The sequence below is a fragment of the Bacillus sp. 22475 genome, assembly GCF_052044835.1.
Classification (GTDB): domain Bacteria; phylum Bacillota; class Bacilli; order Bacillales; family Bacillaceae_G; genus Bacillus_A; species Bacillus_A cereus.
In genome coordinates this window covers 1-82,459 of sequence record NZ_JBQENW010000002.1, presented here as the reverse complement: position 1 = coordinate 82,459, position 82,459 = coordinate 1, and the positions used below count along the sequence as shown (strand labels likewise).

Here is an 82,459-nt window from a genome sequence, read left to right as displayed (position 1 = left end):
ACATGAACGAAAAAGTAACGATAAGGACAAGAAATCATTTTTACGGTTTACAGAGAGGGAAGCCAAGGGTGTGAGCTTCCTAACACGAGAAATGATTTTACCACCTTTGAACTTCAATAGTGAACGAGTAATCTAGTAATTATTGACGGTATCAGCCGTTATCTGAACTTGAGCAATCTAGGGAGAAATACGTCTAGATTGGAACAAGGGTGGAACCACGAAAACACATTCGTCCCTTTCCTAGGGATGGGTGTGTTTTTTTTTATTACTTTGAAGGGAGGTGCGGTAACATGAAACTATTTATAAGTACGGAAATAACCACCACCTGCATGACAAAAAAGCAGAGTAAGGTGATTTATAGGTGTAACAATTAAACTTTTAGGAGGAGATTAGAAGATGAATAACGTTATAAATGTTGGGGTATTAGGTTTAGGTACGGTCGGAAGTGGTGTTGTTCATATTTTGAAAGAACATTATAAAAAAATCGCTCTTGATACAGGATACGAAGTGAAAGTGAAAACAGTCGTTGTACGTGATTTGGAAAAAGAACGCGATGTTTGTATTGACGGAATTGCAGTAACAAGTCATGCAGATGAAGTTCTAAATGATTCAAATATTGATATTGTAGTAGAGGTAATGGGCGGAATTGAAGAAGCAAAACAGCATATTGTTAAGGCTTTAGAAAATAAAAAACATGTCGTAACAGCAAATAAAGATTTAATGGCTGTATATGGTGCAGAGCTTCTTCAACTGGCAAACGATAATGATTGTGATTTATGTTATGAAGCGAGCGTAGCAGGCGGTATTCCAGTGTTAAGAGGACTAACTGACGGGCTAGCATCAGATCAAATTGAAAAAATAATGGGAATTGTAAATGGTACAACAAATTATATGTTAACAAAAATGAGTCAAAATGGGTGGTCTTATGAAGAGGCTTTACAGGAAGCGCAAAAATTAGGTTTTGCAGAATCGGATCCGACAGCAGATGTAGATGGACTAGATGCGGCGAGAAAGGTAGCAATTCTTGCAAACTTAGGTTTTTCGATGAATGTTTCATTAGATGATGTGCAAGTAAGAGGGATTCGAAAGGTCGAAAAAGAAGATTTACAAATGGCTGAAAAGTTAGGATTTACTATGAAGTTAATTGGGAAAGCAGAAAAACAAGGATCAGCCATTCATTTAAGTGTAGAACCGACACTTTTACCAAGTCGTCATCCATTATCGAATGTAAATAATGAATTTAATGCAGTATATGTTCACGGTCAAGCGGTAGGAGAAGTAATGTTTTACGGACCTGGAGCTGGAAAGTTGCCAACTGGTTCTGCTGTAGTAAGTGATATTATTTCCATCGTTAAAAATATGAATCAAGTGCCGAAAAATAAAAGTGCGTTAAAAGAACCAGTTCCTTATGAATTACAAGGTGATGAAGAAGTAGTTTCGAAATATTTCTTGCGTATTTCATTACGAGATGAGCCTGGGATGTTACAAAAAATAACAGAATGTTTCGTTAATTACTCTGTAAGTTTAAAAGAAGTTATTCAATTACCTTTAAACCGTGAACTGGCAGAAGTTGTTGTTGTGACACATCGAACTTCCAAATATCAATTCGAACGAGTTTTAGGAGCGATAGAAGCTGTCGCAAGTGAAATAAACAGTTACTACATTATTGAGGAGGAAAAACAATATGTATAAAGGACTATTAAAACAATATGCTTCTTATTTACCGGTGAATGAAAACACACCTGATGTCAGTTTAATGGAAGGAAACACACCTCTTATTCCGTTATTAAATATATCAAAGCAATTAGGGGTTCAGCTATATGGTAAGTACGAAGGAGCGAATCCGACAGGTTCTTTTAAAGATCGTGGTATGGTGATGGCAGTTGCTAAGGCGAAAGAAGAAGGTTCAGAAGCAATCATTTGTGCATCAACAGGTAATACATCAGCATCAGCTGCAGCATATGCGGCACGTCTTGGGTTGAAATGTATAATCGTAATCCCTGAAGGAAAGATTGCACATGGAAAATTAGCACAAGCGGTCGCTTATGGAGCTGAAATTATTTCAATAGAAGGGAATTTCGATGATGCACTTAAGGCTGTAAGAAATATTGCTGCAGAAGAGCCGATTACATTAGTAAATTCAGTGAATCCTTATCGAATTGAAGGACAAAAAACAGCAGCATTTGAAATTTGTGACCAATTGCAAAATGCACCAGATGTTCTAGCTATCCCTGTTGGGAACGCAGGGAATATTACAGCATATTGGAAAGGCTTCTGTGAATATGAGAAAGAAAAAGGTTATAAGAAGCCAAGAATTCATGGCTTTGAAGCAGAAGGAGCAGCGGCAATTGTAAAAGGGCATGTAATTGAAGAGCCTGAAACAATCGCAACAGCAATTCGCATTGGTAACCCAGCAAGTTGGTCGTATGCAGTAGAGGCTGCCGAGCAGTCTTGTGGTGAAATAGATATGGTATCAGATGAAGAAATTTTACATGCGTATAGGTTATTGGCAAAAACTGAAGGAGTTTTCGCTGAACCAGGATCAAATGCTTCATTAGCCGGCGTAATTAAACATGTTAAATCTGGAAAAATCAAAAAGGGAGAAACAGTTGTTGCAGTATTAACTGGAAATGGTTTGAAGGATCCTGATATCGCTATTTCTTCAAATCAACTAGACATCGCAAGTGTGTCAAATGATATAAAACAGATTAAAGATCATATTAAAGGGGTGATTATGTCGTGATACCATTAAGTGTTCGTGTCCCTGCTAGTACGGCAAATGTTGGTCCTGGATTTGATTCAGTTGGAATAGCTTTGTCATTGTATTTAGATGTGGTGCTTAAAGAAAAAGCTGATAAATGGCAAGTAATCCATTCCTTTGAAGAATCAATTCCGACAGACGATAAAAATTTAATCGTTAGCACGGCATGTAAAGTATGTCCTTCTATATCACCCCATATAATAGAAGTTACTAGTAATATCCCATTAACAAGAGGGCTAGGAAGTAGTGCATCAGCGATTGTAGCTGGGATAGAGCTTGCGAATCAACTAGGCAATTTGAACTTAACTGCTGATCAAAAAGTTCAAATTGCTACAAATTTTGAAGGACATCCTGATAATGTTGCTGCTTCTATATTAGGTGGAACTGTAATTGGAGCACTTGATGGAAAGGATGTTTCCGTCGTAAGAATTGAGAGCAAGGAATTAGGTGTAATTTCTCTCATTCCGAATGAAGAATTAAATACAGATGAAAGTCGATCTGTATTACCAAAGATGTTTCCGTTTCATGAGGCAGTTAAAGCTAGTGCGATAAGTAACGTATTAGTAGCTGCATTATGTCAAAAGCAGTGGGAAGTTGTAGGTGAAATGATGGAGAGAGACCATTTTCACGAGCCATATCGTTTAGAACTCGTACCGTTATTACCATCTATTCGTAAATGCGCAAAAGAATTTGGTGCGTACGGCACAGCACTTAGCGGTGCGGGACCATCTATTTTTATATTAACGCCATATGAGAAACGTCAAGAAATCGCTGAGCAATTAGCGAGAGTATTTACAGATATGAAAGTATGTGAGCTTGAAATCGACCATAAAGGTATTATTGTAAATAAGGAAGAGCATATTGGATTATAAAGAAAGCTGGCATGGCTAGCTTTCTTTACGTTGCAAACCTATTTTAAATTAGGTTTTTTCGGAAAAAATATAAAACAAATGTTAATTTTGAATAATGTAGCAAAGAGTGCATTCATTTTGGAGGTGATTAAATGAATAAAGAGTCACCAGAAGAAAAAAGAGAGTGTATGAGACAAAGTGAATTAAAAAGTAATCCTACTGGTTCTTTACATGACGGACTCAATAGAGCGGAAACAGGTAGTCCAGTTGATATAGCAGGCGGTATGAATTGGAAAGGTACAGGGATAATCATTTTAGTACTACTTTTAGGATACATTGTATACACTTATTTTTTCAGTTAAAGAATGCTTGTTAAAATTTTGATTTGTTTAGTTTCATAATTGTTGAGGAAAAATGCAGTTACTGTATTATATATCTTCTAAGCGAATTATAGTTGTTCATATCAACTTTTAATACTCCAAATAGAGCTAGCAAAATGCTAGCTCTATTATTTTTTGCCACATTCCTGTAACAAACCACCTGTATATTCATTGGTGGAGGTGCAGAGGATGAAAAAAATGATAGCGATATGTCTTCTTACAACTATGTCATTTTCGACTTTAGTGGGTTGTGACGTAAAAGGTAGTAATGCTGTACAAGAGTCTAAAATAAAGAAAGCGACGTATAAAGATTTTACTTATGATGTAAATCCAGAAACATTCACATTAACTGTAGAACATGAGGGTGTAAAGGAACAGGCATCACAACCCCTACCGAAAATGAAGGTATCGAATGTAAAAAAAGAAAAGGATCGTACATCGTGGGAATATCCAGATCAAAAAGTAAAAATAAAATTAGAAAAGAAAAAAGACCACTTAAACATTGAAGTGGAATCGACTGGTGCAGAAAGCTTTACATGGCCGAAAGTAGAAGCTGAAAATTATACACTTCCGTTATGGGAGGGTAAGCAAATTCCGAGCAATGATGAGAATTGGAAGAAGTTTTTAAAGGATGATGCATATTCATTTGCTGAATCATTTTCTATGAAGTTTTTCGCATTAAATGGTTCGAAATATTCAATTGTATATATTGCAAACAATATGTTTAATAATGAATTGAAATTTCATTCGGATCCGAAAATAGGATTTGATTTTACACATGAATTTCCGAGCATAAATAAAAATAAAACATATGGATTTCAATTATATGTGACAAATAATGATGCGGTAAGCATTGCTAAACTGTATAAGGATGATATTGTTCGAAAAGGTGAATTTAAAACATTACAAGAAAAGGCTAGAAAAAATAAAGAAATCGAAAAGTTATATGGAGCGGCGCATTTTTATTTTTGGAATCAAAATGGTTTATCAGAAAGTAATATAAATTGGCCGAAACTAAAGGAGCAAATAAATAGCCCGCTGTTTAGTCATATAAAAGAACTTATTCAAAAGAATAGTTCAGAGCCTGGGGAACTGAATGTATTAGATCAAGTAAGTAAACAAGATTTCATTGATAAGTATCAAAAAAATGTTATTTTACGTTATATAAACGAAGTATTATCCATGAAGGAATTTTATAAAGAGGATATTTTTCAAAACGTGGATCAGGAAGCTAGTGTGCTATTAAAGAAAGGTGTAGGTCACTTAACGAACACAGAATTGTATAGCTTAAATAAGCATTTATTAAAGTCGCTACTTGGTGATGCGGTTGAAGAGGTAAGTAAATGGGGGAATGCAGATGGAACGGACATACTAAAGGAAATGAAAGAGGCAGGAATAGAAAAAGCGTGGATTGGTCTGCCGAACTGGGAACAAGGATTTATGCAACCTAATTTCGTGACAAAAGCTAAGGAAATGGGGTATTTAGTTGGTCCGTATGATTCATATCATTCCATTCACGAAAAAAGTGATAAAAATTGGAACACAGCATCCTTTAATGACCCATCATTATATGAAGAGGCTACTGTAACGAAGAAAAACGGAGAAAAGGTGCAAGGCTTTTTAGGCAGAGGTCGCAAGTTAAACCCGACTTTATCGCTGCCTAGTGTAAAGGAACGCATGAATGATATATTACAAAATGGTCCTAAATATAATTCATGGTTTATTGATTGTGATGCAACAGGTGAAATTTACGATGACTATTCAGCGAAACATATAACGACACAAGAGCAAGATTTAAAAGCACGTTTAAAAAGAATGGACTACATTGCGCAAGAAAAGGATATGGTCGTTGGTTCTGAAGGTGGAAATGATTTTGCTAGTAGTACGATTGCATTTGCACACGGAATTGAAACACCTGTTATTAAATGGGACGATGAAGATATGCGGAAAAATAAAACAAGTCCGTATTATGTCGGTGGATATTGGTCACCAAATCAAAATGTTCCCGAAAAATATGCAAAACAAGTACCATTGAAAGAAGAATATAAACAAGTATATTTAAACCCAGTATATTCGGTACCATTATATAAATTAGTATACAATGATTCCGTTATTACAACGCACCATTGGGAATGGGGAAGTTTAAAGGTAAAAGATGAAGTTGGAAATCGAATGCTGTCTGAATTATTGTATAATGTTCCTCCGTTGTACCATTTAGATGAAGTAGAGTGGAATAAACATAAAAAAGAAATTACAGAGCATCTAAAAGTTTGGAATGAAGTTCATGAAAAAGCAGTAAAAGAAGAGATGACGAATTTTGCGTATTTGTCAGAAGATAAGCTAGTACAATCTGTTTCTTATGGAAAAAATATTAAAATCATTGTGAACTTCTCAAATGAAGACATGGAAGTAGAAAAAACGAAAATAAAAGCAAAGTCGGCTTTTATTGATAATCAGGGGAAGAAAAGCATGTATACGCCGTTTGAGAAATAATAACGTGAAATATACTGTATTCATAGAGATTTTATCATTAGCTGGACTTTTTATTCATATCGTTTATCTGGAAAAAGATATCCTAATTTAAAATGAAAGAGTTAATGAATTTGTAAATTTGCATGTTTCGAAGTGCTAAATTTTTGAAATTGGTAAATAGTGACTTGCCAAAAATAAGTACGAGAGTATAATGTGAAATGGAATACATATTGGGTTTAAGTAGTAACCTTACAAAATTGTAAGGTTAATGAAAGGAAATTCAATATGAAGATAAATAGACTTACATTATACTTGGTAAAGAGAAAGAGAGGCGAATGGGTATGAGCTCTGAATTAGAACAAAATACTAGAAGTAATAAAAAGCGTTCTAAAAGAAAGTCAATAAAATGGTTCATATTAATTCCATTTTTCCTACTTATTTTTGGAGGAGTAGGATATGGTTCGTTTATATATAATAAAGCAAAAGCTGTTGTAAATGATGCGTATGCGAAAATTGAAAAGTCATCAAAGCGTGATAAAGAAGTTGAACCTTTAAAGGATAATATTTCAATATTAATCATGGGTGTAGATGGAAGTGAAATGAGAAAAAGCCAATATGGCGAAGCAGTTCGAACAGATGCACTTTTATTAGCAACAATTAATAAAGATGATAAGTCTGTTAAGCTAGTAAGTATTCCACGTGATTCACGTGTTTATATTCCAACTAGAAAAAAATTAGATAAAATTACTCATGCTCACGTATTTGGTGGCGTAGAAAGCACACGCGATACGGTGGAAAGATTTTTAAATGTCCCTGTTGATTATTATGTGAAGTTTAACTTTGAATCATTCGTACAAATTGTCGATTCAATTGGTGGTATTGATATTGATGTCCCAGTTACTTTCACTGAACAAGATAGTAAAGACCAAGCTGGTATGATCCATTTAGAAAAAGGTTACCAACATTTAAATGGAGAACAAGCACTTGCACTTGCAAGAACGCGTAAAATTGATAGTGACGCAATGCGTGGACAGAGACAGCAACTTGTAATAGAAGCAATTGCCAAAAAAGCGATGTCTGTTCAATCAATTAGCAAAATGGGCTCTTTACTAGATGCGGTTGATAAAAACATGAAAACGAACTTAACATTTGACGATATGCTTGCCATTACAAAAAATATGGCAGGATCTAATTTGGAAATGGAAAAAATGCAAATAGAAGGTACAGATAAACGTATCGGTGGTATTTATTATTACATTCCAAATGAAAAAAATGTAAAAGATATTTCAAAAAAATTAAATGATCATTTAGGTGTAACGCCAAAACCAGTTCGAAACGAATAATAAAAAAAGATTGGCTTTTGCCAATCTTTTTTTTGAAGTGGATTAGCAACTTTTTAATAACGGTTTTTTGTTGCGGAAAAATTATACTAAAATCATTTTAATTTATATAAACAAAAGGTGTAATTATACGATATACTAGAGGGGACTATTTGGAAATTAGCTCCTAAAGTTGAAGGGAAGGAAATTCAATTTATCACTATTTATAGAACAATTGAATTGGTGGAAATTGAAACAGGTTAAAGAAAGACTGTTCAAAATGCAATTACATATTCATACACAATGAAGCGATTAAGGTGAAAGACGAAGAGATAGTAATTGCGAAAGATCATGTATCATATATTGACCAGCTATTTTACCAGATTAATAATCATACAATAGGTGCTTAGCTATCGTCAAAAAAAATGGTGGACCTTCATGGAGATACGTTTAGTCGTATAAACACATGGAACAATACTTTTGATAAAACTCCCATTATAATACAAAAAAATCTGTTTACATGGTGAAATAAAAATAAATAGATGTATAATTATATTGGGCGATTTATATATAAGATTAATAGGGAGAGGAATTCGATAGAATGGAAAAAGCTTTAAAAATTAAACAAATAGTAGTCGTTTTAATAGCGATTGCCGCAGTAGCTATTGGGTATTACATGTTTCAATCAATTACTTCACCAGCAAAAGCTGTTGCGAAACAAGAAAATGTAGTGCAGCTTGCAAGTGAACAGCCGAAAGTTGAAATGAATAAAACGGCACCAAGTCGTTTTAATGGAAAAGAAAGAAAAGTTGCTTATCTTACATTTGACGATGGGCCAGGGAAATATACGGCTGAATTATTAAATACGCTAAAACAACATGATGCGAAGGCGACGTTCTTTTTAATTGGAGCGAATGTCAAAGAATTTCCTGATTTAGTGAAACGTGAAAATGCTGAGGGTCATTATGTAGGCATGCATAGTATGACACATAATTTCGCAAAGTTATATAAAAATGGCGAGTATGTAAATGAGATGAAAGAAGATCAAGGTTTAATCGCTAATATTATTGGGAAATCACCTAAATTAACACGTCCTCCATATGGTTCGATGCCTGGATTGAATGAAGGTCTTCGAAATAAAGTGGTAGAAGGCGGATTTAAAGTATGGGATTGGACAATTGATTCATTAGATTGGAAATACAATAAAATTCCAGTTGATGCAGCTGCAGCACAAATTGCTCAAAACGTATTAACAAACGCAACAAAACCGCAGGAAGTAATTTTAATGCATGATATTCACCCGCAATCAGTTGCTGCTGTGCCAGCAATTTTAAAGGGGCTAAAAGAAAAGGGTTATGAGTTTGAAGCTTATCATGAAGAGAGTCACTTCCCAGTGAACTTCTGGCATGATAACCGTATGTAATGGAGGAATGAACGTTGAAGTATGGAAAAGTAGCAGTAGTTGGAGCATTATCAGTAGGACTTTTAACAGGTTGTTTCGGTGAAAAGCCAGAAGAAAATCTATATACAGCTTTTGAAACAGCAGCAACACAAGAAAAATCTTTAGTGGATGAAGCAAAAAAATTAGAGCAGTTAGAGAAACAAGGGCAAGAATTATATGCTCAAATTTTGCAAGAAGGTAAAGATCATAATGAAGCAGTTGTGAAGAAAATAGAGCAAGCTACTGCAAATGTAGATGATCGTGAAAAAGTATTGAAAAGTGAAAAAGAAATGCTAGAAAAAGCACAAAAGGAAACGAAATCTGTTCAAAGTAATATAGAGAAGATTGAAGATAAGAAGTTACAAAAACAAGCAAAAGCAGTAGAAGAGTCGTATAAAAATCGTTATGATGCATTCAAAAAGATGAATGAAAATTACACGAAAGTGTTAGCGACTGAAAAAGAACTGTATGAAAAATTAAAAGTAAAAGAAACGAAATTAAAAGAAATCGGTGAAAAAGTTAAAACTGTTAATGAATTAAATGTGGAAGCACAAAAGTCGAAAGAGCAGTTTAACAAATTTACAAAAGAGTATAATGACAGTAAATTAGCATTCTACAAAGATGCAGAAATTAAGATTAAAGATCAGAAATAAAGAAGAATCTAAAGTGTAATAAAAAGCCGGAGAAACATCGTTATAAATGTTTTTTCGGTTTTTTACGTTAAATGAATAGAAAAGACTGGAATTGATATCATAAAAGAGTTATAGTGAGTTATTCTAAGGGAAACATTGTAAAGTAAGGAGAATGGAAATATGTCATATGAATTTTTACTCAAATTAGGTTTAGCACTCTTTTTAGGATTATTCATCGGGATAGATAGGCAGCTAAAGAATAAACCACTTGGTGTGAAAACAAGTATGGTTATTTCTGTAGCAAGTTGTTTAATTACGATGGTTTCAATTGAATCTGTGCATGTATATTCTGTTCCAGGACATACAAATATGGATCCGATGCGACTGGCCGCTCAGATTGTTAGTGGAATTGGTTTTCTTGGCGCAGGTGTCATTTTACGAAGAAGTAATGATGTTATTTCTGGATTAACAACAGCTTCTATGGTGTGGGCTGCTTCAGCTTTAGGGATCGCAATTGGTGCGGGATTTTATTTACAAGCGACAGTTGCTATGGTTTTAATTATTTTAGCGATTAATGTACTTCCGCAACTGGTGAAAATTGCAGGACCGTATTCATTAAGACAAAAGGATTTATCTATAAAAATTACTGTTAAAGAGCATCATGAGTTAGATGGTATATTTAAGCAAATTAAAAATTTAGGCATGCATGTGAAACGCGTGAAAATTAAAGATATAGATAGTGGAGCATTTCAGCAACTGGAGATGGTTATTTTAGCTCCAGAAGATTTATATACAACAGAGTTATATAGTTCCCTGAAAGAGATTGATCGAGTAGTTTCAGTTGAAGTGGAAAGTAGATAATTGTGATAAAAAAGAGTGAAGTGAATTCACTCTTTTTTATTTGGATTTTTAAGGAATGAAATTGATATAATGATGAGTAACAAGGGGGAGAAATGATGGGAATACATATTAGAAGAGCAATAAAGGATGATATACCAGGTATAGCAAAGGTGCATGTTGATAGTTGGAAAACAACGTATAAAGGGATATTTGCTGACGAAATTCTAGATAATATAGCATATGAGAAACGAGAAAAACAATGGGAAGATATTTTTCAAAAAGAAGGTAATCATCAATTTAGATTTGTAGCAGAGAATTTAAATGGAGACATAGTTGGATTCATCGATGGGGGAGTAGAAAGAACTGGTACATATAATTGTGATGGAGAATTATATGCAATCTACCTTTTACAAGATTATCAAGGAATGAAAATAGGACAAAAGTTATTTCAAGCTTTATTATCGGATTGTATAAACAATGATATGCAATCACTTTTAGTTTGGGTTGTTACGAATAATCCTTCTAAAAAGTTTTATGAAAAATTTAACCCTGAAAAAATTGATACGAAATTTTTAGAGAGAGTAAGGGTAGAAGAAACAGCGTATTGTTGGAGAGATTTGAATTTGTTATACAAACAGTTATATAGATTTGCTTAAATAATATTATTATGTAAACTTTATGTTTGAAAGAGGTATACCAATTAAGGTATACCTCTTTTGTTTAACGATTTTGGATAGATTACTAATGAAAAATAGTAAGTATGTAGTTTGAAACTGAGTATTTTTTTTGTGTATTTTTAACTAGATTAAAGAAAAGAGAGAAAACAAGAAAAATTAAATCAGATAAAAAAATTCTGAAATATACTCTTGAATTGAATATCATTATCAATTAGAATCATAATTGATAACGACATTCAATTATCGTTTATTATATAAAATTTCGATAGCTTTAATATAAAGAGGAGGACCAACATGCAGCATGCGAAACAAATCGCAGAACATGCAACATTACAAAGCTTTTTAAACTGTTATTTAAGAGAAACAGGGAGTGGAGAATGGATTACAGAGGATGAAAGAATGAAGATTATCTTCAGTAATACGTTGAATAGAGATACAGTCCCCACATATTTATGTTGTCGGCTATCGGCACAGAACGTTACTTTGTATGGAGAAGTTATATATAAATCATCAACAGATCGTCATTTGTTTGGAGAACAATTTTATTATCAAATTGGAGATAGTAATTCTGTTATTAAAGCAGATTACGTTACAGTTATTACATTTTTAATAAAAGAGATGTCTATCAACTACGGAGAAGGGACTAATTCTGCGGAACTTATGCTTCGAGTTATCCGTAGTTGTCAAAATATTGAGGAATTTACAAAAGAGAGAATAGAAGATACGTCCGCATTATACGGTTTCCATACAACTTTTATAGAAGCGGAACAGTCTTTATTATTTGGGCATTTAACTCATCCTACACCAAAGAGTAGACAGGGGATATTGGATTGGAAAAATGCAATGTATTCTCCAGAATTAAAAGGAGAATGTCAGCTTCATTATTTTCGGGCCCATAAAAGTATAGTAAATGAAAAATCATTATTATCAGATTCTACAACAACGATTATAAAAGAAGAATTAAGTAATGATGAGATGGTTAGTAAGGAATTTATAGCGAAGTACTGTAAGGAAGATCAATATGCATTAATTCCAATTCATCCGCTTCAGGCAGAATGGCTCTTGCATCAAGCTTACGTACAAGATTGTATAGTTCAAGAATTGCTTGAGTATATTGGTCCTGTAGGTAAGTATTATAAGGCAACATCATCACTAAGGACGCTATATCATCCCGATTCGAAGTATATGCTTAAGTTTTCATTTCCGGTGAAAGTAACGAATTCAATGCGTATTAATAAACTGAAAGAACTTGAGAGTGGTCTTGAAGGGAAGGAAATGTTAAATACGGCTATTGGTGAAGTACGAGAGAGATTTCCAGGCTTTGATTTTATTTGTGATCCAGCCTATATTACATTAAATTATGGAACACAAGAATCTGGATTTGAAGTGATTATTCGCGAGAACCCTTTTTATAGTGAACATGCAAACGACGCAACATTAATTGCTGGGCTAGTTCAAGACGCTATACCTGGGGAGCGTACGCGGTTATCGAATATTATTCATCGCCTAGCAGATTTAGAAAGTAAAAGCTGTGAAGAAGTAAGCTTAGAGTGGTTTAGACGATATATGAATATTTCTTTAAAGCCAATGGTATGGATGTATTTACAGTATGGTGTTGCATTAGAAGCTCATCAGCAAAATAGCGTTGTTCAGCTAAAAGATGGTTATCCGGTCAAATATTATTTCCGTGATAATCAAGGATTTTATTTCTGTAATTCAATGAAAGAGATGCTTAATAATGAATTAGCTGGTATTGGAGAACGTACTGGAAATTTATATGACGACTATATTGTGGATGAGAGATTTCGTTACTACTTAATTTTCAATAATATGTTTGGCCTCATTAATGGTTTTGGCACAGCAGGATTAATTAAGGAGGAAATTCTTCTCTCGGAATTAAGGTCTGTACTTGAATCATTCCTTCCGTATAACCGGGAACCTTCAACATTTTTAAGAGAATTATTGGACGAAGATAAGTTAGCGTGTAAAGCAAATTTACTAACGAGATTTTTCGATGTCGATGAGTTAAGTAATCCATTAGAGCAAGCAATTTATGTGCAAGTACATAATCCGCTCGTTAGAGAAGTGGCTGTTCGTTCATAAATAGCGTTAAAATTTCACGTAATACAAATAATGGTATTTTGTCATAAGGTGGAGGGTTTTATGAGAGTGGACATGTATCATACGAAAGTATTGAAGGCGCTCGAATCGGAAGATTACATTTCAGTACGAAGAAGAGTGCTACGTCAATTAGTAGAATCGTTAATTTATGAGGGGATTATTACACCGGTTCGCATAGAAAAAGAAGAACAAATTCTTTTTATAATACAAGGACTTGATGAAGAAGACAAAAGTGTCACGTACAAATGCTATGGCAGGGAACGGATGACATTTGGACGTATTTCTTTAGACTCATTAATAGTAAGAGTCCAAGATGAACAGCAAGAAATACAATCTGTCTCGCAATTTCTAGAAGAAGTTTTTCGGGTTGCTAGTGTAGAACAAGCTAAATTAGATTCTTTTATGCACGAATTAGAACAAACAATATTTAAAGACACGATTGCACAATATGAAAGAAATAATAAGAAAGAATACACTCAAAAATCTTACGATGAGTTTGAAAGTCATTTAATAGACGGCCATCCATATCATCCTAGTTATAAAGCACGTGTTGGCTTTCAATATCGTGACAATTTTCAATATGGTTATGAATTTATGCAGCCAATAAAACTCATATGGATTGCAGCGCATAAGAATTATGCGACTGTAGGTTATGAGAATGAAGTGATGTATAACAACCTTTTAAGAGAGGAGATTGGCGAGCGTAAATTAGAAGAGTTTATGGAACGAATTCGTAATAAGGGATGTAATCCAAAACAGTACGTGTTTATACCTGTTCACCCATGGCAGTGGGAGAATTTCATCATTTCAAATTATGCGGATCATATACAGGGTAAATTTATTGTTTATTTAGAAAAATCAGAGGACGATTATTGCGCGCAACAGTCAATGAGAACGTTAAGAAATATTACGAGTCCAAAGAAACCGTACGTTAAATTATCGATGAATTTACTCAACACTTCAACACTCCGTACGCTGAAACCATACTCTGTTGTGAGTGCACCAGTAATATCAAATTGGTTAAATGATGTTGTAAGTAATGACGCCTATTTAATGGATGAAGCACGTTTAATCTTGTTAAGTGAGTTTTCAAGTGTAACGTATGACACGAATAAGAAAGCTATATATGGTTCATTAGGATGTATTTGGCGCGAAAGCGTTCATAAGTATTTAGATGCACAAGAGGATGCAATTCCTTTTAATGGGTTATACGCTAAAGAGAAAGATGGTACACCAATTATTGATGCGTGGTTGAACAAATATGGAATGAAGGATTGGCTACAATTACTTATTCAAAAAGCGATAATACCAGTTATACATCTTGTTGTAGAGCATGGCATCGCACTGGAATCACATGGACAAAATATGATTCTAGTCCATAAAGAAGGGGTGCCGGTTCGTATTGCGTTAAAGGATTTTCACGAAGGACTTGAGTTTTATCGTCCATATTTGAAAGAAGTTGACAAATGTCCCGACTTTACTAAAATGCATAAAACATATGCGAATGGAAAAATGAATGATTTCTTTGAAATGGATCGCATCGAATGTTTGCAAGAGATGGTGTTAGATGCACTTTTCCTGTTTAATTTAGGAGAATTAGCATTCGTACTTGCGGATGAATATGGATTGAAAGAAGAACATTTTTGGATGATGGTTGTTGAAGAAATTGAAGATCATTTAAGAATATATCCACATCTGAAAGGTAGATTTGAAAATATTCAATTATATGCACCTACATTCTATGCTGAACAATTAACGAAACGTCGATTATATATGGATGTGGAATCGCTTGTTCATGAAGTTCCAAATCCATTGTATAGAGTAAGACAACTTATGAAACAAAAATCAGTTGTTACAGGGGGAAATTATGCTAATCGTTAATAAACAAGAGTATAGCAAAAGTGATTTTGATTTGAGATTACAAGTTTATGAGGAAATGGAACAATTTCAAGAAGCAGAAGGAAATAGATTTGCACTTTGTCTGAAAGATCCATTCGATATTATTACGCTTGTGTTTTTCTTAAAAGAAAAGAAATCATCAGTATTACTTATACATGAAGATACGCCAAAAGAAACGGCTATTGAAATGGCAAAGCGTGCAAATTGTGCAGGAGTTTTATATGGAGAATATGGCGATTTTACAAAATTAGAAGTAGGGAACTTTTTACTAGAAGAGCCTTCTTTATTGCAATATAGTTCGGGAACTACGGGAGAACCGAAACTGATTCGTAGAGCATGGACGGAAGTTGATACAGAAATTACTGCCTATAATGAAGCTTTAAACTGTGAAGTAGATGAAGTGCCAATCGTTATGGCTCCTGTTTCACATTCATACGGACTAATATGTGGTACGTTATCAGCAATTACGAGGGGGAGCAAGCCTGTAATCATTACGAACAAAAATCCTAAATTCGCATTAAATATAGTTCGCAATACAGAAAAACATATCATATATGCAGTACCACTTATGTTACACATTATGGGGAGTTTTCCATTAGGAACGTTCCAGTTTCATAAAATTATGACATCAGGATCGCCTTTGCCAGAAGCACTATTTTATAAACTAAAAGAAATGACAACATATATGATGCAGCAATACGGTTGTTCTGAAGCAGGTTGTATTAGTATATGTCATGATATGAAGAGCCATTTAGATTTAGGAAACCCTCTACCTCATGCGAGTATAAGCATAGGTTCAGATGAAAATGCACCGGAAGAAATCGTCGTGAAAATGAATGATAAGGAAATTTTCACGAAAGATTTGGGGTATAAATCTGAGCATGGCATTCATTTTATGGGGCGTATGGACGATGTAATTAATGTTTCAGGATTAAAAGTCTTTCCTATAGAGGTAGAAGAAACGATGCTTCGATTGGAAGGTGTGCAAGAGGCAATTGTATATCGAGGGAAACATCCTGTGATGGGCGAAATAGTTAAAGCGAAAGTGATCTCTCATGTTGATCCAGTACAAATAAGAGAATGGTGTATTCAGCACTTACCTTCTTATAAAGTTCCGCATGAAATTGAAAGTGTAAATGAAATTCCTAAAAATAAAAATGGAAAAGTAAGTAGAAAGTTACTAGAGATGGGAGAGGTTACAACATGAGACGGGAAGCGTTAAAGAATGCCGTGTTAAAAATTATGGTAGAAAAAATGGAACTGAAAAATGTAACGCATTTAGAAGAAACGATGCGCTTAAATCAAGATTTATATATAGATTCGGTAATGATGTTACAGCTTATTGTATACATAGAAATGGATGTAAAGCTATGCGTTCCAGAGGATGAGGTAGACCCAAAGGCATTTCTTACTGTAGGATCTTTGCTTGATTTTATGGAGGAGTTAGAGCCGTTACAGGAAATAAATGTGAATAACTAACCTTTAGGAAAGTGGATGAGAGTATGACTTCAATTAAAGTGCACTGTTTAGTGAGTTGTTTTTGTGAAATTATAAAAAGGCGTAGCAACATTGATTTTCGTCCATTTTATTTTGGACTATGGGATGGAGATTTTGATATAACAGAAGGCGGAATTATTTCATATCACTCTGAAAACATTAACCATGATCATTATTTACTTTGGTTTGAAAAATTGTACGGTATTAAAGTAAACGAATGGTATAATCATGCAAAAGATAAAGATAGCAATGTAGAAACGTTTTTAGAATTAGTAGAAAACAAGCCGGAAAATCGTTATGTCATTGTAATGGTTGATATGTCTCTATTACCAGAGAGGGAAAATAAATTTCATCAAAAACCGTTTCCACATTATTTAATGATATCAAAAACAGAGAAAGAAGAAGAGTGGTTCATGCTAGATCCTGATTTTCGTTGGGAAGGAAATATGGAAAGAGAAAAAGTACTTCACTCTATTCAAGATAACCCATTTGGTGGAGGTTATTTCATTGATATAGAAGGAATTGGGGAGCCAACGCAAGAAACAGTAGCTAGTTATTTCACAGAAACATTAAAAAAGAACGACAATGAACTGACTATGGAACTGAAAAATTTAATTGTAAAAATGGCAAATGAGGAAGAAGGATATGCGCTTTCTGGTCTTGTAGCAGCAGTAAAACAAATACCAGTACTTGCAATTCGTAAATATAGTTATGAACATGCCTTTGCATACTTCCGTGAAACGTTGCAATATTCGGAGCAAGAATTTGATTATTGGTGTGATCGGGTAGAGGATATTGTACAAGGATTTACAAATGTACAGTATCGTGCAATTAAAATGGCAATGACGAATAATAAAGGTATGCTAGTATCGATTATTGAAAAACTGGATGAAATGAATGCAATTGAACTGCAAATTAAGAAGGAATTAGAGAGACAGTTTCTATCATGGAAAGGTATGAAAACAAATCAGTCTGTCGCAACTTTTTAATAAGCTAACTGAATTTAAGATAGGGGAGTTTAATGCTATGAAATATTCGCTATGTACCATTTCATTTCGTCATCAATTAATTTCATTTACTGATATTGTTCAATTTGCATATGAAAACGGTTTTGAAGGAATTGAATTGTGGGGGACTCATGCACAAAATTTGTATATACAAGAACGCGAAACGACAGAACGAGAATTGACTTTTCTAAAGGATAAAAACTTAGAAATTACGATGATAAGTGATTACTTAGATATATCATTATCAGCAGATTTTGAAAAAACGATAGAGAAAAGTGAACAACTTGTAGTACTAGCTAATTGGTTTAATACGAATAAAATTCGCACGTTTGCTGGGCAAAAAGAGAGCAAGGACTTCTCGGAACAAGAGAGAAAAGAGTATGTGAAGCGAATACGTAAGATTTGTGATGTGTTTGCTCAGCACAATATGTATGTGCTGTTAGAAACACATCCCAATACACTAACGGACACATTGCCTTCTACTATAGAACTATTAGAAGAAGTAAATCATCCGAATTTAAAAATAAATCTTGATTTTCTTCATATATGGGAGTCTGGCGCAGATCCAATAGACAGTTTCCATCGATTAAAGCCGTGGACACTACATTACCATTTTAAGAATATATCTTCAGCGGATTATTTGCATGTGTTTGAACCTAACAATGTATATGCTGCAGCAGGAAGTCGTATTGGTATGGTTCCGTTATTTGAAGGTATTGTAAATTATGATGAGATTATTCAGGAAGTGAGAGGTACGGATCTTTTTGCTTCCTTAGAATGGTTTGGACATAATGCAAAAGAGATATTAAAAGAAGAAATGAAAGTATTAATAAATAGAAAATTAGAAGTAGTAACTTCGTAATGTGAAATGATGTGAGAGTCTCGTTTTAGAGGCTCTTTTTTTATGGTAAAAAATAACCAAAAATTTCCATGTATTTTAATTTGAATTTAACACAATTTATATATAAATAAGGAGGTGATTGGTAATGGCTAGAAATCGTAATTCTAATCAATTAGCATCACATGGAGCACAAGCAGCTTTAGATCAAATGAAATATGAAATTGCACAAGAGTTTGGTGTACAACTTGGCGCTGATACTTCTTCACGTGCAAACGGTTCTGTAGGCGGTGAAATTACAAAACGCCTTGTAGCGATGGCAGAACAACAACTTGGTGGCGGATATACTCGCTAATTGTAGAAGGTTATAGGAGAAAGGAAGGATTCTTCCTTTCTTTTTTTTTCAATTAATTGGTATGGATATATTGTGAACTGGATTCAAAGAATAGGAATAATACTATAATTTCCCCAATTTCTTTTGTTGTGAATGGGAAGTAGTAAAGATGTAATAGCCCTGGTGGAATGAAAAGTTACGTTCCAGCGGGGCTATTATATGGTAAGAAATATATGATGAAAGGTTTCGAAGCCAACATGTTAAAAAAAGAAAACTGTTGTTTAATTGCGCTTGCATCAGTTCCACTTGTTATGACATTAGGGAATTCAATGCTCATCCCAATTCTGCCGACTATTGAAAAGAAATTACATATTTCATCGTTTCAAGTATCCATGATTATTACAATTTACTCTATCGTAGCCATTTTACTTATACCGATTGCTGGTTATTTATCAGATAGATGGGGACGAAAGATGGTAATGGTTCCGAGTTTGCTGATTGCAGCTATAGGAGGAGCGATAACTGGTTGGGTATCTTGGAAAGTTGATAATCCCTACAATTGGATATTGATTGGTAGAGCGATTCAAGGTATTGGTGCTGCTGGTGCAATGCCAGTTGTTATACCGTGTGTTGGTGATTTATACAAAGACGAAAAACAAGTTAGTACAGGTTTAGGAATCATAGAAACATCCAATACATTTGGGAAAGTGCTGAGCCCTATTTTAGGGTCTGCTCTTGCTGCTGTTGTATGGTTCTTACCGTTTTGGGCGATTCCAGTTTTATGCGTAGTATCAATTGTTTTATTACTTGTTCTAGTAAAGGCAAAGAAACAAGAAGGAGAAGTACCACCACTTAAAGAGTTTATAAAATCTATTCTTTCTACGTTTCGAGAAAAAGGAAGATGGTTAATTGCCATTTTTGCATTAGGTGCAATTATTATGCTTATTTTATTCGGAATTCTCTTTTATTTGTCGACTATACTGGAATCAAAGTATGACATTCATGGTATATGGAAAGGGTGTGTGCTTGCTATCCCGTTACTTGTACTGTCAATTAGTTCATATATGGCCGGTAAAAAAATTGGAGATAATCAAAATGTTATGAAGAAGTGTATTTATATTGGTTTTTTAATGGCAGCTGCATCAGTCATCATTCCTTTATTTATAAAAGGGATTTATTTACTACTTCTTTGTCTCGTTATTATGGGGATAGGGATTGGTATGGCTCTCCCATGTTTAGATGCCCTCATTACACAAGGAATTGAAAAGGAGCAGAGGGGAACGGTTACGTCCTTTTATAGTTCAATGCGATTTATCGGTGTAGCAGCTGGACCACCTTTATATTCTTTTTTCATGAAAGGGGCGGACCATGAAGTGTTTTATTTGACTAGTATTTTCGCCGCCATTGGTGCTGTTATAGCAATCATTTGGATTAAACCAGCAAAAGATGCAAAGACGGTAAAACAGAAACCGGAACCTACTTCATAATTTGTAAGAGAATTGCATGATGTTTTCAGTAACATGCAATTCTCTTTCGTTCATTAAGAATAAATAACTTGTTTTAACATGTAAATCGCGACACCCCATATGATGAGACCAGAAAATTTATTTAATAATAAGATTGTCTTTCCGGTTGAGTCTAGTCTTTTTAGAAATTTCCCCGCTAAAGCTAAGCTTATAAACCAAATCCAAGAAACGATAATAGTTGCAAGTGTAAAAGCCCATTTTTCACTTCCTATGTATTGAATAGAATTTGTTCCAATTACACCGATTGTGTCTAAAATTGCATGTGGATTTAATAACGAAACTGATGCTGCGAAAAGGATTTGCTTTTTTAAAGGCATACTTTTTTCTTGTTTTACATCGTTGGAAGGGTTACTTCTCCAAATAACAAAGCCCATATATAGGAGAAAGAAAAATCCAATTATATATAACGAGTTAGTTAGCCAAGAAAAAGTAAGGAGTACAAGGGAGACACCTTGCACCGCAATCAATATGAGTAACGTATCACATATAGAGGCAGTTAATACTACAGGGGCTGCCCTCCAAATGTTTGGTTGGCTAGCACCTTGGTTAAAGACAAAAACATTTTGTACACCTAATGGAATGATAAGTCCAAATGCAAGAATGATACCATGAATAATTGCTTCACTCATCATATTACCTCCTATTTTAATTCATTATGATAGTGTATATTGTATAGAAGAAATGAAAATTTGTATCCATCCATATGGTTGGGGAGGTTACCAACCAAAAAGAATATAAGGTGATATGATGGAAAGATTCGTTTGGAAACCGAATATGTCTCTAGCGACGCCGCTGTATAAACAAATAGAAACGTATATAAAAGAAAGGATCGTTAATGGAGAATGGACCGTTGGAACAAAATTACCTTCACAAAGAGATTTGGCCCATACATTTGGTGTGAATCGAAGCACAATTGTAATGGCTTTCGATGAACTAGTTGCGAAGGGATACATTGAAGGGAATGGCAGGAAAGGAACAATTGTTGTAAATAATAATGAGAATGCTTCAACTTACGCACCCCCACCTAATTGGCAGTCTTATGTAGAAACAGGAGTTCATTATCCGAATCTCCCAGCTATTCAAGAGATTAATCAAGCTGAATTTTATCCACATGTAATTCGGTTAGGAACAGGTGAGCTCGCGCCGAGTCTCTTACCTGAGAAAAAGATGAAAGAAATTATGAATAAGCTTTTAAAGTCAAATGTGACGCTTGGGTATGAAGAGCCGAAAGGAAATCTTTATTTAAGGGAAAAGATTTCCGAATACTTAAAGGAGCATGGCGTATATGTATCTCCTGCCTCTATATTAATTGTTTCAGGAGCAATTCAAGCGCTGCAACTTATCTCTATGGGGCTTCTTCCAAAAGGGGCATCCATCTTATTAGAAAAACCATCCTATTTATATTCGCTTAATGTTTTTCAATCCGCAGGAATGCGTTTCATTGGAATACCAATGGATGAGAACGGTTTAAATACATCATATATTACAAAATATAAGAAGCAATTTAATGCATCAATTTTATATACAATCCCGTCTTTTCATAATCCAACGAACTTTAGTATGAATGCGAAGAAACGAATAGAAGTGATGGAAATATGTAATGAAATTGGATTACCTATTATAGAGGACGCAGTGTATCAAGACTTATGGTTTGATGCACCTTGTTCGAAACCTTTAAAAGCCTATGATAAAAATGGAATCGTACTACATATTGGAAGCATGTCCAAAGTAATTAGTCCAGGGTTAAGAATTGGATGGATTGTTGGACCTGAGCCAGTAATTCAAAGATTGTCAGACATAAAAATGCAAACAGATTATGGTTCAAGCACTATATCCCAGCAAATTGCAGCAGAGTGGTTTACAAATGGTCTATATGATGAGCATTTGCGCTTTGTAAGAAGTGAATTGAAAAAACGAAGAGATTTTATGTTACTAATGTTAGATAAATATCTTCGTGAAATAGCAACTTGGCATGAACCAACAGGGGGATTTTATATATGGGTACATATAAAAGTACCCATTTCATATCGCAGTTTATTTGATAAAGCTCTGCAAGAAAAGGTTTTATTAAACCCAGGTACTTTATATGATAGAAGTGCAAATCAATTTTTACGCCTATCGTATTCATACGCAACGTTAGAAGAAATTGAAATAGGTATAAAAAAACTTGCACAACTAATGAAAAAGTAAGAGGAGAAAGTAATGAAACAATATGTAATTTGCCAAATGATCAATGGAGAAAAATATTTAGCTGCTTATGCGGAGACGCAGCAAGAAGCAATTGAAAAAGCAGAACTGTTAGGATTAAGAACGGGAAATCGTTACATAGTTATTACTGCAGAAGAAGCCGAAGGGTTATCGTATCCTTAAACAATGTACGAGATTGTATAGGAAGTAAATAAGCCTAGTAATATTAGAAATTACTAGGCTTATTTACTATTAATTTGTCAAACGTTTTTGTATGCAAAATAATAATATTATGAGTCAAGTTGACGGAAAAATCGATTTGTCTTTCGGTCTTGATTGCCTTTTCTATATTCATCAATATATTGCCTAAAATTCCAAGCTTGTAAAAATTTATTAGCAGAGTTATAACCAGAATTGTAAAGCCATTCTTTTTCTTCCTTTGTCAGTTCAAAATTAGTACTTGTAATCGTTCCTGTTGGAATTGTAATCGTTCTTGCTTTTGATTCCTTATCTAAATGACGTAAATCATGAGCTTGCATCATTGTTTTAAATAGTCCTTTGAACATAGAAATAGGCTCGTTATAGTGAGCAGGGTCAGCTTGGATCTCATCTTTTACAAAATGAAATCCGAAAGTCGGCCAGCGAGGAGTGGTAGGTGAATCGAAGATCCAAATTGGATAATTACTTAGAATTCCTCCATCAACCATATAACAAGGCTGCTTCCATTTTGGAGTTCTCCATTTTACGGGTTCAAAGAAGAAGGGGATTGTACTACTCATTCTTACCGCTTTAGCGATAGAGAAGCGATAATTTAAAAATCCGTAGTTTGGTAAGTCGTCAGGAAAGACAACCATTTTACCATTACTAATATCAGAGGCGATGATTTTGAGTTTGTTTAGATCCGGTAAATCAGTAAATAAATGAACACCTTTTTTTCGAAGTAATTCTTCAATCCATTCTTCTATAAATACATTAGAGTATATACCTAGAGTAGTCCATGCACTGAGTCCCTTACCGATAAAAGGAATTCTATCAATAAAAGTTCTTTTCGTAAATTTATTATAATCAATATCAGTTATAATCGTTTTTAACTCTGAACAAGAATATCCTGCCGCTAGGAGCGCTGCAATAATCGAACCAGCCGATGTACCAGCTACACGTTCCCATTCATAACCTTTTTCGGCTAACGCGCAAATTGCCCCGACATGCGCAATACCGCGCACACCGCCTCCTTCAAAAACACCATCAATCTTCATTAAACATACTTCCTTTCAAATAAAAGATTTGGAAATGGCAAAAAAGCACGTATTGTACGTGCTTTTTTACAATAGTTTTTAAGTTTACTAGCAGCCTACAAAGCCGCCCCAACAGCTAGCTCCGATGATGATTAGAAGGATGAATAAAACAATTAATAAAGCGAAACCTCCGTAACCACAACCACCACAGCTACCGCCGTAACCGTAACCGCCGCAACTATATCCGTAACCCATGTGGAATTCCTCCTTATATTAAAAATAAAAATGAACGAGGGGAAAATGTACTGGAAGAACTAAAGAACTATCGTGTTTGTAGGAACAATGTATAGTATGCTTTTTTAAACTTGTTCGCGTACGAAGGATAAGCCCGTTTTTTGGAGGCTTGTTGATTTTGTAAAGAATGAAGTATAATCTTTGTACTATGATATAAATAAGTATGTAAATGTAAGGAGAATTTATGAATAAAAAAATTGAAGTATTAATTGATAAATATGAACTAACACACTTGAAAGAGGAACTTATTAATACTGTATTTCCTTGTATAAAAGTTGTGCCAAAGCAGCAGGGAACTGTTGCGATAGGTAGTTCGAAAATGGGAGGAGTTCCTGATTTACCAGCTTTATTTGAAAATCCAAAGCATAAAGGAAATCCACTACAATTTATCGCACAATTTAACTTAAGTGATTTACAAAACGTTGGTATGGATCACAATCTTCCTAAGACGGGGATGCTGTATTTCTTTTGCATTGAAAATTATTTTGAAGAAAATGTGAAGCTAACAGAGGCTGGGCGTGTACTTTATTATGATGTTCCTGTAGAGCAATTACGAAGTGAAAATGAAATACAAGCGAAATATAACCAGTGTGCAATTACTTTTGAACTGACATACAAATTACCAGAGCTTTTCATTGAAGATGAGGCTGATTCAGATCGTTTCTTGCAATTACTTGAAGAGCTAATTCCGGATAACTACGATAACCATCAAATGTTTGGTGAGCCATTCTCTGTACAAGAAGAAGTGTTATATGAGACAGGAGAATATATGGGAGTAAACCCGCAGCAAATGACTCTTTTATTCCAAATTGATTCAGATCATAAAAATTGTAATATGGTTTGGGGAGAACTAGGGATGCTATATTTCTGTATTAGTAATGAGGATTTGAAAAATCAACGTTTTGAAAATACATGCTGCGTATTACAAACTTGCTAATGAAAAAAGGTTGTTCTTTTAAAAAGAACAACCTTTTTATGTGAATTAGTTAATATGCATAATCTCATATGACCTATACGAAAAAGTATTGTATACTCTGAAACTATACGATACTTTTTCGTATAGTTATAGAATATAAGGAGTGACAAGATGGGAAAGACAAGTAAGTATGTGACAGCTGCCGCACTTTGTTCAACTATAGTAATGGGAGGCTTACAAGCGTCATCTGTATCTTATGCAGCTACAAATCCGACTACAGTGACAGCACAATCAGATGTAAAGTTATTAGATGATTTCAGAAAAGAATTAAAAAAACAGATTGATAATCGAGAAGAAAATATTACAATCACATATAAAACAAAAGATAGAAATGCTAGAAATATTATGGATCAATTGTATGGTGAGTTTAATAAAATTGTAGATGCTGATGAGTATGTAAAATATAATGTAGCGTCTACTAGATATTCTATTAAAGGAATGCCAGGGGACTATACGTTTACACTGCAAGTAAAATACCGTGAATCAAAAGAACAAACTCAATATGTAAAAGCTCAGGCGAAATCAATTGTTGGATCAATTGTAAAACCAGGGATGGATGAGCATGAGAAAGTAAAAGCTATTCACGATTACGTTGTTAAGCATGTGTCTTATGATACGTCTTATCAAGCGTATACAGCATATGAAGCATTAGCGAATTGTTCTGCCGTTTGCCAAGGATATACATTATTAACGTATGAGTTGTTAAAAGAGGCAGGTATTCAAAATCATATTGTAACAGGCACAGGAAATGGACAAGCTCACGCGTGGAATTTAGTGAACATTGAAAACAAATGGTATCACCTAGATACTACATTTGATGATCCAGTACCAGATAAAGCAGGGCGTGTAACTTACTCATATTTTAACATGTCTGACGAACAGTTAAGTAAAGATCATGAATGGGATCGTAGCAAATATCCAGCGGCAACTACAAGTTATTTTGGTGAATTAACAAATAAAATAAAAGCTGGTAGCTCAAAAACTGTTGTATATGAGCAGATGTTAAAAGAAACAAATTTACAATACTTATCTGCAGAATATGGAGCAGAAAATTATAATGAATTTAAGCAAAAGTTGCAGCAACAGTTTGCAGCCAAACCAGAAAAAGTAGAAGTACGGTATAAGCAGTCCATGGATGGAACGATGCAAGATATAAAGAAAGTATTAAATGAAATAAATTGGCCAAAAGGTGCAAAGCGTGTGTCTTATCAAGTAGCACCTTATAGTGCATTGGCTGGTTATTCATTGGCGACAATTACATTTACGTATTAAGCAATGAGAAAGAGCATCTGTAAAAGATGCTCTTTTTATATTTGTTGATCACTTTAAAATATTGGGAATTATGTGATAAAATAAAAAGGAGAGGATGTGAATGCTGAATGAACTTGTTCGAAAGTAATATTTTTACATTGATATATACTTGTTTAGTAATCGGACTTATCGTTTTGTTTTTCATATCATTTACTTTGTTTATTAGAAGAGTATTACAAAGCAGCGTTGCAAAGAAACACCACGTGATTAATATGAGCCAGAAGCTAGATCGAATTATTGAATTGCTTGAAAAAGATAAGAAATAGCGATAGAAGAAGTATGAAAAGGGGAAAGAGAATGGCGAATTATATAAAAGAATTACGTGAAAAAGTAGGGCATGATTATGTTTTCTTAAACTTTGCCGGTGGTTGTGTATTTAATAAAGAAGGGGAAGTATTACTGCAAAAAAGAGGAGACTTTAACGCTTGGGGCTTTCCAGGTGGCGCAATGGAGATAGGAGAATCGGCTGCGGAAACTGCAATCCGAGAAATAAAAGAAGAAACCGGTTATGATGTAGAAATAAATGAGCTTATTGGAGTGTATACAAAATATTTTCAATCATATCCAAATGGAGACAAGGCACAGTCAATTACGATGTTCTTTTCATTCTCAATAGTTGGAGGCGACAAAAAAGTAGATGGTGATGAAACGTTGGATTTGAAGTTTTTCCCGTTAGACGACATGCCACCGTTATTTTGTAAACAGCATGAAGATTGCCTGCAAGATTTATTGGAGAAAAGAGTAGGGGTATATCGTTAACATATAAAAAAGAAGCTAAATGAGATTAGCTTCTTTTTTATGTTTTATTTATTTCCACCAATCATCAAACATTGACGCTGGTACTTGTCTTTTATGCTCACTCACTGTGTAACGTTTTTCAATTTTCTCTGCAACGTCAGCTGGAACTGCTTTACCTTCTAAATAATCATCTAATTGATCATAAGTAATACCTAACTCTGTTTCGTCAGCTTGACCTGGTTTTTCATCTAATAAATCAGCTGTTGGCATTTTTAAGTAAAGTCGCTCGTCTGCACCTAACTCTTGTAATAATGCACGTCCTTGGCGCTTCGTTAATCCCGTTAATGGTAATAAATCTGCACCACCATCTCCGAATTTTGTAAAGAACCCTGTTACAGCTTCTGCAGCGTGATCTGTTCCGATAACAAGTAGCCCTTTTTGTCCACCAATTGCATATTGAGTAACCATACGGATACGTGCTTTCACGTTACCTTTATTGAAATCTGTTAATGATTCACCCAATAAGTTTTCATATTGATTTGAAAAAGCATCAACAGTTGAAGCAATATCAAATGCAACAGATTGATCTGCTTGAATGAATTGTAATGCTAATTGTGCATCATCTTCATCTTTTTGTACTTTATAAGGAAGACGTACGGCGATAAACGTTACATTACCACCTTCGTTACGAATTTCTTCAACTGCAAGTTGTGCTAAGCGTCCTGCTAATGTAGAGTCTTGGCCGCCGCTAATACCAAGTACAAATCCTTTTGCGCCTGTTTTTTTTACATAATCTTTTAAGAAATCAACTCGTTTACGAATTTCAACTTTTGGATCAATTACAGGCTGAACATGTAATGCTTTCATAATCTGTTCTTGTAATGTCATTATGTTTTCCTCCTATTCATATTAAAGCGGTAAATAAGTTTATATGTATAATGGTACATACTTCTATCCTTTATTATTTCGCAAAACTAACGAATATACAATAGGATGTGTGTATGAATATGAATGTAGTCATTATAAATAAAGTACTACGTATAAGCAATTTTTTTAAACCTTTCAAAACTGTAAGGTTTTTGTCATTTGAATCGATGGAAGGTATTTCCGTACTTTACTAATATAAAAACATAGTTAGTAGAAAGAAGGGCGGAGAAGTAATATGAACATTAGAGAACTCGCATATCGGAATGTAACGCGAAATAGACGGACATACTCAGCCTATTTTTTGAGTAGTGCATTTGCTATTATGGCCTTTTTTGTGTATTCATTTTTTGCGTTTCATCCGGCATTAAGTGCAGGAGAATTGGGTCATTACGTATTCGTAAGTATGTCTTTTGCACAGTCTATTATTTACTTATTTACATTCTTCTTTATTTTATATTCGATGGGAATGTTTTTAAAAACGAGAAAGCGTGAGCTAGGAATTTTAATGATGCTAGGTATGACGAAATATCAATTAAAGCGTCTTATCTTTTTTGAAAATATTATGATTGGAATAGGGGCAATTATTTTTGGTATTCTTTCAGGTATGTTATTTTCAGGGGTATTACTATTTGTCGCCCCGATGATATTAAAACTAGATATCTCCTTATCCTATTACATACCGATGAAAGCAATTGTTGTAACAAGTATTATGTTTTTCATATTATTTATGATCATATCATTGTTTAGTGCAGGAATGATCCGTAAAAATAAAATTATGAAGTTGTTTAGAGGGTCAGCAGAGGCAAAACCGGAACCGAAAGCATCAATCATTTCTTCAATATTAGCAGTAGTATTGCTTAGTGCTGGCTATGTAGGAGCTCTTCTATCGCATGGCGCAATGGTATTTATTATGATGATTCCTGTTACAACGGTAGTTATTATTGGGACGTATTTGTTGTACAAGCAGCTGAGTGTCTTTATTATTCGATTATGTAAAAAAAGTAAACGTTTCTATTGGACACAGACTAATATTATTACGTTATCAGATTTAGCGTATCGCATGAGAGATAACGCAAGAATGTTCTTTATTGTAACCATTATTTCTACTGTAGCATTTTCCGCAATAGGGACATTAGTAGGCTTCGCATCCATGACGAAAGGGATAATGGAGAGACCAATTGCGTTTCATTACCATTCTAAGCAAGGGAATAGTAACGAATCACAACATATACAAATGATTGACAAAGGATTAAAGAAACATAATATAGCAGCTTCAAAAACTAATATTTCGACAAAGAAAACGGAGGAACAGTCGTTAAGAAGCGCCACTTTTATAAAAGAATCAGACTATAAGGAATATGCAAAGTTAACGGGAGAACGATTTAATACTGTAGCAAATAAAGAGGTTGTATTTTTGTCAGCTGATATACCAGGGCCAGCGATGAAAGAAAGAAAAGAAATTACTTTACCCAATATGAATGAAAGTTTAAAGGTGAAAAAAGTTACTTCATCTTCATTGGGGAAAATATTAAGAGGAAATGTTTATGTAATCTCTAATGATCAATATGATTCATTACAAGATGGATTTATAGAGACAAAAGATTATATGTATAAAACTGAAAGAACGAAAGATGAGATTGAAATTGGTAAAGAGCTTACTCATCAAATTAAACCGTATCAAGAACAGTCAACGTTTAGTGCGGAAGAGTACGAACAAAACCAAAGTTTACAAATTGCAGGACCGATTTTATTTGTAGGTTTCTTTATTGGTATAGTATTTTTCGTTTGCGCAGGAAGTTTCCTTTACTTCCGTTTATTCTCCGATTTGGAGGATGATGTTCGCTTGTTCGAAATGATTCGAAAAGTTGGATTGACGAGTGGGGAATTATCGAAGGTAGTTACAATTCGATTGGCGCTTTTATTCTTCGTTCCAATTGGTGTTGCAACATTACATGGGGCAGTAGCCTTAACTGCGTTAGGGCAAATGTTTGAGTACTCATTGTTTAAAGAAAATACAGTTGTATTAAGTATTTTCATAGGTATTCAAGTTGTATACTTCTTACTTATAAGATCCCGTTATGTAAAACAATTGAAAGAGAGATTACGTATGCATTAAATGTGTTTTTTTAACTCGAGTACAAAATTTTCTAAAAAGAGGCAAGTATTGCCAAAAAGTGATAAAATGGAAAAAGCGAGGTGAAAAAATTAATATAGAGTAAGGGGGGAGAAATATGAAAGCAACAGGAGTTATTCGAAAAGTAGACGAATTAGGACGAATTGTTATCCCTAAAGAATTACGCGATGTATTGGGAATACAAATCAAATCACCGCTTGAAATTTTTGTAGAAGCAGATAAAATCATTTTACAAAAATATCAACCTTACAATGCTTGCCAAATCACAGGTGATGTTTCAGAACAGAACATATCATTAGCGAATGGAAATATTACTGTTGGGATAGAGGGAGCGGAATATTTAGTAAAAGAAATAGAAAAGTTTTTAAACAAGAGTGAGGTTTAGTCTTAATTTATATTATTTTTCAAATTACATATCATTCTTTTAAAAGACTGTAAGAGGACCATTAATTGGTTCTCTTATTTTGGTTAGTAGTTGAACGACATGGGGTGTTACTTCCTACAAATCATAGGGAAAATAAAAAAGTAGTATAGAGTTAGTAAATGATGTTGAGAAATATTTGAAAAGAAGGAAAACAAAAAGAATAAAACGAATGTTACATTTACACGTATTCAAAAGTGGTCTGAAATGAAAATAATACATTTTCAGGAGGGATTACGATGAGTAGTACAGTGAATAAACAAAAAGGTATACAATTGATTCCGTTTACCGTAAATAAGGTGGTAGAACAAGTAAATGAAATTCCACCAGGTGTACAAATGATTCACGCTCCGCAAGTATGGGAAAAGAGTGTGAAGGGGCAAGATGTAGTCGTTGCCGTATTAGATACAGGGTGTGATACTAATCATATAGATTTAAAGGATCGTATTATCGGCGGAAGAAATTTCACAAAAGATTATGAAGCTGATCCAAATGTGTATCTTGATAATAACGGACATGGTACTCATGTAGCGGGGACGATTGCCGCGACTGAAAATGGTGTCGGTGTATTAGGAGTTGCACCACTTGCTAAAATGTTAGTATTAAAAGTTTTAGCGGGAGATGGTTCTGGAAGTTATGAGCAAATTATTGAGGCAATTCATTATGCTGTAAATTGGAGAGGGCCGAATCAAGAGAAAGTGAGAATTATTTCAATGTCACTTGGTGGTCCGCAAGATGTTCCAGAATTACATGAAGCAATTCAAAATGCGGTAAAGCAGGATGTTCTCGTTGTATGTGCTGCTGGAAATAATGGAGATTGCGATGATGAAACAGAGGAACTAGACTTTCCGGGTGCTTACTCTGAGGTAATTGAAGTTGGTGCTGTTAATTTAGAGCGGAAGATTGCATGTTTTAGTAATTCAAATCAAGAAATTGATCTAGTAGCGCCAGGTGATGAAATATTATCTACGTATCCAGATGGGAAATATGCTGTGTTAAGTGGAACTTCCATGGCGACGCCGCATGTTGCTGGAGCGCTCGCCTTGCTCATTAAGCAGTGTGAGAAAGAATACGGTCGAAAGTTATCAGAGCCGGAAATATATGCACAACTCATTAAAAGAACTGTACCTTTAGGGTACGAACGTACATCTGAAGGAAATGGATTAATAGATTTATTAAAAGAATAGCCATATTAAAAAACATCTCATATTCATATGAGATGTTTTTTAATATGGCTCTGTCGCATGTAATACAACTTGTAACAAACCTGGGAATCTAGCATTTAAATCTTCTTCACGAATTGAAATGAAACGTTGTGTTCCTTCAAGGCGCGTGTACATAACACCTGACTCACGTAAAACTTTGAAATGGTGAGATAAAGTTGATTTCGCAATAGGAATGTTTAAAGCGCCACAAGATTGTTCGTTTTTCTCTAGTAACATATTTACAATTTGTAAACGAATTTGATCGCTAAGTGCATATAAGACAGAAGAAAATTGAATTTCTTCTCGATTTGGATGATAGAGTGTACGCATATTTCACCTACTTGTATAAGTTAAGATATTTGCACTATAACATATAAAGTGATATATTTCTATTGTTCGAATATATTCGAACAATAGAAATATAGGGGGAGAAAAAATGAAGTATACAAAATTGCAAAAGGCAGGATTAAATATTTCAAAGTTGGGTTTAGGTACAAATGCAGTAGGGGGACATAATTTATATGCTAATGTGAATGAAGAAGAAGGAAAGCAATTAGTAGAAGAAGCTATTCAGCAAGGGATTACATTTTTTGATACAGCAGATTCATATGGTGTCGGTAGATCTGAGGGATTGGTAGGAGAAGTATTAAAGGGAAAACGCCATAAGTTTATACTTGCTACAAAAGGTGGAATTCAACCGTTATTAAATGGAGAAACTTATATTAACAATGAACCAAGTTATTTAAGAAATGCTGTGGAGAATAGCTTAAGAAGATTACAGACTGATTATATTGATTTATATTATTTACATTTTACAAATCCTGAAACAAGTTACATAGATTCAATCGGAGAGCTTACTCGTTTAAAAGAAGAAGGGAAAATTCGTTCAATTGGAATATCGAACGTAAACATAGAACAATTAAAAGAAGCGAACCAACATGGTCATATAGATGTTGTACAATCTCCATACAATATGTTAGAACGTACGGCTGAGGAAGAACTGTTGCCGTATTGTATAGAAGCGGGTATTTCATTTATTCCATATGGGCCTCTTGCTTTTGGAATATTAGGTGGAAAATATACAGAAGATTTTAAATTGAACGAAGTCGATTGGCGCCAAAATGTAAATCTATTTGAAGAAAATACATATAAGAGTAATTTTAAGAAAGTGGAAAAGTTAAAAGGGCTAGCTAAAGAAAATGATATTGAAGTGTCTCATTTAGCGTTAGCATGGTTATTAAATAAAGAAGGAATTAATACAGTTATACCTGGTGGAAAGCGGGCAGAGCAAATAAGAGAAAGTGTGAAAGCGGTAGACGTTTCATTGAATGAAAGAGCCATGAAAGAAATCCAATCTATTTTAGAAGATTAGTGAAACAGAGGGATAGTACCCTCTGTTTATATAAGGAGAAGGTCTAAATGAATAGAGTACTAGCTGTATTTTTCACGATAATGTTTATGATCGGTACAGACACTTTCTTAATTTCACCACTGTTGCCGACATTACAACAGGTATATCATGTTTCAACTGAGTTGTCAGGATGGATGGTGAGTTCGTATGCTTTAGGATATGCTGGATTTGCGCTTATCGCTGGTCCTATATCAGATGGATTAAACAGAAAAAAAGTGATGGTACTAGGCATGAGTTTTTTTGCAATAAGTACGTTTTTGTGTGGAATTGCACCGAGTTTTTTATGGATGCTAACATTTAGATTTTTAGCAGGTGTAAGTGCAGCTTTTGTATCTCCACAAGTGTGGGCATCTATTCCGCTCCTTATAGAGAAGAAGCAAATTGTGAAAGCAATTGGGGTTGCAACAGCAGGGTTATCAGTCTCTCAAATTTTAGGGCTGCCACTGGGAGCTTATTTAGCAACGATACATTATACAATCCCATTCTATTTCATTGGTATATTATCAGCACTACTTGTCATTCTTATTTATGTTGTATTACCAGAAATACAGTCGGTTCATATAGGTGGAAATAAAAAAGTTATTTTACAGCTTTATAACCAATTACTTACAGATTCAAAGGTTTCACTTTCTTATTTTGCATACTTTGTTTTTCAAACCGGAAATTTTGCTGCATTTTCATTCTTTGGTGTATGGCTTTCCATGCAATTTGGCTTACAAGTTCATGAAGTAGGTACGGCTATGCTTGTACTAGGATTAGGAAATTTAGCTGGTAATATTTTTGGCCCTAGACTCGTAAATAAAATTGGTTACAATCTTTCTTTCTATGGTGGAATTATATTTATAGCAGTGTTATATGTAATACTGCCCTATTTAAAGAGTATTATATTTGTTGAATTACTTTTCTTTGTTTTATTTTTTGTGACAGGAATGTTGTTTGTATTAATGATGAGACACTTACAAAACATGTCTACTATAGCAAGAGGAACAGGTGCTGCTCTTGCTAACGCCTCGATGTACATTGGCCAAATGATTGGTGCGGCAATAGCAGGAATGTTATTTGCAACATCTCACAATTTTATACTAGTAGGTAGCTTTACTGCGTTATTATATGTTGTAGCTTTATTTCTGTTTAGAAAAAGTGAAAAACTTACTGAAAATAGCGAAACAGGAATTGCATCATAAAGCTTGTATAAATATTTCGCAAATCAGAATTAATAAGAGTGTGAATACATGAATGTGCTTTTAATTAAAGTGGTTACTAAAAGTATAGAAATAGTAGAAGAAATGTATTGTAACAAAGTTATGAGGAATCCAAAAATAAAAATCCCTATATAGATAGGGATTTATATATCGGCATATAGTTCCTTGGAAAAGGATATACCTAGTTTAACATATAGGAGTACTTATAATTGTGAAATAGATGTGAAAGTAATGTGAAAAGTATTGTAATAAAAAGCACTGTTTTAGCTAATGTAGCTAAAACAGTGCTTTTCTCTTTGATTGAACAGTTGCAGCATTTTCATCATGTATACCTGCATCTTTAATAATTCGTTGTTTTGCTTTATTTAATAGATGGTTTACTGCTTCACCAAAATAATTAGCTTCGCTTTTTGTGCGGGCTTCTCGTAAACATTTATAGTTTTCTAGCAGTTCCTCTTTTTCGGAGTTTGTTAAGAAATCTTCTATTTTCTTTTTTGTCATACGAAACACCCTTTCTCCTGACAAACGACGCAATAGAAAATATTTATTTCACATTATAACAATAATTTTAAGAGAAAGTATACACTAACGTCGCAATAATTTGTCAATTTCTTGAATCTTCTCATCAGCTTTCCCAATTTGCGTATTTTTAGCCTGTTCGCCACCAAGAGCTTGATGTAGTAAGAAAGTTTGACCGGAAATAGCAGTTACAATGGATACTTTTATAATTTCTTTTATTGCGGTGACATCGAATAAAACGAGTCCAAGAAGTGCAGCTAGGCTACCGGTAAAAACATCAGTTAAAAATCCAAAGTGAAAAAAAGTTTTCAAACGGCGTGGAAGCAATAACTTACCTTGGTTATTGATTAGATGGGAAACGAAGCCAGTAATGCCACCAACGAGAACAGCGGTTAGCCATTGATACATTTCCATCGAATCCACTCCTTTTAGTGAATAAGATTCGATTATTTTATATTGATTCCTTTTAATATTTCATATATGCATATTGAGAAAGTTTGTTTGGGTATATTTTGTATTCAATTTAATTATAACAGAAAATTTCGATATATTTTAGTCTATTATATGAATCATTTTTACAATAATATGAATGCAGAAAGGGGTGCGTCATATGAATATAGATTATCGAATAAGAAGTATAGATGGTTATACAAAAAAATAGGGGAACTAGTAAGCATGCTTGAGCATACGAGAGCTGTAACATTAGGCGAAGTAAAAAATTTATCAGTTGAGCAATTAGATTTAATTATGCAGAGCAGTGGAAATTCAATTGGCGCCTTATTAAAGCATATAGCAGCTATTGAAAAAGTTCATCAGCTTATTTCATTTCAAGATCGTGACTTTACAAAAGAAGAATTAGAAATATGGGAAGATGCACTGTATTTAGGGGAAGCAGGTAGAGCGATCTGTGGTCATGAAATACAGTATTATGTACAACTTCTACAAAGTGTTCGAGAAGAATCTCTGAAGTATTTAAGTGAACAAGGTGATGAGTGGCTCATGTCAGAAAGAAAGTGGCCTAACGGTGTAGTATATAACCAGCACTATCTTTGGTTTCATGTGCTAGAAGATGAAATTAGTCACCGAGGACAAATTAGAATGCTCAAAAACAAGTTGTTTGAAAATTACGTTAAATAATGTAGCTTTTTATAGGAGAATTCCATATAATGAGAGTAATTAAAATAAGAACGGGGTGATGTATTATGGCGAAAATAACTTATATGAATAATAAACCAAATACAAAGGTGGATGGAAAGGGCGAGATTATATAAGTGAGCGCACTATCCTTCCACTTAGCTTAAACTAGGGAGGATATCAATTTGAATCAAAATATTTTAGAATCGTATGGCTGGGATTCTTTTTTTGAGGAACAAGCTGTAGAGAACTTTGAAGTAGGGCGTATTTTACTTGAGCATAAGCATATATATCGCATTATTTGTAATGATGGTGAGTATATGGCAGAACTGTCTGGAAAGTTTCGGCATGAAGCAGTAACGAAGGGAGATTATCCAGCTGTTGGTGATTGGGTGTATATAAAGAAAATAGAGAATGAAAAGAAAGCTATCATTCATCGTATTTTTCCGAGAAGAAGCTCTTTTTCTAGACAAGAGGCTGGTACTCGAACGGAAGAACAAGTAATAGCAGCAAATGTAGATTATTTATTTTTAGTCAATGCACTTAATCATGATTTTAATGTTAGAAGGATGGAACGTTATTTATTATTAGCGTATGAAAGCGGTGCTATGCCAGTTATTGTTTTAACAAAGAGTAGTATATGTAATGATGTGGAACAGAAAATTGTAGAAACGGAAGCTATAGCAATTGGTGTTCCTATTTTCGTTGTTGATAGTTTAGAGCATACGGGTATTGATTCGTTGAAACAATTCGTTTCTTCAGGGAAAACAATTGCTTTAGTTGGGTCATCAGGGGTAGGAAAGTCAACTTTGTTAAATGCGCTAATAGGAATTGAGGTAGCAAAAACGGGAGATATACGTGAAGAGGATAGTAGGGGGAGGCATACGACAACGCATCGAGAGTTATTTCAATTGCCAAGTGGCGCTCTCGTAATTGATACTCCTGGCATGAGGGAATTGCAACTTTGGGAAGGAAGCGAAGCGATTCAAACAACATTCTCTGATATTGAAAAACTTGCGACAACATGCCGTTTTCGTGATTGTAAGCATGAGAATGAACCAGGATGCGCGGTGCATAGTGCAATTGATAACGGACTTATTACGATAGATCGTTTGAAAAGCTATAAAAAATTACAAAGAGAACTGGCGTATTTTATGAGAAAACAAGATGTAATCCTTGCCAGAGCAGAGCGTGATAAGTGGAAAAAGCTTTCTAAACAACATAAAAAAATGTAAAAACCAAAGGGTGCTCCTTTGGTTTTTTCTATTTGTAAATTTTATAATAATATTATTTATATATATAGACAAAGGGAAATTAATTGTTTAAACTTTACAAAGTATTCATCATAATAGGTTATGAAAATAATAATTAGGGATTGGGAAATATTCATAATTAACTCAATTTAACTTTTAAATTTGAAAATTAGGAGGTTCATAATGGGTAAACTATTAAATTTGTTTCGTGATATGAAAGTAGCAAAAAAGCTATTAATTTCATTCTTTGTAATTTTAATTGCGGCTGTGTCTATTATCGGAGGCATGTCTTATCAAACAGCCAAAAAGAATTTTGAATCGCAAATTAAGAGTAGTGCCAACGACAATATAAAAATACTGGATAATTTAATCAATCAAATGATTGATGCAAAATTTAATGATGTGAATAATTTTGCACGGGTGATTCAGGGGAATATGTATCAAGGAGATAATCAGGATGAATTAAGAAAAATGTTATCTCAATATATAAATTTAAATAAAGATGTTGAACAAGTATATGTTGCCGGAAATGATAAAAAATTTGTACAAGAACCAAATATACAAATGGCAGCAGACTATGATCCAACAGAGCGTTCTTGGTATAAAGATGCAGTTGCAAAACAAGGTGGTATTGTTGTTACTGAGCCATATAAGGCAAAAGGAAATGGACATATTGTCGTAACAATCGCAAAACAAACAGAAGATAAAAATGGGGTTGTTGCGCTAGATTTAAGTTTAGATAATTTATTAAAAACATCAAAGTTAATTAATATTGGTAAAAAAGGATATGCCTTCATTTTAGATGGAAAGCAAAAAATAATTGCTCATCCACAAGAAAAATCAGGGGAAAAAGCGGCTGATTCTTGGGCAAAGAAAATTTATGAAGATAATCATGGTGCTTTTTCATATTCTTATGGCGGTAGTGAAAAGAATATGGTATTTGCTACAAATGTAAAAACAGGTTGGAAAATTGGTGGGACTATGTACTCAAGTGAAGTAATTGAAGCTGCTCAACCTGTATTTTATAATATGTTAATTGTTATGCTTATCTCATTAGTAATAGGTGGAGCACTTATTTATTTTGTAACACTTTCAATTACGAAGCCTTTAAAGAGATTAGTTGTTACCTCTAAAGAAATAAGTGAAGGGGATTTAACGCAAACAATTGAAATTCATTCTAATGATGAAATCGGCCAACTTGCTAAAGGCTTTAATGAGATGACGAATTCGTTACGGACGTTAATCGGAAGAATTAACGATTCAGCTGGGCATGTTGCAGCGGCATCAGAAGAGCTAACTGCAAGTGTAAGGCAAGCAAGTGAAGCGACTGAGCAAATCACAATCGCAATGGATGAAATATCAAGTGGGGCAACGACGCAAACAACAAGCGTAGAAAATGGCGCTATGTTACTGTTTGATGTAACGGAAGGAATTCAGCATGTAGCAAATAGTTCATCATCTATTAATACGGCTTCTACACATACTCGTGAAAAAGCAGAAGATGGTGGGAAACTAGTAGGAAGAACAGTAAACCAGATGCAGTCTATTGCAGAATCTGTGTCACAATCAGATGCAGTTATACAATTACTAAATAATAAATCAAAACAAATTGGTGATATTTTAGAAGTAATTCAAAATATTGCAGATCAAACAAACCTTCTAGCTCTAAATGCGGCAATTGAAGCCGCAAGAGCCGGTGAGCATGGAAGAGGTTTCGCAATTGTTGCAGATGAAGTGCGTAAATTGGCAGAGCAGTCTAGCGTATCTTCTAGTGAAATTAGTAAATTAATATGTGAAATACAAGATGATATGGGTAAGACAGTCAAATCTATGAATCATGTAAATGAGGAAGTTCAATCTGGACTTGTTATCGCAAATGAAACGAAGCAAAACTTTGCTGAAATTTTACAATCTACAAATGAAATAGCTAATCAAATTAAGACGATGGTTGAAACGGCTAATGGAATGTCAAAAGGGGCAAATGAAGTATCTATTTCAGTAGGACAAATTGCAATGACAGCACAAAATAATGCAACAAGCACACAAAATGTTGCGGCTTCAGCTGAAGAACAGCTAGCTTCGATGGAGGAAATTGGATCCGCAGCGGGCACGTTATCTCAATTGGCTGAAGAGTTACAAGGACTAATTGACAGATTTAAAGTTTAATAGGGAACAGACTATCCCCTAGTAGCATTATGCCACTAGAGGGTAGTCTGTTTTATTGTGTAAAATCAAATAGGGATGTAGACTTCCTTTATGACGTTTAAAATGGCATTTTGCATAATGTTTGTCGAAAAATAGAGGTATTTGTTAGCTTTGTGTATAATTATTAACGTATAGAATACAAATAAAAGGAGAGTATTATGGGAGTGTATTGGGGGACAAAAAGACATTCTTGGCTTAGTTACGTCTCATTTTGGCTAAGTATTTCATTTTTTATTGTTTTTCTAATTGAAGTGTTTATATTAAAAACACTTTCGAATAGCTCGGTACAAATTGTTAAATATTTTTATTTTATACTTGTACCAGTAAATATTTTTCTTAGTTTAAAGTTACTATTTAAGAAGAATGAAAAGAAAGCGTTACCTATTTTTAGTTTCATTGTCTCATTATTATTTGCAATTTTAATAATCGTATTAGTTTTAGCAGCTATAGGGAAGTTCTTTTAAGGGGAGTGGTATAAGTCACTCTCCTTTTTTATTTGTGGCAGTCTTACTATATGTAAAAGTATGAATGCTGTGAGCTAATAAAAGCGGAGAGTAGACAATATTTGCATGGATTAAAGTCTGACGCTATTTAAACTTGTAAGAGTGTATGGAGTAATGAGGTAATATACATAATAATGGAGATAGAATTAGTTATTTTATAAGTATCTATGAAGCAAATGAATACGGTAAGAACGGTGATATATGGTACAATAGCTATGGATAGTGATAGAGATAAAGGGTATATAAAATACTCATCGTTTTTTAGTAAGAGAGGGGTTATCTTATGCTATACGAGGATTTGGAGACATTATTTCAAACAGCTCCGAAAGAAGATAGAGGCGGATGGAAATATATAATTCAAGAACAAAATGATACATATAAAATTGTTGATGAAATACTGAAAAATCAAATGAGTGTCGAATTGTATTTTAATGAATACGATGAGGTGAAAATCACTTTATATAAAGATGGAATTCCCATTACGACTATACAAAGAATTGTGATTTCAAAAGTTGAATTAGACGAAGATGAAGAAGGTATTCAATTTGTTTTAGAGCGCATGCCTAGTCGAATGATTCGGTTGCAATTAAAACCATATTTAGCATTAGAAATGGGGCCGTACTGGGAAGTATGTGATGATTGTGAATGAACATAAAAAAGCATCCAATAACATGGATGCTTTTTTATGTTTTTTGAAGTTGTTTAAACGCAATGATTGGAAGTATAACAATACTTACCCATCCGATGATAGGATATAGAATGTGAAGTAAGTCACTGTAACCGATGTAACTAAAGCAATAACTAATTAGTAAAATGAAGAAAATAATATTGTGATTTTTCCACCCAGTAATAGATTGCATCTGTTTTGTCATACCGAACACATTACCAACTAAAGTTGTGAAAACTTCACCGAAAATAATGAGAACGAAGAAGAAGTGAAAAGTTGCATTAAATCTTCTTATGACTTCAGCCATTGGGATGTTATATTGATAAAATTGATCGACTGATAAGATTGCTAAATGGCTGCATAATAAAATTAAAGAAAGTCCAGCACCACCTAAAATCCCACCCCAAAAAATGGCTTTTCGATCCTTTACTTCACTGGCTAATGGGACGAGAACACTTTGGGCGAGAGAAAGATTTAAGGCGACATATGTAATAGGGCTAGTAATCCATTTCATATTCCAACTCTCTGCAGGAATAGTGTTATTAATGGAAGGTGTACCGTGAAAAAAGGTTGTAATAGCAAGTCCGATAATAAAAATCATCATAATAGGTACGACAAGTGTATTTACTTCAAAAACACCTTGTAATCCGCGGCTACTTATAATGAGACAAGCGATAACTGTAATGAGAATACCGAGTTGTCTTGGTAAGCGAAGTTGCTCTTCAAATACTGCACCAGCCCCTGATAACATAACGCTCGTTACGCCGAATAAAACGAGTAATAATAATGTGTTTACAACATTCCCAAATACATCCCCAAATAAATATTTGTTAAATTCTTGCGCTGAAAATGCCCCAATTTGTGATGAAAGTAACATCATCTTTGTGCCGAGCCAAATAAAAAAAAATCCACTTACACATATGCCAATGGTCCCGTATAATCCATTCACTGTGAAAAATTCAACAATTTCTCGTCCAGTAGCAAATCCAGCTCCAACGACAGTTCCGATATAAGTAGCAGCTACTTTCTTTGCTACTTGCCATTGTTGATTGTCCATGTTATCCCTCTTTCTACTATGATGAGCTTGATGTACTATTATGCATATGTATGAGCTTGGACAATTAGACGTATGAAGTGTTTGAAAAAATACATGAATTAAATGATATTAGGGAAGTATTAAAGGTGTTAAAACTTTGTTACATATAAGCCGATTGTTCGAAAGGAAAGGGAATGTATGGTAAAATGTAATTAGGTTATTAAAAGATAAACATTACAAAATGATAAGAGGAGTGGATTGTATGGGTACGAAAACAAATGTTGTTGAAGTATTAAACAAGCAGGTAGCAAACTGGAATGTGTTATATGTGAAACTACATAATTATCATTGGTATGTGACAGGGCCACACTTCTTTACATTACATGAGAAATTTGAAGAGTTTTATAATGAAGCTGGAACGTATATTGATGAGTTAGCAGAACGTATTTTAGCTTTAGAAGGTAAACCATTAGCGACAATGAAAGAATATCTCGCAACATCTAGTGTCAGCGAAGGGACAAGCAAAGAATCTGCAGAAGAAATGGTGCAAACATTAGTGAATGATTATTCTGCACTTATTCAAGAATTAAAAGAAGGTATGGAAGTTGCGGGCGAAGCTGGCGATGAAACATCAGCTGACATGCTGTTAGCAATTCATACAACATTAGAACAACATGTATGGATGCTAAGTGCATTCTTAAAATAACGATAAAAAATATAAAGAAACCCATTGAAAAATTATTTCAATGGTTTTTTTTATGATTTTTCAGTTTTCTTTTATGCTATAATATAGTAAAAAGGAGGCGATGCGATGTTTCGCTTTTTCAGAACTGGAAAAGAAGAGCGGGAAATTACGAAAGATGAATTAGAACAAGCGATGGCTCAGTTTTTAGAAACGAATGCTAATATCGTTTATACAGTATTAGTAAATGAAGATTATACAGTAAATTATGATTTGTTAAAACCGTATTTACCTGCATTTCCAACAAATGATTTTCTCATAACGAAGGAAACGCTTGAGGTATTTGAACATACAGCAGAAAATTTGAACCTAGTGAAAGAAATTGATGTCGTACAAAAGGCAGTAGATCAATACGTAACAGAAAAAGAAATGCTCCCAATTGTTGAAGGTAGCGAAGATCGCCTCATATGCGGAATGAAACTAGGACCTTACTTAAATCGTAGCTTAAAAAGAGACTTATATATTTCAAAAAAACATTATTTAGTTTCAAGTAAACCAGATAGAAAAAAACAAAAGAGCGGGTAAACGTAATGAAAACAACAATACATATATTGTTGTCTTTTTTTGTTTGTTAAAATATTGACTTTTCAGTTTATTAATATTTATATTAAATGTATTGGACAGGGAAGGATAACTATTAAGTATCATTCGGAGAATAAGATATTGCTAGGGCGAGTTATATAAAATCTTCACAAAGTGGTATAAAGATTCGCAAAATAAATATTATAAAAAGTTTCGGGGGAATTGGTACATGAAAAATAGTATGACTTACATTCAATTATTAAATGAAACGTTACGTTGTTATGCAAATAAAGGAAGTTTTGAAGCGTACAATTATATAATGGAAAACGCTACAGGTGTAATAGGGAATGAGGCGCAAATATATAATTTTAAGTATGCGCTCGCAAGTGCATCAGGACTTGAAAAAGAAGCATTACATTTAATGAGGGAGGCCATTATAGAAAAGGGATTCTGGTATGGAAATGAATATTTAATTTCCGACGAAGATTTAAAATCGCTACATAAATTTGAAGAATTTCATACAATGGTGCAATTATGTAAAGAAAGAGAAGAATTAGCACATAAAAAGGAAAGACCAGATGTGAAATATATATACAGCAAGAAAGAGGGGAATCTACTACTTACATTACATGGTGACCAAGAAAATATTCAAATAGTAGAGCCATATTGGAAATCAGTTTTGACACAAGATTACACGTTAGCTTTACCACAGTCTTCACAAATTCAGTTTTCAGATGGATTTGTTTGGGATGATCTAGAGAGAGGGAAAGAAGAATTAAAAGAGCATTACAATAAGTTTATAGAAAATCATACAGTAGAAAATGTAATAATTGGTGGTTTTTCTGCAGGGGCAAGAGTAGCTTTATATACGATTTTGCAAAAAGATATAGATGTGGATGGTTTTGTTTTTATAGCACCGTGGCTTCCCGAGATTGAAGAATGGGATGAGTTGCTAAGAGTGCTGCAGGATAAACATATAAAAGGATATATAGTATGCGGGGATCAAGATGGAGATTGTTTCGAATCCACGCAGCAATTTGTACGATTATTAAGAGATAAGAATATAGAACATAAGTATAAAGTTGTGCCTAACTTAGATCATGATTATCCTATTAACTTTGATGAGCTATTAAAAGAAGCTATTGAATATATAGGAAATAAAAACAATAAGTAGTAAGAAAAAGAGATGCATCATATGTGATGCATCTCTTTTTAGAGTTATAAATTAAAAGCATTTGCTAGTAAGCGATAAGACTTTAATTTATGTTCAAATTGATGGGTAATCGTGACAATCATAAATTCGTCAGTATTGTATGCTTTGCTTAAGTTTATTATTTTTTCTTTTACAGAAGACGGATCACCAACAATCATACGTTGACGATTTTCTTTTATACGGAATAAATCATAAGCACTGTATGAATAATTTTGAGCAGTTTCAATAGAAGGTGTACCAGTAGTTCGTTTTCCTTGCTCTAATAATAAGATTGATAAATCTAAACTAGAAGCAATTTTTTCCGCTTCTTCATTTGTTTCTCCGCATATAACAAAGATGGCAACGATTGAATTAGGCTTATCTCCTAAAAATGAAGGCTGATATTGTTCTTGGTAAGCCCTCATAACTTCAGGGCCTCCGAAGCCATTAATAAATTGTGCAAATGCGAAAGAAGCTCCATTGTTTGCAGCAATTTTAGCGCTCTCTCCGCTAGAACCGAGCATCCACATTTCAGGAGATGTTGGGATAACTGGAGTGGCTTTTAAGTTTGCATAGTGATGGTTTTCTGGTATTTGATCATGTAAGTACATTGCAACGTCTGCAATTTGTTCTGGATATTGATCAAGTGAGACCATTTTCCCTTCTTGAAGTGCGCGAGTTGCTATTGGCATACCACCAGGAGCTCTACCAACACCGAGATCGATGCGGTTCGGATACAGTGCTTCTAGAACACGGAAATTCTCAGCAACTTTATATGGGCTATAATGTGGTAACATAACACCACCTGAACCGACTCTAATACGATCCGTTTTTGCGGCAATATGAGAAATAAGTATTTCTGGACTTGAACCAGCTAAGCTTACGGAATTATGATGTTCGGATACCCAAAAACGTGTAAATCCGAGTTTTTCAACTTCTTGTGCAAGCGTAACTGTATGTGAAAAAGCTTGGGCTGCTGTGCTACCATCTGAAATAGGTGATTGGTCTAATACACTTAACTTGATCATAGAATATACCTCTCAATCTTAATGTACATCCTATTATATATTTACTTATGAAAAATGCGTAGTGAAATGCTCAAAATGAAAAGCGGATAATCCCATTTCCGCTTTTAACGAGAAAATCCTCGTTCATAATGATTCATTTCGACTAGATTTAAAATATATTCATAGTTGTCAATTTTGCGTTTTATCTGTTCACGTTCTGTTTCAGATAGTTTCGTATTGCTAAGTTTATTACATAAGTTTTGTTTCTTTAATTCTAAATGTTTTTTTGTAGCGTGGTAGTCGTAAGTATGTTTCATTTTTTAGTCACTCCTTCTTTGCGGTTGCTATATTATACGAAGCGTAAAGAAATGTGAAATCTGTCTCTTATGTACTTTTAGTGAATATTCAAATTGCAATGGTGTTATGTTTATGGGGATTTATGAATAAAATGCACTAAACCACTAACGTCCATTTGATGAAGTAAGGGGTGGAATTGTGCAGAAAGATATAATGTATAACACTGAAATGGATGAAGCGTTAAAAGTTATAAATAAAGGATTGAAGAAGACGATAAGTCCAAAACAAATTATTGTAGTGGGGGCTGGTATGGCTGGGTTAGTTTCAGCATCTTTATTAAAGGCTGCAGGACATGATGTGAAAATTTTTGAAGCAAACAATCGGGTAGGTGGCCGTATAGAGACAGTTAGAATGGAAGATACCGGATTATATTTAGATGTTGGAGCAATGAGAATTCCGTATTCGCACAAATTAACGATGGCGTATATAAGAAAATTTGGGCTGCAGGTGAGTCCTTTTATTAATAGGGATGAGACGGATATTATCTATGTAAATGGACGGAAAACGACGTTGAAACAATATGAAAAGGATCCAAGCATTTTAAGGTATCCTGTGGAAATGAACGAAGTGGGGAAAACGTCTGAAGAACTATTGTTATTAGCAGTACAGCCGATAATAAATTTTATTAAAAGAAATCCAGAGAAAAATTGGGATATTGTAGTGACGGATTTTGGGAGATATTCCACAGGACAATTTTTAAAGTATCATCCTTATCAGTATAATACTTACTTTTCGCCAGTAACAATTGAGATGATCGGTGTTCTATTAGATTTAGAAGGTTTTTTGGAACGGTCGTTTGTAGAGACTTTACGCTTTCTATACATTATGCAAGAGGAGAGCGGATTTTGTGAAATTATGGGCGGGAATGATAGATTACCAAAGTCATTTTTACCGCAATTAGAAGAAAATATTATATATAATCAAAAATTAATGAAGCTACATCAACACGATAATGGTGTGACAGCTTTCTATCGGAATGAGGAAACTTTTGAATATAGTAGTATTACAGGAGATTTAGTTATTGTTACCATCCCGTTTTCGACAATGCGTTTTGTAGAAGTAGATCCGTTTGATTCTATATCACATGAAAAGTGGAAAGCAATTCGTGAATTGCATTACATGCCTGCGACGAAAATAGGAATTCAATTTAAAAGCCGATTTTGGGAAGAACAAGGGCAATTAGGTGGCAGGATTATAACAGATTTGCCAATTCGTTATGCCTATTATCCAAGTCATGGGATTGGAGAAAAAGGACCTGCTATGATGTTAGGTAGCTATACATGGTCTTATGATGCTTTGTTATGGGATGGTTTATCAAAAGGTGATCGTATTTATTACGCATTACACAACTTAGCAACAATATTAGGTGGTCAAGTGTATGATGAGTTCATATCTGGAATATCAAAAAGCTGGACATTGGATCCATATGCGCTTGGAGGATTTGCGCTTTTTCAAGCAGGTCAAGAATCTGAGCTACAGCCAGCGATTGTCAAACCAGAGGGGAGAATATTCTTCGCTGGAGATCATACAACGCTATATCACGGATGGATTCAAGGTGCGATTGAATCTGGAATTCGTGTAGCGGCGGAAGTGAATGATTAAAAGGTTTTCAATTCAGAAAATTCTTTACTATATAACTTGAGATGGATATTATTATATATAAAAGAATTATGGGGAGTGTTTACAGTGAATCCGTTATTATTCGATTTTCCTTCTGAATTTTATACTGACAGGCTTTTTATTCGAATGCCGAAACCAGGAGATGGTAAAGTTGTATATGATGCAATTCAGGCTTCAATACAAGAACTAAAACCTTGGATGGTGTTTGCACAAAAAGAGCAAACAGAGCAAGAAATAGAAGAAAGTATTAGAAAATCACATATTCAATTTTTGCAACGTGAGGATTTAAGATTACTAGTATTTTCGAAAGAAACAGGTGAATTTATTGCTTCAGCCGGATTACATCGTATTAATTGGGATATACCTCAATTTGAAATCGGATATTGGATTGATACAAGTTTTAGCGGAAAAGGCTATATGGTAGAGGCTGCGAAAGGTATAACGGATTACGCTTTTTCTGAATTGAAAGCAAACCGTGTAGAAATTCGTTGTGATTCTTTAAATAAGAAGAGTAGAGCGATACCTGAGAAATTAGGCTTTAAGTTAGAAGGTACGTTAGAAAGTGCGAGTGTTGCGGTAGATGGAAACGGATTAAGGGATATGTGTGTATTTGCCATGACTAGAAATACATATGAAAAAGAAGAGCTGTAAGAAAACAGCTCTTCTTTTTATGCATTATGGTACAGGATGCCCATTAGAGCTTTCGAAAATTGTAAACCATTGTTGACGGTCTAAGTTAACGTTTGTAGCAAGAGCAGCCGTTTTTACGCGATCTAATTTACCAGAGCCAACGATTGGCATCATATTAGCTGGATGAGCAAGTAACCAAGCATACATAACCGTATCGATACTAGAAACACCTAGCTCAGTAGCAACTTTTTGCATAGTTTCACGTACACGTACGGCGCGTTCTGATTGACCAGTAAAGATTTCCCCACCAGCAAGAGGTGACCAAATCATTGGATTGATTCGTTTTTCTTGGCATAAATCAATTGTCCCTTTTTCAAAATGCTCAAGCTGCAATGCAGAAACTTCAATCTGGTTCGTAATAAGCGGGAAATCTAAGTACGAACTTAACATATTAAATTGTGAAGGTAAGAAGTTAGATACACCGAAGTGACGAACTTTTCCTTCTTGTTTTAATTGTGAAAATGCTTTTGCCACTTCATTTGGATCCATAAAAGGATCGGGACGATGAATAAGTAATACGTCAATATAATTTGTATGTAAATTTTTAAGTGATGCTTCTACACTTTGCATAATATGCTCTGCACTAGTATTGTAGTGAGCAACATATCGCTCTGGAAATTTCGGTGATGGGGGAGCGATTCCACACTTTGTAATAATTTGCATGTTTTCTCGTAAGGAAGGCTTTAATTGTAAAGCTTCGCCAAATAACCCTTCACACGTATATCCGCCGTAAATATCAGCGTGATCAAAAGTAGTAATTCCCATATCCATACAATCTTCAATGAAAGAAAGTAATTCTTGTTTCGTCATATTCCATTCTGCTAAACGCCAAAATCCTTGAATAATACGAGAAAATTCTAGCGTTTCAGCCATTTGAACTCGCTCCATTATAAGTACCCCCTTGATGAATAATAATGTTTTGAAAAGGCTTTCTTACTACATGTTATTATATAGTTAATTAGGTGTACAGACAATAAATATGTTTTGCTACAAAAATGATTTTCTCTATATGCTATAATGTAGAAACATATAGCTATAAGGAGAGGTACGAAATGATTCCAGTAACAATATTAACTGGTTTTCTTGGATCAGGGAAAACGACTTTATTAAATCGTATTTTATCAGAAAATCACGGTAAGAAATTAGCGGTGATTGTAAATGAAATAGGGCAAATTGGCATTGATAATCAGTTGATTATGAATGTAGAAGAAGAAATTATGGAAATGACAAATGGCTGTTTATGCTGTACTGTACGTGAAGATTTACTTGTTGCTTTAAAACAGTTACTGGACGTAAAAGCAGAAGGGAAAATGGATTTTGATGGTTTAGTAATTGAAACGACTGGACTTGCAAATCCAGGGCCGATTATTCAAACATTCTTTTTAGATCCAGTCATTCAATCTGCATACCAAATTAACGGTGTTGTAACGGTGGTAGATAGTTATCATATACATAAACATTTTGAAAAAGGATTAGAGGCAAAAGAGCAAATTGCGTTTGCGGATGTCGTTTTAGTAAATAAATTAGATTTAATTGAAGAGAGTGAGAAAGAAAATCTCTTGCATGAAATTCAAGGAATTAACCCGACTGCAAAGTTAATTGAGGCGACTAACTGTGAGGTAGATATACCATCTTTATTACAAATCCAAACGTTTAAAACGAAAGATACGTTGCAAATTTACCCTCATAAAGAACATAATCACTTAGAAGGTGTGAAATCATTTGTATTACGTGAAGAACGTCCGCTGGATTTACAAAAGCTTAATGAGTGGATGTCAGCTGTCGTTCAAGAGCTAGGGGAATATTTATATCGTTACAAAGGAATTTTATCGATAGACGGAGTAGATAAACGTATCGTTTTCCAAGGTGTACATACGTTATTTGCCGCTTCGTACGATAGAGAGTGGCAAGAGGGCGAAGAGCGAGTAAGTGAAGTAGTTTTCATCGGAAGAGATATTAATAAAGAGTGGTTCCAAGAACATTTTGAAGAGTGTGTGAAATAAGTCTGCGTAAATTGCAGGCTTATTTTTATGAGCATTCTATTAGATTGCAAAACAGAATTAAATAAGGGAAAGAAATTAAAAATTGATACATGTATAATAAAAAGCCTGTTTTCACAGGCTTGTATTTTCGTCTATTAGTAACTCCATTACAACACCTACAACTGGACCTTCATTATCAATATCCCCATTTAAGCGGAAACCAAATGATTCATACAGTCCCATGGCAAGTTTGTTGTCTGGATGTAAACTTAAGTAAATTATTTTGCATTCAAATTTTTCTTGTAAGAATTGAATGAGTAAGCGAAGGAAACGTTTTGCGTATCCTTTTCCTTGATATTGTTGGTCAATCATAAAGCGATCGAGCCATACACTTTTATGTTTTACTGAATACCATCCATACATTGCATAACCTACAAGTGTTTCTCCATCATATAAACCTACTGACGTTCCGTTTCCTTCATATAATGATTCTGCTAAAGAAAACGCGTTACTTTCAATAAATTGTTGCTGATCTTTTGCGACGTCTAAAGCAACTACTGAACGCCAATTTTTTGCTGTTACTTCACAAATGTGAAGATTCATAATTCCAACTCACCTTCTAAATTAATATAGCTTTAAAGCTAATATGGATAATTTTACTTGTTATTTTGGTCAAGTCAAGGATAACTACATAAAAAGGCAGCTGAATACTAGATTCAGCTGCCTAGAAAATATAATGGATTAGTTTGTTGCTTCTTTCAATGTGTTTACGTTTTCTTCCATTAAAGTGAAGTAATCTTTATTATTTTTTGCATCATCTTCAGAAACAGTAGCTAAGTGATTTAAGCGTAAAACTTTTGTACCAGTTTCTTTTTGAATAACAGATGCTACTTTTGGAGTAGAGAACGTTTCGAATAAAATATATTTTAGATTATGTTCTTTTACTGTTTTTGTAATGTCAGCAAGCTGTTTTTGAGATGGTTCATCAGAAGCTGAAATTCCAGCGATAGGAATTTGTTTTAGGCCGTATCGTTGTTCCCAGTAACCGTAGGCAGCATGAGAAACTAAAATTTCTTTCGTTTTTGCGTTCGCTACAGCTGCCTTAAATTGATCGTCTAAATCAGTAAATTTAGTTTGAAGTGCTGCGAAGTTTTTTTCGAATTCTTGTTTATGTTCAGGTTGTAATTCTACAAGTGCATTTTTAATTTTTTCTGCCTGTTTCATTGCTAGAGTAGGGTCTAACCAAATATGCGGGTCTTTATCGTGATGGTGTTCATCTTCTTTATGGCCATCTCCATGATCATGATGCTCTTCTTCAGTAGAAGCACGAAGCTCAATACCTTTAGATGCATTTACAATTTTAACATTTTCTTTTTGTAATGTTTTTTCCATTTTTTCAGCAAATGGTTCTAATTCAGCGCCGTTATAAACGAATAAATTGGCTTTTGCAACTTGTACTGTTTGTTTTTGACTTGGTTCAAATGTATGTGAATCTGCACCAGGTGGGTAAATTGCTTCAACATTTACATAGTCACCACCGATTTTCTTTGCGAAATCAGCAAGTGGGAAAATCGTTGTATAAACTGTTAGCTTTCCATCTTTCTTGGCATTACTTTCTTTTTTATTTGAGCAGCCAGCGAAAATTAAGGTAAAAATAAGTAAGAATGAAAATATAGTCAATCTTTTAGGCATGAAGTTCTCCTCTTTTCTTTTTTACGGATATATTTTCCCCAATTATAGAAGAAAAATATCATTTTAATACAAAACGGAATAATTACGTTTTAGTTTGCGAACTTAGTATAATACATCTTTAATAAAGTTGCAATAAATAATAATCATTCCGATTTGTTTTTGTTATAAAGTTGTCAAATACAGGTGTATTATTTTTGCAAATGCATGCATATGTGACAACGCTGTTTTCATATATTGAAAAGGAGGTAAAGAGGGGGATGAGCGCTTGGGTTACTTAATGGAAGCTATTTTATTAATATTAGCGGTAGTATTGCCATTATCTTTCGTATTAATTTTTTTAAGAAGATTAATAAGTAATTTAGGGGACGCTACAACAATAACGAAATTACAAGAGAGAGATGAGAAAAAAGAGTGAGTAAAGCACTATGCGTACGCATAGTGTTTTACTTGTGGTAAAATAAGAGCAGGAAACTCCTAAAGGTTGTATTTTACTGAAGGAGAGAAAAGTAAAATAAGAGGTATATGCATATATGAATAAGCGAACAGCGTTAATACTTGGTGCAAGTGGTTTAGTTGGACAAGAGATAACGCGTCTATTACTTGAATCAGATTACTACGATTCGGTTACTATTTTTGTAAGAGAGCCAATGCAATTGCAACATGAGAAGTTACAGCAGAAACAAGTTGATTTTTCGGTATTAGAGGAATATAAAGAGTTCTTTGCTGTGGATGATGTTTTTAGTTGCTTAGGAACAACAATAAAAAAAGCAAATTTTAAAAAAGTAGATTATGAATATACGTTACGAGCTGCTTGTTTAGCTGAAAAACAAGGGGTGCAAAATTTCCTTGTTGTGTCTTCTATGGGAGCGAATCCTAAATCATTTTTCTTTTATTCACAAGTGAAAGGAAAAATGGAAGAAGAATTGCAAAAGTTAGTGATCGGTGGTATTCACATTTTTAGACCATCATTATTAGTAGGAAACCGACAAGAATTTCGTTTCGGCGAACGAATGGCTGAAAAGTTATCTCGTATTATTCCTTTTATCTTTAAAGGAGCTTTCAAAAAGTATAAACCAATTTCAGCTAAAGATGTGGCGAAAGGGATGTATATAACCGCGCTGCGAGAAGAATCGGGTATCCATACTTATAATTCAAATGAAATTACAACGATAGAATAAATAAAACCGAGAAGAATGACTTTTACTGAAAGACGAAGGAAATAGGGTTTTAGGCTTGGATTAACAGTAAATACATGTTGTTTAACACTTATACTAAAATGAAAGAGGAGTGGGGAATCCACTCCTTTTATCACGCCAATTTATGATCTTAATTCTATTTTTATCCCTCATACGTCCCAAATACGCCTGATTTTATGGTACAGAAATGTTAAAAGAACATAAATCTGAGATGATCGGAATGGCAGCTGATGCGATTCAAAAGCTGAAAGAAACAATTTCAATAGATGCCTCTATTGCTAGGAAAAATGACATTTTCTTATCCAAAATTGTGGTTGTGGTAATTGGTTTAGGATTAAAATTATGCTTAAAAAACAAAAAAGGTATGGGTTTCTAAATAAAATTTGAACTTTAAGATTAGGTTAGATTAGAAATGGATAATTAGTCCTTTGATCTAAAATATTTTTTTGGGAGAAAATTAATGATATTTTATTAATAGTAAAGTTCTTGCTCTAATATGTTTGCCAAACGTAGATAAAGTATGTTTAATCAATATTCGGAATGAAAACTCTAGATTTTCTATGTTACATAGAAAATCTAGAGTTTTTTTATAACCTATAATTACATAATTTTTATCATTTTTGCACCAGAAACGATATCCCTACATTTATCAGCCCATTTGGTTAAGGCATCGAATGGACCTTACGTTTACCATCGCGATTTCTGATAACTTACATGTAGAGGTATCACTCAATATAACAAAAATGTAATGTTAATGAAATGTAATTCCACCGATACTATTAATGAAATTATATAAAATGAAGGGGAGTTAAAGAATTTTTATAATGAAAAAGGAGAAGTATTAATGCGAAATATATTAAGTGTAGAAAAAATTGAAAAATATTATGGTAATAAAGATAATGTAACAAAGGCTATAGATAATATTAGTTTTAAGGTAGATGAGGGAGAATTTGTTGGGATAATGGGGCCCTCAGGAAGTGGCAAAACTACATTACTTAACTGTATATCAACGATTGATAATGTTACGACGGGAAAAATAATAATCAATAATAGTGACATTACTCGGTTAAAATCAAAGTCACTAGACAAGTTTAGAAAAAATGAATTAGGGTTTGTATTTCAGGACTTTAATTTATTAGATACTCTTACTGCTTATGAAAATATTGCCCTAGCTTTAACTATAAAAGGTGAGGAAAGTTCAAAAATTGATGGCAAAATACAAGGAGTTGCAAAATATTTAGACATTGAACAAGTATTAAGCAAATACCCTTATCAAATATCAGGTGGACAAAAACAAAGGGTTGCTTCGGCAAGAGCTATCGTAACAGATCCATCTTTAGTACTTGCAGATGAACCAACAGGTTCGTTAGATTCTAAATCAGCTAGATTATTACTCGAAAGATTTGAAAGTCTTAATAAGGATTTAAAAGCTACAATACTTATGGTTACTCATGATGCATTTACAGCCAGCTATGCTCGTAGAATTCTTTTTATTAATGATGGCAAAATATTTATCGAGTTGGTAAGAGGAAATGATTCCAGAAAAGAATTCTTCACTAAAATTATCGAAGTTATAACCCTTCTTGGAGGTGACGATAATAATGTACTCTAAGATTGCTATTGGGAATGTAAAGAAAAGTTTTAAAGATTATGCCATATATTTCTTAACACTAACACTGGCTGTTTGTATATTTTATAGCTTTAACTCAATAGAATCACAAAAGGCACTTATGGAAATTAACGCTTCAGATAGAAAGTATGTGCCAACAGTAATGAACGCTATCTCAAATGTGTCAGTATTTGTATCAGTAATATTAGGTGGTTTAATATTGTATGCAAATAATTTCTTAATTAAAAAACGTAAAAAAGAATTAGGAATATACATGACTTTAGGTATGGGAAGAAGAAACATATCCAGAATATTAGTAACAGAGACATTTCTAGTTGGCATTATATCTTTAGTGAGTGGACTTATAATAGGTATTGGAGTATCGCAGGGATTATCTACATTTCATTAAAGTTATTTGAATTGCCCATCAATAAATATAAATTTATAATTTCAACAAGTGCTATAGGTAAAAGCGTATTATACTTTGGAATCATGTTTTTGCTTGTTATGTTATTTAATATATATGTTGTTTCTAAATACAAAATAATTGATATGTTAACAGCAGGTAGAAAAAATGAAGATGTAAAATTTAGAAATCCTCTTATCTATGTAATCACATTTATTATGTGTGTAGCATCACTTGGATATGCATATGTGACTGTACTAAGGATTGGATTGAATTATCAAAATCCTATGCTCGTGGTATCAATCCTTCTTGGCATATTAGGTACATTTCTGTTTTTCTTTAGTTTATCTGGATTTATATTATATGTTGTAAAGAAGAATAAAAAAGTCTATTTTAAGGGTTTAAATATATTTATCATCAAACAAATAAATAGTAAGGTTAATACAAATTTTATATCCATGTCTGTAATCTGTTTAATGTTATTCCTTACAATGGTGACTTTATCTACAGGAATCAGCTTTAACAGAATGATGGACGCAACCATAAAAGAAACAACACCATTTGATGCCAGTATTGTGTTGGTGAATAGGGATGAAAGTTACACTATAGAAGACGTATTAGACAAATCAAATTTTAAACTAAGTAATAACGAAAAATATGTATCTTATAATGTATATTCAACAGAGATGAAAGTGGGGGGCTTAATACCAGAAGTATTTAAAGATTATAGGTATAGCGGTGCGAATATCATTAAAGTATCTGATTATAATAAAATTTTAAATCTCAAAGGTGAAAAGAAAATTACTTTAAATAACAATGAAGTTGTACTTTTATCAAATATTAACCGGTTGGTTACTCCGATAAATAAAAGATTAAAAAATAGTAATAAGGTGAATATTAAAGAAAAAGATTATCTGGTAAAAAACGCTAAAGTTATACAAGAGAATCTTTACACTTCTGATGCGCAACTTAATTTCTTCGCAATCGTTATAAATGATGAGTTTGTATCAGACCACAAAATTAGTACATCCGTACTTAATGTAAATTATGTAGATGGAAATAGAGAAGAATATAATAAAAAATATGATAACGTTGCAAAGGGCTTTTATGACGAAAATGGCCCGAAATTAAATATTGGATATATATCAGGCAAATCAAAGGATGAAGTTCGTGCAGAAAGTAAGGGATTGAAAACGATCATAATGTTTATTGGGATATATATAGGAATTGTATTTCTAATAACGAGTATGGCTGTATTAGCTCTTCAACAATTATCAGAAGCCAGTGATAGCATAGATCGATATAAATCTTTGAAGAGAATTGGTTCAAACGGAACCATGATTGACAAAACGATTTTTATTCAAACTTTCGTATACTTTAGTCTACCAGTTATTCTTGCCCTAATTCATTCTATAGTTGGAATTTATGTAATCAATAATTTTATTAACGCAATTCAACCAACAGACATTACTTTACCCGCATTGATGACTGGCTTAGTATTTCTTGTAGTTTATGTAGGGTACTTCTACACGACATATGTCGGGTATAAAAATATTGTAAAAAGTAATACTTGATTTTATAATGCTCATTAGGGCTATTACACCTTGTTTTTCAAGATGTAATAGCCTTATATTCTGTATAGGGAGGGAAAAGTCATGAAAAAAATCATTCTGATTGAAGATGACGAAATCATCAGAGAAGAATTACAACATTTTTTTATAAAGTATGGATATGAAGTAAAGGCTCCCACAGATTTTAATCATATTATCAAATATATAGAAAGCGAGAATGCAGACCTTATATTACTAGACATAAATCTTCCTGTTTTCGATGGCTATTATATATGCAGAGAAATACGTAAAGCTTCAGATGTTCCAATATTCATGGTTACAAGTAGAGATAGTGATGTAGATGAACTAATAAGCATGAATTTAGGAGCAGATGATTTTATAACAAAGCCTTATAATACAGAAATACTATTAGCAAGAGTAACAAACATTTTAAGAAGAACATCTGGAGATTTCAAGATGAATCATATCTTAATGTATAGGGATTTTACTTTAAATCTTTCAAATGCAACAGTTACTTATCAAGACAAATCTGTAGAATTAACTAAAAATGAAGTTAAAATACTCTCATACTTAATAAATAATCGTGGGAATATTGTAAAAAGAGATTCACTCATAGAAACTTTATGGAAATCTGATTATTTTGTGGATGATAGCACCTTAACTGTTAATATAAATAGATTAAGAAAAAAGCTTGAAGAGATAGGTATAGAAAATCCGATTGCAACAAGAAGAAGCTTAGGGTATATAATGCCATGAATATAGGTGAATTTATTAAAGATAAAATAGTAGTAATACTATCTAATGTACTGGTATATATCATACTAGCAGGTATATTGCTGACTGCGCATGTTCCGTTCATTATCATATTCTTTGTCTTTTGTATTTGGTTTTTTCCATTGATTTCATATATGGTTATAGAATTTATAAAATGTAAAATTTATTATAATGAGATTAACGGTATATTAGAAAACTTGGAGAAAAAATACTTACTTCCAGAGGTAGTAAAGGAGGCAAACTTTATACATGGGAAAAAGCTTAACGCTATACTGAAAGAAGTAAGTAGAGATATGCATGAAAATGTAAATTATTATAGAGATATGCAATTGGATTACAGAGAATATATAGAGACATGGGTGCATGAAATTAAGACACCAATAGCTTCTACAAAGCTTATTATTGAAAATAATCAAAATGAAGTAACGAATAAAATTGACTCTCAAATGGATCGGATTGAGGGGTTTGTTGAACAGGTTCTGTATTATTCTCGAAGCTCTAACGTGAATAAAGACTATATGATAAAGCCAATCAATCTTGATAATGTAGTAAGGAATGTAATTAAAAGAAACTATAGGGATTTTATTCATAAGAGAATAAAATTAGATATACAGGGTATTGATGAGATTGTATATAGTGATGTAAAATGGGTTGAATTTATTATTAATCAAATAATAGGAAATTCTATAAAGTACTCAAATAACAAAGAACAAATGATACGTATGTACTCAATTAAGAAAACTAACTCAGTAATATTAACTATAGAGGATAATGGCGTAGGGATAGTAACTAAAGATATAAATAGAGTTTTTGAAAAAGGATTTACTGGAGAGAATGGAAGAAGATTTAGCAAAAGTACAGGAATGGGCTTGTATCTATGCGAAAAACTGTGCTCAAAATTAGGTATGAAAATTACCATTGATTCTGAAGTTAATAAGGGAACTAGGGTTACATTAATATTTCCGTTGTCAGGTATGGTAACTTTTGAGCCTTATTTATAAAAATAGATGCTGCTTTCTTTCCACGAATTTCGTATGAAACTTAAGAACAAACGTAAAACGGTATGAAAAGACTAGAAATTCTCTTCATACCGTTTGTATTATTTAGTCATTTAACATAATGGTATATTTAATTGTGAATCGGATGTTTTGTGTCTAAATTGTGTTCGAAGCTACTATTTTCTTTTTTGATATAGTGACTCCTACTAGGAGAATGATATTTTAGTATATAGAGATTGACCTTATTAGATCCCCTTAGTTCACTGAAACTTTCTTAACGTTGCAAATCTACATATTTTCTAGACAGTGCTGTGTCTAAACTTATATTACAATTAAAGCAAGTATAAATAATTTCAAGCTACAACGGTTGCGTTAGATAAATAGAAATAAACTAAGTTGTTTCTATTTATCTATTTTATTACTCTCACTATCAAAGGCCTTTCTTTAATAAGGTGGTATTTTTTCACATGGATAACACTTTTAAGAGAGTGAATTTATTTAGGTGGAAAAATCGTGAAGTATTGTACTTAAAGTAAAGAGGGCAGTTTTAAAAGAAAGGACATAACATATTTGTTGACTTAATGAATGTAGTGATAAATGGGTGATAAAAACATAAAAAATAGGTGTATCAAGCAAAGTGTTGATACACCTTAAAACTACATTGTTAAACAACATGTGTTGTCCTGTAGTATATCCTTAATTATTTTAGGTTCAGTCTTACATATTCTTCGTGGCTTTATTTATTCGTATGAATTTTTCCTGGTGCTCGCTTATATTGGTGAGGTTCTTGCAATTCAAAGCCAAGTTCATTGGCCGCTATTCTTGGGAAGTACGGATTGCGAAGTAATTCACGTCCGATGAAAATTAAATCTGCTTCGTTATTATTTAAAATTTGCTCTGCTTGTGACCCAGTCGTAATCAATCCCACTGCACCAGTTGCAATCTTAGTATGCTCTTTAATATGTTTGGCATATTGTACTTGGTAACCAGGATACACATCAATATGTGCTGGTACAACTGCACCAGAACTACAATCGATTAAATCTATTCCCTGTTCTTTCATCAACTTTGTATACTGAACATAATCTTGAACTGTTAGCCCGTCAGGATGATAATCATTTGCTGAAATACGAACGAATATTGGTCCGTCCCAAACTTCATTTACAGAGTCGATGATTTCGCGTAAGAAACGATAACGGTTTTCAGGTGAGCCGCCGTATTCATCTGTTCGTTTATTAGTAAGTGGTGATAGGAATTCATTGATAAGGTAACCGTGAGCGCCATGTAGTTCGATAACATCAAATCCGGCTTGTTTTGAACGTAACGCGGCCTTCTGAAAAGCTAATATAGTCTCTTTGATTTGTTGTATATTCATTTCTACTGGTATTTTCATCGTATCATTAAAAGGAATTGCAGAAGGAGCGAAAGCATTCGTATCTAATTCAGCTTTTCTTCCGGCGTGAGCGAGTTGAATGGCAGCTTTTGCACCGTTATCATGTATAAAAGTAGTCGTTTTATGTAAGCCTTCAATTAGGTTGTCATCCCAAATGCCCAAGTCTTTGTTAGAAATTCGTCCTTCAGCTAACACCGCAGTTGCTTCAACCATAACTAAACCTACTTGGCCAGCAGCGCGAGTTCCATAATGAATGAGATGAAAATTCGTAACGCGGCCATCCTCACTCCCTGATGAATACATACACATAGGCGACATAACGATACGATTTTTTAGTGTAACGTTCTTAATTGTATAAGGTGAAAAAAGCTTGGAATTCATCAAATAGCCTCCTTGAGTGAATTTTCTTATATTTTACCATTCTCTTTTTTGTTTCTCTAATAAAACGCTTATACGAAAAATTTTGTTTATTCGTGTTACAATGACTAATATGAACTGAATTGGAGGATGGCATATGTACCAGGCTTATTATGAGAGCGAAGTAGGTTTGCTTGAAATTTCAGCGAATCAAGAAGGAATTACGTCTGTTATATTTGTTGATGAACGAAAAGAAGAAAATAAAAATGAAATGATAGAACAATGTATAAATGAGTTAGATGAATATTTTAAAGGGAAAAGAAAAGAGTTTACGGTCATGCTGTCTGCTGAGGGAACAGCATTTCAAAAAAATGTATGGGATGCACTTTATACTATTCCATACGGCGTAAGTGCTTCATATTTAGATATTGCAGAGAAGGTTGGAAATACAAAAGCTGTACGGGCAATAGGAGGGGCGAATAGTCGGAATCCAATTTCAATAATCGTTCCATGTCACCGAGTAATAGGAAAGAGTGGAAAGCTTGTTGGATACGCTGGTGGTTTATGGAGGAAAGAGTGGTTATTAAAACACGAAGGTATTTTGAAATGACGTATGGATGGGAAGAGGGATTGTTTTGAAATGTATAAATTGTGGGCAACCTTGCGAGGAGGAACAGTTAAATTGTGCAAGTTGTCAGCGAAACTTGGATAATAAACAAGATGAAGGTAGCTCGTTAATAGATAAAGAACTAGAAGTATATGTAGGGAGACAATATCCGTATTATCAAAGGAAATGGGAGCTTGAGAATAAGCGGATTGCTAGGTGGAGCTGGAATGGTTGGGCTGCTATTTTCAATATAGGCTGGCTAGGATATCGTAAATATTATATACCAGCTGCTTTATTTATGCTGTTATTAGTAGCGTGTGATGCATTTTCGTACTATATGGGATTTAATGTAGCGTTGCCAATCATTAATATGGTGCCTCTGACGTTTTTATTACTCATTTTTATTCTGTTTGGAATGGGGATTTTTGCAAATGGATTATACTATCAATTTGCGGAAAGACGTATATACCGAATAAAAGCAAGAGAAATAAAAGATAAATCAGTTGAAAACTATCTAATCAATGATAGCGGCGGAACGAGCAAAATGGGAGCGACAATTGTTACTATTTTAGCAGTTGCTAGCATATTTTTTAGTCATTTCTTTTTTCCGACTGATCGAGACGTTATTCAAAAGGTTCGTACAAGCTCGCTTTATGAATATCCTTTCTTTTCAATAGGTGAATCTTTCGAAAATTATTTTCAAAATTCAGGTTGGATATATTATCGTGGAACAGAAGGGTTAGAATTAGTAGAATTCCAAGGATATAACGCCGAGGTGCCAAGACAAAAGGTGGCGATTCAATTTGTTGTCGATTATAAATTGGGTGAAGTGGAACCATACTCACTTACGGTTAATGGTGAATCTAAAACTGAAGAAGAGTTTTTGAAGATGATGGAAGAAATATTTAAAGTTCAAAATCCATTTGATATAGAGGATGGATTACAAGTAAATGCTATTTAAAAAAGCGGTTGGAAAGAAATTTCTAACCGCTTTTTTCTATGTTTGTAAAAATAAATATTTAAAATAATCAGAATCTTTTGTATAATAAAATATATTAAATAGGATTTAACTTATACATATAGATTGGGGGAAGGAAGAATGAAGAGAAAGACAACAACAATTGCTGCACTTGCATTAACGACGAGTGTATTGGTTGCGGGATGTGGGAATGGTGAGAAGGCTTCGACAACGAAGAAAGAATCGAATAAGGGAATGGCAGATAAACAAGTTTTAAATTTACTAGAAACAGCTGAAATTCCTTCAATGGATACATCTAAATCAACGGATTCTGTATCTTTCCGTGTATTTGTAAATGCAATGGAAGGTTTATATCGTCTAGATAAAGATAATAAACCAACACCAGGCATGGCAAAAGATGTGAAGATTAGTGAAGATAAAAAGACATATACATTTGAATTGCGTGATGCGAAATGGTCAAATGGTGATCCAGTTCGAGCACAAGATTTTGTATATGCATGGCAACGTACATTAGATAAAGCAATAGCGGCAGAGTATGCATTCATTTTATTTGATGTGAAAAATGCACAGAAAGTAAATAAAGGAGAATTACCATCAGATCAATTGGGTGTTAAAGCGAAGGATGATAAAACGTTGGTAGTAGAATTAGAGCAACCAGCACCTTATTTTCTTGAGCTTACGTCATTCCCTACATTTTTCCCATTAAATGAAAAATATGTAAAAGAGCAAGGGGATAAATACGGATTAGAAGCAGATAAATTAGTATATAATGGACCATTTACAATGAGTCAATGGAAACATGAACAAAATTATCAGTTGAAGAAAAATCCTAATTATTGGGATAAAGATACTGTAAAGTTAGACGAAATTAATGTAAGTATTGTGAAGGAAACAAGCACAGGGGTAAATTTATATGATAGTGATCAAGCAGATCGAGTTATTTTAACTTCTGAATTTGTTGATAAATATAAAAAGAATAAGCCAGATGAATTTAAAACGAAGTTAGATCCACGCATATATTTCTTGCGTTTTAACCAAAAAAATGCAACATTTAAAAACCAAAAAGTACGTGAAGCAATTGATCTGGCATATGATAAAAAAGGAATTGCTGATGTCATTTTAAATGACGGTTCATTGCCAGCATATTTCTTAGTACCTGAAAAATTCACGACAGGTCCGGATGGAAAAGACTTCCGCTCTGTAAATAAAAACTTCCGTGATAGTAAAGATAATGCCGAGAAAGCAAAAAAATTATGGGAAGAAGCGAAGAAAGAGCTTGGCCAAGATACAATTACGGTTGAATTACTAAACGATGATAACGGTAGCCGTAAAAAAGTAGGCGACTTTATTAAAGAAGAACTAGAGAAAAACTTGCCTGGTATTAAAGTGAATTTGAAACAGCAACCATACAAGCAGAAGCTAGATTTAGAAAAGAAATTCCAATATGAATTCTCATTATCTGCATGGAGCCCTGACTATCCAGATCCAATGACTTATATTGATATGTTTGTTACTGGAAGCTCATTTAATGAAATGGATTATTCTAATCCGAAGTATGATGATTTAGTAGCGAAATCAAAAGGAGAGCTATTAAAAGATGATAAAGCACGCTGGAATGCACTTGCGGAAGCTGAAAAAATCTTAATTGGTCAAGATGCAGCCATTTCTCCTACGTACCAACAAAGTACAGCTTATTTAGAGAAGCCATTTGTAAAAGGTATTGCTAATCATACGTTTGGTGGGGACTTCAGTTATAAATGGGCATATATTACAAAAAAATAGTACAATAAAAGATGGGCGAATATTCGCTCATCTTTTATTGTATAAGGAGGAATTATAGTTGTTAAGGGGAATCAATCATATTTGTTTTTCAGTATCTAATTTAGATAACTCTATTATGTTTTATGAAAAAGTATTAGAAGGAGAATTATTAGTTAAAGGGAGAAAATTGGCGTATTTTAACATATGTGGAGTATGGATAGCGCTTAATGAAGAGACACATATTCCGAGAAATGAGATTCATCAATCTTATACGCACATTGCATTTTCTGTTGAACAAGAAGACTTTGAATGTCTAATACAGCGATTAGAAGAAAATGATGTTCATATTTTACAAGGAAGAGAACGTGATGTCAGAGATTGCGAATCTATATACTTTGTTGATCCTGACGGTCATAAATTTGAGTTCCATTCAGGGAGACTGCAAGACCGTTTAAATTATTATAGGGATGAGAAACCTCATATGACATTTTATTAGGGAGGGATAGCATTTGCATGCACTTGTAATTGGTGGAACAGGAATGCTAAAGAAAGTTTCTATGTGGCTTTGTGAGAAAGGATTTTATGTTTCTATTATCGGGCGAGATGAAGTGAAATTAGAAAATGTTAAGCGAATGAGTTCTGCACCAGAAAATATTACATGCCTTTCGTTAGATTATCATAATGATGAAGATGTAAAGCTAGCTATTAAAAGTACAATTAAGAAAAATGGCCCAATTACATTAGTTGTTGCATGGGTACACACAAGTGCAAAGCATGCACTATCAAATATTTGTAAAGAACTAGATTTGTCGTCTAAAACATATAGTTTATTTCATATTTTAGGTAGTAAAGCATCACGTATGCCTGCACAAAAAATAGGGAGTACGCGATGTATTTATCATAGAATTATTTTAGGTTTTATTTTAGAAGATACATATGGAAGATGGCTTACTCATGAAGAGATAGCTGATGGAGTTATAAAAGGGATTGAAAGTAAACGAGCGGAGTGGATTGTAGGGAGAGTTGAACCGTGGGAATTACGACCAACATGGTGAGGGGGAGTAAGAAATGAAAACAACTATATATGTAACAAGGCATGGTGAAACAGAGTGGAATGTAGCGAAGCGAATGCAGGGACGGAAAAATTCTGCTTTAACTGAAAATGGTATAGTTCAGGCGAAACAATTAGGGAATCGAATGAAAGATTTACCAATCCATGCGATCTATAGTAGTCCGAGCGAAAGAACACTTCATACGGCAGAGTTAATAAAGGGGGAACGTGATATACCCATTATAGCGGATGAGCATTTCTATGAAATCAACATGGGTATATGGGAAGGACAAACAATCGCGGATATAGAAAAGCAATTTCCAGAAGAAGTACATCTGTTTTGGAATGAGCCACATCTTTTTCAGTCAACATCAGGCGAAAATTTTGAGGCCGTTTATGAAAGAGTAATTGAAGGGATGCAGCTTCTTTTAGAGCAGCATAAAGGACAAAACATATTGATTGTTTCTCATGCGGCAGCAGCAAAATTACTTGTAGGGCATTTCGCGGGAATTGAAATAGAAAATGTGTGGGATGATCCATTTATGCATAGTGCCAGTTTGAGCATAATAGAATTTGAAGAGGGTATTGGTAAAGTGAAACAATTTGCAGATATAAGTCACTTTCAATAAATGTAAAAAAGGCCGCAAAACGGCCTTTTTTGGGTGGTATAAAAACTAGCAGTTACGTTTTTTATACCAGAAGTGATCGAATTTCTTATTTTTGCAAGATGGGAATTTATGTCCGCCTTTGCAATCATTCCATTTGTGTCCGCTATCGTGACAGTCTTTACCATGATCACATGAATCATCGCAAGAGTGACCGTGTCTGTTAGGGAAGAATTCGCATTTTTTACAGAAACTTCGTTTTGTCCAGAAAAATTTCTTTTCAAAGCGTATGCATTTTGTAATGAATGTACAATGTTTTCTGCGAGTACGTTTTGTAACTAATACGCATTCTTTTCTACGCGTTACTTTCGTAACGAACGTCCATTTTTGAACACGTACACGTGTACATTTCGTAACAAATGTCCATTTTTTTACATGCGTACATTTTGTAACGAACGTACAATGTTTCACGCGAGTACATCTTGTTCTTGGACATTTACCCCCAGTTGTACATTTACATCCAGTTGTACAATGATGATGAGTGAATTTATCATCATCGCATTCAAAAGTACTTGGATCTTGGTGTAAGAAATCCTCCATTCCAGCACTTTTGATTTCTTCGACAGCTTTTCTAATATCACGTTTCATAGAAATCCTCCTTATCATGTATTAAAGTGAAAAGGTATTCTTTTTCCTTAACATGATATGTATGTAGGCATCTTTCTGAACAGGACAAGAGTGTAATTTTATATAAATAGATGATTGCGGATGTATGGACAAGAAAAGGCGCATACATTGAAGGAAGAGAACTGAGAAGGGATGAGAAAACATGCTGCCTTCATATGATTTTTTTGTTCATCCAATGTACTTAGTGGAATTGAAAAAGGACATTTGGTCAGATAGTCCAGTGCCAGCAAAATTAACTTATGGAAAAAAGAAGTATGATATTGATATCGTATACCGAGGAGCTCATATTCGCGAATTTGAGAAAAAGTCTTATCATGTTATGTTTTATAAGCCTAAAAAATTTCAAGGTGCGAAAGAGTTTCATTTGAATTCGGAGTTTATGGATCCGTCTCTCATACGAAATAAATTATCTTTAGATTTTTTTCATGATATTGGTGTACTTTCGCCAAAATCACAACATGTATTTATAAAAATTAATGGTCAAATTCAAGGTGTGTATTTACAGTTAGAATCGGTTGATGAAAATTTTTTGAAAAATAGAGGATTACCGAGTGGTTCTATTTATTATGCGATAGATGATGATGCGAATTTTTCATTAATGAGTGAACGAGATAAAGATGTTAAGACAGAGCTCTTTGCGGGTTATGAATTTAAATATTCGAATAAAAATAGTGAAGAACAACTGAGTGAATTTGTATTTCAAGCGAATACTTTGACGAGGGAAGCCTATGAAAAAGAAATTGGGAAGTTTCTACATGTAGATAAATATTTACGATGGTTAGCAGGAGTTATTTTTACGCAAAACTTTGATGGTTTCGTTCATAACTATGCACTATATCATAACGATGAAACAAATTTATTTGAAGTTATACCGTGGGATTATGATGCGACTTGGGGGCGAGATGTACAAGGGAGACCACTTAATCATGAATATATTCGCATTCAAGGGTATAATACGTTAAGTGCAAGATTGCTAGACATACCTGTATTTAGAAAGCAGTATCGAAGTATTTTAGAAGAAATATTAGAAGATCAATTTACAGTTTCGTTTATGAGGCCGAAAGTAGAAGGGTTGTGTGAATTGATTCGTCCATATTTACTACAAGATCCATACATGAAAGAAAAATTAGAAACATTTGATCAAGAGGCTGATATGATTTATGAATATATAAATAAGAGAAGAAAGTATATACAAGACCACTTACATGAATTGGATTAATTTTGAAAGAGATTGAAACGTTATCAATCTCTTTTTTTGTATAATAAAGATGTATCAATAAAAATGAAGTAATATATTTGATAGAGAATGGGGATGCGGATATATGACGATTAAATGGATTGATTGGGTAAAACAAATACAATCTATAGCTCAAGCGGGTTTAACGTATTCTAAGGATGTGTATGATATTGAGCGTTTCCAGCAATTACGAGATATTTCTATTTCAATGATGTCACATTACACGAAAACAGATTGGGAAGTCGTAGAGAAATTATTTGCAAGTGAGATAGGCTATCAAACACCTAAAGTTGATATAAGAGCGGTTGTTTTTCAAAATGAAAAGTTATTATTTGTGAAAGAAAAAAGCGATGGGAAATGGGCATTGCCAGGTGGATGGGCTGATGTCGGTTATACGCCAACCGAAGTTGCAGCAAAAGAGGTTTTCGAAGAGGCAGGTTATGAGGTAGATCATTTTAAGTTACTAGCTATATTTGATAAAGAAAAACATCAACCATCTCCATCGGCGACGCATGTATATAAGATTTTCATTGGATGCGAGATTATTGGTGGAGAAAAGAAAACTAGCATTGAAACAGAAGAGGTGGAGTTTTTTGGTGAAAATGAATTGCCTAATTTATCAATTGCTAGAAATACAGAAAATCAAATTAAAGAGATGTTTGCCTACATGAAAGACCCGCAGAAAGAGAAATTAATAGATTAATCCTGCTTGAATTGTACATATTGTTAAAATGAAGATATTGGCAGATTGCAGCCTTTATGTAATAATGGGATGGTATGTGAAGAAAAAAGGAGATAAAAAAGAACATGTTAGCAAACATAATAGATCAGTTATTGCAATTTTTTGCAAGCTTAGGTTACTTTGGAGTAGCTCTTGCTTTAATGATTGAAGTAATCCCAAGTGAAATTGTACTTTCGTATGCTGGCTTTTTAGTAGCGAATGGTAAAATTAGTTTTGTTGGTGCAGTTATCGCCGGAACGATTGGTGGTACTTTAGCACAAATCTTTTTATACTGGCTTGGATACTACGGAGGGCGTCCGGTTGTAGAGAAATACGGGAAATATCTACTTATTAATAAACATCATTTAGACATAGCAGAAGGTTGGTTTAAACGTTATGGAGCAGGCGTAATATTTTCTGCGCGCTTTATCCCAGTAGTACGTCATGCGATCTCTATTCCAGCAGGACTAGCTAAGATGCCATTAAAACTATTTACACTTTATACGGTTGTAGCAATCATTCCGTGGTCAATTCTATTTATATACTTAGGTGAAAAACTTGGTGGGAATTGGCGACAAATTAAAGAGTATGCATCTGATTACACACATTACATAATTATAGGAGCTGTTCTTTTTATTGCTCTATACTTTGGTTTAAAGTATTTCAAAAAGAAAAAAGCAGCGCGTTAAAGTCAATGATAATTCATTGGCTTTTTTTGTTTGTTTCGGTTCTAAAGAAAAGGAGTTGTCCATAATGTGTAATAATAAAGCGTAGCGGAGGAATGTGATGAAAGGGTCACCGTTTATACGTGGAACGATATTTTTAACGATGGCAACGATGATATCAAAAATGTTAGGGTTTATATATGTTATACCATTTACAGCGATGGTCGGTACGAGTGGTTACGTTCTATACACATATGCATATCGTCCTTATACCATCATGCTCAGTATAGCAACAATGGGATTACCGCTTGCTGTTTCAAAGATGGTATCAAAATATGATCAACTGAATGATTATCATACGGTTAAGAGAGTGTTGAAAAGTGGAATCGTGTTTATGTTTATAATGGGAGTCATTTCGTGTTTTACGTTATATATGCTAGCTCCGCATTTAGCTAAACTTGTCATCGATGGGAATGATCAAACGGGAAATAGTGTAGGAGCGGTTACTACTAATATTCGAATTGTAAGTTTTGCGTTAATACTTGTGCCAGTAATGAGTTTATTAAGGGGCTTTTTTCAAGGATTCCAATCGATGGGGCCTTCTGCATTAAGTGTAGTTGTAGAGCAATTTTTTCGGGTTTTAACCATTTTAATAGGAAGCTTTGTCGTTTTATATGTTTTAAAAGCTTCTGTTTCGCTAGCGGTTGGTATTTCAACGTTCGGTGCATTTATGGGAGCTGTAGGTGGATTAACTGTTTTAAGTGCGTATTATATAAGAAGGAGAAGGCACTTAAAGAAAAAAGAGATGGAAAGTATACCACAAACAACGAAATCTTTTTTCTCATTGTATAAGGAGCTCTTTACATATTCTATTCCTTTTGTTGTGGTGGGCTTAGCAATTCCGTTGTATCAGACGATTGATACATTTACAATTAATAAACTACTTATACAAATAGGGTATATGCAAGGAGAAGCGGAAAAAATTAATGCGATAATTGGTCTTGTTCAAATGGTTGTGCTTATCCCGGTATCCGTTGCGACAGCTTTTAGTATGTCTCTCGTACCAGAGATGACGAAAGCTTACACAGCAGGAAATACGAAGCTATTGTACAAACATTTTACGAGAACAAATGTATTAGTAGTAGCAATTACGGTACCGGCGGCAATTGGAATGATGGTGTTAGCCAAACCTGTATATACTCTTTTATTCGGTGCTGGAAATGATCCAGAGATGGGGAGAATCATTTTACAGTATTATGCTCCTGCTTGCATACTATTTTCTCTTTTTACAGTAACGGCTGCTATGCTACAAGGAATCAATCAACAGCAGAAGACGGTGCTAGGACTAGTGATTGGAATTATTGTGAAGATAGTTTTAAATATTGTATTGCTTCCGTATTTCGATTATGTAAGTTTTATCATTTCAACATACGCTGGCTATACGATTTCAGTCGGGTTTAACTTGTGGATGCTTTCTAAATATGTTATAAAGGCAACATAAGCTTTTAAGGCAGAGAGCACTCTGTCTTTTTCTATGTTTATCCCGCTTTAACGGGCAGTGAGACCCTCACCTCAAAATTCAGCGAAAGAAAAGAAGTTTGGTTGGGGGCGGGTAGCCCGTAAAAGCCCGATTTGTGAGGGCTAATAATCAGTGGGGGATGAAGCCACCCACTGATTAAAGTTTCACTTTATAATATTTTTCCTATAAAAACGTTTTCAAAATAATTTTTCTATTGAAATTTAAACGTATGTTTCATATGCTGAGAATGGCGGTTTAAAAACTGTGATTTAAGAGAGGTAGATTCCTACATGTAAAAAGAATCGGGGTGATAGTATGTTAAATATATATTTAACAGACCGAAACGGAAAACTACAAGAGATTGAGGAAATGCAAAAGGGGTGCTGGATTAATGTACTTCATCCAACAGAAGAAGAAATTCAATATCTAGTACAAACTTTAAATGTAGACTTAGATTTCATTAAAGACCCTTTGGATGATGAAGAACGCTCTCGTATTGAAAAGGAAGACAATAATACTTTAATTATCGTGGATATTCCGACAGTTAGACATGACGAAGAAGGAAATTCGATTTATGACACGATTCCAATAGGTATGATTGTGATGCCGGATTGTTTTGTTACAATCTGCTTAGAAGAGAATCCAATTTTTGAACGTTTTATTAATCAACGTATTAAAGAATTTTATACGTTTAAGAAGACGCGCTTTGCACTTCAGCTCTTATATACGATTTCTACTTATTATTTAAGATACTTAAAGCAAATAAATCGAAAAACAATTGATTTAGAGCATCAATTAAATCAGTCAATGAAAAATAAAGAGATCTTCACATTGTTAGGCCTTGAGAAAAGTTTAGTATACTTTACAACGTCATTAAAGGCTAATAAAATTGTAATTCAAAAGTTAATGCGTAATAGTACATTTTTAAAAATGTATGAAGACGATCAAGATTTATTAGAAGATGTATTAATTGAAAATAAGCAGGCTATTGAAATGGCAGAAATATATAGTCACATTTTAAGTGGAATGATGAATACTTTTAGCTCCGTTATATCAAATAATTTAAATAGTGTTATGAAACTGTTAACGTCAATTACAATCATTTTATCTTTACCGACGATGGTTTCTAGTTTCTTTGGAATGAACGTAAAGGTTCCGTTTGAAGGGGAAGCCCACGGTTTTGTAATTGTACTCATCATATGTGTAACACTATCTTTCACGTTAGCTTTTGTTTTTTGGAAGAAACGTTACTTTTAACGATAAAAAAGCTGCTCTAGCATAGTTATATAACTACGCTAGAGCAGCTTTTTTGCTATGAAATCTCAAATTTTGAATAGAATATAACTTGTACAATGTAATGTATATAAAGGGTATGTATGCCATATAATCCTTGTCCAATTAATGAAATGGGGTTAAAATTACATATTGTTAATGAAAAGTTGGAGGAAATACATCATGGAATTGTTTCAATTACCGAAAGCATTCCTGCAAATGAATACAATTTTTATCTCCATATTGATCGAAGCACTTCCGTTTGTGCTAATTGGTGTATTTATTTCAGGATTCATTCAAATGTTCGTGACAGAAGATATGGTGGCTAAATGGATGCCGAAGAACCGATTTCTGTCTGTTTTATTAGCTACTTTTTTAGGGATGTTGTTTCCAGGTTGTGAATGTGGAATTGTTCCGATTGTAAGACGATTAATCGGAAAAGGCGTTCCACCATACGCAGGGATTGCATTTATGTTAACTGGTCCAATTATTAATCCAGTTGTTTTATTTGCAACATACGTTGCCTTTGGGAGTAGTATGCACATGGTATGGTATCGTTCTATTGTAGCGATTATCGTAGCGATTATCGTTGGAATTATATTATCCTTTATGTTTAAAGAACATCAATTAAGAGATGATCACTTCCCAGAAGTGAATAATAAGCGTCCGTTACGTAAAAAAATGTGGGATGTATGTACACACGCTGTTGAGGAATTCTTCTCAATGGGAAAATATTTAGTACTAGGTGCGTTAATTGCAGCAGCGGTACAAACGTTTGTACAAACTTCAACACTTCTTGCTATTGGACAAGGTCCGTTTTCTTCATCAGCTGTTATGATGGGACTTGCTTATATATTATCACTTTGTTCAGAGGCAGATGCATTTATCGCTTCTTCGTTCCAAAGTACGTTTTCAACAGCTTCACTTGTCGCGTTCCTCGTTTACGGACCGATGGTGGATATTAAAAATATGTTTATGATGCTTGCGACATTTAAAACGAAATTTGTAATTGTTGTTATAGTTACAGTTACTCTTGTTGTTTATGCAAGCTCACTACTCATTTATGCGATGGGGTGGTAGGTTATGTTTCGAGCATATATATTATTAGGTTTTACAATATTAATTGCGCAGCTTCATATTTCCGGTAACATTACGAAGTATATCAATATGAAGTATGCCTATTTATCAACAACAGCAGCAATTATTTTAGGTTTCTTAACGATTATACAAATTATCGTCGTTTTCCAAAAAGAGCACCAAAAGGAAAAAGAGAAAAATGATTGCAGTTGTGACCATAGCCATTGCGGGCATGATCATTCAAAAGATGAGAATACATGGTGGAAAAAAGCATTTTCGTACTCCTTGTTTTGTTTTCCAATTATCTCAGGGTTATTTTTCCCAATTGCGACGTTAGATTCGGATATTGTTAAAGCGAAAGGATTTCACTTTCCTGTTGCACAAGCAGAAAGTAAGGATCCATTTATGACAAGACAATTTCTAAGACCTGATACGAGCATTTATTACGGAAAAGAAGGATACCGTGGTGTAATGGAAAAAGGGAAGAAAGAGTTTGTTACGAAAGACAATATTAATTTGAATGATGAAGACTTCCTAAAGGGTATGGAAACAATTTATAATTATCCTGGCGAGTTTACTGGGAAAAAATTATCTTTTAAAGGGTTTGTTTTTAGGGATGATTCTTCTAAAAAAGAACAATACTTCTTATTCCGTTTCGGTATTATACATTGCGTAGCAGATTCTGGTGTGTATGGTATGTTAGTGAAAAAGCCAGAAGGCGTAGAGTGGAATAATGATGACTGGATTCAAGTAGAAGGAGAGATAACTACTGAGTTTTATCAGCCGTTTCATGCAAATATTCCTGTATTAGAAGTAACAAAATGGAATAAAGTTGAACAGCCGAAAGAACAATATGTATTTAGAGGAGCCGATTGATAAAATCGGTTCTTTTTTGTGGACTAAAAGTTCTGAATGTTGTTAATATTAAGCGTGTAGTTCATTTAGTATAGTGATTATTGAAATATTAGGGATAGATCATTAAAGGGGTGATAACAATGACAGAAGTAAAGGGGAAAACAGCCAATGAGTCAAGGGTGTTCAAAACGAGCCGAGTCTTCCCAACAGATTTAAATGATCATAACACGCTATTTGGTGGGAAGATATTAGCGGAGATGGATATGGTTGCTTCTATTTCAGCATCCAGACATTCGAGAAAGGAATGTGTCACAGCATCTATGGACTGGGTTGATTTCTTACATCCTGTTCGTTCTTCAGATTGTGTTAGTTATGAATCTTTCGTAATTTGGACGGGAAGAACTTCGATGGAAGTGTTTGTGAAGGTAGTGGCTGAAGATTTAATTTCAGGTGAGAAGCGTATAGCGGCAACGTCATTCGTTACTTTTGTTGCACTTAGTAAGGAAAATAATCCAGTTCCAGTACCGCGTGTTATCCCTGAAACAGAAGAAGAGAAAGAATTACATCGTATTGCAGTGTTACGTGCAGAGCAGCGTCATATACGTAAGGCAGAGAGTAAGAAAGTAGCCACATTGTTAACCTTTTGAGATAAATGTTTAGCCATTTAAGTTACAATAGCAGGCGGAAATGGTTTTAAAATGAAAAGCGGACACCTAAAAATAGGTGTCCGCTTTTATAGTTTTTTCATCCACATATCATATGACAGTAGCTACTTAGCAGAAGCAAGCAGCACCGACGATGATTAAGAGGATAAATAATACGACTAATAGCGCAAATCCATTACCATGTGCGAAGCCCATTGTTATTTCCTCCTTTTATTTTAAGATACAACATACAATATGCAAATGAGCTATTGTTTGATATGGACATATATCATGCAATGACATATTTTCTTGAATGATAATGTAATAAAAAAGGGAAGATATAGAAATAACAGTAAGTGGAGAAAGGAATTTATCCATGAAGCACTTTTTCGCTATAATCCTTTGTTTAATAGGTGTATTCATTTGGATGAACATCGATGTGGAAATGGGGAAGGAAATGGCTAGTGAATATGAATTAGGACAAGTTCGATTAGGTGAATTTCAACTATATACGAACGGTGAAGAGTTATATAGAAAATTATTTGACGATATAAACGATGCAGAAAAGTATATATATATCCATTTTTATATTGTAGGAAAAGACGAAATAAGCCAAGAGTTTTTACAGTTATTAGAGAAAAAAGCATCTAGCGGAGTAGAAGTGAAATTGTCAGTCGATCGGGTAGGCGGATATAAGCTGAAGAAAAAGGTAATTAGCCGATTAAAAGAAAACGGTGTGAAGTTTACATTTAGTAAAAAACCGAAACTGAAAAATATGTTCTATTCTTTGCATCAACGGAATCATAGACGTATTGTTACGATAGATGGAAAGGTATCATACGTTGGTGGCTTTAATATCGGAAAGGAGTACCTTGGACAAGATCCAAAGTTTGGGCCATGGCGTGATTATCACGTGCGCATCCATGGTGAGGGTGCAGCGGATATGGAAAGAAAGTTTGCCGAAGATTGGAAAGAAGATACAGGAGAAAAAATGCCTATACATGAAAGTATACCTACATTAGGGAATGTGAAATATCAATATTTATTTTCAGATGGAAAAGGCTTATGGGAAAAGTATGGGGCACTTTTAAAAAAGGCTAAAAAGTCTTTAATTATCGCTACACCATATTTTGTACCAAGTAAAGAAATGGTGAAAGAGTTAAAAGCTGCATTAAATCGTGGTGTTAATGTGAAAATTCTCGTGCCATTTAAAAGTGATGCCATATTGTTAAAACAAGCTGCCTATCCATATTTGAAAGATATGTTACATGCTGGAGCGGAGATTTATCAATATCGAAATGGATTTTTTCATGGGAAAGTAACAATCATTGATGGAGAAATTGTTGATATTGGGACAGCGAATTTTGATAATAGAAGTTTTTATTTAAATTGTGAGTCTAACTGTATCATATATGATAAAACAGTTGTTGATGAAGTATGGAGTCGATTAAAGGTAGACTTTCATAAATCAAAACGATTTTCTGAAGAAGATTTTGAGAAAATTAGTAGATGGGATTGGTTTTTAGCAAGAATAGCGAATGTTTTAGCATCATATTTATAACATATAGACCCTAGAGAAGGGAGGCACTTTCATGGATTGTATGAAAGAATTAATGAGATATAGTTATATGCTAATATACAAGGTTGGAGAGTATGCTGGAAAGGTCAGAGACGAAGAATTAAAAAATCTATTACAGCACCATTTACCATATATGTTACAAGCATATAATGAACAAGTAAATTTTCAAGAAGGAGAGAATGTGCAGCATATAACCTGTGAAACAACGGAGTTTGGTTTGCATGAAATGGAAAAGGAAACAGTTAGTAAATATACAGGGGATATTCATATTGCAACATGTTATATTGCGCACTTAAAACGATTAGCTCTAAAGTTTGCTCAAGTTGCAGTGGAAGTTGCTAATCCGGAGTTCCGCTCATTTTTGGAGAATTGTTTCCTGAAAATGAACCGTTACGCTTATAGTGTGTGGCAATATGTTATGAAGAAGGAATATAAGATTACACATCTATATGAAAATGAAAAGTTTGCATGAGAAACTAAGGCGGAATGGTATGCGCCTTAGTTTTTTTATGTCCATTTAGAGAAAAAAATTAGTTTTATTGTGTATCGATTGGAAATGAAATATGTAAATTTAAATTAGGTTTTGTTATCAGAAAATTTACAAAAATTTACCGTATATTTACTGTTTTTCAATCTCTCCTTTAAAAATAGAGAGTAATATGAGGTTGTACATATTCTATCACAGGGAGGAAACGCAAATGAACAAATGGGTTAAATCATTAACTGCTATGGCACTTGCAAGTTCTTTATTAATGGTAGGTTGTAGTAAAGGTGAGGACAAGAAGAAAGAAGACGACACAACAACACAACAAGAGGATAAAAAGGATAAAGAAACAAGCGGAACCGAGAAGTCTACTGATTCTAAAGAGAAGAAATAAAGTAATAATAAAGCTTCCTCTCATATATGAGGAAGCTTTTTTGTTGTAAATTGATTGATATTATTGAAAAATAGAAAGAGAATGAAAGAGGGGGAAAACAAATGAAAGTATGTATATTGGGAGCAACAGGACGAGTAGGTTCAAACATAATTAATTTAGCATTAAAGGATTCAGCTGAAGTGACTGCATTAGCGCGTGATTTAAATAGAATAGAAATACAACATGAAAGGTTACGAGTGATAGAAGGTAATGTATTGAACGAAAATGATATAAAAAAAGCGATAGAAGGAAGCGATATAGTAATTAGTGCACTTGGAACGGATCAAAATGGAACATTAGCGAAGAGTATGCCACAAATTATTAAGCAAATGGAAGAAGAAGGGGTTCATAAGATCATAACAATAGGAACAGCTGGTATTTTACAAGCAAGAACGGATCTAAATTTATATCGTTTTCAATCAACGGAATCAAAAAGGAAAACGACAACAGCAGCAGAAGATCATTTGGCTGCATATAAGGTACTAAGTAATAGTAATAATTTATGTTGGACAGTTGTTTGTCCGACACATTTAATAGACGGTGAGGCGACAGAGGTATATCGAACTGAAAAAGATATATTGCCAGAAGGTGGATCAAAAATTACAGTGGGTGATACAGCACACTTTGCATGGGATCTATGTAAGAAAAACATATATGAAAATAGTCGAGTAGGTATTGCATATTAAAAAACCATCCCGAAGTCGGGATGGTTAAAATATGATATAACACAAGAAGATGACAATCATAATGATTTGGAGAATTGCTTTCGCTACTGTACTGCTTAAAAAACCAACTACAGTAGCGACTCCAACTAGAAAGGCATCTTTTGGCGCTTTTTTATGCACTAGTTCTGTTATAAATACTGATAAAAACGGTATGATAATAAGTCCGAATGGTGGGAAGAAGAACGATCCGACAATGATAGAAATCATTCCGACACGTTCGCCCCATTTAGAACTACCGTATTTTTTTAAGAAATATCCATTTGCAATAAAATCAGCGACGAAAATGAAAAGAGTGAAAATGACTTGAATAATCCAAAAAGAAGTTGTTAATTCTCCTCCATTTATACCGAAATGGTAAATTAAATATCCAGCCCAGACAGCAAGTATGCCAGGGATAATGGGATAAATAAAGGCGAGAAATGAAACAAGGAAACAGGCAATGATACAAATTGTTAATAAAACAGTCACTTTATAGCTCCTTTTTAATATCTAGTTTATGTACAGCAACTTTTTTGACTTGATGTCCATCAAGTTCTAATACTTTAAATTGAAAACCAGCATATTCAATGGAATAACCAGCTTCAATATTTAAGTCAACTGCTTGAGAGAGAAGCCATCCTCCAATTGTATCTAAATCACTATCATCAATATGTAGGCCAAACATATCATTTACTTCAGAAATGAGCACCTTTCCATCTAAAACAGTAAGCTTAGGTGTACGCTTTTCAATCATAGGTGATTCATCCGCATCGAATTCATCTTGAATTTCTCCAATGATTTCTTCAAGAATATCTTCCATCGTTAAAAGTCCGGCAGTGCCACCATATTCATCCATAACGATTGCCATCTGAACGCGATTTTTTTGAAGATGGACTAACGTTTTACGAATTGGAACTGTTTCAAATACTGTTAAAACAGGATGTATATAAGATTCAAGTGGTTTATAAATACCTTTCGTTTGATCATGGAATACTTCTTTCGTATTGATCATCCCGATGATATCATCTTTATCTTTTTCAATGATTGGATAGCGTGTATATTTTTCAGTTGCGACGATATCCATATTTTCTTCTAACGTATTTTCAGTAGATAAGCAAATCATTTCGGTACGAGGAACCATTATTTCTTTCGCAACTCGATCATCAAATTCAAAAATGTTATTTACATATTTATATTCGGTTTGGTTTATTTCACCGCTTTTAAAACTTTCACCTAAAATGAGTCGCAATTCCTCTTCAGAATGAGCAAGTTCATTTTCTTTGGCAGGTTCTAATCCGAGTAGTTTTGTGAAAAATATAGCTGCACTATTGAGTAACCAAATAAATGGATACATAATTTTATCAAATAAAATAAGAGGTCTTGCAAATTTGAGTGTGATTGCTTCTGCTTTTTGAATTGCGAAAGACTTTGGAACTAACTCACCTAATACAACGTGGAAAAATGTAATAACACTAAAAGCAATAACAAAAGATAAAGTGTTAGCCATTGTTCCAGTAATATTAATTTTTTCAAAGAGCGGTCGTAGTATATGTTCCACAGTCGGTTCACCAAGCCAACCAAGCCCTAAAGAAGTGATCGTAATCCCGAGCTGACAAGCTGATAAATAAACATCTAAATTAGATAGGACGCTTCTTGCAGCTAAAGCTTGTTTATTACCTTCATTTGCAAGTTGGTCAATTCGACTTTTTCGTACTTTTACAACAGCGAATTCTGATGCAACGAAAAAGCCAGAAATAAGAATAAGTACAAAGATGAGAAAAATATTTAATATGTCCAAGTGTGTTCTCCATTCCAAGGTTTGGAATAAAGATGTCACCTCCTGCAATTATGTTATACTTTTATAATAAATCTAAATGAAAAGAATAGTCAAAGGAAAAGGGCAAATATTGGTATGTTTCTGTAATAGTTTTTGAATTTGCTGTTATTTTGTCCGCTATACAAAAGGAATAACCCCCTACTTTTAGATTATAGAGGGTTATTTCAATTAAGGTTTTGGAACGCTTCTCGTTAAAGTGTATGACTGCTGCTTAGAGTAGTTTGTGGTCCATAGTGTTTGAAGGAAAGAAAGTATGCTATATGGGATATAGAGTAGTAATAAGCCGACTGTAACAATTATGGGTGAATTTCCGCCAAATTGAACGATAAATTGTAACAGTCCACTTGTATGAAAAACGCATTCCATAAAAACGAATGAAAGAATAATGGAACCTAAAATTGATTTATGATTCGAAGTAAGCGCCAAAAACAATGTATCCACAAGAAAAGAATCATGTTTTATTTCATATTCATTTGTGTTTTTCAAGAAAGGAATCCATTTTTTTATTGCTTGCATAACGATAATCATGGAAGTACTACATACGATGATAAAAGATGAGTAGTAAGGAAGGTTTATAAATTGTGCGACGTATAGAAGTAGTAATAAGACTGAACATTGTAATACTACAGTGCAAAAAGAGTAAGGTATCCAATTCAATACAGTAGTAAACTTTTTAAACGAGTTAGGTACTTTGAAAAATAAATGGCCGATACCCAAACTTATGAAAAATCCGATCGCAAGGGTAAAAGTAAAACGAACAATCGATATAAAATATATTTCCCATATGTAAGGGAATAATGGTGTTGAATGATTAGAGGTATGTATCATTTGATTTGCTGAGAAAAAGATAGATTCATGCATCCAATCAACCTTTGGAATTGATATAGAAGAAAGCTGTGCGAAGTTTTGAAAAATGCTAATAAATCCATTTTGATAAGAGTAATTGTGTGTAATAAAAAGAGCTGGAATAGGACTTATGGCAAAAATAACAATAACACCAATTATAAATTTACATATATGTGAGCGTAATAAGGACATATAAACCACCTACTCTTGGAATATTCAGAAAATTCTTATTCTTATTTTAGCCGTTTTTGGAGCAAGTTACAATATATTTTTCTTCATGTATGGGCATATGGATAATTTTAAATTGTATTTAGAAATCTATTTTATGTGTGGAATATAAAGCAGAAACTGGTATGTAACAGTACAAATACAAAAAGCGTGAACAGTTTTGCATTTTCACGCTTTTTGTGTGGAATGAAGAGAATGTAGGGAAATGTCGAAAGGATTAAATAGATTTTTAAAATTGGAAAGTGATACCATAAAATTAAACGATGTTTAAATCGTTGTTTAACTGATACATTCTAGAGGGGGAGATAAATTGGGGGGGAATGAAAACGTATCAACGAAAGAAAAGATTGTAAATACAACATTGGAATTAATTAAAAAAGAAGGTTTTGAAAAGGTAACGATAAGAAAAATTGCGGCATTGTCAGATGTAAATATAGCGCTAGTAAATTATCATTTTGGTTCAAAAGAAAAGTTAATTAGTGAGACGATTAGAGTTTTATTAATTAGCTTTCAAGGCACTTTTTCTATTTTAGATAATATTACAGTGCCAGCAAAAGAAAGATTAAAAATATTTTTATTGGATTATGTACTAGTAATTCGGCAATATCCGGAGTTAGTTAGGAAGATTATTGCAATGGGAACTACGGTATTTACATCTCAATACGAATATGGGGATTTTTTGAAGAGGCTAGGTTTCAGTAAAGTGAAGAATATTTTGAGCGAGATAACAAATGAAACGGATCAGGAAATTTTAATGATGATGACGGTGCAAATATTTGGATCCATTTTTCTTCCCACATTAATGATGCCAATTCTCGAATCAGGGGCAGATATAAAAGTACCATCTGTAGAAAAACAGATTGATTTCCTATTTGAACGCTACTTTTATAAAAATTGAGATAGTGGGTGATAGAGGTGGCTAGTTTCTTTAGAAAGCATTGGTGTGATATAGGGTTAGTTGTCGCTATTGTTGTCGTTGTTTCTTTAGTCGCGAATTTGGGAGAAATGAGTGAAATAAAAGTACTGTTAGGTTTAAGTTTTGTGGCCATTTTAGTGCATCAATTTGAAGAGTATCGTTGGCCAGGTTATTTTGCTGGTCTGTTTAATGTAGTTATATTTAAAAGTGATATACCAGACCGTTATCCATTAAATACGCAATCTGCTATGGTAATAAATATTTTGATTGCGTATGTTTTTTATTTACTCCCGGTTTTCTTTCAAAATATAATATGGCTTGGGTTGGCACCTATTTTAATGGGATTTTTTCAATTCATATGGCATGGTATTTTTGCGAATATAAAAGCTAAAACAATATATAATCCGGGATTAGGTGCGGTTGTATTACTACATGTTCCAATTGGTTATGTATATATGAGGTATATTCTTTTACACAATCTGGCTACAAATTTGGATTGGTTATTTGGGGTAATCTACTTTCTAATAGCTACCTATTTTTTAATTATAAAAGGAAATATGTTAATGAAAAGTAAGGAGACAAATTATTACTTTTCTAAAAAACAATTAGGTCCGTACAATGATACATTGAAGTGATTCAGAATTCAGAGGGAGGGTTTTGGATGCGGAAGAAAGTGCAAGTGAAGGATTCATGAATAAATTATGACAAGAAAATGAATAATTTTCAGAAAAATAAAATAAATCATTTATTTTTTTCTGAAAATATAATATAGTTATGGCACAGAAAGTATTTTAACATAAGGAGGCTTTTTATGAGGATTAAAGGGAATTACGTGCCAAAAAGGGAAGTTTTACTGTGCTCAAGTTCGATTACGATAGGGGAAGCGTTAGAGCATTTAAATAAAACGGGGTATCGTTGTGTACCAGTTTTAGATGAAAAAAAAGAGAAATTTTTAGGGAATATATATAAAGTAGATATTTTAGAATATAAAGGATCACTTGACGAGAGTGTAATGCAATTATTAAATGATAAAGAAGGGTTTGTGAGAGAAGATTCTTCTTTCTTTAAAGTATTTTTTACAATAAAAAAATTGCCTTATTTATCAGTAGTTGACGAAAAAGGGGTTTTCCTTGGAATTTTAACGCATAAAAAAGTTTTTGAGTTATTAGAGGATGCATGGGGCGTTCACTCTAGTAAATACTCTGTCATGATTGGAACGCAAGACTATAATGGAGCAATCCAAAAGTTATCGACAGTTTTAAAGAAATACACTGGTATTCAAAGTTTGATGACTTTTGATAATGATGCCTTATTAGTTCGTAGAATTATGTTTACATTAGGAGAAGAGTTTAACGACGGTGAATTAGAGACATTATTGAAAGATTTAGAAGATCACGGATTTAGAGTTGTATATGTGGAAGAGATGAAAAATCCACGTGAAGTTGAAACGATAGAGTAACATACAAAAGCCATCTAATTATGAAGTGACCCCCGAAAGTTAGACAGGTCGTTTCATTAGGCAGCCTCTAGGGTATGAGCCCGGTATTGTACTGGGCTCATACCCTTTAATTTTGCCTTAATTCTTTTATGATTATAGTATTCTATATACTTTGCTAATTCTTGTTTGAAATGTGTTATACTTTCAAATTCTTTTCGATACAGAAATTCCGATTTCATGATACCGAAGAAAT

Annotated in this window: 86 protein-coding genes, 4 pseudogenes and 1 other annotated feature; of the genes and pseudogenes, 70 read left to right on the top strand and 20 right to left on the bottom strand. The window is 33.8% G+C overall.

What is annotated here, in order from left to right:
• Nucleotides 1-8 precede the first annotated feature (8 nt).
• Nucleotides 9-240: a binding site (T-box leader), on the top strand.
• 156 nt (nt 241-396) lie between these two features.
• The 18 genes from ACTJJY_RS03655 (at nt 397) to ACTJJY_RS03570 (ending at nt 20,556) form a co-directional block, all read left to right on the top strand.
• Complete coding sequence (locus ACTJJY_RS03655) at nt 397-1,692, top strand: homoserine dehydrogenase (protein WP_001066894.1); 1,296 nt, start codon at nt 397-399, stop codon at nt 1,690-1,692.
• Complete coding sequence (gene thrC / locus ACTJJY_RS03650; RefSeq protein ID WP_440605032.1) at nt 1,685-2,743, top strand: threonine synthase; 1,059 nt, start codon at nt 1,685-1,687, stop codon at nt 2,741-2,743. Before ACTJJY_RS03655 ends, thrC begins: the two co-directional genes overlap by 8 nt.
• Nucleotides 2,740-3,633: a homoserine kinase gene (gene thrB, locus ACTJJY_RS03645; RefSeq protein ID WP_440605031.1), complete on the top strand. Its 894-nt coding sequence runs from the start codon at nt 2,740-2,742 to the stop codon at nt 3,631-3,633. Before thrC ends, thrB begins: the two co-directional genes overlap by 4 nt.
• Before the next feature lie 131 nt (nt 3,634-3,764).
• Nucleotides 3,765-3,974, top strand: coding sequence for a DUF6366 family protein (locus ACTJJY_RS03640; RefSeq protein WP_440605030.1), 210 nt, complete (start codon nt 3,765-3,767; stop codon nt 3,972-3,974).
• Between the two features lie 207 nt (nt 3,975-4,181).
• Entirely contained in the window at nt 4,182-6,485 is a 2,304-nt protein-coding gene (locus tag ACTJJY_RS03635) for a glycoside hydrolase (RefSeq protein ID WP_440605029.1), read from the top strand.
• 320 nt (nt 6,486-6,805) lie between these two features.
• Entirely contained in the window at nt 6,806-7,807 is a 1,002-nt protein-coding gene (locus ACTJJY_RS03630; RefSeq protein WP_002093954.1) for an LCP family protein, read from the top strand.
• A gap of 577 nt (nt 7,808-8,384) precedes the next feature.
• On the top strand, nt 8,385-9,206 hold the full coding sequence (locus ACTJJY_RS03625; RefSeq protein WP_043935034.1) for a peptidoglycan-N-acetylglucosamine deacetylase: 822 nt from the start codon (nt 8,385-8,387) through the stop codon (nt 9,204-9,206).
• Between the two features lie 14 nt (nt 9,207-9,220).
• On the top strand, nt 9,221-9,877 hold the full coding sequence (locus tag ACTJJY_RS03620; RefSeq protein ID WP_000873563.1) for a YkyA family protein: 657 nt from the start codon (nt 9,221-9,223) through the stop codon (nt 9,875-9,877).
• A gap of 159 nt (nt 9,878-10,036) precedes the next feature.
• On the top strand, nt 10,037-10,717 hold the full coding sequence (locus ACTJJY_RS03615) for an MgtC/SapB family protein (RefSeq protein ID WP_000119510.1): 681 nt from the start codon (nt 10,037-10,039) through the stop codon (nt 10,715-10,717).
• A gap of 92 nt (nt 10,718-10,809) precedes the next feature.
• On the top strand, nt 10,810-11,352 hold the full coding sequence (locus ACTJJY_RS03610) for an N-acetyltransferase family protein (protein ID WP_440605028.1): 543 nt from the start codon (nt 10,810-10,812) through the stop codon (nt 11,350-11,352).
• 315 nt (nt 11,353-11,667) lie between these two features.
• Nucleotides 11,668-13,476 carry an IucA/IucC family protein gene (locus ACTJJY_RS03605; RefSeq protein WP_440605027.1) on the top strand — a complete coding sequence of 603 codons (1,809 nt, stop codon included), beginning with the start codon at nt 11,668-11,670 and terminating at the stop codon, nt 13,474-13,476.
• 60 nt (nt 13,477-13,536) lie between these two features.
• Nucleotides 13,537-15,375 (top strand): IucA/IucC family protein, encoded by a 1,839-nt coding sequence (locus ACTJJY_RS03600; RefSeq protein WP_440605026.1) that lies wholly within the window; start codon nt 13,537-13,539, stop codon nt 15,373-15,375.
• Entirely contained in the window at nt 15,362-16,600 is a 1,239-nt protein-coding gene (locus tag ACTJJY_RS03595; protein ID WP_440605025.1) for an AMP-binding protein, read from the top strand. Before ACTJJY_RS03600 ends, ACTJJY_RS03595 begins: the two co-directional genes overlap by 14 nt.
• A complete protein-coding gene (gene asbD, locus ACTJJY_RS03590) occupies nt 16,597-16,872 on the top strand; it encodes a petrobactin biosynthesis protein AsbD (protein ID WP_440605024.1) in 276 nt (91 codons plus the stop codon). Before ACTJJY_RS03595 ends, asbD begins: the two co-directional genes overlap by 4 nt.
• A 23-nt stretch (nt 16,873-16,895) precedes the next feature.
• The gene (locus ACTJJY_RS03585) at nt 16,896-17,879 is read left to right on the top strand and encodes a DUF6005 family protein (RefSeq protein ID WP_440605023.1); all 984 of its coding nucleotides are present in this window, start codon (nt 16,896-16,898) and stop codon (nt 17,877-17,879) included.
• A gap of 37 nt (nt 17,880-17,916) precedes the next feature.
• Entirely contained in the window at nt 17,917-18,759 is an 843-nt protein-coding gene (locus ACTJJY_RS03580; RefSeq protein WP_098022556.1) for a sugar phosphate isomerase/epimerase family protein, read from the top strand.
• A 124-nt stretch (nt 18,760-18,883) separates the two neighbouring features.
• Entirely contained in the window at nt 18,884-19,090 is a 207-nt protein-coding gene (locus ACTJJY_RS03575; protein WP_000113545.1) for an alpha/beta-type small acid-soluble spore protein, read from the top strand.
• Nucleotides 19,091-19,326: 236 nt separating this feature from the next.
• Nucleotides 19,327-20,556: an MFS transporter gene (locus ACTJJY_RS03570; RefSeq protein ID WP_140157254.1), complete on the top strand. Its 1,230-nt coding sequence runs from the start codon at nt 19,327-19,329 to the stop codon at nt 20,554-20,556.
• A gap of 53 nt (nt 20,557-20,609) precedes the next feature.
• Here the strand turns inward: ACTJJY_RS03570 and ACTJJY_RS03565 are convergent, their stop codons facing one another.
• Nucleotides 20,610-21,224 carry a LysE/ArgO family amino acid transporter gene (locus ACTJJY_RS03565; protein ID WP_440605022.1) on the bottom strand — a complete coding sequence of 205 codons (615 nt, stop codon included), beginning with the start codon at nt 21,222-21,224 and terminating at the stop codon, nt 20,610-20,612.
• 118 nt (nt 21,225-21,342) lie between these two features.
• Here ACTJJY_RS03565 and ACTJJY_RS03560 point away from each other — a divergent pair, with 118 nt between their 5' ends.
• Together ACTJJY_RS03560 and ACTJJY_RS03555 are read left to right on the top strand one after the other, a co-directional pair.
• On the top strand, nt 21,343-22,785 hold the full coding sequence (locus ACTJJY_RS03560; RefSeq protein ID WP_440605021.1) for a PLP-dependent aminotransferase family protein: 1,443 nt from the start codon (nt 21,343-21,345) through the stop codon (nt 22,783-22,785).
• A gap of 12 nt (nt 22,786-22,797) precedes the next feature.
• Nucleotides 22,798-22,965, top strand: a complete 168-nt coding sequence (locus ACTJJY_RS03555) for a DUF3933 family protein (RefSeq protein ID WP_000816390.1) — start codon at nt 22,798-22,800, stop codon at nt 22,963-22,965.
• Nucleotides 22,966-23,072: 107 nt separating this feature from the next.
• On the opposite strand, the gene ACTJJY_RS03550 is transcribed toward ACTJJY_RS03555, so the two are convergent.
• Both ACTJJY_RS03550 and ACTJJY_RS03545 read right to left on the bottom strand, forming a co-directional pair.
• Nucleotides 23,073-24,038 (bottom strand): patatin-like phospholipase family protein, encoded by a 966-nt coding sequence (locus tag ACTJJY_RS03550; RefSeq protein WP_000686809.1) that lies wholly within the window; start codon nt 24,036-24,038, stop codon nt 23,073-23,075.
• Between the two features lie 87 nt (nt 24,039-24,125).
• A complete protein-coding gene (locus tag ACTJJY_RS03545; protein WP_000540425.1) occupies nt 24,126-24,272 on the bottom strand; it encodes a YjcZ family sporulation protein in 147 nt (48 codons plus the stop codon).
• A gap of 223 nt (nt 24,273-24,495) precedes the next feature.
• Here ACTJJY_RS03545 and ACTJJY_RS03540 point away from each other — a divergent pair, with 223 nt between their 5' ends.
• From ACTJJY_RS03540 to ACTJJY_RS03525, 4 genes are all read left to right on the top strand, one after another.
• Nucleotides 24,496-25,248, top strand: a complete 753-nt coding sequence (locus tag ACTJJY_RS03540) for a YwqG family protein (RefSeq protein ID WP_440605020.1) — start codon at nt 24,496-24,498, stop codon at nt 25,246-25,248.
• Nucleotides 25,249-25,398: 150 nt separating this feature from the next.
• A complete protein-coding gene (locus ACTJJY_RS03535; protein ID WP_440605019.1) occupies nt 25,399-26,559 on the top strand; it encodes a transglutaminase domain-containing protein in 1,161 nt (386 codons plus the stop codon).
• A 107-nt stretch (nt 26,560-26,666) separates the two neighbouring features.
• Nucleotides 26,667-26,864 (top strand): DUF4083 domain-containing protein, encoded by a 198-nt coding sequence (locus tag ACTJJY_RS03530; protein WP_440605018.1) that lies wholly within the window; start codon nt 26,667-26,669, stop codon nt 26,862-26,864.
• Between the two features lie 31 nt (nt 26,865-26,895).
• Entirely contained in the window at nt 26,896-27,357 is a 462-nt protein-coding gene (locus ACTJJY_RS03525; protein ID WP_153591755.1) for an NUDIX hydrolase, read from the top strand.
• A gap of 48 nt (nt 27,358-27,405) precedes the next feature.
• Here ACTJJY_RS03525 and nadE read toward each other — a convergent pair whose 3' ends face one another.
• Nucleotides 27,406-28,224: an ammonia-dependent NAD(+) synthetase gene (nadE, locus tag ACTJJY_RS03520; RefSeq protein WP_000174904.1), complete on the bottom strand. Its 819-nt coding sequence runs from the start codon at nt 28,222-28,224 to the stop codon at nt 27,406-27,408.
• Between the two features lie 274 nt (nt 28,225-28,498).
• Here nadE and ACTJJY_RS03515 point away from each other — a divergent pair, with 274 nt between their 5' ends.
• From ACTJJY_RS03515 to ACTJJY_RS03505, 3 genes are all read left to right on the top strand, one after another.
• The gene (locus tag ACTJJY_RS03515; RefSeq protein ID WP_440605017.1) at nt 28,499-30,379 is read left to right on the top strand and encodes an ABC transporter permease; all 1,881 of its coding nucleotides are present in this window, start codon (nt 28,499-28,501) and stop codon (nt 30,377-30,379) included.
• A 115-nt stretch (nt 30,380-30,494) separates the two neighbouring features.
• Nucleotides 30,495-30,782, top strand: coding sequence for an AbrB/MazE/SpoVT family DNA-binding domain-containing protein (locus ACTJJY_RS03510; protein ID WP_000648324.1), 288 nt, complete (start codon nt 30,495-30,497; stop codon nt 30,780-30,782).
• A gap of 275 nt (nt 30,783-31,057) precedes the next feature.
• A complete protein-coding gene (locus tag ACTJJY_RS03505) occupies nt 31,058-32,005 on the top strand; it encodes a serine protease (protein WP_065228690.1) in 948 nt (315 codons plus the stop codon).
• A gap of 39 nt (nt 32,006-32,044) precedes the next feature.
• Here ACTJJY_RS03505 and ACTJJY_RS03500 read toward each other — a convergent pair whose 3' ends face one another.
• Nucleotides 32,045-32,353 carry an ArsR/SmtB family transcription factor gene (locus ACTJJY_RS03500; protein WP_001259903.1) on the bottom strand — a complete coding sequence of 103 codons (309 nt, stop codon included), beginning with the start codon at nt 32,351-32,353 and terminating at the stop codon, nt 32,045-32,047.
• A 106-nt stretch (nt 32,354-32,459) separates the two neighbouring features.
• Here ACTJJY_RS03500 and ACTJJY_RS03495 point away from each other — a divergent pair, with 106 nt between their 5' ends.
• From ACTJJY_RS03495 to ACTJJY_RS03485, 3 genes and pseudogenes are all read left to right on the top strand, one after another.
• The gene (locus ACTJJY_RS03495) at nt 32,460-33,395 is read left to right on the top strand and encodes an aldo/keto reductase (RefSeq protein ID WP_440605016.1); all 936 of its coding nucleotides are present in this window, start codon (nt 32,460-32,462) and stop codon (nt 33,393-33,395) included.
• Between the two features lie 47 nt (nt 33,396-33,442).
• Nucleotides 33,443-34,618, top strand: coding sequence for an MFS transporter (locus ACTJJY_RS03490; protein WP_440605015.1), 1,176 nt, complete (start codon nt 33,443-33,445; stop codon nt 34,616-34,618).
• 48 nt (nt 34,619-34,666) lie between these two features.
• Nucleotides 34,667-34,873 (top strand): annotated as a pseudogene (locus ACTJJY_RS03485) (hypothetical protein).
• 39 nt (nt 34,874-34,912) lie between these two features.
• Here ACTJJY_RS03485 and ACTJJY_RS03480 read toward each other — a convergent pair.
• Together ACTJJY_RS03480 and ACTJJY_RS03475 are read right to left on the bottom strand one after the other, a co-directional pair.
• Nucleotides 34,913-35,137 (bottom strand): hypothetical protein, encoded by a 225-nt coding sequence (locus ACTJJY_RS03480; RefSeq protein WP_000162602.1) that lies wholly within the window; start codon nt 35,135-35,137, stop codon nt 34,913-34,915.
• An 84-nt stretch (nt 35,138-35,221) separates the two neighbouring features.
• Complete coding sequence (locus ACTJJY_RS03475) at nt 35,222-35,569, bottom strand: DUF4257 domain-containing protein (protein ID WP_000426321.1); 348 nt, start codon at nt 35,567-35,569, stop codon at nt 35,222-35,224.
• Nucleotides 35,570-35,765: 196 nt separating this feature from the next.
• Between ACTJJY_RS03475 and ACTJJY_RS03470 the strand changes: the two are divergent.
• The 6 genes and pseudogenes from ACTJJY_RS03470 (at nt 35,766) to ACTJJY_RS03445 (ending at nt 40,899) form a co-directional block, all read left to right on the top strand.
• Nucleotides 35,766-36,292: pseudogene (locus ACTJJY_RS03470) on the top strand (DinB family protein).
• 182 nt (nt 36,293-36,474) lie between these two features.
• The gene (gene rsgA / locus ACTJJY_RS03465; protein ID WP_097924392.1) at nt 36,475-37,524 is read left to right on the top strand and encodes a ribosome small subunit-dependent GTPase A; all 1,050 of its coding nucleotides are present in this window, start codon (nt 36,475-36,477) and stop codon (nt 37,522-37,524) included.
• Nucleotides 37,525-37,725: 201 nt separating this feature from the next.
• Nucleotides 37,726-38,766 (top strand): annotated as a pseudogene (locus ACTJJY_RS03460) (HAMP domain-containing protein); the annotation flags it as partial.
• Nucleotides 38,761-39,708 carry a methyl-accepting chemotaxis protein gene (locus ACTJJY_RS03455; RefSeq protein ID WP_440605200.1) on the top strand — a complete coding sequence of 316 codons (948 nt, stop codon included), beginning with the start codon at nt 38,761-38,763 and terminating at the stop codon, nt 39,706-39,708. The pseudogene ACTJJY_RS03460 and the gene ACTJJY_RS03455, both read left to right, overlap by 6 nt.
• A gap of 197 nt (nt 39,709-39,905) precedes the next feature.
• Nucleotides 39,906-40,211 carry a hypothetical protein gene (locus ACTJJY_RS03450; RefSeq protein ID WP_000539571.1) on the top strand — a complete coding sequence of 102 codons (306 nt, stop codon included), beginning with the start codon at nt 39,906-39,908 and terminating at the stop codon, nt 40,209-40,211.
• 322 nt (nt 40,212-40,533) lie between these two features.
• The gene (locus ACTJJY_RS03445; RefSeq protein WP_000965063.1) at nt 40,534-40,899 is read left to right on the top strand and encodes a DUF3979 family protein; all 366 of its coding nucleotides are present in this window, start codon (nt 40,534-40,536) and stop codon (nt 40,897-40,899) included.
• 34 nt (nt 40,900-40,933) lie between these two features.
• Here the strand turns inward: ACTJJY_RS03445 and ACTJJY_RS03440 are convergent, their stop codons facing one another.
• Nucleotides 40,934-41,974, bottom strand: a complete 1,041-nt coding sequence (locus ACTJJY_RS03440) for a YkvI family membrane protein (RefSeq protein WP_000370207.1) — start codon at nt 41,972-41,974, stop codon at nt 40,934-40,936.
• 241 nt (nt 41,975-42,215) lie between these two features.
• Between ACTJJY_RS03440 and ACTJJY_RS03435 the strand changes: the two genes are divergently transcribed.
• The 3 genes from ACTJJY_RS03435 to ACTJJY_RS03425 all read left to right on the top strand — a co-directional run bounded on the left by ACTJJY_RS03435 (nt 42,216) and on the right by ACTJJY_RS03425 (nt 44,391).
• Entirely contained in the window at nt 42,216-42,659 is a 444-nt protein-coding gene (locus ACTJJY_RS03435; protein ID WP_000536897.1) for a Dps family protein, read from the top strand.
• Between the two features lie 105 nt (nt 42,660-42,764).
• A complete protein-coding gene (locus ACTJJY_RS03430; protein ID WP_440605014.1) occupies nt 42,765-43,220 on the top strand; it encodes a DUF3939 domain-containing protein in 456 nt (151 codons plus the stop codon).
• Between the two features lie 226 nt (nt 43,221-43,446).
• Complete coding sequence (locus tag ACTJJY_RS03425) at nt 43,447-44,391, top strand: alpha/beta hydrolase (RefSeq protein WP_440605013.1); 945 nt, start codon at nt 43,447-43,449, stop codon at nt 44,389-44,391.
• A 44-nt stretch (nt 44,392-44,435) separates the two neighbouring features.
• Here the strand turns inward: ACTJJY_RS03425 and ACTJJY_RS03420 are convergent, their stop codons facing one another.
• Nucleotides 44,436-45,437: an LLM class flavin-dependent oxidoreductase gene (locus tag ACTJJY_RS03420; protein WP_000594040.1), complete on the bottom strand. Its 1,002-nt coding sequence runs from the start codon at nt 45,435-45,437 to the stop codon at nt 44,436-44,438.
• A gap of 104 nt (nt 45,438-45,541) precedes the next feature.
• Nucleotides 45,542-45,733 (bottom strand): DUF3896 family protein, encoded by a 192-nt coding sequence (locus ACTJJY_RS03415; RefSeq protein WP_440605012.1) that lies wholly within the window; start codon nt 45,731-45,733, stop codon nt 45,542-45,544.
• 178 nt (nt 45,734-45,911) lie between these two features.
• Between ACTJJY_RS03415 and ACTJJY_RS03410 the strand changes: the two genes are divergently transcribed.
• Nucleotides 45,912-47,375 carry a flavin monoamine oxidase family protein gene (locus tag ACTJJY_RS03410; RefSeq protein WP_440605011.1) on the top strand — a complete coding sequence of 488 codons (1,464 nt, stop codon included), beginning with the start codon at nt 45,912-45,914 and terminating at the stop codon, nt 47,373-47,375.
• Between the two features lie 84 nt (nt 47,376-47,459).
• Nucleotides 47,460-48,044, top strand: coding sequence for a GNAT family N-acetyltransferase (locus tag ACTJJY_RS03405; RefSeq protein ID WP_440605010.1), 585 nt, complete (start codon nt 47,460-47,462; stop codon nt 48,042-48,044).
• Nucleotides 48,045-48,068: 24 nt separating this feature from the next.
• On the opposite strand, the gene ACTJJY_RS03400 is transcribed toward ACTJJY_RS03405, so the two are convergent.
• Nucleotides 48,069-48,971, bottom strand: a complete 903-nt coding sequence (locus ACTJJY_RS03400) for an aldo/keto reductase (RefSeq protein WP_000442793.1) — start codon at nt 48,969-48,971, stop codon at nt 48,069-48,071.
• A gap of 164 nt (nt 48,972-49,135) precedes the next feature.
• Between ACTJJY_RS03400 and ACTJJY_RS03395 the strand changes: the two genes are divergently transcribed.
• A complete protein-coding gene (locus ACTJJY_RS03395; protein WP_000613426.1) occupies nt 49,136-50,086 on the top strand; it encodes a CobW family GTP-binding protein in 951 nt (316 codons plus the stop codon).
• 111 nt (nt 50,087-50,197) lie between these two features.
• Here ACTJJY_RS03395 and ACTJJY_RS03390 read toward each other — a convergent pair whose 3' ends face one another.
• Nucleotides 50,198-50,668: a GNAT family N-acetyltransferase gene (locus ACTJJY_RS03390; protein ID WP_440605009.1), complete on the bottom strand. Its 471-nt coding sequence runs from the start codon at nt 50,666-50,668 to the stop codon at nt 50,198-50,200.
• A 138-nt stretch (nt 50,669-50,806) separates the two neighbouring features.
• The gene (locus ACTJJY_RS03385) at nt 50,807-51,757 is read right to left on the bottom strand and encodes a metal ABC transporter substrate-binding protein (RefSeq protein WP_001126153.1); all 951 of its coding nucleotides are present in this window, start codon (nt 51,755-51,757) and stop codon (nt 50,807-50,809) included.
• A gap of 265 nt (nt 51,758-52,022) precedes the next feature.
• Between ACTJJY_RS03385 and ACTJJY_RS03380 the strand changes: the two genes are divergently transcribed.
• The 7 genes and pseudogenes from ACTJJY_RS03380 to ACTJJY_RS03350 all read left to right on the top strand — a co-directional run bounded on the left by ACTJJY_RS03380 (nt 52,023) and on the right by ACTJJY_RS03350 (nt 58,314).
• Nucleotides 52,023-52,172 (top strand): hypothetical protein, encoded by a 150-nt coding sequence (locus ACTJJY_RS03380; protein WP_000540932.1) that lies wholly within the window; start codon nt 52,023-52,025, stop codon nt 52,170-52,172.
• Nucleotides 52,173-52,287: 115 nt separating this feature from the next.
• Nucleotides 52,288-52,935: an oxidoreductase gene (locus ACTJJY_RS03375; RefSeq protein WP_440605008.1), complete on the top strand. Its 648-nt coding sequence runs from the start codon at nt 52,288-52,290 to the stop codon at nt 52,933-52,935.
• A gap of 238 nt (nt 52,936-53,173) precedes the next feature.
• On the top strand, nt 53,174-53,329 hold the full coding sequence (locus ACTJJY_RS03370; RefSeq protein ID WP_440605007.1) for a hypothetical protein: 156 nt from the start codon (nt 53,174-53,176) through the stop codon (nt 53,327-53,329).
• Between the two features lie 468 nt (nt 53,330-53,797).
• Nucleotides 53,798-54,565: an ABC transporter ATP-binding protein gene (locus tag ACTJJY_RS03365; RefSeq protein WP_440605006.1), complete on the top strand. Its 768-nt coding sequence runs from the start codon at nt 53,798-53,800 to the stop codon at nt 54,563-54,565.
• A pseudogene (locus ACTJJY_RS03360) lies at nt 54,555-56,542 on the top strand (FtsX-like permease family protein). The gene ACTJJY_RS03365 and the pseudogene ACTJJY_RS03360 overlap by 11 nt, the downstream one beginning before the upstream one ends.
• Nucleotides 56,543-56,623: 81 nt before the next feature.
• On the top strand, nt 56,624-57,295 hold the full coding sequence (locus ACTJJY_RS03355) for a response regulator transcription factor (protein ID WP_440605005.1): 672 nt from the start codon (nt 56,624-56,626) through the stop codon (nt 57,293-57,295).
• Entirely contained in the window at nt 57,292-58,314 is a 1,023-nt protein-coding gene (locus tag ACTJJY_RS03350; RefSeq protein WP_440605004.1) for a sensor histidine kinase, read from the top strand. The genes ACTJJY_RS03355 and ACTJJY_RS03350 overlap by 4 nt, the downstream gene beginning before the upstream one ends.
• A gap of 733 nt (nt 58,315-59,047) precedes the next feature.
• Here ACTJJY_RS03350 and namA read toward each other — a convergent pair.
• Nucleotides 59,048-60,085 carry an NADPH dehydrogenase NamA gene (gene namA, locus ACTJJY_RS03345; RefSeq protein WP_440605003.1) on the bottom strand — a complete coding sequence of 346 codons (1,038 nt, stop codon included), beginning with the start codon at nt 60,083-60,085 and terminating at the stop codon, nt 59,048-59,050.
• A 133-nt stretch (nt 60,086-60,218) separates the two neighbouring features.
• On the opposite strand from namA, the gene ACTJJY_RS03340 reads away from it, so the two are divergent.
• From ACTJJY_RS03340 to ACTJJY_RS03315, 6 genes are all read left to right on the top strand, one after another.
• Nucleotides 60,219-60,671 carry a methylated-DNA--[protein]-cysteine S-methyltransferase gene (locus ACTJJY_RS03340; RefSeq protein WP_440605002.1) on the top strand — a complete coding sequence of 151 codons (453 nt, stop codon included), beginning with the start codon at nt 60,219-60,221 and terminating at the stop codon, nt 60,669-60,671.
• 7 nt (nt 60,672-60,678) lie between these two features.
• Complete coding sequence (locus ACTJJY_RS03335; protein ID WP_440605001.1) at nt 60,679-61,629, top strand: DUF2628 domain-containing protein; 951 nt, start codon at nt 60,679-60,681, stop codon at nt 61,627-61,629.
• Nucleotides 61,630-61,767: 138 nt separating this feature from the next.
• Nucleotides 61,768-63,429 carry a peptide ABC transporter substrate-binding protein gene (locus ACTJJY_RS03330; RefSeq protein WP_440605000.1) on the top strand — a complete coding sequence of 554 codons (1,662 nt, stop codon included), beginning with the start codon at nt 61,768-61,770 and terminating at the stop codon, nt 63,427-63,429.
• Nucleotides 63,430-63,487: 58 nt separating this feature from the next.
• Entirely contained in the window at nt 63,488-63,904 is a 417-nt protein-coding gene (gene fosB, locus ACTJJY_RS03325) for a FosBx1 family fosfomycin resistance bacillithiol transferase (RefSeq protein ID WP_440604999.1), read from the top strand.
• 13 nt (nt 63,905-63,917) lie between these two features.
• Nucleotides 63,918-64,463, top strand: a complete 546-nt coding sequence (locus tag ACTJJY_RS03320) for a short-chain dehydrogenase (RefSeq protein WP_000543118.1) — start codon at nt 63,918-63,920, stop codon at nt 64,461-64,463.
• Nucleotides 64,464-64,476: 13 nt separating this feature from the next.
• Nucleotides 64,477-65,088 (top strand): phosphoserine phosphatase 1, encoded by a 612-nt coding sequence (locus ACTJJY_RS03315; protein WP_440604998.1) that lies wholly within the window; start codon nt 64,477-64,479, stop codon nt 65,086-65,088.
• Nucleotides 65,089-65,133: 45 nt separating this feature from the next.
• Here ACTJJY_RS03315 and exsB read toward each other — a convergent pair whose 3' ends face one another.
• The gene (gene exsB / locus ACTJJY_RS03310) at nt 65,134-65,712 is read right to left on the bottom strand and encodes an exosporium protein ExsB (protein WP_000817498.1); all 579 of its coding nucleotides are present in this window, start codon (nt 65,710-65,712) and stop codon (nt 65,134-65,136) included.
• Nucleotides 65,713-65,893: 181 nt separating this feature from the next.
• Here exsB and cotH point away from each other — a divergent pair, with 181 nt between their 5' ends.
• The 8 genes from cotH to ACTJJY_RS03270 all read left to right on the top strand — a co-directional run bounded on the left by cotH (nt 65,894) and on the right by ACTJJY_RS03270 (nt 73,744).
• Nucleotides 65,894-66,970 carry a spore coat protein CotH gene (gene cotH, locus ACTJJY_RS03305; RefSeq protein WP_000937999.1) on the top strand — a complete coding sequence of 359 codons (1,077 nt, stop codon included), beginning with the start codon at nt 65,894-65,896 and terminating at the stop codon, nt 66,968-66,970.
• Between the two features lie 103 nt (nt 66,971-67,073).
• Nucleotides 67,074-67,691 carry an NUDIX hydrolase N-terminal domain-containing protein gene (locus ACTJJY_RS03300; RefSeq protein ID WP_440604997.1) on the top strand — a complete coding sequence of 206 codons (618 nt, stop codon included), beginning with the start codon at nt 67,074-67,076 and terminating at the stop codon, nt 67,689-67,691.
• A 104-nt stretch (nt 67,692-67,795) separates the two neighbouring features.
• Nucleotides 67,796-68,398, top strand: coding sequence for a DedA family protein (locus ACTJJY_RS03295; protein ID WP_000880691.1), 603 nt, complete (start codon nt 67,796-67,798; stop codon nt 68,396-68,398).
• A gap of 97 nt (nt 68,399-68,495) precedes the next feature.
• Nucleotides 68,496-69,875: a putative polysaccharide biosynthesis protein gene (locus tag ACTJJY_RS03290; RefSeq protein WP_000678845.1), complete on the top strand. Its 1,380-nt coding sequence runs from the start codon at nt 68,496-68,498 to the stop codon at nt 69,873-69,875.
• Between the two features lie 333 nt (nt 69,876-70,208).
• On the top strand, nt 70,209-71,150 hold the full coding sequence (locus ACTJJY_RS03285) for a magnesium transporter CorA family protein (RefSeq protein WP_000932389.1): 942 nt from the start codon (nt 70,209-70,211) through the stop codon (nt 71,148-71,150).
• Nucleotides 71,151-71,348: 198 nt separating this feature from the next.
• Nucleotides 71,349-72,245, top strand: coding sequence for a permease (locus ACTJJY_RS03280; RefSeq protein WP_000418716.1), 897 nt, complete (start codon nt 71,349-71,351; stop codon nt 72,243-72,245).
• Nucleotides 72,246-72,248: 3 nt separating this feature from the next.
• Nucleotides 72,249-73,118 carry a TIGR03943 family putative permease subunit gene (locus tag ACTJJY_RS03275; protein WP_242283712.1) on the top strand — a complete coding sequence of 290 codons (870 nt, stop codon included), beginning with the start codon at nt 72,249-72,251 and terminating at the stop codon, nt 73,116-73,118.
• Between the two features lie 119 nt (nt 73,119-73,237).
• Nucleotides 73,238-73,744, top strand: a complete 507-nt coding sequence (locus ACTJJY_RS03270) for an acyl-CoA thioesterase (protein WP_000141164.1) — start codon at nt 73,238-73,240, stop codon at nt 73,742-73,744.
• A gap of 126 nt (nt 73,745-73,870) precedes the next feature.
• Here ACTJJY_RS03270 and ACTJJY_RS03265 read toward each other — a convergent pair whose 3' ends face one another.
• Nucleotides 73,871-73,957, bottom strand: a complete 87-nt coding sequence (locus tag ACTJJY_RS03265; protein ID WP_000505094.1) for a YjcZ family sporulation protein — start codon at nt 73,955-73,957, stop codon at nt 73,871-73,873.
• A 160-nt stretch (nt 73,958-74,117) separates the two neighbouring features.
• On the opposite strand from ACTJJY_RS03265, the gene cls reads away from it, so the two are divergent.
• The 4 genes from cls to ACTJJY_RS03245 all read left to right on the top strand — a co-directional run bounded on the left by cls (nt 74,118) and on the right by ACTJJY_RS03245 (nt 76,923).
• A complete protein-coding gene (cls, locus tag ACTJJY_RS03260) occupies nt 74,118-75,302 on the top strand; it encodes a cardiolipin synthase (protein ID WP_440604996.1) in 1,185 nt (394 codons plus the stop codon).
• Between the two features lie 31 nt (nt 75,303-75,333).
• A complete protein-coding gene (locus ACTJJY_RS03255) occupies nt 75,334-75,792 on the top strand; it encodes a spore coat protein (protein WP_000340543.1) in 459 nt (152 codons plus the stop codon).
• A gap of 226 nt (nt 75,793-76,018) precedes the next feature.
• Nucleotides 76,019-76,198 (top strand): hypothetical protein, encoded by a 180-nt coding sequence (locus ACTJJY_RS03250; RefSeq protein WP_001045960.1) that lies wholly within the window; start codon nt 76,019-76,021, stop codon nt 76,196-76,198.
• Between the two features lie 101 nt (nt 76,199-76,299).
• On the top strand, nt 76,300-76,923 hold the full coding sequence (locus ACTJJY_RS03245; RefSeq protein ID WP_000861649.1) for an NAD(P)-dependent oxidoreductase: 624 nt from the start codon (nt 76,300-76,302) through the stop codon (nt 76,921-76,923).
• Nucleotides 76,924-76,947: 24 nt separating this feature from the next.
• Here ACTJJY_RS03245 and ACTJJY_RS03240 read toward each other — a convergent pair whose 3' ends face one another.
• From ACTJJY_RS03240 to ACTJJY_RS03230, 3 genes are all read right to left on the bottom strand, one after another.
• Nucleotides 76,948-77,430, bottom strand: coding sequence for a DUF456 domain-containing protein (locus ACTJJY_RS03240; RefSeq protein WP_000217336.1), 483 nt, complete (start codon nt 77,428-77,430; stop codon nt 76,948-76,950).
• 1 nt (nt 77,431) lies between these two features.
• Complete coding sequence (locus ACTJJY_RS03235) at nt 77,432-78,739, bottom strand: hemolysin family protein (RefSeq protein WP_000353735.1); 1,308 nt, start codon at nt 78,737-78,739, stop codon at nt 77,432-77,434.
• A 207-nt stretch (nt 78,740-78,946) separates the two neighbouring features.
• Nucleotides 78,947-79,816 carry a hypothetical protein gene (locus ACTJJY_RS03230; RefSeq protein WP_000055270.1) on the bottom strand — a complete coding sequence of 290 codons (870 nt, stop codon included), beginning with the start codon at nt 79,814-79,816 and terminating at the stop codon, nt 78,947-78,949.
• 346 nt (nt 79,817-80,162) lie between these two features.
• Here ACTJJY_RS03230 and ACTJJY_RS03225 point away from each other — a divergent pair, with 346 nt between their 5' ends.
• The 3 genes from ACTJJY_RS03225 (at nt 80,163) to cbpA (ending at nt 82,227) form a co-directional block, all read left to right on the top strand.
• Nucleotides 80,163-80,750, top strand: a complete 588-nt coding sequence (locus ACTJJY_RS03225) for a TetR/AcrR family transcriptional regulator (protein WP_440604995.1) — start codon at nt 80,163-80,165, stop codon at nt 80,748-80,750.
• A gap of 8 nt (nt 80,751-80,758) precedes the next feature.
• Entirely contained in the window at nt 80,759-81,403 is a 645-nt protein-coding gene (locus ACTJJY_RS03220) for an HXXEE domain-containing protein (protein WP_002153048.1), read from the top strand.
• Between the two features lie 176 nt (nt 81,404-81,579).
• Nucleotides 81,580-82,227 (top strand): cyclic di-AMP binding protein CbpA, encoded by a 648-nt coding sequence (gene cbpA, locus ACTJJY_RS03215; protein ID WP_001220528.1) that lies wholly within the window; start codon nt 81,580-81,582, stop codon nt 82,225-82,227.
• Between the two features lie 56 nt (nt 82,228-82,283).
• On the opposite strand, the gene ACTJJY_RS03210 is transcribed toward cbpA, so the two are convergent.
• Nucleotides 82,284-82,459, bottom strand: a 176-nt coding sequence (locus ACTJJY_RS03210) for an IS3 family transposase (RefSeq protein ID WP_440605199.1), incomplete at its 5' end; no start/stop codon positions are given.

Bases quoted from the DNA above. Each gene is read 5' to 3' on its own strand.
- ACTJJY_RS03655 (WP_001066894.1), top strand. From the start codon at position 397: ATGAATAACGTTATAAATGTTGGGGTATTAGGTTTAGGTACGGTCGGA.
- thrC (WP_440605032.1), top strand. From the start codon at position 1,685: ATGTATAAAGGACTATTAAAACAATATGCTTCTTATTTACCGGTGAAT.
- ACTJJY_RS03640 (WP_440605030.1), top strand. From the start codon at position 3,765: ATGAATAAAGAGTCACCAGAAGAAAAAAGAGAGTGTATGAGACAAAGT.
- ACTJJY_RS03635 (WP_440605029.1), top strand. From the start codon at position 4,182: ATGAAAAAAATGATAGCGATATGTCTTCTTACAACTATGTCATTTTCG.
- ACTJJY_RS03630 (WP_002093954.1), top strand. From the start codon at position 6,806: ATGAGCTCTGAATTAGAACAAAATACTAGAAGTAATAAAAAGCGTTCT.
- ACTJJY_RS03625 (WP_043935034.1), top strand. From the start codon at position 8,385: ATGGAAAAAGCTTTAAAAATTAAACAAATAGTAGTCGTTTTAATAGCG.
- ACTJJY_RS03615 (WP_000119510.1), top strand. From the start codon at position 10,037: ATGTCATATGAATTTTTACTCAAATTAGGTTTAGCACTCTTTTTAGGA.
- ACTJJY_RS03610 (WP_440605028.1), top strand. From the start codon at position 10,810: ATGATGGGAATACATATTAGAAGAGCAATAAAGGATGATATACCAGGT.
- ACTJJY_RS03605 (WP_440605027.1), top strand. From the start codon at position 11,668: ATGCAGCATGCGAAACAAATCGCAGAACATGCAACATTACAAAGCTTT.
- ACTJJY_RS03600 (WP_440605026.1), top strand. From the start codon at position 13,537: ATGAGAGTGGACATGTATCATACGAAAGTATTGAAGGCGCTCGAATCG.
- ACTJJY_RS03595 (WP_440605025.1), top strand. From the start codon at position 15,362: ATGCTAATCGTTAATAAACAAGAGTATAGCAAAAGTGATTTTGATTTG.
- asbD (WP_440605024.1), top strand. From the start codon at position 16,597: ATGAGACGGGAAGCGTTAAAGAATGCCGTGTTAAAAATTATGGTAGAA.
- ACTJJY_RS03585 (WP_440605023.1), top strand. From the start codon at position 16,896: ATGACTTCAATTAAAGTGCACTGTTTAGTGAGTTGTTTTTGTGAAATT.
- ACTJJY_RS03580 (WP_098022556.1), top strand. From the start codon at position 17,917: ATGAAATATTCGCTATGTACCATTTCATTTCGTCATCAATTAATTTCA.
- ACTJJY_RS03575 (WP_000113545.1), top strand. From the start codon at position 18,884: ATGGCTAGAAATCGTAATTCTAATCAATTAGCATCACATGGAGCACAA.
- ACTJJY_RS03570 (WP_140157254.1), top strand. From the start codon at position 19,327: ATGTTAAAAAAAGAAAACTGTTGTTTAATTGCGCTTGCATCAGTTCCA.
- ACTJJY_RS03565 (WP_440605022.1), bottom strand. From the start codon at position 21,224: ATGAGTGAAGCAATTATTCATGGTATCATTCTTGCATTTGGACTTATC.
- ACTJJY_RS03560 (WP_440605021.1), top strand. From the start codon at position 21,343: ATGGAAAGATTCGTTTGGAAACCGAATATGTCTCTAGCGACGCCGCTG.
- ACTJJY_RS03555 (WP_000816390.1), top strand. From the start codon at position 22,798: ATGAAACAATATGTAATTTGCCAAATGATCAATGGAGAAAAATATTTA.
- ACTJJY_RS03550 (WP_000686809.1), bottom strand. From the start codon at position 24,038: ATGAAGATTGATGGTGTTTTTGAAGGAGGCGGTGTGCGCGGTATTGCG.
- ACTJJY_RS03545 (WP_000540425.1), bottom strand. From the start codon at position 24,272: ATGGGTTACGGATATAGTTGCGGCGGTTACGGTTACGGCGGTAGCTGT.
- ACTJJY_RS03540 (WP_440605020.1), top strand. From the start codon at position 24,496: ATGAATAAAAAAATTGAAGTATTAATTGATAAATATGAACTAACACAC.
- ACTJJY_RS03535 (WP_440605019.1), top strand. From the start codon at position 25,399: ATGGGAAAGACAAGTAAGTATGTGACAGCTGCCGCACTTTGTTCAACT.
- ACTJJY_RS03530 (WP_440605018.1), top strand. From the start codon at position 26,667: ATGAACTTGTTCGAAAGTAATATTTTTACATTGATATATACTTGTTTA.
- ACTJJY_RS03525 (WP_153591755.1), top strand. From the start codon at position 26,896: ATGGCGAATTATATAAAAGAATTACGTGAAAAAGTAGGGCATGATTAT.
- nadE (WP_000174904.1), bottom strand. From the start codon at position 28,224: ATGACATTACAAGAACAGATTATGAAAGCATTACATGTTCAGCCTGTA.
- ACTJJY_RS03515 (WP_440605017.1), top strand. From the start codon at position 28,499: ATGAACATTAGAGAACTCGCATATCGGAATGTAACGCGAAATAGACGG.
- ACTJJY_RS03510 (WP_000648324.1), top strand. From the start codon at position 30,495: ATGAAAGCAACAGGAGTTATTCGAAAAGTAGACGAATTAGGACGAATT.
- ACTJJY_RS03505 (WP_065228690.1), top strand. From the start codon at position 31,058: ATGAGTAGTACAGTGAATAAACAAAAAGGTATACAATTGATTCCGTTT.
- ACTJJY_RS03500 (WP_001259903.1), bottom strand. From the start codon at position 32,353: ATGCGTACACTCTATCATCCAAATCGAGAAGAAATTCAATTTTCTTCT.
- ACTJJY_RS03495 (WP_440605016.1), top strand. From the start codon at position 32,460: ATGAAGTATACAAAATTGCAAAAGGCAGGATTAAATATTTCAAAGTTG.
- ACTJJY_RS03490 (WP_440605015.1), top strand. From the start codon at position 33,443: ATGAATAGAGTACTAGCTGTATTTTTCACGATAATGTTTATGATCGGT.
- ACTJJY_RS03480 (WP_000162602.1), bottom strand. From the start codon at position 35,137: ATGACAAAAAAGAAAATAGAAGATTTCTTAACAAACTCCGAAAAAGAG.
- ACTJJY_RS03475 (WP_000426321.1), bottom strand. From the start codon at position 35,569: ATGGAAATGTATCAATGGCTAACCGCTGTTCTCGTTGGTGGCATTACT.
- ACTJJY_RS03455 (WP_440605200.1), top strand. From the start codon at position 38,761: ATGACGAATTCGTTACGGACGTTAATCGGAAGAATTAACGATTCAGCT.
- ACTJJY_RS03450 (WP_000539571.1), top strand. From the start codon at position 39,906: ATGGGAGTGTATTGGGGGACAAAAAGACATTCTTGGCTTAGTTACGTC.
- ACTJJY_RS03445 (WP_000965063.1), top strand. From the start codon at position 40,534: ATGCTATACGAGGATTTGGAGACATTATTTCAAACAGCTCCGAAAGAA.
- ACTJJY_RS03440 (WP_000370207.1), bottom strand. From the start codon at position 41,974: ATGGACAATCAACAATGGCAAGTAGCAAAGAAAGTAGCTGCTACTTAT.
- ACTJJY_RS03435 (WP_000536897.1), top strand. From the start codon at position 42,216: ATGGGTACGAAAACAAATGTTGTTGAAGTATTAAACAAGCAGGTAGCA.
- ACTJJY_RS03430 (WP_440605014.1), top strand. From the start codon at position 42,765: ATGTTTCGCTTTTTCAGAACTGGAAAAGAAGAGCGGGAAATTACGAAA.
- ACTJJY_RS03425 (WP_440605013.1), top strand. From the start codon at position 43,447: ATGAAAAATAGTATGACTTACATTCAATTATTAAATGAAACGTTACGT.
- ACTJJY_RS03420 (WP_000594040.1), bottom strand. From the start codon at position 45,437: ATGATCAAGTTAAGTGTATTAGACCAATCACCTATTTCAGATGGTAGC.
- ACTJJY_RS03415 (WP_440605012.1), bottom strand. From the start codon at position 45,733: ATGAAACATACTTACGACTACCACGCTACAAAAAAACATTTAGAATTA.
- ACTJJY_RS03400 (WP_000442793.1), bottom strand. From the start codon at position 48,971: ATGGAGCGAGTTCAAATGGCTGAAACGCTAGAATTTTCTCGTATTATT.
- ACTJJY_RS03395 (WP_000613426.1), top strand. From the start codon at position 49,136: ATGATTCCAGTAACAATATTAACTGGTTTTCTTGGATCAGGGAAAACG.
- ACTJJY_RS03390 (WP_440605009.1), bottom strand. From the start codon at position 50,668: ATGAATCTTCACATTTGTGAAGTAACAGCAAAAAATTGGCGTTCAGTA.
- ACTJJY_RS03385 (WP_001126153.1), bottom strand. From the start codon at position 51,757: ATGCCTAAAAGATTGACTATATTTTCATTCTTACTTATTTTTACCTTA.
- ACTJJY_RS03375 (WP_440605008.1), top strand. From the start codon at position 52,288: ATGAATAAGCGAACAGCGTTAATACTTGGTGCAAGTGGTTTAGTTGGA.
- ACTJJY_RS03370 (WP_440605007.1), top strand. From the start codon at position 53,174: ATGGCAGCTGATGCGATTCAAAAGCTGAAAGAAACAATTTCAATAGAT.
- ACTJJY_RS03365 (WP_440605006.1), top strand. From the start codon at position 53,798: ATGCGAAATATATTAAGTGTAGAAAAAATTGAAAAATATTATGGTAAT.
- ACTJJY_RS03355 (WP_440605005.1), top strand. From the start codon at position 56,624: ATGAAAAAAATCATTCTGATTGAAGATGACGAAATCATCAGAGAAGAA.
- ACTJJY_RS03350 (WP_440605004.1), top strand. From the start codon at position 57,292: ATGAATATAGGTGAATTTATTAAAGATAAAATAGTAGTAATACTATCT.
- namA (WP_440605003.1), bottom strand. From the start codon at position 60,085: ATGAATTCCAAGCTTTTTTCACCTTATACAATTAAGAACGTTACACTA.
- ACTJJY_RS03340 (WP_440605002.1), top strand. From the start codon at position 60,219: ATGTACCAGGCTTATTATGAGAGCGAAGTAGGTTTGCTTGAAATTTCA.
- ACTJJY_RS03335 (WP_440605001.1), top strand. From the start codon at position 60,679: ATGGGAAGAGGGATTGTTTTGAAATGTATAAATTGTGGGCAACCTTGC.
- ACTJJY_RS03330 (WP_440605000.1), top strand. From the start codon at position 61,768: ATGAAGAGAAAGACAACAACAATTGCTGCACTTGCATTAACGACGAGT.
- ACTJJY_RS03315 (WP_440604998.1), top strand. From the start codon at position 64,477: ATGAAAACAACTATATATGTAACAAGGCATGGTGAAACAGAGTGGAAT.
- exsB (WP_000817498.1), bottom strand. From the start codon at position 65,712: ATGAAACGTGATATTAGAAAAGCTGTCGAAGAAATCAAAAGTGCTGGA.
- cotH (WP_000937999.1), top strand. From the start codon at position 65,894: ATGCTGCCTTCATATGATTTTTTTGTTCATCCAATGTACTTAGTGGAA.
- ACTJJY_RS03300 (WP_440604997.1), top strand. From the start codon at position 67,074: ATGACGATTAAATGGATTGATTGGGTAAAACAAATACAATCTATAGCT.
- ACTJJY_RS03295 (WP_000880691.1), top strand. From the start codon at position 67,796: ATGTTAGCAAACATAATAGATCAGTTATTGCAATTTTTTGCAAGCTTA.
- ACTJJY_RS03290 (WP_000678845.1), top strand. From the start codon at position 68,496: ATGAAAGGGTCACCGTTTATACGTGGAACGATATTTTTAACGATGGCA.
- ACTJJY_RS03285 (WP_000932389.1), top strand. From the start codon at position 70,209: ATGTTAAATATATATTTAACAGACCGAAACGGAAAACTACAAGAGATT.
- ACTJJY_RS03280 (WP_000418716.1), top strand. From the start codon at position 71,349: ATGGAATTGTTTCAATTACCGAAAGCATTCCTGCAAATGAATACAATT.
- ACTJJY_RS03275 (WP_242283712.1), top strand. From the start codon at position 72,249: ATGTTTCGAGCATATATATTATTAGGTTTTACAATATTAATTGCGCAG.
- ACTJJY_RS03270 (WP_000141164.1), top strand. From the start codon at position 73,238: ATGACAGAAGTAAAGGGGAAAACAGCCAATGAGTCAAGGGTGTTCAAA.
- ACTJJY_RS03265 (WP_000505094.1), bottom strand. From the start codon at position 73,957: ATGGGCTTCGCACATGGTAATGGATTTGCGCTATTAGTCGTATTATTT.
- cls (WP_440604996.1), top strand. From the start codon at position 74,118: ATGAAGCACTTTTTCGCTATAATCCTTTGTTTAATAGGTGTATTCATT.
- ACTJJY_RS03255 (WP_000340543.1), top strand. From the start codon at position 75,334: ATGGATTGTATGAAAGAATTAATGAGATATAGTTATATGCTAATATAC.
- ACTJJY_RS03250 (WP_001045960.1), top strand. From the start codon at position 76,019: ATGAACAAATGGGTTAAATCATTAACTGCTATGGCACTTGCAAGTTCT.
- ACTJJY_RS03245 (WP_000861649.1), top strand. From the start codon at position 76,300: ATGAAAGTATGTATATTGGGAGCAACAGGACGAGTAGGTTCAAACATA.
- ACTJJY_RS03230 (WP_000055270.1), bottom strand. From the start codon at position 79,816: ATGTCCTTATTACGCTCACATATATGTAAATTTATAATTGGTGTTATT.
- cbpA (WP_001220528.1), top strand. From the start codon at position 81,580: ATGAGGATTAAAGGGAATTACGTGCCAAAAAGGGAAGTTTTACTGTGC.